The organism is Streptosporangium nanhuense (assembly GCF_059358815.1).
Genome location: NZ_JCADBG010000017.1, coordinates 56,856 through 172,198, shown reverse-complemented (window position 1 = coordinate 172,198; position 115,343 = coordinate 56,856). Strand labels below are relative to the sequence as shown.

Here is a 115,343-nt window from a genome sequence, read left to right as displayed (position 1 = left end):
CCGCCGACGACCGACAGCGCGGCGCTCACCAGCATGGCGCTCACCATGAAGAGGCCCACGGAGTCGAGGCGGCGCTCCCTGACGAGGGTGGCGACCATTCCGGTGCCGGGCACCAGGGAGCTGACGACCAGGGAGGCGACGTAGCCGACGTCCGCCGCGCGCAGCGCGTAGTAGAGCCCGATGGGCAGGACGAGGTCCACGAGCATCAGCACGGCCGCGGCCCGACGGCCCGCTCTCACCCTCGTCCCCCCTCCCGTCCCCGCCCCCGCTTCCGGCTCCGTCCTCTTTTCCGGCCTCTCCCGCGCCGCTCTCATCTCCCGCTCCGGGTGGCCAGGTCGAAGATGGTCACCAGCTCGGCGGCGTAGCGGGCGGTGTCGACGTCGGGGTCGGCCTCCAGCAGGAAGGGCAGCCCGTCCACGGACCGCTGGACGCTCATCGCCATCACCCTCGGTTCGAAGGCGCGGAACTCGCCCTCCCGCTGGCCCCAGCGCAGGATCTCCTCGATGTGGGAGAGGGTCCTCAGGTCGGTGGCCGCGTCGTGGGAACGCTCACCGTCCTTACCCCGGTGGTTGACGAAGATCTCGTACAGCGCCCTCACCCGGACGCGGTGGGTGGCGACGAACTCGACGTTGCCCGTGATGTAGGCCCTGATCGCCCCGCGGGCCGTGGGCTCCGCCCGCACCCGCTCGGACATGAACTCGCCGATCTCCCGGTGGATCTCGGCGACGACCTGGGCGATCAGCTCGTTCTTGCCCCGGAAGTGGTACGAGATCAGGCGGGTGCTGCTGAGCCCGGCCCGCTCGGCGATGCGCGCGAAGGAGGCCTGCCCGTACCCCAGCGCGGCGATCGTCTCGATCGCCGCCTCGACGATCTGCGCGCGTCGCGCGGTGGCCGCGAGGCTCGAAGGCTTCGTTACTTGCATAAGTAATAAATAACTCATGCGAGTAAGAAGCGCGAGGGGTGGACCGGGAAACGGCCCACCCCTCGCGTACTCGATCTCAGTTCCGGGCCCTGGGCCTCACGCCCGGAGCCGTCGGTCGAAACGGATCGCGGCCGGGTCCCATCCCTCGGGCAGCGGGGCGGGCACCCGGCAGGTGCTGCCGATCTCCACGAACTCGCCCCGCTCCGCGGACTCCGCGACGGCGATCATCGTGTCGAGGACGTGCAGGCCCAGCTCGCCGGTGGTGCGGTGCGGCCTTCCCTCGCGGATCGCCTGGGCCATGTCGAGCACGCCCAGGCCGCGACCGGCCTCGGTGCCCTTGGTGGGGACCGGCACCCACTCGTCGTCGGCGGCCCGGCGCAGCCGCACCTCGCCGCCGAAGGTGTTGGGGTCGGGCACCTGCATCGTCGCCTCGGTACCGGTGATCTCGACGAACCCGGTACGGCGCAGCGGCGAGTCGAAGCTGAAGACCATGGTGGCGGCCTGTCCCGCGGCGAACTCCAGGAGCGCGCTCGTGTGGGTGGGCACCGCCACCGGGAAACGCTCCCCGGCCTTGGGGCCGGAGCCGACGACCCGCTCGTCCCTGGCCCTGCGGCCGATCGCGCCCACCCGCGTCGCCGGGCCGAACAGGGTCACCAGGGTCGTCAGGTAGTAGGGGCCCATGTCGAACAGCGGCCCGGCCCCCGGCTGGAAGAAGAACTCGGGGTTTGGATGCCACGACTCGGGGCCCGGCGTCTGGAACAGGACCAGGCCGGTGAGCGGGGTGCCGATGGCCCCCTCGGCGACGAGCCTGGCCGCGGTCTGCAGCCCGGCGCCCAGGAAGGTGTCGGGGGCGCTGCCCAGGAGCACCCCCGCCGCCTCGGCGGCCTCGACGAGCCGCGCGCCGGACTCCCTGTCCACGGTGAAGGGCTTCTCGTTGTAGACGTGCCGCCCGGCCCGGACGGCGGCGAGCGCCACCTCGGCGTGCGCGGCGGGGACCGTGAGGTTGACCACCAGCTCCACGTCGGGGTGCGAGATCGCCTCCTCCGGGGAGGCCGCCACCGGCACGCCGTACTGCCCGGCGACCTCCCGGGCGCGCTCCAGGTCGAGGTCGGCGCACGCCACCACCCGTACGCCGGGGAAGGAGGTGAGGTTGCCCAGGTACTGGTGGCTGATGTTGCCGCAGCCGACGATCGCCACCCCGAGCGGGCCGGTCACGAGCTCACCCGCCCGTCGGCGGCGAGGCCGGTCAGGTAGGCGTGGCTGTCGGCCAGCGCCTGGAGCATGTCGGTGGCGCAGCGGTCGAGCTCCACGATCCGTACCGCGTCCGGCGCGGTGTTCAGCGCCTCCACGATGGGCACCCGGCCGGAGCCGACCGCGGTCATCGGGCCCTCCTGGGTGGCGGGGCCGTCCTTGACGTGCAGGTGGCTCACCCGCTCGCCGAGCCGGGTCAGCAGCCCCGACGGGTCGACGCCGCCGGTCGCCGCCCAGTAGAGGTCGACCTCCAGCAGGATCGAGGGGTCCAGCAGCTCCGCGAGCACCTCCAGCGCGGGACGGCCGTCCACCCGCTGTTCCAGCTCCCACCAGTGGTTGTGGTACCCGAGCCGCAGCCCGTGGCCGGCCGCCTCGCGGGCCACCTCGCCGATGTTCCTGGCGGCCAGCTCGACCCCCTCCCGGTCGGCGAACCACTCGGCGGGGGCGGAGGGCACGATCACCGTCTCCGCGCCGACGGTGACCGCCCCGGCCAGCGCGGCCGCGCGCCGCTCGTCCAGGAGCGGGGCGTGCACGCTGCACACCGAGAGCCCCGCCTCGCGCAGGTCGTCGCGGAGGCCCTCGGGATCGAGGTGCACGTCGTACGGCTCGACCGCGCCGTAGCCCATGTCGGCGATGCGGCGCAGCACGGCACGGCGGTCGAGGGCCGCCTGTTCGCGTACGGAGTACAGCTGGACGGCTAGTGAGCTCATCGGTTCTCCTTAGCGTGGACACCTCCGCCTGCGGGCGGAGGAGAGAACGCGGTCCTCTACCCCGCCACGGGGAGGACCAGGGCGGCGGCGCCGTAGAGGCCGGCGTCGCGTTCCAGGGAGGTGCGTTCGACCTTCAGGCCGCGCAGGAAGCCCAGGCCCGCCCGCTTGGCGACCGCCTGGCGCAGCGGGGCGAGCAGGGTCTCCCCCGCCCCGGAGACGCCGCCCCCGATGACGACGTCGTCGAGGTCGAAGAGCGCGGCCGTGCTGAGGATCGCCACGGCCAGCGCGTCGGCGGCCCGCTGGAAGGCCAGCTGGGCGACGGGGACCCCGCGCGCGGCGTCGGCCGAGAGCGCGCGGGCGTCCGGGTGCGCCTCGGGGGCGCTCCAGCCGTTCTCCAGCGCCCAGCGGACCATGCTCGGGCCGCTGGCGATCGTCTCCAGGCAGCCGATCGCCCCGCACGGGCAGGGCCGCCCGTCGCGGTCCACGGAGATGTGCCCGATGTGCCCGGCGTTTCCCGTCGGTCCCACGTACGGCACCCCGTCGAGGACCAGGCCCCCGCCCACGCCGGTGGACACCACGATGCCCAGCAGGGCCCGGGAGCGCGCGTGCCCGCCCCGCCACCACTCCCCCAGCGCCATGCACTGCGCGTCTCCCGCGAGCGCGACGGGAAGGCCGGGAAGGAGCTCGCTCACCGCTCCGACCAGCGGAAACTCACGCCAGCCGGGGATGTTGACCGGGCTGACCGTGCCGGCGACGGCGTCGAGGGGGCCGGCGGAGCCGATGCCGACCCCGACCAGATCGCCCAGGTTCTCACCGGCACCGAGGTCGAGGATGTGCCGGACGAGCGAGGCCAGCGTCGCCTCGGGGTCGGGGCCGACCGGCATCTCCGCCCTGCGCGCCACGGTCCCGTCCGGCCCGACCAGCGCCGCGGCGAACTTGGTGCCGCCGATGTCGATCGCGAGGGCGGTCATCGGCCGGCCTTTCCTGCGTGCCGGAACCCGGAGGGACGGCAGGCGGCCACCGGGGCCACCACGCGGCTGTGCAAGGGGATCCTCCGCTGATCGATGGCACAAAGGGTGCGCTACCCAAGAGACCGGGCAAACAGGCTGACGGTACGACGTCGATGACAACGTTGTCAACGGCCTGGGAGGAGCGCGGCGCCACCGGTTCGCCACGAGCCTCCCATGAGTTGTGCAGGCTTATCCGATTTGAGGGCAGATACGGTTAGCTCAGGTGTGATGTGAGGAGACTGCGATGACGCACGAACACGCGGGCCAGCCCGCCAGGCCGTCCGATCTTGTCGACGTGGCCCGCCTGGTGACCTCCTACTACGCCCTGCATCCCGACCCGGGCGAGGTGGGCCAGCGGGTGGCGTTCGGGACCTCGGGACACCGGGGCTCCTCGCTGAACGTCGCGTTCAACGAGGACCACATCCTCGCGACCAGCCAGGCCATCGTGGAGTACCGGGCGGCGCAGGGGGTCGACGGCCCGCTGTTCCTGGGGGCCGACAGCCACGCGCTGTCGGAACCGGCCCGGGTGTCGGCGCTGGAGGTCTTCGCGGCCAACGGGGTGACGGTCATGATCGACGGCCGGGACGGCTACACCCCGACCCCCGCGGTCTCCCACGCGATCCTGGCCCACAACCGGGGGCGCTCCTCGGGACGGGCCGACGGCGTGGTGGTGACCCCCTCGCACAACCCGCCCGGCGACGGCGGGTTCAAGTACAACCCGCCGCACGGCGGCCCGGCCGACACCGACGCCACCTCGTGGATCCAGGACCGGGCCAACGCGCTGATCGCCGGGGGCCTGAAGGAGGTCAGGCGGGTCCCGTACACCAGGGCGCTGGCCGCCGACACGACCGGCCGGTACGACTTCCTCGGCCACTACGTGGACGACCTGCCCTCGGTGCTGGACCTGGACGCCGTCCGTGAGGCGGGGGTGCGCATCGGCGCCGACCCGCTGGGCGGGGCGAGCGTCGCCTACTGGGGGGAGATCGCCGAGCGGCACCGGCTGGACCTGACGGTGATCAACCCGCTCACCGACCCGACGTGGCGGTTCATGACGCTGGACTGGGACGGCAAGATCCGGATGGACTGCTCGTCGCCGTACGCGATGGCCTCGCTCATCGCGGGCCGCGACGCCTTCGACGTCTCCACGGGCAACGACGCCGACGCCGACCGGCACGGCGTCGTCACGCCCGACGGGGGGCTGATGAACCCCAACCACTACCTCGCCGTGGCGATCTCCTACCTCTACGCCCACCGGCCCGGCTGGCCCGCCGACGCCGGGATCGGCAAGACGCTGGTGAGCAGCGGCATGATCGACCGGGTCGCCGCCGACCTGGGCAGGCGGCTGATGGAGGTCCCCGTCGGGTTCAAGTGGTTCGTGCCCGGCCTGCTGGACGGCTCGCTGGGCTTCGGCGGCGAGGAGAGCGCCGGGGCGTCGTTCCTGCGGCGCGACGGCTCGGTGTGGACCACCGACAAGGACGGCCTGATCCTGGCGCTGCTCGCCTCGGAGATCATCGCGACCACGGGCCGCTCGCCGAGCGAGCACTACCGCGACCTGGTCTCCAGGTTCGGCGACCCCGCCTACGCCCGCGTCGACGCCCCCGCGACCCGGGAGGAGAAGGCAGTGCTCGCCAAGCTCTCGGCCGAGCAGGTCACCGCGGACAGCCTCGCCGGTGAGGAGATCACCCAGGTGCTCACCTCGGCCCCCGGCAACGGCGCCGCCCTCGGCGGGCTCAAGGTCTCCACCGAGAGCGCCTGGTTCGCCGCCCGCCCCTCGGGCACCGAGGACGTGTACAAGATCTACGCCGAGTCCTTCAAGGGCCCCGAGCACCTGGCACGGGTGCAGCAGGAGGCGCGCGACCTGGTCTCGGCGTCGCTGGGCTGAGGGCGCCGGCGACGTACGACGGCGGGCGGGCGCGTTCCGGGTCGGCCGCCCGCCAGGGTCCTTCAGGGCCTCAGGTCCTTCAGGGCCTCAGAGGCTCAGGGCCTTCTGGGCATGAACTCGCCCGGGCTCTCGCGAACCCGGTCTCCGGGCGGGGCGGGCGCGGCCTCAGGTGAACATGCGCCAGGCGGCGGGCATGACCGTCCAGCCGCGCCGGGTGATCCGGCCGGTCAGCTCGCCGTCGGCGTTCACCGGGACGGGGCCGCCCTCCACCGTCACCTCCCTGCCGCGAGTGGTGATCACGTCGCGCAGGTCGGGATGGGTTCCCTTGCGCAGTCGCAGGGCGTAGACGAACCTGTCCAGCGGGCCCGTCGTCAGCGAGACGACGACGTCGGCCATGCCGTCGTCGGGCCTGGCCCGGGGGGCCAGCGGGGTGCCGCCGCCGATGGTGACGCCGTTGCCGATGCCGGCCATGAGCACCGGGCGCCCGTCCCCGAGGGGGCGGCCGTCCACGGTGACGCGCAACCGCCAGCCGGGGCTCCGCAGGCCGGCGAGCAACGCCCCCGCCGCGTAGGCGAGCCGCCCGAGCACCGGCTTGAGCGGCGTGGCCTCCTCGGACGCCTCGGCGCCGATGCCGAGGTGGACCATGTTGACGACGACCCCGCCCTCGTCGTCCACCAGGAGGTCGAGCGGCCGGGGCCGCCCGGCGAGCACGACGCGGGCCGCGACCGGCGGGTCCAGCGGGATGCCCAGGCCGCGGGCGAAGTCGTTGCCGGTGCCCAGCGGGACGAGCCCCACCGTGCGGGTCCCCAGCTCGCCGCGCCGGTGCAGGGTGGCGACCACCACGTGCAGCGTGCCGTCACCGCCCAGCACGACCACGTCCCTGCCGGGACAGGCGTCGAGCATCTCGTCCAGGTCCTTCTCCCCGACGGGGGCCTCGATCACGTCGGCGTCGCCGCCGCGCAGCGTTTCGAGGGCGGCGGTCCTGGCCTCGTCGTCGGCGCTTCCCGCGCTCTCGTTGTAGATCGCCAGCAGCTCGGCCATGTCGTTCCTCCACGTGGTCGTCCCTACGGTCCATGCCCCCGGGAGTCGCGATCACGCCGGTCCCCGCCCATCCGCCACCAGCGCAGGGACACCCAGAGCCCGACCCCGACCCCGATCAGCGCGGCAAGGACGTACACCACGCCGATCGTCGTGTCCGAGGTGTAGCCGTTGCCGGCCACCAGGATGGCCATGAGCAGCGCGGACAGCAGCCCCACGCCCGCGCCTCCCGCGAGGCCGAGCAGGACCACCTTCATGAAGCGTGCCAGGCCGCCCTGGCGGCGGGGCACCGGCGTCATGACGGTCATGATGCGGCTCACGACGAGGGCGGGGTCGTCGTCGACCCCGCCGGCGACGAGCTGGACGGTCACCCCGCCCCGCGCGGGCTCGCTCAGGCAGATCCAGTGGCGTTCCTCCAGGAAGATGGTGGCGCCTCCCGCGCCGGGAACGGTCATCCACAGGAACGGCGTGCCGTCCGGGAACGTCCGCACGCCGTGGCCGGCCTTCGGGGCGTGCACGTCGAGCGCCGCGCCGAGAGCTCGCAGCGCCACCTCCTGGCCGGATCTGCCCACGGCCGCCTCCCTTCCTCATCCCTTCGTGACGCGCGACGCCTCGTCTTCTCGTGGCACACGACGCGACGGTCGCCTCCCGGCAGCGGGGGCCGGGGGGCGCTCGGGGATCGGGGCCGTACGGCGGGATCGCGGGTGCCGTACGACCGATCCCGGGGACCGGGGACCGAGGGCCCCGGCGAGCGGCCGGGCGGGTCTCACACGGCGGACCGGCGAAGAGAGCCGGCCCCGGCGAAGGAGGGGGAGCAGATCTCGTCCAGCACGTCGCGGAGCCGGGCGCGGTCCTTCTGGTCCGCGAGCCGACCGGCGGCGTCGAACCGGTCCGGGGGCGCGGACACGGCCAGCTCCGCGCCGCACACCACCGCACCGGCCGCGCCGAGGGCCCTGCGCAGCTGGATCTGCGTCCACATCCCCTCGTGGGCGCGCGGGCAGGCGGTCACCACGCCCACCGGCTTGCCCACCAGGACCGCGCCGCCGCGCGCGGAGGCGATCCAGTCGAGCGTGTGTCCCAGCTGCGCCGGGAGCGCGCTGTGCGCCGGTGCGGTGATCAGCACGCCGTCGGCGGCGGAGAGGCGGTGCCACAGGTCGGCGACCGGCTTCGGGAGCTCGCCGTCCTCGAAGGACGGCACCTGGTCCAGGCCCCGCCAGAGCTCGAAGTCCACCGTCGCGGGCAGCTCCCGTGCCGCCGCCTCCAGGAGCCTCCAGACGTACGCCCCCGGGCGAAGACTTCCCGCGATCCCAATGATCCTCATCATCCGCCCCATCCCTGTCGCAGTATCGCGACGTCACGAGCGAGAAGATCCCGCCTTCGGTCCCACGGTCGCGGCCGTCAGCGGGGCACTCCCCGAACTCACCGACAAGAACCGCTACTCGCCACCACCGTGACGCGGAGAGAGCGGTCCGCTCGCGGTACCGGCCGGGCCGCCCCGCCCTCGAACCCCGGAACGGCGGTCACGCGTCCGCGAGCCGGCGCCGCGACGACGGTGCCGGCGAACCTCACTCCCCATCACATCCGGGGGCCTGCCCTCAGTGAGGGGGGACGAACATGATCAGGCGTATCGTTCGCGAAAAAAGCGGCTATTTCTCCGTCAAGGGTGGCGAGGGCACCGGGGGAACCGTCTCCTCCCGCGCTACGGAGCCCCCGGGTAGGTGCGGGGAGCCGCCCGGTCGCTGACCCGCTTGAGCTCGAAGAACGTCTCCTCGGTGGCGAGCACCTTGAACGCGTCCCAGAGCCGCCCGGCCCGCTCGCCGGTCGGGATCTCGCTGATGACGGGACCGAACTGCCCGGCGTGACCGTTCACCGAGATGGTCGGGACGCCGATCAGCGACTGCTTCCGCTCCCCCGCGGGCACCGAGGCGTGCGAGGCCTGGATCGCCTCGTCCCAGGTGCCGTCGGTCCGCGCGGCGAGCAGTTCGGCGGGCAGCCCGGCGTCGGCCAGCGCGCCGGCGATCACCGGTTCGAGGGCCTCCATCGCGGCCCGCCAGCTCGCGAGGCCGCCATCTCGCGCCGGCGCCGTGTCGCGGGGCTTGCGGAACAGGCCGTCCTCGCCGTGGTAGCGGGTGCCGAGGGTGGTGTAGAGGTCGCCGACGGCGGCGTCCCCCGCCGCCGCGCGCGCCGCCGCGAACACCCGCATGGTGCCCCGGCCGAGCTCGACGATCTCGCGGTACTCCTCGGACATGTCCTGCTTCTCGTTGAGCACCGCCAGGCTCATCTCCCGCCAGTTGATCGTGATGGGGCGCACCTCGCGCACCTCCAGGATCCAGCGGGAGGTGATCCAGGCCCAGGGGCAGCCGGGATCGAACCAGAAGTCGACCAGATCCTCGCTCATGGAGTCCTCTTTCCTCGGGGGTAGCTCAAGAATGGGACCTCAACCCCGCTCAAGGTCAAGACGGCCGCCCTCCCGTCGTCACACGTGCTGGTCCCGCTCGGAGGACGGCCGGGGGAACGGCGGGCGGGTGCCGGAGGCGAGTGCCCGCACGAGGCGTGGCGCGAGGGCCGCCGCCTGGGCGCGGATCTCCGGGATCGCCGTCGTCTCGTACAGGCTTCCGCGCAGCATGGGGCCCAGCGTGAAGATCCGGTCGTCGGGGGCTCCCCCGGCGTCCAGGACCGCGCCACCGGGAGCGGCGTCCAGCCCGAGCCGCAGCCGGTCGGGCCGGACCACGCCGCCGGCGACGAGCCCGGCGAGGAGGGGGTCGCGGGTGATGTCGGCCCCGGGCCCGGTGGCGTTGACCAGCCAGCCGACGTCGAACTCCCGGACGGCGCCGCCGGTGCCCCCGGCGCCGCCGATGTCGCCGGTGCCGCCGGTGCCGTTGATCCCGTCGGTGCCGTCGGTGCCGCCGGTGGCCACCCGGACGCGCAGCCCGCCGGGGCCGGGCTCGGCCCGGAGCAGCCGGCCGCGGAGCACCCGCAGGCGGCCGGTGGCCCGCAGGTCGGCGATCCTGGCGGCCGTGACGGGCGGGATCCGGTGCCGGTGGACCTCCCAGTAGCGGGCCGCCAGCCCCAGGAACCTCCGCTGGTCGTCCGGGGGGAGCCGGGCCCACAACTCCTGGGCCTGGGGACGCAGGCCGTCGACCACGCCGTACCAGTCGCCCCCGTTCTCCCGTACGGCGAGACGTACGGCGCGGAGCAGGTCGCCGACCCCCAGCGGCCCGTCAGGGACCGCCGTCGGGACCGGGGGCGGCACGGGCCGGGGGTGCGGCCTCGGCAGCAGCGCGTGCCGCGACACCGCGTGGACCACGGTCCCCGGGTGCGCCCGGGTCACGGTGACCGCCACGTCCACCATGGTCAGCCCGGTCCCCAGCACGAGCACCGGCGCGCCGTCGCGGATCCCGGCCAGCGCGTCCGGCGCCCATGGATCGGCGACGTAGCCGGGGCTCGCGGCGTCCACCACCGGCAGCCGGGCGGACCGGGAACGGTTGCCCAGGGCCAGGACGGCGGCCTCGGCGTCGACCCGGCCGCCGCCGGCCAGGTGGACCCGCACCCCCCGGCCCCAGCCCCTGGTCAGGGCGGTCGCCGTGCCCGTCACCTTGCGCACCACGCGAAGGGGCCACTCCTCGGCACCGGCCAGCAGGTCGCGGAGGTAGCGCCCGTACGTCCGCCTCGGCAGGTAGTCGGCGGCCGAGACGTCCAGCCCATCGTCGAGGGCCCAGCGCAGGAAGTGGCCGGGGTCGTCGTCCAGCCCGCTCATCTTGTTCGCGCAGGCGTTGAGGAGGTGGTGCGGATCGGTGGTCGAGTACGCCTGTCCCAGCGCGTGCCGCCCGTACTGGTCGATCAGCACGACCTCCAGCGGCATGGCCCGGGCCCGCGCCTCGCGGAGCAGGTGGACCGCCGCCAGCGTGCCGCTCGCGCCGCCACCCACGACGACGACCGATGATGAACCTGACACGCGCACCAGCATAACCCACTATTCCTGTAGGGTATACCGGATAGCGAGGGCGTGAGCCGTTCCATCCACGATCTTGACGATCGCGGCCGGGCTTCTAGTGCCCCGCCCAGGCGGGCGTCCAGACCTCCCCGCCGGAGCGGCCGGGCCGCCCGGAGCCGAAACGGCCGGAGTGGCCGAAATGGTCGCGCAGCGCGGCGAGCGCGGGGTGCCGGTTGTCGCGGTACCAGGTCAGCGAGTGCGGGTAGACCGGTGTCGGATCACGCACGGCGACGCGTCGCAGGCCGTGGCCGTCAGGCCAGACGAGGCGGGTCCGCTCACCGACGAGCGTCGCCAGCGACCGGGAGCCGGCGATGGTGTCCAGCAGCGGCTCGGTGCCGAAGCCGGGGCCGGTGATCTCGATGGTGAGCCCGAACGCGGCGGCGAGGTCGTCGTAGAAGGCGGCCCACTCGGTCCCGGGGACGAGGCCGGGCATCCAGATCCGGTGCCCGGCGAGCTCGGCGGGCGTGACCGCGCGGGCGCCGACGAGCGCGTGGGCCGGTCCGACGAGGAGCTGGACGGGTTCGTCGAAGACCCGGGCGGCCCCGACGTCGCCGGGCAGCCGCCGGCCGGGCATGGTGACGGCGCGAAAGGACGCGTCGACCGTGCCGGAGCGGACGGCGGCGATGGCCGCGTCCGCGTCGAAGAGGGTCACGACGTCGAGCTCGACCCCGGGGTTCGCGCGATGGAAGTCGCCCAGCAGGGTGGCCGGGGCGAGCCGCCGGCCGATCACGTCGACGCGCAGCGCGCGGCGGCCGGGACGGACGCTGGCGATCGCCCGTTCCTCGGCCCGCAGGAGGTCACGGGCGCAGGGCAGGAACGCCTGCCCGTCGACGGTGAGCCGGGTCCCGCGCGCGGTGCGCGTGAACAGCCGCACACCGAGGTTCCTCTCCAGCGTGGCGATGCGCTTGGAGACGGCCTGCTGGGTGATCGACAGCTCGTCGGCGGCGTCCTGGAACCGCCCCGCCTCCACGGCGGTCACGAAGGTGCGCACGGCGTCGAGATCCACGCCGACGAGGGTAGCCGCACAACGTCCGGTTGTGCCCGCCGGTGGATCGGTTGTTTGATCTCCCCCTCCCCTCGTCGGTTGGATGCCAGTGGCCGGCACGCGGTCGGCCGGGGTGACGGGAGGCGGGCCGGGGATGGCGGGCGGGCGGGCGCTGGGGCGGCGGTTCGGGTGGCTGTGGGCGGCGTACGCGGTCAGCTCCTACGGCACGGGGTTCGGGTTGGGGGCGTTCTCCCTGATCGCGGTCCTCGTGCTGCACGCCGGGCCGGCCCAGGTGGCGCTGCTGTCCGCCGCGGGGCTGGCGGTGGGGGCCCTGATCGCGGTGCCGCTCGGACCGTGGGTGGAGTTCCACCGCAAGCGGCCGGTGATGGTGGCGATGGACCTGGTCAGGTTCGCGGCGTTGACGAGCGTCCCGATCGCGTTCGCGTTCGACCGGCTCGGCTTCGCCCAGTTGCTCGTCGTCGCCGTCGTCGTCGCCGCGGCCAAGATCGCCTTCAACGCGGCCGGTGGCGCGTACCTGAAGGCGCTCCTGCCGCCGGAGGACCTGCTGGTCGCGAACAGCCGGTTCGAGTCCACGACGTGGTCCGCGACCGTGGTCGGACCGCCGCTCGGCGGGGTCGCGATCGGGGTGTTCGGCCCGGTGGCGACGGTGACGGCCGACGCGGTCAGCTACCTGCTGTCGGCGCTGGGCATCCGCGCGATCGGCGGGGACGAGCCGCGCCCCGCACGCGCCGGCGCGACAGGACTGCGCGCCGGCGACCTGCTCGAAGGGTGGCGTCTCATCCTGGGCCACCGGACGCTGCGCCGGTTGTTCCTCAACACGATCCTGGTCAACGGCCTGATCATGGCGACCGAGCCGCTGCTCGCCGTACTCCTGCTCGGCCACCTCGGGTTCGCCCCCTGGCAGTACGGGCTCGCGTTCGCGGTCCCCTGTGTGGGCGGTCTCATCGGGGCGCGGCTGGCGCGCCGGCTCGTGGCGCGGTTCGGGCAGCGAAGGGTGATGCTCGTCGTCGGGACGCTGCGCGCGTGCTGGCCCGTCGGGCTGGCGTTCGTCCAGCCGGGCGTCCCCGGGATCATGCTCGTCATCGCCGTCCAGTTCGGCCTGGTGACCTGCTGCGGCATGTTCAACCCGGTGCTGGCCACCTACCGGCTCGAACACACCGACCCCGGCCGGGTCGCCCGCACCCTGTCCGCGTGGTCGGTCAGCGGCAGCCTCACCATCGCGGCCCTGACCGCCGCGTGGGGCCTGCTGGCCACCGCCACCGGCCCCCGCGTCGCGGTCGCGATCGCCGGAGTCCTCCTCCTGGCCACCCCGCTGCTGCTCCCGCGCCGCGATAACGCGACACCGAGCACGGCACAGGACGCGGCACGCGACGTGGCACGGGACGCGGCGGCCCGGAGCGGCCGGGCGGACCGCGTCAAGCGATGAAAGGCCGATGAGAGGCCACAGACCTGCCCACCGGAGTGCCCCGCGCGGTCTAGCGGTCTATCCGGCCGCCCCGGATCCTCCGGCCGCACCCGCACCCGCACCCGCCGCGGTGAAGCGCACGCGGCGGGGCCCCTCGCCGAGCGGCTCCGGCAACCTCAATGCTCCGGCGCCCGGGGTGATCGCGCCGAGGAGGCGGGGACCGGACGCGCCCGTGCAGCCGGGGACCGTCGCGGGCAGCCCGTGCGCCGTCAGCCAGCCGAAGAGCGAGAAGGCGATCGCCTCCTTGGCGTCGGCGGGAACGCCGAGCTCGTCGCTCGGCACGATGCGCGCGTCCCCCGCCCGCGCGGCCAGCATGGCCATCAGCACCGGGTTGCGCACCCCTCCCCCGGAGACGACCACCGTCTCCAGCCGGTGGCGCCGGATCTCCGCCGCGACGGTCTCGGCGGTGAGCGCGGCCAGCGTCGCCAGCAGGTCGGGCAGGGCCGGTTCGTACGGCGCCGCCCTGGCCTCCAGGTATCCGGGGTGGAACAGCTCCTTGCCGGTGCTCTTCGGCGGCGGCGCCCGGTAGTACGGCTCGGCCAGCAGGTCCGCCAGCAGTTCCTCGTGCACCTCCCCCGAGGCGGCGAGGCGGCCGTCCTCGTCGTAGGGCGCGCCCGTGGCAGCCGACACCGCCGCGTCCATCAGCGCCGACGCCGGGCCGGTGTCGTAGGCCGTCCCGGCGTCGCGCACGGTCAGGTTCGCGATCCCGCCGAGGTTGAGCGCGCCGCTCGGCCCCGGCAGCCCGGCCAGGAGCAGCAGGTCGAGGTAGGAGACCAGCGGCGCGCCCTGCCCTCCGGCGGCCACGTCCCTGGCCCGCAGGTCGGAGACCACCGGCACGCCGGTCCGCTCGGCGATCCAGGCGGGCTGGCCCAGCTGCAGCGTGCCGCGCACCCGGCCGTCCTGCACCCAGTGGAACATCGTCTGCCCGTGCGAGCAGATGAGGTCGACCGGCCCGCACGCCTCGGCGGCGTCGGCGAACGCCTGGCCGATCAGGGTGTCGAGCCGGCACACCTCGGCCATGTCGGCCCGGTTCGGCGGCAGCGCCCCGGCGACGCGCTCGCGAAGCCCTCCCTCGTACGGCCGCGTGCCGGTGTGCTCGACGGCACCGGTGAGCACGTCGCCGTCCGGGGACCAGTCCACGATCGCGCTGTCGATCCCGTCGTGGGACGTTCCCGACATCAACCCCAGCACGCGCATGGCTCCCCCTCGCCTGACATCCCCCTGGCCGTCACCGCGCGCGGCGGCCGGTACTGGGCGGGCTCAGGCGGCCGGCCCGGTCGACGGCCACCACGTGGTAGTACGCACCCGCGGCGCCCCCAGCGCCCGCCGGGTCCGTCCAGCGCAGGTCGCGGCGCGCGGGGACGACCGCGACCAGGTGGCGGGCGTCGTCGAGATCCCCCGGTCCGGCCGGCCGGTCGAGCCGGAAGATCGCGTACTGGAACGGGACGTCGCGGCCGGTGGCCAGGACGCGCAGCTCGACGCCGTCGCGGACCCGGCGCGCCAGGAGGAGGAGCGGGCGGGCGGGGGCCCGGCCCGAGGCGAGCCTGGGCAGCAGCGGGGTCAGCGCGGGGCGGGTGTAGTGGCCGGTCACCACGGCGCTGATCGAGCCGATCCGGTCGTCGCGGACGTCGCCGGAGTTGTACCAGATGTCGCCGCCGACCTCGGGGTGGTCCTCGTTGAGGGTCAGGTGCCTGCTGAGCTCGTCGGGCCTGGCCCACTCGGCGGGCTGGCCCGCCGCCCCGGCCTTGTAGGCCGCCTGGCCGATCCACAGCTGGGTGCCCGTGCCCGCCGCCACGCCGGACCACCAGGGGACCAGCTTGGCGTAGTCGGCGTTGGACTGGCCGATGTACCAGTAGAGCTGCGGCGCGACGTAGTCGAGCCAGCCCTTCCTGACCCAGCCGCGCGTGTCGGCGTGCAGGTTGTCGTAGGACTGGCCGCCGCCGGTCTCCGAGCCCAGGGGGTCGGTGGCCCGGTTGCGCCAGATGCCCGAGGGGCTGATGCCCCAGGCGATCTCGGGCTTGACCCGCCGCACCCGCCGCTGCGTCTCCCGTACGAGGAGGTCGACGTTCTCGCGCCGCCAGGCCGCGAGGTCGGGGAAGCCCGCGCCGTGGCGGGCGTAGGCCTCGCTGTCGTCGAAGGCGGTGGTGTTGACCGGGTAGAAGTAGTCGTCGAAGTGCAGGCCGTCGATGTCGTACCTGGTGACCGCGTCCATCATCGCGTCCTGCACGAACGCGCGGACCTCGGGCATGCCGGGGTTGTAGTAGAGCTTGCCGCCGTAGGAGACGATCCAGTCGGGGTGCCTGCGGCCGGGGTGGTCGGGGTGCAGCAGGGCCGGGTCGGCCTGCATCGACACCCGGTAGGGGTTGAACCAGGCGTGGAAGGCGAGGCCCCGCCGGTGCGTCTCCGCCACCATGAAGGCCAGCGGGTCGTAGCCGGGGTCGCGCCCCTGGACGCCGGTCAGATACTGCGACCAGGGCTCGTACGGGGAGGGCCAGAAGGCGTCGGCGGTGGGCCGGATCTGCACGAACACCGCGTTGAGGCCGCGGGCCCGCGCCAGGTCGAGCCAGCCGACGTACTCGGCCCTCTGTTGCTCGGCGCTCAGCCCCGCCCTCGACGGCCAGTTGATGTTGGCGACCGAGGCGATCCACATGCCGCGCATCTGGCGCAGCGGCGGCACCCGCCCCACCCCCGGGAAACCCTCGCGGGAGATCCCGGAGGCGCTCTCGCGGAAGGTCCCGGAGAGGCCCCCGTGCGAGGCCCCGGAGAGGCCTGCGTGCGAGGGCCCCGAGTGGGCGGAGGCCGGGGTCCGGACGGACAGGGGCACGGCGGTGGCCGCGACGGCGAGGGCGAGGCCGCGCAGGACGGCTCGCCGGCTGGATGAGCTCATGCGGACTCCAGGGGTGTTCGGCCCGGGGCCGGAGCCGGGGTCGGGGGCCTGGGGCCGCCGCCCGGGCACCGCCGGGCCGCGCGAGGGCGGGCACCGGGGCGGGCACGAAGGCGAACATGAGGACGGACGCGAAGCGGGCACGACGGCGGACGTGAGGACGGGCGCGGGAAGGGCGGGTGCGGGAAGGGCGGGTGCGGGAACGACCGCGGGACCGGCACGGGTTCACAAGATCACAAGATCGTGAATTCACAGGATCACGAGGTCACGGGTTCTCGATCGAGAGAATGACAGAAAGCTACTTCGAAGGCAATGATAATGAAGAAAATTGTCATTGATGTGTAATCTGCCTTGAGACACCTCCCTCCGCCGACCTGTCAGAAGACGCCTGCCTCGATCGAGAGGGTGACCGCATGTCCCATCGCAGCCCCGACCTGGCCCGGTTGGCCATGACCGTCCTCCAGCCGGGTTTCGACGGCACCGAGCCGCCCGGGTGGCTGCTCCGCGCGCTCGGCGACGAGGGCCTCGGCGGGACCGTGCTGTTCGCCCGCAACCTCGACGGCCTCGGCCACACCGCCGACCTGGTCGCCCGGCTGCGCGCGGAGAACCCCGCCGCGGTGATCGCGGTGGACGAGGAGGGCGGCTCCGTCACCCGCCTGCAGGCCGCGCGGGGCAGCTCGTGGCCGGGCAACCGGGCGCTGGGCGTGGGCGACGACGTCGAGGCGACCGGGCTGGTCGCCCGGGAGATCGGCCGCCTCCTCGCCTCGGCCGACATCACCCTCGACTACGCCCCGGTGGCGGACGTCAACGCCAACCCGGCCAACCCGGTGATCGGCGTCCGCTCCTTCGGCGCCGACCCCGAGCTGGTCTCCCGGCACACCGCCGCCTGGATCTCCGGGCTCCAGGGGGCAGGGGTGGCCGCCTGCGCCAAGCACTTCCCCGGCCACGGCGACACCCACACCGACTCCCACCACGCCCTGCCGACCCTGCACGCCTCCTCCCGGCTCCTCGCCGAGCGTGACCTGCCGCCCTTCCGTACGGCGGTGGCCGCCGGGGTCCGGGCCGTCATGTGCGGGCACCTGCTGATCCCGGCCCTCGATCCGGAGAACCCCGCGACGCTGAGCAGGCGGATCACGACCGGGCTGCTCCGCGAGGAGATGGGATTCACCGGGATGATCGTCACCGACGCCATCGAGATGCGCGCCGTCGCGGCCCTCCTGCCGCCCGGGGAGATCGCGGTCCGCGCCCTGGCGGCCGGGGCCGACGCGATCTGCGCGGGCATCTCCGCCCCCGGCGGCGAGAACGTCCACGAGCTGCGCGACGCCATCGTGGACGCCGTACGGGAGGGCAGGCTCGGCGAGGAGCGGCTCGCCGAGGCCGCCTCCCGCGTGCTCGCCCTGTCCGGCTGGTACGCCTCGGACGCCGCGGCACGGGCGCGGGCCGCGGGGAGCGCCGCCCGGGGCTCGGGGCACGAGGGCGAGGAGCTGGGCCTGCGGACCGCCCGCGCGGCCATCCGCGTGACCGCCACAAGCGCCCCCGCAGCGCTCTCCGGGCCGCCGCTGGTCGTCGACATCGCCCCCCGGCTGAGCGAGGCGGTCGAGCCGGGCCTGCTCACCGGCCTCATCGGCGCCCTCACCGAGCTGCTGCCGGGCACCGTCGGCCATGTCGTCACCGTGGAGAGGCCCGAGCTGCCCAACCTGGGCGACGAGGGCCGCCCGCTGGTGATGGTGGTGCACGACGCCAGGCGCCACCCCTGGGTGGGCGAGCTGCTGGCGCGGGCCGTCGCGCTGCGCCCCGACGCCGTGGTGGTCGAGACCGGGATGCCCGGCGAACCCTCCGGCGCCGTGTACGTGACCACGAACGGCATCTCCCGGGCTTCGGCCCGCGCCGTGGCCCGCTGGTTGACCGGTGACCAATAGGCTGTTTCATGACATGAAAGGCGCTCAATGAACGTCCTCGATGGCCCCACCCCCGTGAACCTGGTGGCCACGGTGAGGGCCGTCCTTCCCTCCCTCACCCCCGCGGCTCAGTCCATCGCCCGTCTCATCCTCGACGACCCAGGCGTGGTGGCCCGCAGCACCATCACCGAGTTCAGCGCGGCCTCCGGCACCAGCGAGGCCACGATCGTGCGCACCGCCAGGGCCCTGGGCTTCGCCGGGTACTCCCAGCTGCGCTTCGCCCTGGCCGCGGCGGTGGCAAGGGAGGAGCCCGAGCGGCTCGTCCCCGGTGACCTCGGCCCCGACGACCCGCTGACCGACGTGATCGCGAAGGTGGCCAGGGCCGAGTCGGAGGCGCTGGCCGACACCGCGGCACAGCTCAACCCCGACCGGCTGGGCATGGTGGTGGAGGCGGTGGCCGGGGCGCGCAACGTCGCCGTCTACGGGGTCGGCGCCTCCGGGCTGGTGGCGGCCGACATGGCGCAGAAGCTGATGCGGATCGGCCTGCCCGGCCACGCCTACACCGACGCGCACCTCGCGCTGACCAGCGCGGCGCTGGTACGCGACGACGACGTCGTGGTGGCGGTGAGCTGCACAGGCGAGACCCCCGACGTGCTGGCGCCGATGCGCGTCGCGCGGCGGGCGGGCGCGACCACGGTGGCCATCACCAACAACCCCCGCTCCTCCCTGGCCGGGCTCGCCGACCACGTCCTGGTCTCGGCGGGCCGCGAGACCGCCTTCCGCCCGGGGGCGCTGGCCAGCCGGATCAGCCAGCTCCTGATCGTCGACTGCATCTTCGTCGGCATCGCCCAGCGCACCTTCGAGACCTCGGACGCGGCGCTGAGGGCCACCAGGGACGCCATAGACGGCTTCAGGACCGACTACCGCCGCCGGAGCAGGTCCTCCTAGCTCCCCGGCCGCCTCACCCGCCGGCCGGGAGACCGCCGGCGAGGTTTCCCCGCGCGCTCGGGAAACCCTCCGCTGACGGCGTACGACCGTGGCGTGCGACTGACGGCGCGCGGCCGACGACCGGTGGCCGACGGTGTACGACGCCTCCGGCCGAAGTCCGGCAGGATCTTCGGTCTTCAGTCGTCGGGGTTGTAGTCGTCGCTCGAATCGTCGTCGGACGGCACTTCCTCCCCCTGTATCTGCTTCCATTCCTGGAAGGCCGTGCTCCCTCGGGGCTTCTTCGTCGCCGGCCCCTCCTCGTCGCTCTCGCGGCCCCGTTTCAACGTCTCCTCGTCGGACTCGGGCTCGGACTCGGACTCGGACTCGGTCCTGGGAGCGTGCCTGAATTCCAGTCCCTCCTCGTCCTCGCTCGACACGTAGCCGGTCTCGCTCATGGCGCCGCCGTGGTCGAAGCTCATGATCGCCTTGACGAGGGCCTTCCGCTGGAGCTCGTCGTCGATGGCGGCGGCGAGGGCGACGTCCTCCCTGGTCTTCGGGTTGGCGGGGACGCCGAGGATCGCCCTGAGCAGTGCCGGGGCGACGAGGGCCGGGGAGACCGGCCAGGCGTAGGTGGTGAGGTGGGTTCCGGTGACGTCGAGCCGGATACCCTCCCCTTGCATGGCCAGTATCCCCAGGTAGCACTTGAGGCAGCACAGCTTGGAGATGCCGATGGCGATCACGATCGTGTCCAGCAGGTGCAGCGCGTCCCGGCCCGCCCCTTCGCGGGCTCGGGCGCGGTTCTGGAGGAGCTGGGTGGCGGCCTGCATCTCGGTGTGCACCTTGCGGCCCTCACCGTCGAGGTTGTAGGTCTCCTCGTGCGCGCGGATCTTGAGCTCGGTCCACTTCTGCTGCAGTTCGGTGAGGAAGCGCACGGCCTTGAGCAGGCGCCGCTCCGCCATGTGCAGGTCGCCGCCGCTCCCCGACCGGTCGTCGAAGCTGGATTTGCTCAGGAGGTCCCACAGCTCGTCGAACTCCCGGTTGAGGTCGTCCATGCCCGCCTCGTCCTGGGCCTGGCCGGCCTCGACGAGCCGCTTCAGGTGCTCGCCCATCCGGTCGTCGGGGTTGTTCGCCCAGATGTGCAGCTCGCCCTCGGTGTGGGCCACCGCGACGCATTCGCGGGCGTCGTCCAGGTGGGCGAGCACCCACGCCAGCCGGTCCAGGGCCCGCTGCGTCGCCAGGTTCTGGTCCGTGGCGATGCGATTGCGGTATTTCGCGCTCCACCCCTTCCTGCCGCCGACGTCGTCAATGATCCCGTTCTTGATGTCCTTCATCTTGTCCGCGAGCCGCTTGTGCACGGCCTTCTTGATCTGTTCCTCCTTGGCGGCGCGAAGCCCTCTCGTGCTCTCGTCCGGCATGGTGAACGAGAGCGTGGCCGTGTCCAGCTGGAGCAGCGGGTTCACCTCGGTCGCCGCCAGCCTGAAGTCGGCCAGCAGGATCGCCTGCCGCTCCTCGTTCTGGGTGAGGTCAGCGATCTCATCCAGGAGCAGGGGGTGGGTGAGCTGATCCCGCTGCGCCGCCAGCCGCGCCAGGATCTCGCCGGGACCGGCGTCCGGCAGGCCCACCGCCAGCCCGACGGCCTGCCACAGCTCGGGGTGGAGCGGGAGGGGGAACTGCCGGACCAGGTGCAGGACGTGGAACGGCGACGTGTACTCCCCGACACGGTGGAACCAGAGGAAGAAGTGCGCGATCCTCGCACGCGTGGACAGTCCCGCGCTCTCCGGACGCAGGAATCCGTCCATCGCGTCCCTGACCCGCGTGCTGACGGTCCGGAGGGCCGCGAACTCCTCGTACGTCATGGACTCGAACAGCGCCCTCGCCATGTTCCCGTCACGCAGCAAGGTGAGAAGCCGCTGCTCCGCGGTCGCGCTGTCCAGGTTGGGCCACCCGTCTCCGGGGGCCTGGGGGGGCCGGGGGTCCTGAGGATTTCGAGGGTCCTGGGAGTCCTCGGAGTTCGAGGAGTTCGAGGAGTTCGAGGAGTTCGATCGCCTGTCCTTGCGCAGCCCGGCCCCGGAGTCGCCGGCCGCCGGGGCGGACGACGCCTGGTCCTTCTTCTCCTCGGAGGACGAGGGCTTCGGGGAGCCGTTCTCGTCGCTCATCGTCCCGTCGTCGTCGCCGGTGGGCTGCCCGACCTTCTGCTTCTTCCTGACGGAGCCGCTCTTCTTGGACTGCATCGAACCTCCCGCTTCCGGGAAACGATCCGCTACGGACGCCGGCCGTATGGGCCGGCGTCCGTGGCGACGTTCCGTAGTGCCGACTTGTCACCGTCGAGGGCGAGCCCCCGGGCCGTCGCGCCTCGCCCGGTGACGCCGGGGCCGGGGTGGACGGGTGCCCGCCGCCCCGGCGTCCCCGAACGGCGGGCGGCAGACCGTCACCATCGTCGCCCTCCCGGAACCGGAAGTCGAGATCACCGGGAGCCTTTCGCGGCCGGGCGGGGACCGGCTCAGGACAGGCGCAGGGCCTCGGCGGCGACCGCGTGGCGCAGGTCGCGGATGCCCGCGCGGCCGCGCAGGGGGTGGACGTTGTTGGTCAGCAGGACGACGGTGAGCGCCCGCCCGGGATCGACGACGAGCGAGGTGCCGGTGAAGCCGGAGTGGCCGTAGGCGTCGGCCAGCGGGCCGACGATCGCCGGGTCGCCGATCCGCACGCCCAGGCCGTGGCGGAAGTCCGCGCCCCTGACGCCGTGGTCACGGGTGATCTCGGCGACCGCGCCGGGGCCCAGGACCGGCGCTCCCCCGGTGCGCAGCGCCTCGGCGAAGCGTACGAGGTCGCCGGCGGTGGAGAAGACCCCGGCGTGCCCGGCGACCCCGCCCAGGCCGTGCGCGGTCTCGTCGTGGACCTCGCCGCGCACGCATCCGGGCCCCGGGCGTTCGGGCTTGTGCTCGGTGGCCACGATCCGGGGCAGCAGGGACGCGGCGGGGCGGTAGCCGGTGTCGGTCAGGCCCAGCGGGTCGACGACCCGGGCTCGGGCGAGCTCGTCCAGGGAGGCGCGACCGGCGATCTCCGCCACCCGGCCCGCCGTGATCAGCCCGACGTCGGAGTAGAGGTAGCGCTCGCCCGCGGGGCCGACCGGCGGTGTCGAGAGGATCCGCTCCATCCGCGTGGCGTGGATCTCCGGGCCGTCGCCGGGGATCTCCTCGTGGGCCCTGCGTCCCGGCGGCAGTCCCGCGGTGTGGGTGAGCAGGTGCCGCAGGGTGACCTCGGGGGCGCCGCCGTAGCAGCCGGGCAGCCTGGCCGCGACGGGCTCGTCCAGGTCGAGAAGGCCGTCCTCGGCCAGTGACAGGATGACGGCCGTGGTGAAGAGCTTGGTGATCGAGGCGAGGTCGAAGATCGAGTCATGGAGGGCGGGTGGCCGGTCCCCGGCGAGCTCCTCCGAGGCCGACGAGTAGCGTACGGCCTCCCCCACCGCGGCGGCGGCCACCGTGACCCCGCCCACGGCGATCGCGGCCACCGCCGCCGAGCAGACGCGCGGCACCGCCGCCCCGAGGATCCCGGCGAGCCCGGCGCTCTCCCCCGAGCCGGGATCCGGGTCGGAAGCCTCGGCCGGAGGTTCAGGCACCCCTGGCCTGTCCCGCCGCCTCCAGTGCCGTCTCAAGGTCGCCGTGCCGCTCCAGCAGGATCCGGGCGCCGGCGGCGTCGAGGCCGTGCTCGATCATCAGTACCGCGACCTTCACGTGCCATCCGGCGGCCTCCAGGGCGGAACGGGCGGCGGACAGGGCCGCCCCGGTGATGTCGCTGACCATCCTGGCGGCCCGGTCGGCCAGCTTGGAGTTCATCGCCGACACCTCGATCATGGTGTTGCCGTAGGTACGGCCCAGCTTGACCATCGTGATCGTGGAGATCATGTTGAGGACCAGCTTCTGCGCGGTCCCCGCCTTGAGCCTGGTGGAGCCGGTCACCACCTCCGGGCCGACGATCACCTCGATGGGGTGCCGGGCCGCGGCCGACAGCGGGGTCGCGGCGTTGCACGACAGTGCCACGGTCAGGGCGCCCCGGCGGTCCGCCTCGGCGAGCGCGCCGAGCACGAAGGGCGCGCGCCCGCTGGCGGAGACGCCCACCACCGCGTCGAGCTCGCCCACTCCCCGTTCCGCGAGGGCGGCCGCTCCCCCGGCCTGGTCGTCCTCCGCGCCCTCGACCGAACGGGTCAGCGCGGGGGTGCCGCCCGCGATGACACCCTGGACGAGCTCGGGGTCGGTACCGAAGGTCGGCGGGCATTCCGAGGCGTCCAGCACGGCCAGCCGGCCCGACGTCCCCGCGCCCACGTAGAACAGGCGGCCCCCCGACTTCATCCGGGCCACGATCGCGTCCACCGCCGCCGAGATCTCCGGGATCGCCTCGGCCACCGCGGCGGGCACCGCGGTGTCCGCCGCGTTCATCAGCCGGGCCACCTGGTCGGTGGGAAGGCGGTCGATCCGGCTGTAGCGCGGATCGCTCTGCTCGGTGGAAAGCGTGGACAGTGTGGCAAGTTGATCACTCATGACGTCCCATGTCGTTAGTTTTCCTGATCTCACTACCGCTAAGTAGATGATCTTCTGACGCTGAGGGCGCTACGGGCACCTACCCGGTGGGAGCCCGCCCATCGGCCCGCCCTCGCGGGCGGGGGCCGTCGCCGGCGGGCCACGGCGGCGCGGAGGCCGTCACGGCGGCCCCGCGACCGGCGGGGCCCTCACGACAGGCCACGGCGGTAGAGCCAGAAGACCCGCTCGGCGTGCGCGCCGACCGCCCTGGCGTAGAAGCGCAGCGGCCCCACCCAGCCGATCTGGGCGCTCGACATGCCCGCGGCCCGCTGCTCGGCCAGGCAGCGGCGTACGAGCACGCGGCCGACCCCCAGGCCCCGCGCGGCCGGCGCGGTGCCCATCGGCCCGAACCAGGAGGGGCGCGAGCCCCACGCGGCGAAACCGAGGATCTCGCCCTCCCTGACGGCGTAGTGGCAGCCGGTGGCCTGCTCCGCCTCCCAGGCCCAGCGAGCGTTCCAGTGCTCCTCGACGAAGGCCGACACGGCGGCGCGGTCCCCGGGGGCGGCGGCGTGCACGGTGACCCCGGAGGCCGCCAGCCGCGCGAGGTCGGCGTCGACGGAGAGGTCTCCGGTGAGGTCGGCGGTCATGTTCCAGGCGACCCGGTAGCGCTCGTAGCCGAGGCTCTCGGCCAGGCAGGCGGCCTCGGTGTAGCGCACGTCGATGCCGGGCCAGGCGTAGCAGGGCGGGTTGCCGGCGAGACGGGCCTCGGTCGCCCCCCGGGCGCGCAGCCAGTCCTCGGCCGCGGCGACCAGCGCCCGGCCGAGCCCCCTCCCTTGGGCCTCGGGGCGCACCGCGAGCAGGTCGATGTGGCCCGCGTGCGGGTCGCGCGCCGACATGGAGGCGAACGCCGTCCCGTCGAGGTCGTGCGTCACCAGCGCCGTCCAGGACCGGTGCGCGGGCGGCGCGGCGAGCCTGGCGACCAGGCTCGCGGCCTCCCCCGCGTCATGGGTGAGCGCGGCTTCGGCGATGCCCGCGAGCGCCGCCGTGTCGGCGGCGACGGCCTCGCGGATCCCGGACGCCCCACGCGTCCCGGACGTCTCGCGGTTCCCCGGCGCTCCGGCGGCCCCCTGCACCCCTGAGAACCCCGGCGCCTCGGGGGACTGTACCCCGGGCCCCATCGGCGTCTCGCGGTCCCCGGACCTCTCGCCCGCGCTCCACGGCCCGGCTCCGGGACCGTTTCCCAGCGGGCTCACGAGTGGCCGACCGGCATGGCGACGACCTTGCGGGGGGCGGGGTGGAAGCAGGCGTGCTCCTGGGGCGTGCCGCCGCCGTGGCCGAGCAGCGGATGCTCGGACTCGCAGCGGCCGGTACGGAACGGGCAGCGCCGGGCGAACAGGCAGCCCGCGTCGAGACGGCTCTCGTCGAGCGCCCCGGTCGGCGTCACCGCCTCCTCGCCGGGCCGCTCCAGGCCGTGCAGCACGGGGATGGCCGACAGCAGCGACTGGGTGTACGGGTGCACGGGGCCGGAGATGATCGTCTCGACGTGGCCGCGCTCGACGACCTCCCCCCGGTAGATGACGTACAGCTCGCCGTCGTCACCGATGTAGCGCGCGGTCGCCACGTCGTGGGTGATGAACAGCACGCTCACCCCGAGGCGCTCGCGGAGGTCCTTGAGCAGGGCGAGGATGCCCAGCCGCAGCGACACGTCGATCATGGAGACGGCCTCGTCGGCGACGAGCATCTCGGGGTCGACGGTGAGGGCACGGGCGATGACGACCCGCTGGCGCATGCCGCCGGAGAGCTGGTGGGGGTAGCGGGACAGCACGTAGCCGGGGTCGAGACCGACCAGTTCCAGCAGTTCCTGGGCACGCCCGTCCACCCACGCCCGCGAGCGGCCGGTCTGCGCGGCCCGCAGCGACAGCGGCGCGTCCAGCGTCTGGTAGACCGTGCGGGTCGGGTTGAGCGCCGAGTACGGGTCCTGGTGGATGAGCTGGATACGGCGGAAGTAGGGCTCGCGCTGCTTGGGGCGCAGTGACGACATGGGCGTGCCGTCGATGGTGATCTCTCCGGAGTCGTGGCTCTCCAGCCCGGCGATGATCCGCCCGAGCGTCGTCTTGCCGCAGCCCGACTCCCCGATGAACGACGCCGCCCCGCCCTTCGGGATGGCGAAGTCGACGCCGCGCAGCGCCTTCACCTCCCGCCCGGCGAGGAAACCGCCCCGCTGTTTGAAGGTCTTCGTGACTCCCTGCCCAGTGATCACGCTTTCTCCCTCGGTCCGTGTGCCCGGGTGACCCACCCTGCTCCCCGCGAGACCGCGCCCCGGTCCTCGTACGCGGCCCCGTTCCCGGCTCCGTTCCCGGTCCCGGTCCCGGCTCCGTTGCCGGTCCCGACTCCGTTTCCGGCTTCGGTCCCGTTCCCGGTGCCGTTCCCTGTGCCGTTCCCGGTCGCATCGCGCGCGACGGTCGCGGCCTCGGTTCCGGTACGCCCGGCGCCCGCACCCGCCTTCGCGTCCTCGTCCGCGTGGCGGGCGGCGACGGCGTGGCAGGCCACGATCCACTCGCCGCGCGAGACGGCGGGCGGCTCCTCGGTCTCGCAGACGTCCATGCGCAGCTCGCAGCGCTCCCTGAAGACGCATCCCCGCGACGGGACGGTCCCAAGCGTCGGCGGGCGGCCGGGCAGCGCCCTGGCCTCCCCGATGTCGCCGATCAGGCGCGGGATGGCCTGGAGCAGGCCCCGGGTGTAGGGGTGGCGGGGGGCGCCGAGCACCTCGGTGGTCGGCCCCTGCTCCACCACGCGCCCGCCGTACATGACGGCGAGCCGGTCAGCCACCTCGGCCACCACGCCGAGGTCGTGGGTGATGACGAGCGTGGTGAGCCCGCGCTCCTCGTGGACCTCCCTGATGATCCGCAGGATCGTGGCCTGGGTGATCATGTCGAGGGCGGTCGTGGGCTCGTCCAGGATGACGAGGTGGGCGTTGAGCACCAGGGCGAGCATGATGCCGACCCGCTGGCGCATCCCGCCGGACAGCTCGTGCTGGTGGGAGTCGAGCACGCGCGCGCCGTCCATGCCCATCCTGCCGAGCAGGTCCTTGGCATCCCTGACCAGCCCCCGCAGGTCCTGGATGTCGTGCGAGCGGCCCAGGTCGAGGAGCTGCTTGCCGACCGTCTTGAGCGGGTTGAGGGAGTTCTGGGCGGCCTGGAAGACGTACCCGATGTGCCGTCCCCGGGCCCGGCGCAGGTCGTCGCCCCGCAGCCCGATGACGTCGCCGAGCCCGTCGATCTCCACGCTGCCCGAGCGGATCCTGCCGGGAGGCTGGACCGCGTTGAGCAGCGACAGCGCCAGGGTGGACTTGCCGGACCCCGACTCGCCGACCACCCCGGTGATCGTTCCCGGCACCAGTTCGAGATCGATTCCCGCCACCGCGGGCAGTTCCCCCGCCGACGTCCGGTAGACGACGGACAGGTCGTCGACCCGCACTCCCGGCGGGCCGCTCCTCGCCGCCGCGCGGGGGCCCGTGGCGCTCGCGGCGCCCGCGGCGCCCCCCGGCTTCCCGGCGACCCGGGTGCCCCAGGTCCGCACGGCCGCGGACAGCCGCTCGCCCGGTGTCGCGGACGCCTTCTCCGAATCCGAACGTGTGAACATCTGGTCAGTCCTCCCGCAGCCGGGGGTTGAAGATCTCGTCCATGGCGTCGACGACGAGGACGATGCCCAGGGTGAGCAGCAGGATCGCCAGCAGCGGCGCCAGCATGTACGGCAGCGCGGTGGTCGTCGTCAGCGCGCCGCCGCCGAACACGGCGAGGTTGAGCATGACGCCCCAGTTGTTGGCGTCGAACGGCAGGACGCCCAGGAAGAACAGGCCCACCTGCGCGTACACCGCGCCGGTCACCGCGATGAGCATGTTCATCGCGATGAAGGGGGCCATGCTGGGCAGCAGTTCCCTGCCGATGATGTGCCGTCCGGACAGCCCGAGCCCCCTGGCCGCCTCGATGAAGCCGCGCTCGCGCAGCGAGAGGGTCTGCGCCCGTACGGCGCGCGCCACGCCGCCCCAGCCGAGGAGCCCGAGCACCAGGCCCATCTCGATCGCGCTGGTGAACTTCCAGACGGTCGACAGGACCAGCAGCAGCGGGAGGGCGGGGATGGTCAGCTTCATGTCGGTGATCCGCATGAGCACGGCGTCCCAGCGCCCGCGCCGGAATCCCGCGAACAGTCCGACGGCGGTGCCGAGGGCGACCGTGATGACGGCCGTGACCAGGGCGGTCATCAGGACGTACCGGGACCCGGTGACCACCAGGGCGAGCACGTCGGTGCCCTCGAAGTCGGTGCCGAAGGGGTGTGCCAGGCTCGGCGCGGCGTAGAGCGCGTTGTCGTCGCGCGGCAGCCGCGCGGGGTAGAGCAGCGGCCCGAAGATCCCCATGAACGCGAACACGCCCAGGATGACCACGCCCACGATCCGGCTGGGCTTGCGCCGCAGGACCCGCCAGACGCCGCGCCAGAAGTTGCGCCGCAGCGTCGCGCGGGTGCCGGAGACGCCGGGGGCACCCGGGGTGCCCGGGGCACCGGGAGTACCGGGGGCGGTGATGACCGGCGCCGTCACGCGACCACCTCCGCCGGATGCGCGGTCACAGGGCCGTCTCCCACGGCTTCTCTGATTCGTCCGGTCATGACGCCTCCTGTCCGGAACGGACCCGTGGGTCGATGGCGGTGTAGAGCATGTCTGCCACGATGTTGGCGATGACGATCGCCACGGTGATCAGCAGGAAGGCACCACCCATCAGCGCGTAGTCGCGGTCGGTGATGCTGTTGAGCAGCAGCAGGCCCAGCCCCGGGTAGGTGAAGATCCGCTCGATGAAGATCGCGCCGCCGAACAGCAGGCCCAGCGAGAGCGCCAGGATGGTGAACAGCGGCAGGATCGCGTTGCGCGCCACGTAGCGGAAGATGATCCCGCGCTTCATGCCGCGCAGCTCGGCGGCGAGGATGAAGTCGTCGCCCAGCACGGTGACCACGCTCGACTTCATCGCCAGGATCCAGCCGCCGTACCCGGCCAGCGCGTAGGTCAGGACCGGCAGCGTGGCGTACTGGATCAGCGAGCCGAGGTAGGCGGCGTTGAGGCCGGGTTCGAGGGTGACGTCCGCGGTGCCGCTCGATGGGAAGATCGGCAGCAGGGTCGTGAAGACCGCGCTCAGCAGCAGCGCGAGGACGTACTGCGGCAGGCCGTGCAGGAGCGAGCCGGAGACGGCCAGGATGTCGCCCAGCTTGCTCGACCGCTTGATCGCCGCGTAGACGCCCAGGATGATGCCGACCGCGAAGCTGAGCAGGGTGCCGACGAGGACCGGCAGGATCGTCCAGGTGGCCGCCGAGCCGAGCAGGGTGGTCACCTCCGCGCCGGGAACGCTCAGCGACTGGCCGAGGTCGAGGTGGAACAGGCCCCGCATGTAGTCGAGGTACTGCTCCCACATGGTGCCCTTGGGCATGAACCCGTACAGCACCGCGACGGCACGCTCGGCCTGGTCGGGCGACATGCCCTGCTCGACCAGCTTCTCGTAGCGCGCCCGCATGGGGTCGCCGGGGATGTTCCTGATGATCACGAAGCTGATCGTGGTGACCACCAGGATCATGGCGAGCCCGCGGACGAGGTGGCCCGCGAGGCGGCGTGCGATGACCGTCATGCGCGGTCCTTCCTCTTGACCATGCCGAGCTGGAGCCAGACCCCGGAGGTGAGGCGCAGCGCGTCGCTGTCGTCACCCGGGAATCCGGTGAAACGGCTGGTGTTGACCACCTGGGTGTTGACGTAGTCCCACAGCTGGATGACCGGGAGGTCCTGGTTGGCGGTCCTGGCGAGGTCCGAGACGATCCGCCGCTGCTCGGCCTCGGGGACGGAGTTCAGCTTGACCGCCAGCTCGCCGGGGTTGACCCTGCCCACGCCCCTGACGTCGATGAGCTCGGAGCCGCCCATCCAGTTGCCCTCCGTGCCGGGGGCGACGTGCTTGAGCCTGCCGCCGAAGAGCTGCCAGCCGTTCTGGGCCCCGTACAGGCGCTGGAAGATGTTGTACGGCGCGGGGCCGAGCGCCACCAGCCAGAAGCCGAGGTCGTACTTCCCGGCCGCCATCTCCTCCAGGTAGAGGGGGTAGTCGGCGGTGGTGACGACCTGCGCGTCGATCCCGGCGTCGTTGAGCTGGCTGGTGACGGCCTTGGCGCCGGCCAGCCAGTCGGAGAAGGAGGCGGGCACGTTGATGGTCATCTTCCAGGGGCTGCCGTCGGGCATCGCCCACTTCCCGTCGACCTTCCGCATGCCCGCGGCCCGCAGCTCGCTCGCGGCCCTGGCGGGGTCGTGCCGGTAGGGCTCCAGGGCGGCGAGGCCGTCGCCCAGCCACGCCTTCGCGGCCCGCTGGTGCAGGCCCGAGGTGGTGACCGAGGCGGTGCCGCCCTCGGGGGAGGCGACCTTGGTGACCTGCCCGCGGTCGATCAGGTAGGCCAGTGCCCGGCGGACGTGCACGTTGTCGTAGGGCTTCCTGGACTGGTTGAACGCCAGCCCCTCGCTGACGGGCGAGTATCCCCTGACGACGGCGTTGCCCGAGGTCTCGGTGATCCGCCGCATCACCCCGGCGGGGACCGCGGTGAACGGCGCGCTGTCCAGCCTGCCGGCGACCAGGTAGTTCCAGACCTGCTCGTTGCCGGTGTAGTTGAGGATGCGCACCTGGTCGGCGGCGACGTTGGCCGCGTTGTAGAAGTTCTTGTTCTTGACCAGCAGCGCCTCGCCCGGGTTGACGCGCTTGAGGACGAACGGCCCGGCGGAGACGTCCCTGGCCGGGGCGAAGGAGATGACCTTGTCCGCGAGGCTGGTGATCCCGGCCCGTGCCGCGTCGGCGCCGGGGGCGGTGCTCTGCGCGAGCTTCAGCTTCTGCCAGAAGTCGGCGGGCAGCACGCCGCGCCAGACGTGCTCGGGGACGATGACGGTCTCCATGACGCTGCGGACGAAGGAGGAGCTCGGGTTCTTCGCCGCCTGGGTGATCCTGATCGTCCTGTCGTCCAGGATCTTGATGTCGGAGGCCGTGCCGGCCGCGGAGGGGTCGAGGGCGTAGGCGGTGCCGCCCTGGGTGTAGGCCAGGCCGATGGAGAACCTCACGTCCTCGGCGGTGATCGGCTCGCCGTCGGACCACTTCCCGCCCGGGTGGAGCCGGAGGGTGATCGAGGACTGGTCGGGGGCGATCTCCCAGCTCTGCGCGACCCCCGGGTAGAACTGGTTCGGATCGGTCAGATGGTTCTTGGTCCACCCGAGCCACTCGGCGTTGTAGCCCCGGAAGGTGTTGCCCTTGGGGTTGTACGGGTTGATCGGGGCGTTCGCGTCGATGCCCGGCTTGAGGGCGTCGATCGTGGTGAAGACGCCGCCGGCGGAGCTGTCGCCGCCGCTGCCACACGCCGCGGCACCGGCGGCCAGGCAGAGGGAGACCGCTGCCGCTGCTAGTCGCTTCATGAACCGCTCCGTTGGGTGTTCTTCGAGGTCAAGGCACCTATACCGAGATGTCGGCGTTGTCCGGACAATACGTTCGACCCACCATCCGCGTCAATTATCTCCACTCTCGTGATGCTCTCTGTAGCTTTTCTTCACCCAACCGCCGATCTTGCTGCCGGCGACCGCCTCCGGGGGATCGGACGGGCTCCGGAGCCCCGCCTGCCGTACGGTCGCGGTAACGACGGATCGGCGGATCGGCGGATCGGCGGAGAGGCGAACACGGTGGACCTGGACGTGATGCTTGAGGACCTGGGAGAGCTCGTCGTCAGCGAGTCGTTCTCGGCCGACCACCGGGCGGTGGCCCGCAGCGCGGAGGTGGTCGCCGGCCAGGGGCACCGCAGGCTCGGCTCCAGGGCCGAGACGATCGTGATCGGCGGCGTCACCCACCTGCGGTGGACCTTCGGCACGCCCAGGGTGCTGCTGCTCGGCCACCACGACACGGTCTGGCCGATCGGCTCCCTGCTGGACCGCCCCTGGTCGGTCGCCGGCGGGATCGCCCGGGGGCCCGGGGTGTTCGACATGAAGGCCGGGCTGGTCCAGATGTTCCACGCGCTGGCCGCGCTGCCGTCGCCGGAGGGGGTGTGCGTGCTGATCACCGGGGACGAGGAGGTCGGGTCCCCGACCTCGCGCGCGCTGGTCGAGGAGTCGGCGCGCGCCTGCGCGGCCACGTTCGTCCTGGAGGCGAGCGCCGAGGGCGGCGCTCTCAAGATCGCCCGCAAGGGCACCTCGATGTACGAGGTCCTGGTGCACGGCCGCGGCGCGCACGCGGGCCTCGACCCCGGCAGGGGCGCGAACGCGGGGGTCGAGCTGGCCCACCAGATCCTCTCCGTCACCGGCATCGCGGATCAGGTGAACGACGGCCGGGTGACGCGGGGATCCCTCGGACCGGCCACCGTCACGCCGACCGTGCTCTCGGCCGGGACCACCGCCAACACCGTGCCCGCGCTGGCCCGCCTGGCGGTGGACGTCCGCGTGCCCACCCTCGACGCGCAGAGGCGGGTGGACGAGCTGATGCGGGCACTCTCCCCCAGGATCGGCGGGACCCGGCTGGAGATCGCCGGAGGCCCGAACCGCCCTCCCCTGGAGCACGCCTCGTCAGCTGGGCTGTTCGCCCTCGCCCAGAAGGTCGCCGCCGACCTCGGGCTCGCCCCCCTCACAGGTGTCGGCGTGGGCGGGGCCTCCGACGGCAACTTCACCGCCGGGGCCGGCTGCCCCACCCTCGACGGGCTCGGCGCGGTGGGCGGCGGGGCCCACGCCGACGACGAGCACGTCGTCGTGGCCGAGATGCCCGGCCGCGCGGCACTGCTGGCGGGCCTGGTCAGGGCGTCGCTCGCGTGAGCGGCACGGTGTCACCGGCGGGCCGGGAAGGCGCCCGGCCGGACGGCCCGGTGTCGCGGAACGGGTCGCCGACCGGCAGCCACGCCGTGCCGGCGTCCAGGCCGAGGCCGCCGACGTCACGGGTGAGCGCCTCGACGGTGGCCAGCACGGCCTCGCGGGTCTCGTCGCGCCGGAAGACGAGGGCCCATGTCCAGTAGGGTGCCGGGTCGGTCACCGCGCGCCGTCGGAGATCCTGCGGCACCGGCGCGCTCTGGCCCTTCGACGAGTTGATGACGGGGCGGCGAAGCCGGCGCACGTGATCGAAGAAGGCCCGGCCGGTGATGCCGCCGTCGTCGACGTGCACGACGCGGGCGCCGGTGTCGCGGGCGAATTCCTCGGCGTAGCGGTTCCACGAGCTCCAGATGTTGCTGTTGGCACCCACCAGCACCACGGTGTCCTCGGCCCGGACGGCGGACGTCCCGGTGCCCGCGGAGATCGCGAAAAGCCGGTCGGCGCCGATCAGCCGGGCCTCGAGACCGCGACTGGCCAGGTCCTCGGCCTGCGCCCAGCAGATGGCCAGGTCGATGCTGCCGTCGGCGACCCGGCCGGCCTGGGTGTGCGAGGGCATGACCCAGGGGTCGACGTGCAACTGCGCGACGCCGGACATGCGAGTGGAAAGGTCGGGCGGCAGCCAGTTGACGTAGCCGAGCTGGACCGGCTCGGGGACGGCCAGACCGGCCGCGGAACGGCGCAGCCTCTCGGCCTGTTCGAGCACCGCCTGGGCCTGGGGAAGCAGCGCCCGCCCGGAGAAGGTCATCGCGACCGAGCGGCGGTCCCGGTCGAAGAGGCGTACGCCCAGCTCCCGCTCCAGCCCCTTGATCTGCTGGGAGAGCGAGGGACCGGCGATGCGCAGCCTGGCCGCGGCGCGGCCGAAGTGCAGCTCCTCGGCCACCGCGACGAAGTAGCGAAGCTGGCGCAGCTCCATTCGCGCAGCATAACCCCGTGGGAGTCTCCGCCTACCAGCAGGGAGCCAACCGGTCTTGGCGGGCGGGCATCGAGCGGGCACACGATGGGTTCTTAAAACGCGGGGAAAGCCGCGACGGCGGTACGTCCGATCGGCGTACCGGCCGTGCCACCGGAGGCCGACACACCGCTGCCACCGGCCGAGCCGGCGCTCGACGCGCCAGGGGTGACGATGTACGGCGATCCAGCCCGCGCCCCTTTTCCCCGCCCCCCAGGCGTCCAGGTCACGCCTTGTTCAAACGAGCCGGTGACACCGGCCGAAACCTTCCGAAAGAGTGAACATGAACGCACCTCGAACGACCCTGCTCGGTGAGGAGAACCTGATCCGACGCCGGTTCGCCGCGGCCGCCGCCCACGAGTTCAACACCCCCCTCGCCGGGCTCAAGGCCGAGCTCGAGGAGGCGCGGCTGCATCCCGGCCAGACCGATCTGCCCCGGCTTCTCGACGCGGCGCTTCGCGGCGTCGCCCGGCTCGAAGCGATCACCGGCGACCTCCTGCTGCTCACGCGGATCGCGGAGGGCGTGCACGTACGGCACCGGCCGGTCGACCTCTCCGCCACGGCCCGCGCCCACGTGGCCGGGGCGACCGGGGAGCCGGACGTCCGGTTGCGGGCCGCGGCACCGGTCATCGTCGACGCGGCGCCCACGCTCCTGGACAGGCTGGTGGCCAACCTGCTCGACAACGCCCGCCGGCACGCCCGGCATTCGGTACTGGTCCAGGTGCTCCGGCGCGGGACCACGGCCGAGCTCGTCGTCACCGACGACGGGCCCGGCATCCCCGCCCCGGACCGCGAACGCGTCTTCGAGCCCTTCTTCCGGCTCGACAGCGCCCGCTGCCGGCAGCGCGGCGGCACCGGCCTCGGCCTGGCCATCGCGCGTGACATCGCCCTCGCCCACAACGGCACCCTGAACATCGAGGACGCGAAGGACGCCGGGGACGCCGGGGACGGCGAGAAGGCCGAGGAGGCCGACGCCGGAGCGCGCCTCGTGCTCCGCCTCCCCCTCGCCAGGCGGACCGCCGACCGGCCATGACCGTTCCCGCGAGCCTCTCCCCGACCTCCCGGCCCCGGTGGCTCGCCGGCCGGCGCGCCGCGTCGCTTCCCGCACCACCCCGGCCCGCCGCCCCGTCGCGCCGGGGCCGATCGATGGCACCCGGCGAGCGCCCTCCGGGTGACCGGCGCGGGCACGGCTCGCGCGAAGAGGCGGATCGGGGCCGAGGTGAAAGTTACACCTCCTCCGGTGCCGGTCGCGCAGGTCAGGCCCTCCCCGGCGGGCGGGCGGCTTCCCGCCCCCATCCCGGGCGCCTAGCATCGGCCCCCACCGAGGCGGGAGCGCAAGATGCTGAGGACGGCACGCGGGAGCGGCACGATTCTGACGGTTCTGGCGGCCGCGGTGACCGCGGTCGTGACCCTGGGACTCCTGGTGGGCACCGCGCCCCCCGCACGGGCGGCGGCCACCAGGATCATGGCGCTCGGCGACTCCATCACCGGCTCCCCCGGGTGCTGGCGGGCCCTGCTCTGGAACCGCCTCGTGAACGCCGGCCACACCGCGATCGACTTCGTCGGCACCCTGCCGCCGCAGGGCTGCGGCGTCGCGCACGACGGGGACAACGAGGGGCACGGCGGGGCGCTGGTCACCAACGTCGCCGACCAGAACCAGCTCCCCGGCTGGCTCTCGGCGGCCAGGCCCGACATCGTGCTGATGCACTTCGGCACCAACGACGCCTGGAGCAACCGCCCGACGGCCACCATCCTGTCCGCGTACGGGAAGCTGGTGGACCAGATGCGGGCGAGCAACCCCGACACGAAGGTCCTCGTCGCCCAGATCATCCCCATGAACCCGAGCACGTGCGGCGAGTGCGCGCAGCGGGTCTCCGCGCTCAACGCGGCGATCCCCGCCTGGGCGGCGGGCAAGACCACCGCGCGGTCACCGGTGGTCGTGGTCGACCAGTGGACGGGCTTCAACACCGCGTACGACACCTATGACGGGGTGCACCCCAACGCGGCGGGCGACCAGAAGATCGCCGACCGGTGGTTCCCCGCGCTGGCCGCGCTGCTCGGCTCGGGACCGGACCCCACGCCGACACCCACTCCCACGCCGACCCCGACCCCGACTCCCACGCCCGGCGTCGGCTGCACGGCGACCTACCGGATGAACAACCAGTGGCCGGGCGGCTTCCAGGCCGACGTGATCGTCAAGAACGACGGCCCGGCGGCCATCACCGGCTGGAGGGTGAACTGGACGTTCACCGGGCGGCAGATCAGCCAGTGGTGGAACGCGGCGGTGACCCAGTCGGGAACCGCCGTCTCGGCGCGGAACGCCGCCTGGAACGGGTCCTTGGCTCCCGGTGCGAGCACCGTCTTCGGCTTCATGTCCTCCGGGACGGGCTCCCCGGTTCCCGAGGTGTCCTGCACGACCGGCTGACCGGCCGGGCCGCCTCCGGGATCGACCGCGCCGTGTGGCCGGTGCGGCCGGTGCGGCCGGGCTCCCCGTCGTCCGGGTCCCGGCCGCCCGGTTCCGGCCCTTCGATCCGGGCACCCGGCGCCGGCGGGCTTGTGCCCGCCGCTCAGCCCTGCCCCTGGGAGTCCCCACCGGCCAGGGCACCGGGAAGCCTCTCCAGCAGGCTCTTGAGATCGTCGGCGTGCTCCTCCTCCTGGGCCAGCAGGTCCTCGAAGACGCGCCTGGTGGTCACGTCGTCGTTGCCCAGCCAGTTGACGATCTCGGTGTAGGAGGCGATCGCGATCCGCTCGGCGACCAGGTCCTCCTTGACCATCTCGATCAGGTCGAGGCTGTCGTCGTACTCGGCGTGCGAGCGGGCGGCCAGCGTCTCTGGGTTGAAGTCGGGCTCGCCGCCGAGCTGGACGATGCGCTGCGCGAGCCGGTCGGCGTGCTCCTGCTCCTCGGCGGCGTGCTCCAGGAACTCCGCGGCCACCACCCCGGCGTGGATGCCCGAGGCGGTGTAGTAGTGCCGCTTGTAGCGGAGCACGCACACCAGCTCGGTCGCCAGGGCCTCGTTGCAGACCTGGATCACCCGGGGCAGGTCCGCGCCGTAGGCGGACGTGATAGGACCCTTGTCGATCTCCTGGCGCGCCCGCGCCCGAAGCTCCTTGATATCTGTGAGGAATTCAGCCATGGGCCTGCACTACCCAGAATCCGCCTCTTATCCAGTGTCGTCGGCCACACTCGACGGCGTTTTGTTCGTGACGTCACTTTCGGGGTAGCGAGCCGGTCGAAATGGGAACAGCGACGAAGGTCCCGCAGACGCGGACCATGAACGGCGAAGAACTCTCCGCCGACCACGCGTGGACGACCCTGCGCAAGTACGGTCGCTGGCACCTGGCCCGCGACTCCTTCGCCAGGTTCAGGTACGGCGAGGGCCTGACCAACGCCCGGGCCCTGGCCTTCCAGATCTGCCTGTCGATCATTCCCGGCGCCATCGCGCTGGTCGGGCTGAGCTCGGTGGTCAACCAGGAGCATCTCGGCGAGGTGCTGGAGCTGGTCCTGAGCAGGCTCGCGCCGGGGGCGGGGGTGGACGCGGTCAAGGCCGTGCTCGCCGACAGCCACCGGCAGGCGGGCCGTACCGGGGGCGCCCTCGCGCTCTGGCTCGGCCTCGCCACCGCCCTGTTCTCGCTGACCAGCGCCATGGCCCAGGTGGAGCGGGGGGCGAACCGCATCTACGGCGTCGAGCGGGACCGGCCGTTCCACCGCAAGTACGGCAGGGCCCTGCTGATGGCGCTGACGGCCGGGGCCTTCATGACCGCCGGTTTCGTGGTGATGGTCGGCGGCGGCGCCATCAGCAGGGCCCTGGCACAGGTGTACGACTGGAACGACTCCGCCACCGAGGCGTTCAACCTGGTGCGCTGGCCGCTCGGCTTCCTCCTCGCGCTGATGTCGACCTCGGTGCTGTTCCGCGCCGCGCCGCGCAGGAGGCAGCCCGGCCACACCTGGCTGGCGTTCGGCGCCCTGGTCTCGCTCGCCCTGTGGACGGTCTTCACCCTCCTGCTCGCCTTCTACACCGAGAGCAGCGGCACCTTCGGCGCCACGTACGGGCCGCTCACGGCCGTCATGGCGCTGCTGCTGTGGTCGTTCCTCAGCTCGATCGCCCTCTTCCTGGGGCTGGCGTTCGCCGCGCAGCTGGAGGCCGTCCGCGCGGGGCGGGCCGGTCCCGTCCACCCCGACCCCGGCCCCACGGCCGAGGAGGAGCGGGAACCCCTGGTCGGGGCGGCGGGCGCGGCGGCCATCGCGGCCGTCAAGACGGCCGCCGAGGTCGTGCGCAGGCGGCGGCCGGGCTCGGGCGGCGAGCGGCCCGGCCGGTAGGTGACACACCCGGGCCCCGCGAGCGGGGCCCGTGACCGGAGCCCGTGATCGGAGCCCGTGATTCGGGCCCGTGACCGGAGCCCGTGGTTGGGGCGGGGCCGGAAACGACGCTCCGATGTCCGATAAACGGTTCGCCTTCTTCCCCGTTCTCCCGTCCCCTACGGTCGAAGACCTCATCCCCGGCTCGAAGATGGAGCGGCGTTGAGCACCGACCCCTCCCCCATCGCCCCCGTTCCCCCCGTCCCCCCTGTCTCGCCCGTCTACGACGAGCTGCACGACGACTACACCGCCGCGCTCGCCGCGCTCGGCCCGCCCACCGGCGAGCCCGCGGACCTCGTCGCCAGGGGGACGCTCGCCACGCTCGCCGGCGACTCGGCCGAGGCGCTGCGCCTGCTGCGCGCGGCCGCCGACACGGCCGCCCCCGGCTCCCGGGAGCTGCTGCGGGCCCTCGCGTGGACCCGCCTGGCCCGGACCTGCGGGTACGGGCTCTGGCCGGACGGCTGCGGGGTCCTCACCCCGCAGATGGAGGCATTGCGGCCGGGCATCGCCGCCGCCGCGAAGGACGAGCGGCGTTTCCGGGAGGCGTACCTGGCGGCCCGCGACGCGGGCGTGATCGACCTCGACCTCGACCTGGAGACGCTGGTCGTCCGGCAGGTCCTCGCCACGCTGCCCGTCGCCCTGTCGACGCTGCGCGCGGCGGCGGGCACGGGGAACGCCGGGCAGCGGCTGCCCCCGCTGGCCGAGGACCTGCGCGCCCTGCGCGAGTCGCTGGAGGGGATACCGGCCTGCGACCCGCTGACCGCCCTGCTGTCGCGGGCGATGGCTGCGCTGCACCGGGAGGCGGGCGACGACGACGGCGCCTTCGACCTGCTCGTGGACGCGCAGGAGAGGAGCTACCGCGCCGGGGACGCCCACGGCGTGGCGGCGGTCCTCATCATGTCGGGCGACTGGGCGGCGGCCGTCAGGACCTCCCCGCTCCTGCTCGACCTGCGCCCCACGGCGGGCCTCGACCTCGACACCGACCGCACCGCGGAGGGGATCCTCGCCGGGCGGGAGGTGCTCCCCGAGGCCGCGGAGGAGGCGTACCAGGAGGCGGAGCGGGTGCTGCGGGCGGCCGGCGGCGAGCCCGCGCCCCGCGTCCGGGCGGCGCTGGCCCTGCGCCGCTCCCACCTGCGGCGCCTGGCCGACGACGAGGCCGGGGATCGCGGCGGCGACACCGCGGCGGGCCCGGCCCGGGGCGAGGAGGCCGTGCGGCTGGCGGCCGAGGCCGAGACGATCGCCGCGGCCGTGGGAGACCAGCGGCTCCGGTGGACCGCGAGGGTGCACCGGGACCTGGCCGAGATCGCGGCCGGCCGTCCCGTGGACGCCGACGCGACGGCCCGGGAGCTGGCCGGTTGGGCGCTGGGCCCCGGCAGCGTGAGCCTCGCCGAGGGGCTCGGCGCGCTCTGCTCCCAGGCGGGACACCTGGCCGCCTCCACGGGCCGCTACGAGCGGGCCGTCGCCTGCCACCGGCTCGCCCGCCGCGTCCACCGGGCGCTCGGCTTCACCCTGGGCGAGGCCCGGTGCGCCGCCGACCTCGGTGTGCTGCGCGCCAGGATCGGGGACCTGCCGGCGGCCCGGGTGGCGCTGGAGGAGGCCGCCGACCTGTTCGAGGCCGAGGCCCGCGGGGGCGGGCCCCTCGCCGCGCGGGCCGACAACCGGCTGCTGGGAGTCCTCGTGCTCCACCTGCACCAGCTCGACGTCGAACGGGCGGACCCGGACGCGATGGAGCGCACCGCCGCCCGTATCCGGGCCGCCGCGAGCAGGCTGCCCGAGGTGGACGACGCCACGGGGGTCATGGCGGCGCGGCGGCTGGAGCGTGGCTCTCGCCTCCTGACCGAGAGCCTCATGACTGAGAGAGCCGAGAGGACCGAGAGGACCGGAAAGGCCGAGAGGACCGAGGAGCCGCTCTCCGCCGACCAGGACGGGCCGTTCATGGCGTGGCTGCTGCGCCGTACCGCCCAGGAGGTGCTGGAGCGGAGCGAGGTGCAGGTCCCGGCGCTGCGCGGCCGGGCGGAGCGGGCCCTGGGCAGGACGGCCGAGGCCGAGGCGTTCTTCGAGGCGGCCGAGGCCGCCGCGGCCGCCTCCGGGGAGAGCAGGCGGGACCTGCACCTGGCGCTGGTGCGGGGCGAGCGGGGGCGGTGGGAGGAGGCGGCCGCCTCCTACGCCGCCTTCCTGGAGCGGGGCGGCCACGTGGTCGGGGCCGTGGGGACGCCGGCCGCCGCCGGGGCCGGCGACGAGACCGGGATCGAGGCCCCGGAGAAGCGGGCGCGCGACCACGCGGCGGAGGCCGGGGTCCTCGTCTCCCTGCGCGCGTACGCGCTCGCCGAGGACCGGTTGCGGCGGGTGCGCGAGGTCCTCGGCGACCGGTGGTGGACCCGGGCGGCCGAGCCGTGGGCGGCACTGGAGACCGAGGCGGCGACGGCCTTCGGCCTGGGACGCGTCGAGGAGGCGGCCGGCCTCTACCGGGAGGCGGTGGCCTGGCTCGAAGGGCTGCGGGGCGAGCTCAGGGACGACGGCGCGCGCCTGTCGATGGCGGGCTCCCCCACCGTCTCCCGCGTCCACTTCGGGCTCGCCCGCTGCCTGCTGCGCGCCCGGGAGGAGGCGCTCGGCGCCCGCGACGGCGATCGGGCGCTCCGGCTCGGGGAGGAGGCGTTCCTCGCCGCCGAGCGCTGCCGGGCCCGCGCGTTCCTGGACCTGCTGGGCTCGCGCCGCGCCGACGGCGCCGGGGACGTCCCGGCGCTCGCGGCCTGGCGCGCCGCGTCGGCCGAGGTCACCCTGCTTCGCCAGACGGCCGCGGACCGGCTCGCCCGCACAGGCGGCACCGGCGGCACGGATGGCACGGGTGGCGCGGGCGGCACCGGCGGCACGGGGGCCGGGCCGTGGCCCGGGCTCCGCGAGGCGGAGGCCCGGCTGGGAAGGGTGGAGGAGGACCTCGCGCGCGAGCGTCCCGCGCTGTGGCGCTCGCTGGACCTGACCGCCACCCCTCCTGACCCGCGGCGGGTCGCCGCGCTGCTGCCCCCGGGGGCCGTCCTGCTCGCCTACCAGCTGCGCGGGACGGACCTGCTGGCCTGGGCGGTCGGCGGCGACGGGCTGCGGGAGGCCGTGCGGTCGCCCGCCGACGACGTCGCGGGGCTCGTGAGAACCCTGCACTCCGCGTACGGGAGCGGCAAGCGCGTCCCCGGCGCCGAGGAGGAGCTGGCCCGCCTCCTCCTCGGCCCGCTGGACGGTGCCGTAAGGGAGAGCGAGAGCGTGGTCGTCGTCCCCTCCGGGGTGCTGCACACGGTGCCGTTCGCGGCGCTGCCGTGGGACGGCGCCCCGCTCGGCGCGCGGCGCACGCTGTCGGTGCTGCCCAGTGCCGGCACGCTCGGCTTCCTGCGTCCGCCGCGTGACGCGGGGACGCCGCCGGGCGCGGATACGCCGAGGGGGCGGGGCGGGGTGCTGGCGGTGGGCGACCCGGAGGGCATGCGCTTCCCGCCCGCGCCCGGACTCCCTGCGGGCGCGGCGCCCGGGCTCGCCGCGAGCGTCCTGGAGGCGTGCGCCGCGGCGGCCCGGCCCGACGGCCGGCCCGGCGCGAGGGCCCGGGTCCTGCTGGGCGAGGCCGCCACCGCGGAGGGGGTGCGGCGGGCGATGCCGGGCGCCTCGATCGTCCACCTGGCCACCCACGCGCAGCTCGACGAGTCCGTGCCGCTCGCCTCGGCCGTGCTGCTCGCCCATGGCGAGGCCCTCACCGTCGCCGAGCTGCCGGGCATCGCGCTGGACGCGGACGTCGTGATCCTGAGCGCGTGCCGCACCGCGGGAGGGGGCGGCGCGCCCGGCGACGACGTCCAGGGGCTGCTGCGCGGGGTGCTCGCCTCCGGCGCCCGCGCCGCGGTGGTGACGTTGTGGCCGGTGGGCGACATGGCGGCCGCCCTGCTCATGACGGAGTTCCACGAGAGGTTCGACCGGTCGGGCTCGGTGCCCGGCGCGCTGCGGGAGGCCCAGGAGGCCTTCCGGCTGCGCGACCGCGCGGGCCAGCTCGCCGCGTACGGGCGGATGGTGGCCAGGGCCGAGCGGGCCGCGGCCGAACTGGGCGACGAGACACTGGCCGATCACGTCGCGGGCGCGCGCCACCTGCTGGACGACGAGCACGGCAAGGCCTGGGACTGGGCCGACGACGGCGGGCACCCGCGCCACTGGGCCGCCTTCGTCGCGGTCGCCGCCCCCTGACCGCCTTTCCTCCACGCGGGAATCCACCCGGGAATCCACGCGGGAGGCACACGGGAGGCGCGGAGGGCGCGCCGGGTCTGCCGATCATCCGTACGGGGAATCCTCCATCCCATGGCCCCCCTTCCCTCGCACGAAGGCCTCGTCACCGACCTGCGGACCTTGCGCGAGCGCGGGCTGCTCCGGCTTCGCGACGCGGCGCTGCCCGCGCTGTGGCAGGCGGTGAGCACCTGCCACCCCGGGCTGGAGCCGGTGGCGGCGGCCGAACGGCTGATCGGCGACGCCGCGGAACGGCTCGGCGCGACGACCATCGGCTCCGCCGCCTCGTACACCTTCGGGCTCGTCCAGGGCACCCGTGACTGGCCGGCCTCCGACCGCAGGCGCCGGGCGGCGCAGGTGTACGGGATCAGCGTCGAGCGCTTCAGGAAGCACCAGGAGCGCGTGGTGCTCGCGCAGCTGGCCGAGCAGATCCTCGCCATCTGCGACGACCTGGGCTCGCGCACCGCGCCGCACGCCCTGCACCTGGCCGGGCGGGCGAGGGTGCTCGTCGACGCCGGGCGGGCGCGGGTGACGGTGCACGTCCGGCCGATCGAGCTGATCACCGGCGTCGACGTCCTCGTCTCGCCGGAGAACGTGTACATGGAGATGTCGAAGACGTTCAAGTTCTCGGTCTCGGCGGCGCTGCGGCGGGCCGGGGCGCACCGCAGCGCCGCGGGCGAGGTGCTGGAGGACGTCGTCCAGCTGGAGCTGAACGACTGGATGGCCGCCCACGGCCGGGCCGGGCTCCCGGTGGCGCCGGGTACGGTCGCCCCGACGGGGCCCGGCGACCTGGCCGCGAACGGCGTGCGGCGGATCTACCACGCCGCCGTCGCGGTGCCGCGCACGGGCAGCAACGACTACGACGTGGCCCCGCCGACGATCGCCCAGGTGGTGCGTCAGGTGTTCCTGCTGGGCGAGCGGGAGCGGGCGTCGTTCTCGCCGCCCCTGTCGTCGTTCTGCTTCCCGCTGGTCGGGACCGGCAGGGGGCGGGTCCCGCTGGAGGTCGGGGTGCGGTGGCTGTGGACGGCGCTCCTGGACAACCTCGACCGTCACCCCCGCTGGGCGGTCCACCTCTCGGTGCCCCTGCCCGAGGTGGCGGAGGCCGTCGTGCGAGCCCTGTCCGACAGGGGCGCCGAGTGGGCCTGAGAATCCAGGGAGGAGGTCGTGAGGAGTTCCCCGGCCCGTTCGGTCAGGATCCGGGCGGGCGCCGACGTGGCGCAGGCCGCCCGCCAGCGGGCCGTCAGGTCCCGGTGGAGCCGGTCGGTGAGCCCTGAGCCGTCCCCGGCGAGCGCTGAGCCGTCCCCGGCGAGCAGGCGCAGCGCCCCGGTGACGTAGACGGCCGACAGCGTCGGCAGCGGTTCGAGCTCCGGGGAGAGGAACCGCCGGGCCTCGCGCAGCGCCGGGCCCTCGCCGGAGAAGGACCGCCCGCGGAAGCCGGGCATCCGGCCGATCCGCTCGACGAGCCCCAGGCGCAGCCATCCCGCCAGGTCCCCCTCCCCGCGGGCCGCGCTCTCCACCAGCGCGACCGTCTCCACCGCCATCGCGTACGACTCGGCGGCCAGCAGCCCGGCCCCGAACTCGATCTCGCCGGGTGTCGCGGCGAGGTGGTCCAGGTGGGCGCCGTCGTGGATGCCGCGCCAGACGCGCCGCTGGAGCTCGGGCACCGGGCGTGGCCCGTCGACGAGCGCGTTCACCGGCCCGCGGCGTCCCGGCAGGCGCATCCAGGTGCGCCAGAGCATCCCGGAGAAGGCCGCTCCGGAGACGATCACGTGGTCGCGGGAGGGCGTGGGCCGGTACCGCTCCCCCCAGCGCAGGTGGGCGCGGCCCGAGTCGCGGACCGGGCCGCCACCGGTGCGGCCGCCCGGGGCGGGGGCGGGCCGGACGGCGTCGCAGAACCCGGCGAGCAGCTCGCACATCCGCCAGGTGAGCGCGCCGACCGGCGCCACCTCGCCCGGTGGGGCCGGACCCGGGTAGAAGGAGGGGACGGGCCCGCGCAGCGCCCGCAGGGCGCGCAGCCTGGAGGCGCCCCGGCCGCCGTCGCGGACGCCGCTCGCGCGGACGACGTCGTCGAGCCCGTCGAAGGCGGCCGGCAGGCCGAGCACGGCGCAGCCGAGCGCGACCTCCGCCCAGCCTCGTACCGTCCAGGCGGCCGCCTCGGCGCCGCGCGCCGGCACCGCCGCGGCCACGGCGGCCCTTCCCGCCGCCCACTCGCGCGCCGCGGAGGGATCGCGGGTCAGCGCCCGCCGGCTCAGCGCGCCCACAGTCGCACCCTGAGCACCAGCCGCCGCGGGTCCTGGAAGGGGGTCCGCGCGTGCAGGACCCGCCGGTTGTCGACGATGATCACGTCCCCCGGGGCGTGCCGCACCCGCCGGGCGCCGGGAGCCGCCTCCAGGCAGTCGGCGAACTCGGTCGCGGCCCAGCGCTGGAACGGGTCCGGGTGCGGGGCGAGGTTGTCGGCCCGCCAGCGCAGCGTGCCGTCCCCGGGCAGCACGGCCGCTGGCGGCGAGGTCTCCCCGGGCGCGGAGCGGAAGGCCTCCGGGACGGTCCAGGCCCATCGCGGCCGGCGCAGGGCCGCCGCGACGAGGTCGCCGTGCGGGCGGCGGCCCAGCCCGGCCTCCGCGTCGGCGCGGCCGAGCAGCAGGGTGGCGCCGCCGTCGGCCGCGGGCCTGACCACGAACAGGCAGACCAGGTCCTCGGGCCGGGCGCGATACTGGGCGTCGGTGTGGAAGGGGGCGGGTCCCGCGCGTTCGGAGAAGGTCCCGTGGCCGCGGCCCGGGCGCGGCCTGACCTCCCAGACGGCCCGGCCGGCGTCGCGGGCGGAGGGGGTGCCGAAGCGGCGGGCGATGTCCGTCACCGCGGAGTGGTCGGCGCCCTGGCCGGCCGTGAAGTCCTGCCCGCGCAGAACGGCCCACCCGCGCAGGTCCAGCGACTCCGCGGCCCGTACGATGTCGATCTCACACATGATCACCCCTGCTGCTCGTCCGGTTCTGGTCTCCAGCAAACCGGTGCCGGTGTCCGGTCTCCCGGTCATGATCCGGTCGATGTCGGGGCGACATCGGGGCGTCTGTTGCGATAGTCAACTCACTGATTTAAGGTTCGCCGAACCATAGTGAGATATATTCATCTGCAGTGATCCGAAGGGGGTCGAGGGTGTCGGCACAGGAACGCAGGCTCGCCGCCATCGCGGCGGCGTCGGCCGACGCCTTCCGCCGCGGTGACTACCACCAGGTGCGGGCCGAGGACGTCGCCGAGCGGGTGCGGCTGCCGCGGGGCGGCGAGGGCGACAGGGGCCGCAGCGCCGTCTGGCTGTACAACGAGGTCAGGAGCCGCCGCGTGCTGGTGGCCCTGGCGGTCAAGCACGCCTTCGACGACTTCGTCTCGGGCGACGGCGCCCCGGAGCCCCCGCGCTCCCTGCTCGCCGCGCAGGGCCTGGTAACCGCGGCACTGCGCAGGGTGGCGCGCTTCCACCAGGTGGAGCGCTTCATGCTGGGCCAGGTGCGCCTGGGCATCGGCGACATCTCCACCTCGGAGAAGCGCTCGTCCGCCGGGCAGAGCCCGCCGGTGTGGGAGGTGACGGAGGTCTACGGCGCCACTGCCGCGGCCGGGTGGGAGGGCCGCGTCACCGCGTACGCCCACTACCTGGCGCCCCGGCTGGAGCTCGCCGCGCTGACGGTGGGCGTCCCGTCTGCGGGGTGGGCGGCGGCGAGCGCCGGGCGCCTGTCGGAGCTGGCCTTCCGGGCGATGGCCGACGACCCCGAGGGGCCCGCCGACCGCCAGGCCGCCGCGCTCTGCGCGCACTGGGTGGCCCGTGACCTGCTGCCGCTGGCCGGGGAGTGGGCGGAGCGGCTGCACACGGCCGAGCGGACGGCCGAGCTCACCGAGCGGATGGGGTCCAACGGTCGCGCCAGGGTCCGCGCCCTGGAGGTGGTGCTGCAGGTTCTGCTCGACAGCAGCCCCCTGCTGGCCCGGGCGGCCGAGGTCGGCGGCGAGCTGGCGGACCTGCTGGCGGCCGACCCGGCCGGGCCCGCCGACCGGCAGACGCTGTGCGACGTGACCAGCAGGCAGGGCCTGGCCCTGCTGCGCCTGGGGGACCTGGAGGCCGCGAGGTCCTGCTTCGAGCGGTCGCTGCGGGTGGCGGAGGAGCTTCCCTCCCCGGCCGACGTGGAGTCGCTCGGCGCGCGGGCGCGGCACAACCTGGCCGAGGTGCTGGTCGAGACCGGCCGTCCCGGCGCGGGCCTGCGCGAGCTGCGCAAGGTGAGCGACCAGCGGGCCAAGTCCTCGCCCGCCACGGGGGTCGCCCCGGCGTGGCGGCGGTTCACGCTCACCCAGCAGGCGACGGCCAGGGCGGCCTCCCGCGCCGGCCGGATCGTCACCGGCGTGACCCTGGCCGAGGCGACGCTGGCCGACCGCGAGCAGCGCCTGGGGCCCGACAACGTCAACACCGCCTCCGCCAGGGTGACCCTCGCCGAGGCGCTGCTCGCGGCGGGCCAGCCCGCGCAGGCGCGCCACCACCTGACCGAGGCGCTCCGGGTGCGCGCGCAGCACCTGGCGCCCGAGGGCTACTGGCCGCAGTACGACACGGTGCGCCTGGCGGAGATAGAGCTGGTCGCGGGCTTCCCGGCCCAGGCGGTGCGCCTGCTCACCGGGGTCACCGTCACCACGGAGTGGTTCGCGCGGCAGGTGTCGCCCCGGCTGGGCGCCGAGGCGGCGCTGATCCGCTCCACGGCGCTCGTCGCCTCGGGCGAGCCGTCCCAGGCGCTCGCCGCGCTGCGCGCGCTGCCGCCCGAGCGGCCGGTGCTGCGCGCCCAGGCCGCCGCGCAGCTGGTCCTCGGCGACGCGACCGGCGCGGCGCGGGTCCTGGCGACCCTCGCCAAGGCCGAGCGCGGCATGGACGACGACTTCCCCGGCCAGGCGGAGCGGCTGCTGCTGACCGCCCGCGCCGCGCACGCCCTCGGGCACAGGGACGAGGCCGACGCCGCGAGCGCGGCGCTCGTCGCCCTGGGCAGGGAGTCGCTGGACGCCTCCCACCCGCTCGTGCTGGCCGGGCGGCTGGATCTCGCGCTGCGCCGGATGAGCGCGGGCGGCGTGGAGGAGGTGGCGCCGCTCCTGGCGCCGCTGCTCGACCGCCGTCCGCTGGCCCACGGCCGGCCCGCCCTGGGCGACGGGCATCCGCTGCTGGCCGAGGCGCGGTCGGTGGCCACCCGCGTGGGCGAGCCCCCGTCGAGCGCCCCCGAGGACCGCCTCTGGGAGGACGGCTGACGGTCCCGCTCCGGCCTTCCGCGCGTTTCACGGAGGTCTGACTGTTCTCACCGCAACCTGGAGCACCTGGTCTTCCGAGCGCCCCGGGCACGTCATCTCCTGACGTGCCCGGGGCGTCTTTCATGTGCGAGCGGAAGTTTTCTTAACTCAGCTATAGATGCTGGCTATACATAAAACGTCGCGAAAAATCGGATCCGCGTATAGTGTCGGACCGACGGTGAACGGGTCGGGGGCCCCGTGGAGCGAGGAGTCCACCATGACCATTCCCCCCGAGGACGTTCCGGCGACGCGCGTGGATCCGTCCTTCGGCGACGTCCCGGCGACGCGCAGGGACCCGCCCATCGGCGCCGTTCCGGCGACACGCAGGGACCCGCCTCCCGGCGCCGCGGAGACGCGGCGCGACGGGCCGCGCCCCGCGGTCGCCGCGTGGGGCCTCCCCGAGTCGCTCGCGGCCGAATACTCCTTCGTACGGCACGTCGAGACCGCGGGCGCGGAGGCCGACCTGATGGTCGTCGCGGACGCGCGCGGCGAGGAGTTCGTCGTCAAGCTCTACCGCCCGGGATTCCGCGCGGACCGCCGGGTCTGGAGCCGGGTGCGGGAGATGCGCACGACCCACATCGTGCGCATCCTCAGGACGGGCGACGACGGCGGCCGCGACTTCGAGCTCCAGGAGTTCGTCCCCGGCGGCACCATGGCCGACCTGCTCGCCGACAAGGCCCCCTGGCCCGCCGACCTCGTCGCCGAGGCCGTCCGGCAGCTGGCCGAGGCGCTGGCCGCGCTGCACGAGCACGACATCGTCCACCGCGACCTCAAGCCCGCCAACGTCCTGGTGCGCGCCTCCCGGCCGCTGGACCTCGCCCTGGCCGACTTCGGGCTGAGCCGCGGCATCGAGACCTCCCTCGTGTTCGGCACCTCCTCCAGGACCACGGCCTACGCGCCCCCGGAGTCCTTCAGCGGCGCGGTCTCCCGCCCGTGGGACTGGTGGTCGCTCGGCATGCTCACCCTGGAGATGGCCGTCGGGAGGTCTCCGTTCCAGGGGATGACCGAGAGGGCCGTCTCGTACCACCTGATGAGCAACACCATGGACGTCGGCGGCGTCGCCGACCCCCGGCTGCGGCTGCTCTGCCGCGGGCTCCTGCTGCGCGACCCCGCGGCGCGGTGGGGGGCCGAGCAGGTCACCCGGTGGCTGGCGGGCGAGTCGCCGCCGGTCCCCGAGGACGTCGTGCCCCGGGACGAGGGGGCCGTGCGGCCGCTGCCGTTCCTCGGCGAGCGTTACACCGCCCGCGGCCTGCTGGCCCGCGCCATGGCGACGAACTGGGACGAGGCCGCCCGCCGCTACCTGGTGAGCATGGGCACCCCCGAGCGGCCCAGCGAGGGCTGGCGGGCGCTGCGCGACTGGCTCAGGCAGTTCGACGACCCCGAGCACGACGACGTGGAGGGGCTCCAGGATCTCCTCGACCACCGCCTCACCGCTCCCCTGCCGCCCGACGTCAAGCTCCTGCACCTGCTCCACTGGCTCGACCCGGACCTGCCGCCCATCTACCGCGGCATGGCGGTGACCCGCGAGAGCCTGCTGGAACTCGCCCTGTCGGCCCTGGCCAGGCCCGGGGAGGGCGGACCGGCGATGGGCGACCTGTGGGGACACCGCCTGCTGCCCGTGCTGGCGAAGCTGACGGGCCACGAGGACCTGCGCGAGGTGGACGAGCGGTGGCGCCGGCTGGAGTCCGGCTTCGGCCCGCTCGCCGACCGGGTCGCGGCCGGCGCGGGCACCAGGCGGGCGGGCGGCGCGATGTTCGACGAGGTCCCGGTCCGCAGTGCCCTGCTGGCGCTGGCGATCGACGAGGAGGCGGCCTCGGAGGTCCTGCGTGGCGAGGTGCGGCGGGCCAGAACCGCCATGCCGGTGCCCGTGCCGTGGTTCGAGGAGCTGGCCGCCTCCGGAGACGTGCTGTGGCTGCTCGCGGCGTACCTGTCCTCCGGGGTCGCGCGGGCGGCGTCCGAGGGCGAGCGGCACCGCCTGGAACAGCACGAGGCCGCCCGGCAGGCCGGTGAGCGGCGCTGGCGGGAGATGGAGGCCGAGCGCGAGGCGGGGGTGCCCCGGGCACTGGGGTGGGCCGGCATGTCGCTGCTCTGCTTCTCGGTGCCCTGGGTGCTGTTCCTGATCCCCGTCACGAGCCCCGGCCACGAGTGGCAGCTGGGGGTGATGCTGCTGATCTGGCTGGGCGTGGGTGGCGGGGAGGCCGCCGTGGCCACGAGCATCGGGAGCCAGTACCACCCCAGATACTCGCTGCTGCGGCCGCTCGGCCGCGTCGCGGCGGGCGCGAGGGGCCCGGCCGAGGTGCTCAGGGGGCTCGGCGACCTCGCCTCCACCGGGTGCGGTGGATGCCTGGTCGCAGTGATCGCCTTCGGGTTCTTGGTGTTCCTCGTCGTGGGCGTCGCCGGCGCCCTGGTGCAGTTCATGATCCTGCCCCTGGGGGTGGCGGTCGCCTACGCGGTGTGGACCTACCGGCGCGTGCACGCCTGGCGCGGCGAGCTGGAGCGCGCACGACGCACGACCACGGGAGAGAACAGATGAGCGGTGAGGTCTTCGTCGTCGCCGAGGTCGCGGGGGTGGCGGCGGTCGTGGCCGCCGGGTTCGCCGCCCGTACGGCGCTCGCCGGCACGACCATGGCGCTGGACGGGGTGGCCGCGCTCGGCGACCACATGAACGGCGTGGTCGCCAGGGCCGAGGAGGCCCACAGGTCGGCCTGCGCGTGGTCGGCCGTGGCCTCGGGCGTCCTCGACAGGAACGCCCGGCTGGCGGTGCTCGCCGAAGCATGCGCCCGCGCACCCGCGGGCGAGGCGGCCGGGCTCGCCGCGCTGCTGCCCGAGCCCGTAGCACCGGAGGGCCGCGATCCCGGGGAGCTGCTGCGCTGGTGCGGCGAGGCCGACGAGCTGATGCGGCGGGTGGACGGCGAGCTGGAGGCCCTCACCGCGCGGGTCCTGACCGAGGCCGTCTTCGGCGACCTGGCCGCGGCCCTGGGCGCGGCGCTCCCCGGCGGCTCGCCCGGCTCCGCGCGGGAGCTGGCCGAGGCGCTGGCACGCCACCCGGCGGTTCCCGAGGCGTGGCGCGGGCCCGCGGCGGCCGAGGAGCTGGCGGGCACGCTCACCCGCGTGCTCGCCCGGCTCTCCCCGCACGTCTCCCGCGAGGACCGGGAGGCCGTCCGCGCCGCCGCCCTCTCGGTGGCCGCGGCGGCGGGGCCGGTGGAGGCCCGCACCCGCGTCGTGGACGTGCGGCACCGCGTGCAGCTGGCCAACGCGGCGGCCACGGCCGGGCGGGAGGCTGCCGTGGAGGCGGCCAGGCTGCTCCAGGCCCTGCAGGCCGACGCCCCCGAGGGGGCCGGTCAGCCGTTGCGCGCCCAGCTCGCCGACGTCGTCGCCGGGCGGCGCCGCATGGACGCCCGGCTGCGGGCCGAGGCGCGCGCGCAGTGCTCGGCCGCCGTGGCCGCCGCCGACGAGCGCCATGTCCGGCGGAGCCTCCTGGACGCCCTGGGCGGGCTGGGATACCGGGTCGACGAGGGCTTCGAGACGCTGCGCCCGCTGCGGCTGTCGAAGGACGGGTGGGACGAGCACGCGGTGATGCTCGTGACGGGCGAGGGCGGCGAGGTGCGCTCGATGGTCGTCAGGACCGTCCCCGCCTCCGATGCCTCGGACGCCTCCGACGCCGCGCACGAGAAGGAGTGGTGCGACGCCTTCGACCAGGCCCGCGAGCGCCTGGCGGACCAGGGGGTGGCGACCTCGCTGCGGCACCTGGTCCCGCCGGGGAGCAGGCCGGCGCCCACGACCGGCGCCGGAAAGGCCCGCCCCGCACAGGAACGGGCCGGGCAGGAGCGCAAGACCAGGAGCAGGGAGCGCCCGTGATGACGACGCCGCTCGCGGGAGGGCCCGCGTTCGCGCAGGAGCTGGACGCCACCCTGGCCGTCCAGTCGCACTACGTCCTGTACGGCAACCTCCGCGACCACTTCCTGGTCCGCCCGGCCGGCGGGCCACCGCAGCTGAGACCGCTGCGGGACCTGCTGTGGGGGGTGCTCGAACCGAACGGCCACCGGTGCATGCTCACCTTCGACCTCGTCGACGGCCTCGGCGTCCACCCGCAGACGCCGGAGGCCGCCGCCGCGGCGTCGCGGCTGCTGGGCGGCAGGCCGGGCGGGCAGCCCCCGTCGCTGGCACGGCTCCGCACGGACCTGACGGCCTTCGCCAGGCCGCAGCCGCAGCAGTCGCGCCGGGACGGAGGCGGCACCGGGGAGGGCGAGGGCGAGGGGCCGGTGCGGGCCGCGATGGTGGTCGACTACGCCTCCCGGCTGGTGCTCAGCCCCGAGCACCTCGATCCCGCCGAGCGCGACTTCTTCCTGTTCTGCCTGAAGCTCTCGCGGACGGCGACCCCACTGTTCGTCCCCGGCTCCGGGCGTCCCGGGCCGCTGTACAACCCGGTCGTCTGGCTGGTCGACCGGGAGCAGGACCTGCCGTCCTGGTTCACCGCGGGAAACGAGCGGGTCCGGCCCATCGGGGTGCCCGCCCCCGACTTCGGCGACCGGCAGGAGACGGCCCGGCTGCTCGCCGGGTCGTTCAGCGTGGGCGACCCGGCGAGCGGGGTGTGCGACGCCTTCGCCGAGCAGGCCGAGGGGCTGACCCTGCAGCAGATGATCGACGTGACCCGGCTGGCCCGCGACCGCGGCCTGGCCTTCGAGCAGCTGCCCGACGCGGTACGCACCTACAAGCTCGGCGTGCTCGACAGCCCGTGGCGGCGCGGCTTCCTGCGGCGGCGGATCGAGGCGGGCCAGAGAAGCGTGCCCACCCGGATCGTGGGCCAGGACGCGCCGGTCACCAAGACCCTCGACATCCTCAAGCGGGCCGCGCTGGGCCTGTCCGGCGCCCAGGCGGCGCAGTCGTCGTCACGGCCGCGCGGGGTGCTGTTCTTCGCCGGGCCGACCGGGGTCGGCAAGACCGAGCTGGCCAAGGCGGTGGCGGCCCTGGTGTTCGGCGACGAGTCGGCGTACCTGCGCTTCGACATGAGCGAGTTCTCCGCCGAGCACGCGGGAGACCGGCTGATCGGCGCGCCGCCCGGATACGTCGGGCACGAGGCCGGCGGCGAGCTGACCAACGCGGTGCGCCAGCAGCCCTTCCGGGTCGTCCTGTTCGACGAGATCGAGAAGGCGCACCCGCGGATCCTGGACAAGTTCCTGCAGGTCCTGGAGGACGGGCGGCTCACCGACGGGCGGGGCAACACGACGCACTTCTCCGAGTGCGTGCTCATCTTCACCTCCAACCTCGGCGTGGTGGGCGCCGAGGGGGCCCTGGTGGAGCCCGGCATGCCGTACGAGCAGATGGAGAAGGTCGTCAGGGCGGCCATCGGCGACCACTTCAACCGGGTCCTGGGCAGGCCGGAGCTGCTGAACCGCTTCGGCGACAACGTCGTCGTCTTCGACTTCATCGGGCCCGGGGCGGCGGGACGGATCTTCGACCTGCAGCTCGCCAACATCCTGCGGGCGGTGAGCGAGCAGCACGGCATCGAGGTGCGGCTGAAGGAGGAGGCCAGGGAGACGCTGCGCGGGTGGTGCACCGCCGACCTGGAGAAGGGCGGGCGCGGGATCGGCACCGCGCTGGAGTCGTTCTTCGTCAACCCGCTGGCCAGGGCGCTGTTCGACCTGCCGGAGGGCCACACGGAGGCGGTGACGGTCGCGGCGACGCGCCGCGACGGCCCCACGGTCACCCTGGAGCTGCTGTGACGAGCCTGCTGCTGAACCGCTGCCACTACCCGGTCACGGCCCTGGGGCCCGGCGTGCGCGCGGGGATCTGGGTACAGGGGTGCACCATCGCCTGCCCCGGCTGCGCCTCCCGCGACACCTGGGACCCCGATCCGGACAGGGCCGTCGCCGTGGAGACGGTGATGGGCTGGCTGTCGTCGCTGCGCGGCCCGCTGGACGGGATCACGATCTCCGGGGGTGAGCCGTTCCAGCAGCCGGAGGCGGTGCTGGCGCTGCTGGGCGAGATCCACCGCTGGCGCGGCGGGCGGGAGGTCGACGTATTGGCCTACTCCGGCTACACGTTCGCGCGGCTGCGCGCCCGGCCCCGCCTGTCGCGGGTCGTCGACCTCTGCGACGCCGTGATCAGCGGGCCCTACGTGCGCGGGAAGCCCGACGGCGGCTGGCTGCGCGGGTCCGCCAACCAGGTGATCAACCCCGTCACCCCGCTCGGGCGGGCCCGCTACGGGCGCGAGCCGGAGGGTGCCCCTCGCATGCAGGTCAGCGTCGAGGGACGCAACGTCCACCTCATCGGCGTACCCCTGCGCGACGACCTCGACCGGGCGGCCGAGCTGGTGCGCGCGTCGGGAGTGGAGATCGAGGAGGCCTCATGGCGGATCTGAGCTGTTTCTACTGCGGGGAGGCCGTGCCGGACGGCGTCCTGCTCTGCCCGGCCTGCGGCGGCTCCCAGCTGAGCGGGGCGACCGGGAGCGGGCCGCTGCCGTCGCCCTCGCCGTCGCCTTCGGCGCCTGCCGAGGCGGCCGACGCGGCCTGCCCGCGCTGTGGGGCCGAGATCCCCGATCCGGACAACCTGGTGTGCGTGGGGTGCCTGGTCCCGTTCGACCGGCCCCGGCCCGCCGCACCGGCGGACGAGGCGTCCGGAACCCGCAGGGACGTGCCGCGGACCCTGCTGCTGGTGTTCCCCGGCGGCCGGGTGCTCGTACGGCCCGGCGGGTCCGCGGTGCTCGGCCGCGCGCCGGACGGGCCGCACGCCGCGGTGTTCGGCGCGGCCGGAAACGTCTCCCGGCGGCACGCCGTCCTGGGCGTCGAGCCGAACGGGGCCGCGTGGGTCCTCGACGAGGGCTCCGTCAACGGCACCTACGTCAACGACGTGCCCGCCGGGCCCGGCGTCCGCACCTTCCTGCACGACGGTGACGTCCTGCGCCTGGCCGCCGACGTGGTGGCGACGGTGAGACTGACGGAGCGGTCCGATGGGTGACCGGCTGGTCGCGACCGCGATGACCCACCGCGGCGCGGTCCGCGACCGCAACGAGGACGCGCTGGCGGTGGCCGGGCTCGTCGCCGTGGAGATCTCCATGACGGAGCCGCTGACCTGTGCCGTCTCGCTGAGCGCGCCCCTGGTGGTGGCCGTCGCCGACGGGCTCGGCGGGCACGCGGCGGGCGAGGTCGCCGCGGGCCACGCCGTACGGGCGCTCGCCCGCTGGTCCGGGCCCGCGGAGGACCCGGAGGCGCTGGAGGACCTGGAGGCGCTGGCCGGGCTGGTCAGGCGGATCGACCGGGAGGTGACGGCCCGGGGGCTGCGCGACCCGGAGCTGTCCGGGATGGGCACCACCCTCGCCGGTCTGCTGTTCACGCCGGACGGCACCCTGTGGTTCAACGTCGGCGACTCGCGGGTCTACCGGCTCGACGACCGCTACCTGGGACAGCTGTCGGTCGACGACTCCCCGCTGGCGGCCGAGCCGGGCGCCCAGGCGCCGCCCACGCACCTGGTCACCCAGGTGATAGGCGGCGGGGACGGCGACCTGGACGTGCACGGCGGCCACGACATCCGTACCGGACGCTGGCTGGTCTGCAGCGACGGCCTGAGCGACCTGGTGCCCGTCGGCGCGATGGAGGAGGCGCTGGCCGGGGCCCGCGACGACACGCACGCCGTGAAGACGCTCTGGGCCCTGGCGATGAACGCCTCCGGGCGCGACAACATCTCGATCGTGCTGGTACGCCGCGAGGAGGAGACTCCCCGGGACGGCTCCGGCCTCCCGTCCGGCCAGGACGCGCGGGACACCCCGCACGAACCCGCACACGACCCGGCACACGACCCGGTACAGGACGCGCCGGTGGACGCCGGAGACACGGCCGCGGCCGGGACGACGACCGCGAGGAGGCGGACGTGAGCGTGGAGGAGACCGTCGCGAAACTGCGCGCCCGGCTGGCGGCGCTGCCCCCGGACGCGAGCCCCGCCACGCGCGGGAGACTGCTGTACGAGCTGGGCGACGCCCTCGCGACGCGCGTGCGGGGCGGCGACCCGGGCCTTCTGGACGAGGCGGTGGACGTGCTGGCCTCGGCGTCGGAGCTGCTCGGCCCGCGGGCCGCGCGGCCCGCCTTCCTGCACGGCGGCATGCTGGCCTTACGCCATCTGGCCTTCGACGGTCCCGCCGCCGACCGTGACGGCGCGATCGCCGTGCTCGAAGCGGTTCTCGACGGGACGCTCGACGAGGCCCCGGGGAACGTGCCCGGTCCCCCGGCCGATCCCGGCCTCGGCGGCCCGCGCGCCCACGGGACGCCGGACGCCCCCGAAGGGCCGCGCACCCCCGGGAAGCCTCGCGGTTCCGGGAGCCCGCGCACCTCGCGGGACTCCCACACCCCCGAAAGCCCGCGCGGCTCGCAGAACTCCCACACCCCCGAGCAGAGCTCGCACGCTCCCGGAACGCGGGGCGGTCCCCGGGACGCCGGGGGCGTCCGGCGTCTCGGGGATCTGATGCCGCTGGGGCCCGGCGACACCCGGGCGGCCCGGTTCCTGGCCGGTCTCCTGCGCCTGTTCCGGATCGTGCCCGCGCAGATGCGCGGCGGAGGACCTCCCGACCTCGGCGCCGTCATAGGCGCGCTCATGGGGGCGGGAACGCCGGGTCTCGACTCGGCGCGGGACGTGACGGCCGCGGTGGAACACCTGTCCCCGCTCGCGGCCGACGAGGGCGCGCCCGCCGAGCTCAGGGCCCACGCCAATGGGCTGCTGACCCTCGCCGCCCTCATCCGGGGGCTGGGCGGGCTGAGCTCGGGGCGGGTCGACTTCGGCGAGATGCTCGCCGCGGTCTCCCGCGCCTCGGCACTGATGCGCCCGCCGGCCACCGACCCGCGGGCCGCGGCGCTCACCGCCCTGCTCGGCGCGGCCGACCTGCGCCTGGACCCGGAGCCGGAGAAGATCGACGTGGTCATCGAGACCCTGAGCTCGGCCGTCGAGCGGGGGGACGAGGACGACGTCCTGCTGCCGATCCTGCTGCGGGAGCTGGGGCTCGCGCACGCCATGCGGGCCGAGCGGACGGGGTCGGACGCCGACCTGGACGCCGCCCCCGAGTACCTGGAGCGGGCGCTGGAGACGATGCGTCCCGGCCACCCGTTCCACGACGAGACGCTCAGGCAGGTCGGCGGGGCACTGCTGAGCCGTACGGCCTTCCGGCCGACGCACGGCGGGGTGGAGAAGGTGATCGAGGTCGCCCGGCGGATCGAGGCCGGGAGGCGGGACGCCGCCGACCCCGCCGACCGTGCGAAGGACCTCTTCCTGCTCGGCATGGCCGAGCTCCTGCGCGCCGAACAGGACGGCGGCCGGGCCGGTTTCCAGGAGGCCGTCGAGACCCTGAAGGGGGCCGCGGCCCTGATCCCGGCCGACGACTCCTTCGCACCGCTGATCGTCGGCGTCCTCGGCGCCGCGCTCAGCGACCGCCACACCTTCCTCGGGCGCCTCGAGGACGCCGACGCCGCCCGCTTCTTCCTCACCCACGCCCACCGGGTGATCGCCCTGCAGGACGTCGCCGGACAGGACGCCTCCGGCCGGGATCACGCGCCGGGAACGGTGTCCGGCCCCGTCGGCCGGGACCGGGACCTGCTGGCGCTGCGGATCGTCATCGGGCTGACCGGCGCGGTCCGGGCCATGCACGTCCGCGACCCGGACGAGCTCGACCGGGCCGTCGACCTGATGGGCGAGACGCTCTCGGCCGTACATGAGGGCCACCCCTGGCGCGGGCGGGTGACGGGCATGCTCGGCGCCGCCCGGACGTTCCGGGGCGCGGCCCGGAACGACGGGGCCGAGATCGAGGCCGGGGTCGCGCTGATGATCGAAGCGGCCGAGACGGCCACCACCGACCCGGCCGACCGCCCCGCCCTCCTCGCCAGGGGAGGGATGGCCTGGCTGATCCGGGGGCTCTCCGGCGACGACCGCGGGTTCGACCGGGGCATGGAGCTGCTCGGCAGGGCCGAGGGCCTCCCCGACGTGCCCGCCGGGCTGGCTCCCCGGCTGGAGTGGGCCATGGGGATCGCGTACCGGCTGCGCCACGAGCGGCTCGGCGCCGCGAACGACCTCGGCGAGGCGATCGCGCACCTGGAGCGCGCCCGCCGGGAGCTGGAGGCCGGGCGGACGAGCACCGCGCTGGCACCGGTGCTGGAGGAGCTCTCGGGCGCCTACCGCGCGGCCGGCCGGGACGGCGAGGCGATCGCGACCGGCCTGGCCGGGCTGCGCGCCCGCGCCGACGACGTGCTGCTGCAGGCGGAGCCCTCCCACGGCCTGACCGTGGCGCGCGGCGCGGCGGACGCGGCGCACCGCGTCGCGGGCTGGGCCCTGGCCGGCGGCCTTCCCGCCACCGCCGTCGAGGCCCTGGAGCTGGGGCGCGGCCTGGTGCTGCACGCCACCGCCGGCGGCACCGGCCTCCACGACCTCCTCGCCGGACGCGGTCACGCCGACCTGGCCGCCGCCTGGGCGGCCGCCCGCCCGCCGGGAAGGTGGGAGGGCCCGCGCGGGCCCGCGACGGGTGAGGGCGTCCCCGGCGAGGGGACCCCGGACGGGCGGACGGCCGAGGAGCTCATGCGGGCGGTGGTGTCGTCGGACCCGCCGGACGAGTTGCGGCAGGCGGTGCTCGCGGTGCTGCGCGACACGGGCGCGTACACCGAGCTGCGTTCGGCGCCCGAGCCGAAGGAGCTGGCCGCGGCGATGGGCGGGCTGGGCGTGGGCTCGCTGGTCTACCTGCTGCCCGGGTACGCCCTGATCCTCGGCTCCGACGGGGAGCTCGTCCCGGTCGAGCTGCCGGAGTTGCGCGCGCAGGGACCGGTCGCCGACTACGCGGCCGCCCACACCGCGTTCCGCGCCGTCGACGACAAGGGCGGCGAGGAGGGTAAGGCCGCCAGGCGGCGCTGGCACGGGGAGCTGCGGCGACTGTGCGAGTGGGCGTGGACGGCGGCGATGGCGGGCCTGCTGGAGAAGGTGCCGCCCGGTCGCGTGGTGCTCGTCCCGACCGGGATGCTGGGCATCGTGCCCTGGCACGCGGCCGTCGCGGACGACGGGAGCCCCGCGCTGTCGCGGGCCTGCTTCTCCTACGCCGCCTCCGGGCGGCAGTTCGCCCGTGCCGCGGCCCGCGAGCGGCTCCCGCTCGGACGGTCGCCGCTCCTGGTCGGCGACCCCACGGCCGACCTGCGCTGGTCCGGCGAGGAGGCGCTGGCCCTGCGCGACGCCTTCTACGAGCAGGCCGTCTCCTACGGCCGGTTCGACGGGGCCGAGGGGCCCGGCACCCCGGCCGAGGTGCTCGCGGGGCTGGCGTCCTCCATGGCGCACCTGGCCTGCCACGCGGTCTCCGCCGATCCCCCGTCGTCGTCCCACCTCGTCCTGGCGGGCGGGGAGCGGCTGACGGTCGGGGAGATCCTGGGGCGGCGCCCGCCCGACTCCCCCGGCGGGCTGGTGGTGCTCTCCAGCTGCACGAGCGACCTGTCCGACCGCGACCACGACGAGACCCTCACGCTGGCGACCGCGTTCCTGGCCGCGGGCGCGGCGGGCGTGGTCGGCTCGCGCTGGCTGCTGCCCGACGACCCGCGGACCCCCGCGCTGATGTTCGCCTTCCACCACTTCCTGGCCCGGGACCCGCGTGACACCGCGGGCGCCCTGCGCGCGGCCCAGCTGTGGATGCTGGCCTCTCCCCCGCCGAGGCTGGAGGGCATGCCCGCGGAGATCGCCGACCGGCTCGACGACCTCGACACGGCGAGTCCCGTCGTGTGGGCGGCCTTCACCCACCACGGAAGATAGGAGAGCGGGATGCCCGACGACGACGATCTCGTCACCCTGCTGGTCGGCCGCCTCGACGAGCTGCGCGAGAGGCTGGACGAGGCGGTCTGGGCGCGCGTCCGGGCGCTGCTGCACCGGATCGCCGCGGAGCCGGACGAGTCCGCGGGCCGGGTCTGGCCGACGCTGCTGGAGCTGGTGCGGACCTCGCTGCCGGTGGGCCACCCGCTGCGCAGGGCCATCGCCGCCGAGTTCGACGACTACCGCGCGGGACCCGCGACCCGGGAGCTGTCGGCCACGCTGGAGCGGCTCAGGGAGATGCTCCCCGACCTCGCCGAACTCGACCTCGACGACGAGATCCGGGGGGTACGGGAGAGGCTGCTGGCCGCGCCCTCCCTGCCCCCGGAGGAGCTGCGCGCGGCGGGGGTCGACCCGGACCTTCCCGGCCTGCTGCGGTTGCGCCGCGCCGACGGCACGGTGTCGCTTCCGGGCTTCCAGTTCGGCGCCGGACACGTCCCCCGCCCCGTCGTCCTCACCGTCAACGGCGTCCTCGGCGCCGAGACGGACCCGTGGGGCGCGGCCGACTGGTGGCTCCGGGGGAACGCCCTGCTCGGCGACGTACCGGCCCGGCTGGTCGGCACCGGCGGGGCGGCGGGGGAGAACGACCGTCTCGTCGTCGAGGCGGCCCGGGCACTGCGAGAGGAGTACTGACGTGCCCTACCGGGAACCTCCGGCCGACCACGTGGGAGCCCCGCACCGGACGCTCCTGCCCAGGGGGACGCTGCTGTGGCGGGTGCACGACCGGGCCCGCGCGTGCGACGAGTTCACCCGCCTGCGTCCCAGGCCCGGCCTGCGCGGCGGGCGCTTCGACGGCACCGCCGACGACCGCTACGACCACTGCTACCTGGCCTACGGGCAGAGCACGGCCCTGGCCGAGTGCCTGCTGCGCTCCGTCGCCTTCGACGACGACGGGCTGAGGCTGCTGCCGTACGAGACGGTGCGCGAGCGGCGCCTGTCGCTGGTGGAGACCAGCCGGGAGCTGCCCCTGATATCGCTGTCCAGCACGCCCGCGCTGGCCGCCGCCGCCCAGGACGAGTGGCTGATCCAGGCGCAGCCGACGGAGTACGAGGCGACGCGGCGCTGGGCCCACTGGCTGCGCCGGGTGGACCCGACGGCCGCGGGCCTCGACTGGATCTCCCGCCGCGACCTGCCGCACCGGAGCATCGTGCTGTTCCGCGACCGGTGCGGCTCCCTGCCCCTGTCCCCGGCCCCGCTCCACGTCGACCTCGACGGCCCGGAGGGGCTGGCGTGGCTCAACGTGGTGCTGCGGCCCTACCGCGCCTACGTCACGCCACCGTGGGACGCGGGACGCAAGAGCTGACGTCCCGCGCCCGCCCTCCCCTTCCCGGACAGAGACCCCGGAGATCCCGGAGACCCCGGAGGTCTCCGGGGTCAGAGGAGGCCCGTCAGGAGCACGACCACGAGGATCACGACGCAGACGACGACGCCGGCCAGGAGCAGCGAGGCCAGGTCGGAGACGACGAACCGCCGGAAGGCCTCGGACCGGAGCCACGCGGGCCGGCGGCGCCGCAGCCACGCGAGCCACCCGCCCGCCCCCCGGGCGGGCGGCGGCTCGAGCGCCTCCCGCAGGTCGTCGGCCACGGTGTAGACGCCGTGGTCCAGGCACCAGCGGCGGACGATGCCCCGCTCCAGATGGGCGCGCATCGCGTGGTCGCCGGTCGCGTCGGAGACGGCGATCAGGGCGATGACCACGGCGCTCGGGACCCTCGGGTCGCCCGCCCACCTGAAGACCAGCCGCTGGAGCCGGGGGTCGGCGCGGTCGTGCATGACGACCAGGCCCAGCAGGGTGGTCAGGCGCGGCACCACCGTCGCGGGGTCGTACCTGGTGAGCTGCGGGACGAACCAGCGGTGGCGCCGCAGCACCCCGCGGGCGGCGGCGGTGTCCCGCGCGGTCGGCTCGGGCCCGCGCGCCGCGATCGTCTCGATCAGCTCCATCACCCGGCGGAACTCCTCGGCCCCGCGCGCGTTCGCCGCCTGGTCGAACAGGGCGGGCAGGTGCCGCGGGCGCGGGTCGCCCCGGCGCGCCGCGCCACCCGGCAGCGGCGGCGCCGCACCCGCGCGTCCCGCCGCCACCGGGGAGCCGGGGCGGCCGGGGAAGCCGGGGAAGCCGGGGCGGCTCATGGAGCGCGTCCGGCGCGTCCCCTCATCGTCGTCATCCTCCGCACCGCACCCGTCGAACCCGTCATCACGAACATCCGCACCACGCCCACCGAACCCGTCGTCGTGGACGTCCGCACCGCGCCCGCCGAACCCGTCATCACGAACATCCGCACCGCGCCCACCGAACCCGTCGTCACGGACGCCCGCGCCGTACCCGCCGAACCCGTCATCGCGCCCGTCGAACCCCTCGTCGCGGATGCCCGCGCCGTGTCCGGCGCGCCCGTCACCGCCGGTGTCCGCGCCATGGGCACCGGCCCACCCGGCCACGCGCTCACCCGCCCGCCCGCTCGTCCACCCGTCGGCGTCCTCGTCCACGGGCCCCGCCGCCCACTCGCCGGCCCACTCACCCGTACGCATACGGTCGGCCGCGTGCCCGCCCGGGCGGGGGAAGAACTCCGGCAGGTGGTCCGCCAGCGCGCCGATCCGGTCGTCGAGGCGGTCGCGGCCGGCGCGCGCGCCCTCCAGCCTGCGTCCCAGCTCGGCGCCGCCGAGCTCGCGGTAGGCGGCCACCAGCCGCTCGGCGAGGCCCTCGACCCCGTCGCCGGCCGCGCCGGAAGCCCCGGGAGACCCGGGAGACCCGGGAGACCCGGGAGACCCGGGAGATCCGGGAGATCCGGGATCGTCGAGGTCGCGGGGGCGGACGACGTTCTCCGAGCGCATGACGGTGGGAGGGGCGGTCGCCGTCTGCCCGGGAGAGCCGAACACGACGTGCGGCAGCGTCCCCGTCTCCGTGCCGTGGCTTCGCGGCTCGTAGGTGGAGAAGGACCACCGCCACTCGCGCCGCCCCTCCAGCAGCGGTCCGGCGGTGTGCAGCAGGCCCCACAGGAGGGTCGCCTGCGGGCGCATCAGGCGGCGCCCGCCGGTCTCCTCCCGCGGCAGGATCACCGTCATCGGGCTGGACGGGTCGCGGAGCAGCGCGGCCACCAGCGGGACGAGGCCGGGTTCGTTCCGGCTCAGCTCCTCCAGCTGGGCCCCGGCTCCGGACCTGCCGTCGGGGAGCTCGCCGGGGGCGAAGGACGGCAGCCGGTCTCCCGGCCACACCGCCCCCAGCTCGGCGGGCGTGACGTCCCGGTAACAGATCGTCAGCGCGGTGGCGGGGGGCAGCATGCTCTCCGGCCCGATGAGGGCGCGGGTCACCAGGGCGTGCCGCTCGGCGGTGCCGTTGTGGATGGGGGTCGCGTCCGGCATCCAGGACCGCCACAGCAGCGCGGCGAGGCCGTCGTCGAAGACCTTGTAGACGACGCTCGTGGCGGGCGCCCCGCTCATGTCCGTGCGGGGCGCCTCGGGCAGGCGGGCCAGCGGGAGCAGCAGGGAGGACCAGCGGCGCACCAGCCCCTCGCCGTCCGACGAGGCGATCGGCGCGAAGTCGGCGTGCCCCCAGGGCCCCTTCGGGGTCCAGCGGAACTCGATCTGCTGGACCCGGTCGTGACCGTCCACGTCACACCCCCACCCTCTGCGCCTCGTCGCCGCTCAGCACCCCGGTCATGGCCAGGAGCGCGGCCAGCGGCCCGAGCACCCGGCGCGGCGACACGCCGCGCGGGTAGACTCCGTCGGCCCCGGACCTGCCGCCGGGGCCGGTGGCCGAGACGACGTGCAACGTGGCGCGCGGGCACTCCCGGTAGGGCCTGGTCCAGGCCTGCGCCCCCCTGGCGTGCAGGTACGCGTAGACGTCGGCGCTCTCCTCCAGCGAGGCGTCCGCGTCGAGCCCGGTGACGTCGCGCCGCAGCCACAGGGCCACGGGGTCGTCGAACCGCACCAGGTCCGCCTTGTTCAGCACCACGGCCGCGCTCACCCGCGGGAGACGGCCGGACACCGAGAGCAGGTCGAGAACGGTGTTGAACGTCGGGTCGCCCACGCGGCGGGTCGCCTCGTCGGCGAACAGGTCGGGGTCGGCCACGAAGATCAGGCCGTCGGCGAGGTCCAGGAAGCGCTTGGCCTCGTCGATGCTGGTGAGCTCGCCGCCCGCGACGTCGAACAGCGCCACCGGCTGCGGTTCGCGGCCCTTCTCGCCGATCAGGAAGGCGTCGACGAAGTTGACGACGCGCTCGCGCGTCGGGGGCAGCACGGCCGAGCGCGTCAGGAAAGGCTCGACGTTGCTCGCCGTGTAGTCGCCGTGGATCGCCAGGTCGACGGGGACGGTCGTCACGCCGAACGCGCCCAGATCCTTGATCGCCCCCACCATGGCGGTCAGCAGGTGGGTCTTGCCCGCCTGGCTGGTCCCGACGAACCCCAGCACCACGGGGGTGCCGTGGCGCCCGTACGCGGCCGGCAGGAAGTGGCGGTCGGTCTCCTCGGTGGGGTTGGGACACTCGACACGCGCGTTGATCATGGCGCGGGTGCGCTGCTCGGGGCTGGCGGCGGCGGGCACCTCCAGGGGCACGTACGCCGAACGCCCGGCGTCCCAGCGGAAGAGCGGCAGCTTGTGCCAGTCGAGCCTGGACAGGCAGATCGGGCACGTCACCTCCCGGCCGCGTGTCTCCTCCCGCGCCGCCCCGGGGGCCTCGTTCGTCTCGCTCACGTACGTCTCTCCGTGGTCGGAAGCGGGGGGCGGCGGGGGCGCCGGCCAGAGGTTGGCCAGCCGCTTCAGACGGCCGCCGAGGTCGGTGGCGGACAGCACCGCGTGCTGCCCGAGCGTCTCGCGCAGCCCGCGGGGGCCGGAGTCGGCGTACGCGGTGACGAGCCCGATGGCCATCCGCCGGTGGAGCGGGTCGGGCGGGGGTTCGGCCGCGCCCTCCTCGAAGCGGGCGAAGACCCCGGGCCCCGGGGGCCTGGGGGTCGTCCCGCTCCCCCGGGGCTCGTACGTCGTGAAGGAGAGCGACCACCGTTCCGCGCCGGCCACGCCCGTGGTGAGCAGGCCGAGGATCTCGCGAAGGCCCCACAGCACGCCGTAGGGCGTGTCCTCGTGGGCGTCGGCGCCCACCGGGGGGACGACCGCCTCCGAGGCTCCCGACAGGAACCGGGTCAGCAGCGACACGAGCCGCTCGCAGGAGCGGCCGGAGCGGGCGAGCCGGTGGAGCGCCTCCTCCTCCAGCTGCGACGCGGCGAGGTCGGCGGCCATGAGTCTCGGCATCGGGGCGGGCAACGGCCCGCGTGCCGGCACCCAGCTCGCCCGGTGCAGCCGCAGCGCGAGACCGGCCGTCAGGGTCCTGGCGGGCCCGACGAGCACGTGCGCCGCGTCGCGCCCGTCGGCGGCGCCCGGCAGGCGCCTGACCAGCGCGGCCTGGTCGGCGAAGACCGCGTAGAACAGGCTCCTGGACGGGCGCCCGTCGCGCGGGGAACCGGCGGGAGGCGAGTCCGGGGAACCCAGCCACGGTTCGAGCCTGCGCTGCCACAGGCGGGTGGACGCCCGGCCGAAGAACGAGGTGCCCGCCAGGGTGAAGGCCGATCCCGAGCGGTGGAAGACCAGCTGGTCGACGGCGGTCCGCGCGCTCACCGGCTCACCCCCTTTCCCGGAACGCGAGGAGCAGGGCGAGCAGTCCCAGGAAACGGCCCAGCCCGCGCCTGGCCCTGCGGCCTGAGGGGGCGGGGCGCTCGGCGGGCGGCCCCGGAGGGTCCTCGCGCCGCACCTGGGAGGACTTGCGCTCGCGGTGGGTGAAGAAGTCGGCCCTGCCCCGGGCCAGGAGCGGGTCGCCCCCGGCTCCGCGCGGCACGGGATCGGGCGCCCTCAGCCGCTCCAGCAGGATCTCCCGCGCGAGGGGGCGTTCCTCCGGGGGTGCGAAGACGCCGCTCAGCGTCTCCTCCAGCTCGGGTGTGCCGCTCAGCTGGGCGCGGTCGGTCAGCTCCTCCTCGGTGAGCACGTAGTAGATCACCCGTCCCGCCGCCCAGATGTCGTCCCGCTCGGTGACCGGTCCCGACACCCGGCCGGCACGCTGCTCGGGCGCCGCCCAGGGGAACGCGCCGACCGCGGAGCGCGGGGTGCCGACGAGGGTGGCGAGGCCGAAGCCGGTGATCTGCGCGGCGACGCCGTCCCAGCGGACCCGGTCGGGGTCGAGGCCCCGGTGCGCGATCCCGGCGGCGGCCAGCCAGCTCAGCCCGGTGAGCAGGCCGGTCTGGAAGTCCCGCCGCTCCTCGTTGAGGAGCCGGCCCGCGTGCGCGCGGGCCGGCTCCCCCCGGTAGGCGTGCAGCAGCGCGAACGGCTCGGCGGAGTCGGCCTCGTAGCCGATCAGGCGGCTCAGCTCCGGTGGGTACGGCGCCCGGCCGGCGAACCCGGCCAGCCTGAGCCCGGCGAGGATCTCGTTGTCCAGGCACTCGTAGCCGGTCGCGCGGTCGTCGCCGGAGACCGTGATCCGCAGGACCTCGCGGGTGCCGCCCTCGGTCTCCTCCCGCAGCGGGGTCGCGAGCAGCGGCACGCCCGGCAGCGGCGCGGGCGCGGCCAGGGGCACCGCCCGCGACTCGATCCGCCGCCCCTGGACGTCGCGGTAGGTCAGCCGCCGCTCGGGCGGGTCAGCGGTCATCGGGAGGATCCTTCCTCGATCGGGTGTGCGCCGCTTCCGCGCTCACCGGGTGTCGCCGGCCCGCTCGCCGCCGTCGGCCGACCACTCGCGCCTGACCGCGCCGGAGCGCACCGGGACCAGCCGCATCGATCCGGCGTACGGCCCGGAGACCCACCGGGTGTCGGAGGGGAAGCCGCGGCCGGCGGCGTCGCCCGTCCAGGGGGCGAAGCGGAGGGTGGGAGGGTTCACGACGCCGGTGTCCAGCAGGGAGAGGTCGGCGGCGGCGCACAGCTGCCACATGGTGTCCCGCGGGTCGTGCCCGGCCGCGGCCCGGATCTCCGCGAGGTCGTCGTCGGAGCGGCCGGGCCACCGGGAGCGCTCGGAGCCGGCGAAGGGCGGCGGGTCCAGGGGGCCGTGGCCGGCGACGTGGCCCTCCCAGACGTCGAGGAGCCTGCCGGTCTCGGCGCGCGCCGACTCCTGGTGTCCAGCGGCGCTGCCCGCCGACAGGACCTGCCAGCGAGGTTCGAGCGCCCGGCGGACGAGGTCGGTCAGGTGGGCGCCGACGACCGGGGAGAGCCCGGTGCCGGACCCGCGGCGGCGTGTCCCGGGCCCCTCGCCCGGGTGTCCGGTGAGCGCCTTCACCCGCTCGCCGAGCCCGTCGGCCACGCCGGCGATCGCCGCGCGGGCCCGGGTGATCGCGTCGGCCGTCTCCAGCCTGGCCGCGCACCGCGACCACTCCTCGGCCGCCACGACGCCCACCAGGGTGGTCAGCGCCTCGGCCGCGTGGGGGGCGCCGTTCAGGCCGGTCGCCAGGCGCCACTGCACGACGCGGGTCCGCCACGACAGGCACGCCGCGATGACCGCGACCGCGACGCCGACCACGAACGCCCCGGCGGAGACGGCCACCGGCGGCTCCAGGAGGCCGCCCGCCGCCAGGCCGATCGCGGTGCCCGCCGGCGCGGCGGCGGCGTTCAGCGCGATCCCGCCCCGGTGCCGGGCGGCACCCGGGACCCGTACGACGCTCATCGCGACCAGCACCGTCCAGAACGCCGACACGGCCACGCCCGCGACGAGCCCGGTGACGCCCCCGGCGATCGAGGCCGCGCCCGCGGCGAGCAGGCCCGCGAGCGGCAGCCAGGGCTCGGGGGGCGGGGGCGGCGCCGGATTCCCGAGCCGGTCGGCCAGCGCCTTCGGGCACGCCTCCTCGATGCGCGGGACGTGGGAGCCGCTGCCCTTGGGGCTCACGTCACGCTCCAGCCGCCGCAGGTTGTCGCGGAGCCTGGGCAGCGTCTCGCCCCGGGCGAGGCTCTCCGCGACGTAGCCCTCGACGGCCTCGCCGAGACCGTCGGTGACCCCGGTCGTCCGCGGGGCGGGCAGGAGCACCCCGTGCTCGCGCAGCGTGTCGCGCTGGGCGGGGGTCAGGCCGCCGGGGGCGTGGGCCTCCGCGAACAGGCGCTCCACCAGCTCGCGGTGGCGGCCCAGCTCCCGCCCGGCGTGCACGACCCGCTCGGCGGCCCGCGCCGCCGCGCCGGGGGCGAGCATCGAGAGCGGGGAGGCCAGTTCCTCCAGCGCCTGGTCGGCCTCCTCCGCGGCCCTGCGGCAGCGGTCCTCCATCACGGCCTGCCTGCCGGAACGGTCCATCGGCACGAGGTCCCGCGCCGGGGAGCGGTAGCCGTCGAACGTGTCGGCGGGGGCCGCGGTGTCGGGGGAGCCCGGCCCGAGCAGCCGGGTCAGCGCCGCGGCGAGTTCGGAGAGGAACCCGGAGTCGTCGGCGGAGGTGCCGACCAGGCGCAGGCCGGGGCTGGCCACCCCGCCGGGCACGTGGCCCACGAGCTCGCACACCCGCTTGAAGATCGGCCTGATGGTGAGCACCCCGACGAGCGGGTGGAGCCCCGAGTCCTCCGGCCCGGTGTGGATGGTGGCGGCCGAGGCGGCCGCCATCGGCCAGTCGACCCCGGTCCGGTCGCCGACCCAGATCACCCCGGTGCCCTGCCCGATCGTGCCGGGCAGCCGCAGGACCTGCCGCCCTGCCGCCGGCGGGCCCACGGCCACGCAGAGCATGTCGTCGATCCGCTTGGCGGTCAGCAGCGTCTCGTACGCCCTCTCGTGGTCGAGGAGCGCGTGCGCGTCGTCGATCACGAGCAGGAGGGTGAGATCGGGCTTGGAGCGGTCGTCGAGCAGGTTCCGGCAGGCCCGCACGGCGCCCGTCGCGTCCTCGCCCCGGAGGTCGTGCACGACGACCTTGCCGGCCCCGGCCTGGGCCGCGCTCACCGCTCGCCGCTCCTGTCGCCGTTCCAGCGCTGCACGGCGGTCTCCAGGCTCCGCAGGGTGGCCCGCATCGGCGACTCGATCCCGGCGAAGCGGTGGTCGAGCGCCGACTCCATCGTCCGGGCCCAGAAGCCGCGGTACTGCTCGGCCCGGGAGCGGTTGGCCGTCTCCGGATCCTTGAGGATCTTGTCGAGCCGGGCGGCCTGCTCGGTGGCCAGGCCGCGGACGATCAGGTAGAGGTCGTCCGGCGGTTCGGGCTGCCCGGCGAGGTCGCGGGGCAGCTCCTTCATGAGCTGGGCGCAGAACTGCCCCCTGATGTCGGCGTTGTCGGCGAAGGTCCACAGCTCGTACGCGCGCAGCAGGCTTCCCCAGGAGGAGGCGTTCTCCATCGGGGTCAGGCCGAGCGTCATCGTGACGCCGCCGCGCAGCTCCACCCTGATGCGCCGGGGCGAGGCCGGGTCGCCCTCCACGCCGACGCGGCCGTTCCACATCGCGCACAGCAGGCGGTGCAGGACCTCCACCCGGTGCTCCTCGCGGGTGATGAGGTACCCGAAGTCGTAGCCGGTGCGCTGGCGCCAGCGCAGGTAGTCCTGGGGCTCGGGGTTGGCCAGCGCGTCGGCCCACAGGCGCAGCACCTCGCGGACCTCCCTGACCTCGGTCACCCCCATGGAGGTGCGGAACAGCACGACCGCGATCGACTCGGCCTCGGTGGGCTTGAACTGGTAGGAGATGCCGGGCCCCGCCGGGAGGTTGAGCGCCCCCTTGAGGTAGCCCTCGATCGCCGGGTTGGGCGCCCCCGCCGGGTAGGAGACGAGCACCTTCAGCGGGCCGCCGCCCTGGGGGGTGAACCCCGCGGGCACCAGGCCGGCCAGCTTGCCGCGGAACTGGCCCAGCTCGTCCTCGGCGAGGACGCCGTTGCCGAACCCGGCCGCCTCCGACAGCAGGTCGGCCAGCTTGGGCAGCAGCGGCCCGTGGCCTGGTTCGGCCGAGCGCAGGAACGTCTTGACCTCCCGCTTGACCTGCTCGCGCAGCAGCGACACGCCCTGCTGCGGGTCGTTCTCCTCCCAGCCGAACCGGTAGGCCTCCCGCCACCCGTGGGGGCCGATGAGGAGCGCGAGCAGGTCGGCCTCGGTGGAGTTGGGCTGCAGCTGCCCCTCGGAGACGCGCCGCTCCAGCATCTGGCGGACGACCCTGCGGTAGAACTGCTCCATGTCGCCCCCGCCCGCGGGCAGCATGAAGGAGACGCCGACGCGGGGGCGGTAGAGGTCGTCGGCGCGCTTGGCGAAGCGCTCGGCGTCCTGGCGGGCGTACTCGCTCAGCACGTCGGTCAGCCGGGTCAGGCCGGTGTCGACCTGGTCCATGACGCGCCGCCACCGGGGGGTCTGGGCCGCCCAGGGGCGGCTCCACACCAGGTGGGTGCGCCACCCGTACCAGATGTTCTGGTAGTCGCGGGTGTAGGTCGGCGCGCTCTCGGTCCACTTGACCTTGACGAGGCCGAAGAAGCGGTCGCGCATCGGCGGGGCGAGCGGCGGGACGTCGCCCATGCCCTCGGGCGCGGCGGGCTCCTCGGCGCGCCTCCTCATCAGGCCCCACGCGCCCATCCGGTCGACCTCGGAGGTGGCGTACGAGCTGCCGAACAGCACCCGGCGGACGTGGAAGACGTCGAGGTGGGTGAGGAGCTCGTTCAACGCCGCGCGGGGCTCGAACTTCGTCACCATCTGCGGCACCTCGCGGTTGAGCCGCTCCTCCAGCTCCCGCAGGCTCCAGCGCATGCCGTCGGCGCGGTCGTTGAGCGCCACGGCCACGTTGCGGGCCCCCTTGACCGGCGGGGGCTCGGCGAACGGCTCGCCGCGCCGGGCGAACACCGGGTGGATGCCCGCGGCGGTGAAGAACGCCTCGATGTGCTGGCGGTTGACCTCGGTGTTGCCCAGCGGTACGGACAGCTCCTGCACGGCGGTGCGCAGCAGCCGGCCCGCGACGATGTCGGCCAGCTCGTCCACCGGGACCGTCAGCGAGGCGACCAGCGCCGTGGACACGCCCCTGTTGCCGATGCCGTTCTCCGCCGGGACCTGCCTGTCGACGCTGGCGTTGATGAAGCTGTCGGCGAAGGACTGGTGCAGGTCGGTACCCTTGCCGCTCTCGCCCTGGTCGAGCTCGGTGCTGATCAGGGAGAGCACCAGCGACACCACCGCGCGGTGCAGGTCCTCCGGCTCCGCGCCCAGCGGGCGGGAGAACAGGAAGCCGGTCTGCACGGTCGACGGGGCCAGCTTGACGCGCCCCTCGAGGGGGTAGTGCACGGCGATGTCGTCGGGGTCGACCTTGCCGCGCGTGTCGTTGCTGTGCAGGTCGCGCTCGGCGTCGCCGCCGTTCTGCTGGTCGACGAGCCGGAAGACGTCCAGCAGGGCGCGCCCGGAGTTGAGCTGGGCGGGCCGCCCGCCGCCCATGCCCTCGGGGAAGGCCGACGGCATCAGCACCAGCGGGTAGATCTTGGCCTTGAGCGTGTTGTCGGCGAACACGCTGCCGATGAGGTGGAGGTAGTCGTAGAAGATGCCGGCCCCGGTGCCGCCCGCGACCGAGAAGGCGACGAAGACGTCCACCGCCTCGGGCGGCTGCCCGCCGAGGGCGTAGAGGTCCTCCCCCGACCTGGCCAGGTTGCCCACGGCGCGGCGCAGGTCGCGCACCGCGGGCGTGACGCCGTCGCGGAAGGTCTCGAAGAGCGCGGCCCTGCCGACGGTCGGCAGCTGCCCGGCACCGCGCTGCAGCGGGGCGACGCGGGGCTCGCCCTCCTTGGGGGGCAGCCAGTTCTCCACGACCTCCCCCGCCGAGAGGCGCAGGCTGAGCGCGACCTCGGGGTAGGTCTCGATGCGCGGCACCAGGTCGCGGACGTAGTGGGCGTTCAGGTGGACGGCCGGCTCGTGCTGCGCGCCGGGCACGACGCGGCGGGGCAGCCGGTCGAGGTCGGCCTGGTTGACGTCGGCGTAGACGAACTGCGCGCACGAGGGCAGCTGGTAGGGCAGCATGTCGGCCTGGCCGCGCCTCCTCATGAACTGCGTGCCGTCGGGGCCGCACAGTTCCTCGCGCATCCTGCGTTCGAGCTCGGCTCCGATGCGGCAGCCCGTGCCCCCGAGCCCGACGAACAGAACCGGCTGATAGAGCTTCATCGTCACTGCTGAACGTCCTCTTCTCGCGTGTTCCGATCGCTTACCGCGTTCACGACCACGGCTCGTCGCCCCCTTTCGCATGTTCTGATCGCCTGGCGTTCACAGCCACGGGTCGGCCGCCCCGCCCCCGGGACCTCCCGGCCCGCCCGCCCCCGACGGGCCGGAGCCGGGTGGCGGGCCCCCCGGACCGGGACCGGGGCCGTCTCCGTGACCGAAGCCGAAGCCGAAGCCGGAGCTGGAGCCGCCGAACCCGGGGCCGCCGAATCCGTACCCTCCCGGCTCTCCCCGCCCGCCCCCCGGTCCTCCCGGTCCGCCCGGTCCTCCCGGCCCGAAGCCGGGGCCGCCCGTCCCGTTCCTGGCTCCCCTGCCGTCCTTGAGCGCCAGGGACAGCTCGCCGGTCAGCCGTTCCGGCTGGCCGCCGAGCGCGATGTCGATCCGCTCCCCGTCGGGGGTGCGGAGCCTGGCGAAGCCGGGACTCGCCAGGCGGATGACGTACGGCTGGTCGCCCGGCCTCGACGGGTGGTCGAGGCGCGGGGAGGGGGTGTCCGTGTCGCGGATGACGAAGCGGAACTCGTCGGCCCACTTGCCGGGGGCCTTCAAGGCGTTCGCCCTCTCCCCGTCACGCCACAGCTCGGCGGCGAGCCGGCGGACGTCGGCCCTGACGCGGCGTCCGTGCCGCACCAGCAGCAGGGCGACGGCCGCCGCCAGCAGCACGGCCAGGACGCCGAGCAGGACCCAGCGGTAGCGCTCGACGAACCCCGGCGCGTCCCTGACCGCGAGGTTGAGCCGGCCGTTGCCGTAGACGATCCTCGGGTCTGCGTCGTCCACGACGCGCACCGTCAGGCTGGTGCCGCCGCGGGCGGTCTCGGGCAGGAAGGTGACGTGGAAGGCGGTCTCGCTCTGCCCGGACGGCAGCTCGAAGGGCCGGTTCTGGGAGATCACGGCCCTGGCCCCCGGGGCGCCCTCCAGCACCAGGCGGGCCCGGCGGGCGGTCCCGGTGGCGTTGCCGACGGTGATCGTGCCGGGCACCTGGGCGCCGGGCCAGGTCTCCCTGGGGGCGTCGAACTCCACCTTCGCCTGCAGGACCGTCCCGGCCGGGTTGACGTTCACCGGGACCGTCACCTGCCCCGCGCGCAGGCCCTCCCCCTCGACCTTCCCGGTGAAGGTGAGGGTGCCCGGCGCCGAGGGGGCGGTGAAGGAGCCCGCGTAGTCGCCGTCGGCGGCGACGTGGTCGGGGGCCTGGCCGTCGTCGCGCAGCACCACCGGGGCGGAGGCCGCGAGCCCCGCGCCGGACGCCTGGGCCGTGAAGCGCAACCCGCTCAGGAGCCCGCCGTCGACGACGGTCTCCTTCCTGGTGCGCAGCGAGAGCCGGACGATGAGGGACTGGCCCGCCTGCGCGCTGGGCGGCTCGACGACGATGTAGGACTTGACCGCGCCCTGCCACAGCACCGTCGCCGTGACCATCTGCCTGCCCATGCCCTCGGGGGCGCTGAGCCGCACCCTCCACACGCCGGGGCGGGGATCGCGGATGCGCAGCGCCTCGGTCCGGCCGTTCTCGCCGCTGCGCTCGAACCGCGAGCCGTCGGAGGTGCCGCTCCTGGTGACGGGGGTGCCGTTGGGGTCGAAGTAGTCGACCCGCACGCGCGGGTCGTTCTTGGTGACGGTGATCGTGCCGTCGGTGGCGATCCGGGGGATGGTGACCTGGAGGTCCCTGGTCTCCCCTCCGGACAGCTCTCCGTCGGTGGTCTCGCCGAGACCGGAGCAGCCGGCGGCGGCGAACAGCTCGTGCAGCGACCTGGCGACACCGGCCGAGCCGACGACGCGCGCGACCGGGCGCGACGCGGGGCGCTCGTCGCACGCCTGCTGGGAGCCCCCTGCGGCGAAGGCGTCGAGGCTCGCCTTGTCGGCCTTGCCGAAGCCCAGGGGCCAGATCTGCACCCCGGTCCTGCGGGCGGCCTCGAGCTCGCGCCCTATCACCTCCTGGGCCGCCGCCTCGCGGTCGGCGGGATCTCCGTAGTTGGGGCTGTTGGAGACGTCCAGGCGGCCGTCGGTCAGCAGGAAGATCGCCTTCACGGCGCCCTCCGGCGAGCCGTCCCGGAAGTAGGACATGGCCTTGAGCAGGGCCGCGGCGTGGTCGGTGTCGTTGCCCTGCTCGGCGGTGCGCCGCTTGAGCCGCGCGGCGCACTCGGCGAGGTACTGCAGGTTCTCCGGACCGGCCACGACCGTGGGACGGCACACCTCGGAGGCCGGCTCCTGGCCTTCCAGGCCGTTGTTGCTGCCGAAGCCGATCACCGTGACCCGGCTGCGGGGGTTGAGACCGCTCTGCGCGATCGTCTGGGTCGCCTCGATCTCCCTGAGCACGTCGTCGGGGGTCAGGCTGCCGGACTCGTCGACCGCCACGACGATGTCGAGCGGGGTGGTCTCGGGCTCCTCGGGGGCGGTGGCCGCCCGGGCGGGTGAGGCGGCCAGCAGGACCGCCGCTCCGAGCAGGGACACCATCAGTGGACTCATCGAGCGCATCAGATTTAGCACGCCTATATCGCACTTTCGAGAGTGTTTGATCAAATAGGGAGCGCTTCAACACTCTACGGCGCACAAAGAATCCCAATAACGACCATACTTATAACAATAATGTTAAGAGATGGCTATGCGAACTTTCTATAGTCAGCTATACCTATCGAAATCACGCCTTATCCCCAAAATCGTGATAAATGAGACATGGGAGGCGGGGCGCGTTTCACCTGGATAACCGCACGTCACACCAATCTCAACCCGGACATCGCACGTCAAAAGCCCGAATTTCGACATATTAGCAAAAAGCCTTAAATCTGGATTCCGGTTACTTTAGCCACATAATAAAGAAGGATATTCGGTTTGATCTTCACCGGAGAACGCGATAGACCGCGGCGCGTCCGGCTCGCGAGAACCGGCGCGGGCCCGCGAGGGCCCGAGCCCCGCCGCACCCCCGCGCGCGACCGGGCGACGGCCGGGCACCGCCGGGAAAGGAGCGGGAAAAGGGGGAACCGGGCGGGCGATCCGTCCGCCGCGCCTCCCGGGAACCGGCGTTCAGGCGTGGCCGAGCGCCAGCCGCACCATGCCGAGCAGGGCCGCCGCGTCGGTGTCGCCGGGGTCGAGGGAGACGGCGGTCCGCAGGTGCGCGAGCGCCGCCTCCAGGTCGGTGGCGCTGCCGTTGGCGAGCCCCCTGCGGCGCAGGAGCCTGCCCAGCACGAACGCCGTCTGGTGCGCGACCGGGTCGCCGTCAGGCAGGTCCGGCAGCACCTTCGTGAGCAGCTCGACGGCCTCGCCGAGGTCGGCAGGCTCCGCGCCGGGACCGGTGGCGCGCAGGGCCAGGGACATGCCCAGCCGGTAGCGCAGATAGAGCTCCGACCGCGGGTGGTCGCACCCGTTCAGGGCCGCCCTCAGCCGGGCGAGCGCCAGGTCGAGGTCGTAGGGCACGCCCCGGTCCGCGTAGCGGCCGAGCAGCAGCTCGGCGAGGGCCGCGTGGTCGGCCGTGCTGAACCAGGCGTTCTCGCCGCGCAGGTCGTCCGCCTCGGAGAGCATGGTGATCGCGACGTCGCGGTCGGCCGGGTCGCCGAAGCCCTCCCAGCGCAGCTCGTGCACGCGCCCGACGAGGGCGAAGGACCAGTGGTCGCAGTCGTGGGAGAGGAGCCAGGCCGCGTGGCCGGCCGCCTCGTCGAGATCCTCCCGGCTCCCGGCGCCGAAGACGCCCTCGCCGCCCCACCTGGCCAGCACGGCCTCGGTGAGCGCCCGGCGCCAGCCGGCTTCGCGACCGGTCCCGGCCACCTCCGTACGCATGGCGCGCAGCCTCGTGACCTCGTCCCCAGTCATGCCGGATCTCCCTTCCTCACTGTATGAAACTATATAAATAGATTCCTCTTATGCTTGTGGCAAGTAAAGAACCTTCTGCGAGGAGGGAAGATGGACGGACCACTACTGATCACGGCGCTGGTGGAACACATCGAGGACGTCCGCGACCGCCTGGGGCCGGCCCTGGCGGGCCGCCTGGACGCGCTGCTGGCGGAGGTGGGCGCCACGGACGACCCCGACGAGCTGGAGGAGCTGGCGATCGACCTCGCCGACCTCGTCGAGCCGTCGCTCCCTCCCGACCACCCGGTCCGGCGGGCCGTCACCGCCCGCCCCCGCCTCGCCACCCCCGGCGACCTCTCGCCGGTCCCGGAACTCTGGGCCGAGGCGCTCGACGCGCTCAGGATCGGCCTCGGCCCCTCCGACGCGCCGGACCCCGGCTCCCCCGGCCCGCCGGGGGACCGGCCCTCCGGAGAGCCCGATCCCGAGTCCCCCGGCCCGCCGGACGGTCCCCCCGGAGAGCCCGCCCCCCGGGATCCCGGGTCCCCCGAGACGTTCGCGACCCCGGCGGAGCTGCTGCGCTCGGTGCGCGAGCGGCTGCTCACGGCCCCCTCGCACCGCCCCGGCGACGTGCTGGACGGTCATGATCCCGGCCTCGTCCGGCTGCGCGCCCCCGACGGCACGGACCGGGTGCCGGCCTTCCAGTTCGACTCCTCGGGGCGGGCCAGGCCCCTGGTCCTGCTGGTCAACCGGCTGCTGGACGTCGAGGACGACCCGTGGGGGGTCGCCGACTGGTGGCTGGGCGGCAACGCCTGGCTCGGCGGCGCCCCGGCCGCCCTCCTGGACGGCGGGCGTGACGACGACCTGGTGGCGGCCGCCCAGGCCGAACTCGAAAGGATCTGACCGTGCCCCTGCAGCTTCCCCCCGGGGAGTGCCGCCGCGAGGCGGTCGTGAACGTCCTGCCCGCGGGCACCCTGCTCTGGCGGGTGCACCCGAAGAAGTACAAGGTCGAGGACTTCAACCCGACACCGGCCGACCGCAAGATCGGCGGAGGCCGCTTCGACTGCACCTCGGTCCGCTTCTACCCCTATCTCTACGCCGCCGTCGAGCGGACGACCGCGCTGATGGAGACGATCGTGCGCAGCCTCCTCGCCGATCCCGCGACCGGCCGCCGCACCGTCGTCCGCGCCAGGATCAAGAAGCTCGCCCTCGCCCGGATAGAGCTGACCAGGGACCTGAGCCTGCTGCACCTGGAGGACCGGCGGCACCTGGCCGCGATCTGCTCCGACGAGTGGCTGGTGCAGACCGAGGCGGAGAACTACGACATCACCCGGCGCTGGGCCATGTGGCTGCACGGCCGCGACTGGCACGGGCGGGGCGCCCCGCAGGGCCTGCTCTGGCAGGCCAAGCGGGACCAGCCCCGGCAGGCCGTGATGCTCTTCGGCGACCGGTGCGCCGGCGCGGTCCGCGCCGTCCCGGGAAGCGAGCAGGAGCTGGACGACCCCCTCTTCCACCCCGAGCTCAGCGCGATGCTCCACGGTTACGGCGTGACGCTCAACCCTCCCCACTCCCCTAAGCCCCCTGGTGCGTGAAGGCCGCCCAGATCGCCGGGTCGGCCAGATCTCGCTGGCCGGCCAGCAGGAGCAGCTCCGCCGACACCGCCCCGGGCGCCTTCCTCCCGGGGTCGACCATCCACGCCTGCGCGCGCCGCAGCGCCTGCGCGGGCCGCTCCCCCCGGTCCCGCAGGAAGTGGTGGAACATGACCATCATCAGGGCGGTCCGCGGGTCGTCGTCGATCGCCCAGCGCGAGCCGACGACGCCCGAGGCCCCGGCGGCCAGCAGCGCCGTGGAGAGCGTCAGCGACTCGTCGTGGTCGTCCTCGGCGAGGTCGCTGGTGCACGCCGACAGCACGACGAGCGGGCCCGGGGCGTCGCGAGAGCCGTCGCGGGCCTGCCGGAGGATCAGGTCCACGGTCAGCCGCCCGCCCTCGCCCCTCAGCAGCAGCGTCGACTCCGCGGCCGAGGCCGACGACTCCGCGTGGCAGCCCAGGTGCAGCATCGAGGCCGGGTGCCCGGTGCCGGGCATGCGGCCGAGCAGCGCCCCGGGGGTGGCCTCGCCCGCGTCCTCCGCGCGGAAACCGCCCTTCCTCCACCTGCCCAGGAGCTGCGCGTCCGGATAGAAGAGCCGGGCGATCTCCTCGCACTCCCGGCGCCCCCAGCGCAGGCGCGGACCGGCCGGGTCGGAGACGATCACCGGCGCCTCCCCGTACGCCGCGGGCTCGCGCGAGGCGACGGTGGCGAACTGGCGCGCGGAGGCGGCGTAGGAGACGACGGCCTCCTCGCAGGCCTGCCGTCCCGGGCCCCCGTCGCGGCCCGGCAGTCCAGCCGCGTGCCAGGGGACCGCGGCGAGCCCTCCCCACGGCACCAGTACGATCCCGGGTGTCGCGCCGTACGCCGTCACCCGCGCGAGCACCGGCTCCATGACCGCCGTCCACGCCCACGCGCACACGGCCGCCAGCGCGGCGCGCCAGCGCTCCCGCGCCCGTTCCGGCGCCTCCCCGCCCCTCAGCGCGGCGAGCAGCTCGCGATGGGCGGCGGCGTACGACGCGACGGCGCCCATCGAGGACAGCGCGGGCAGCGGCAGCTCGGCGATCCGCCCGCCGGGCAGGACCAGCAGCGCCAGGCCCGGCCCGTGCTCGGAGGCCGGGAGCAGGTAGACGAGCGCGTCCGCGCCGGTGGCGGCGAGCGCGGCGGCGATCTCGTCGACGCCGGGAGGGTCGAGCAGCCCCGCGGGATCGGCCCGCGCGAGCGCGAGCACCGCGCGGCGGCGCAGGTCGTCGGGGATCCGCACGGTCGGCACCTCCCCCTCCCCCTCGCGCACCGCGCCGGGTGGGTCGCCCGCCTCCGTCCCGTACGGCCGCCCGCCCGCCTCCTCCCCCGCTCCGCCGGGCGAGGCGTCTCGCGCGCCCTTCGCCGGGAGGTCCCAGGGAGAGAGGTCGCCGCCGTCGGGACCGCCGGCCGGATGGCGCTCCCACTCGTCCGCGAGTGACTCCTGCCCGGCCTGCCTGAGCAGGGCGGGCAGGCCGGCGGACGAGGTCGCGGCGTGCAGGGTCATCCCCCGGGCCAGCTCCAGGGCCTCGACCGCCGTGGCCGGCCGCCCGGTGGCCAGCGCCCACCGGGCGGCCCGGAACGCCTCGTCGGCGACCTGTTTCGACATGGCCAGCACCCGGCCCGTGCCGGTCTGCAGCATCACGCCGGTGAGGCGCGCCCGCACGGCCCTGAGCGCGGCGTCGACGGCACGTGCCAGGTCGCCCCGGGCGTGGTAGCCCTCGGCCAGGGCGTTGAAGGCGAACGCCTCGGAGGTGTGACCCGGCACCTCCTCCAGGCGCCTGACCACCCCTTCCACCAGCGCGATCCCCTCATCGAGGGAACCTCGGCCGGGAGCGGCCCCGCTCATGCCGATCATGGTGTATCCCCTGGTCAGGTCCATCACCATGTCCCTGCCGGGGATCAGCCGGGGATCGGCCGCCTCGGCCGCGGCCAGCACCCTCAGCAGGGCGGCGAGGTCGGCGGGCCCGGGGGCCTCCTTCCCGCGGCTCAGCCGCATCGCGTCCAGCCCGGCGGTGATGCTCTCCTGGTACGGGAGGCCGTCGGGCACCAGGGACAGCGCCCGCTCCAGGTCGGCGATGCCCGCCTCGGCGTTCTCCTCCCCCGTCTCGTGCATCGAGCGCAGGTACCTGGCCAGGCCGCGGCCCATGGCCAGCGCGGGCTCCGCGAGGTCGTGGTCGAGCCGCCCGATCCGGTCGTAGTAGTGCAGCGCAGCGTCCAGATACTGCAGGTCCCTGTCGCGGCTGTAGCCGTCGAGCAGGATCCCGGCGGCCAGGTAGAGGAGCCACTTCCGGTCGGGGGAGTCCTCGGGGGTGAGCTCGATCGCGCGGTTGAAGCGCGAGATCGACCTCTCGAAGTAGGTGGTGTCGGCCAGGCGGACGGATCCGATCCCGTACACCGCGCCGAACAGGTAACACGTCCGCGCCTCGTCCAGCGGGAACGGTCCGGAGGGCGGCTCGAAGATCTCCGGCAGCGCGGGGACGACCCGTTCGAGGTCGAGGTGGGCGGGGTCGAGCCGTGCCACGGCGAGCACCGCCCGGGACAGCGCGCGGGCGCAGGACGTGCGCAGGGGGTGGTCTCCCTCCATCGCGGCCAGCGCGTCGAGGAGCGCGCCGACGGCCTCGGCGCAGTCGTCCACCCGGCCGGAGAGCTCACCCCGGCGGGCCAGCGCCTCGCCGAGCCGCCCGGACAGCACCGGCCGCAGCGGGTGACCCGCCGCCGACGCCGCGGTGACCTCCCGGAGCTCGTCGATCCTGCGGTCGAGGGCCTCTCCCCCGGGAGGCTCCGGGTCGGTCTCGACGCTCATCAGGGCGGCCGTCGCCGCGGCCATGGCGGCGCGGGGGTCCTCGGGCGGGAGGTTCTCCGCGGTGGCGCGGACGCCGGCCAGGGCCTCGGCCACGCCGGAGGGCGACTCCGCGCCGAGCATCCGCGCCATCGACAGCAGGCCGAGGACCGCGGGGTCGCCGGGGGCCAGCTCGGCCGCGCGGGTGAGGTGCCGGGTCGCCTCGGCGAGAGCGCCGGGGGGACCGTTCCCGCGCAGCCGGGCGCCGAGCGCGCAGGCCTCCGCGAACCCCAGGGCGCCGAGATCGGCCGGGGTCTCGGCGGGCATCATCCCGCGGATCAGCAGGTGACCGAGGTAGGCGTGCAGCTCGGCGGAGGCGGGCGCGGGCTCCTCGATCGCCGCGCGAAGCCATCCGGCCGCGGCGTCCCGCTCGGGCGAGGGACCGTACGGGAGGGGCGCGCGGGCGGCGTGCAGGGCGGCGAGGCTCCTGGCCACGTCGCGGCGGGAGGGGCCCGGCTCCAGGGACGCGTACGCCTCGGCCAGCACACCGAGGGGAAGGCCGTCGCCGCCGGGCGCGACCCCGTGGTGTTCCAGGCGGTAGGCCAGCACCCCGGCGTGACGCGCGATCATCTCCGTCCGGTCCGGATCGTCGCGGGGCATCAGCCCGACCAGTTCCCCGGAGAGGGCGGCCAGCCGGCCGAGCGTCTCCAGGGGCGGCCGGTCCCCGTCGCGGGCCAGGAGACAGAAGAACAGCCAGTACAGCGACGCGGCCCGCAGGGGGTCGTCGGGCGGCACGACCGCGACGCCGCCCTCCAGGCCGGCGATCGCCTCGGCGACGCGCTCCGGGTCACCGGCCGGCAGCGCGACCATGGCGAGCAGCTGCCCGCGCACCGCCGCCACCCGGACCGTCTCCTCGTCGCCGGGCAGCAGCTCCTCCAGCACCCCGCCGAGCAGCTCCACGGCCTCCTCGCGGTCGCGGCCGGCACCGGGCCCGCCGGCGTCGGCGCGAACGGCCAGCGCGAGCGCCAGGTCCGTCATCACCCCGAGCCGGTCGTCGGGGTCGCAGGACTCCAGCTCGGCCCGCAGGCCCGCTTCGTCCATGTCGAGGTCGTCACCCACCGCGGCTCCCATGCATCCACGTAAAGCTCCGGTCGCGGATTCATCTTGTCATGGCTATACGGATCGGTACGATTTTTTCTCATCCGGGCAGAGGTTCTTCCTCGCGCCTCGCCACACTCACCGAGGGGAGAGGTGAGGGCATGCCGGACACCGCCCTGTCTCGGGGCGGTCGGCGGAGGTCCGTGTCCGGCGGCGGTGAGAGTCGGCGGGCAGCCGTGCTCGGCGCGACGGCAGGAGCCGGTGAACAGCCGTGTCCGGCGCGACGGCAGGAGTCAGTGAACAGCCACGACGGCCGCACCCGGCACGACGGCGAGAAGCCGGTGGCCGGTCACACCCGGCGGGACGGGCGCGACCGTGGTCAGCCACCCGTGGCCCGTGGTCAGTGGCCCGTGGTCAGTGGCCCGTGGTCAGTGGCCCGTGGTCAGTGCCGCGTCGCGGCGTCGATGAGTTCCTGCAGGCGCAGGCCACGGGCCGCGTCCAGCTCGCCCGGGCGGCCCGACCGCACGGCGGCGGCGAACTCGGCGCGCAGGATGGGCCAGCACTCCTCGTGGTCGATCCCGGAGGTGTCGAAGACGAGCTCCCCCTCCGGCCCGAGCAGCTCGATCCGGGTGCGCGCCCTGGGCAGCCGCACGCTGCCCGACAGGGACGCCTGGCTGACGGCGCCGTTCTCGTGCTCGCAGGTCAGCTCCACCCAGCGGCGCGGGTCGCCCGTCGCCCGGACGGCGACGATGGGACCGACGGCGGCGTCCAGCAGGTCCAGCAGGTGCGGGCCGAGGTCGAGCAGGGCTCCCTGTTCCAGCCGCCAGCCGGTGGCGAACTCCCCGCCGAGGAAGGCGCCGTGCAGGTAGCACGAGCGGGCGCCGGTCGTCTCCAGCAGCGCGGCGCGGCGCAGGAAGTCGCGGGTGGCGGGGTGGTAGCGCTTGGTCAGCACCATCTGCGAGACGACGCCCGCCTCGGCGACGGCGTCCGCCACCGCGCGCGCCGACGCGAGGTCGGGCCCGAGCGGCTTCTCCAGCAGCACCGCCTTGCCCGCCTTGGCCGCGCGCACGGCGAGCTCCGCCTGGACGGCGGGGGGCACGGCGAACGCGACGGCCTCGCACCGGTCGAACAGCTCCTCCGGCGTGCCGGCGACGACCGCCCCGTACTGCTCGGCGATCTCCTGGGCGGCGGTGTCGCGGCGCGCCCAGACGGCGGCGAGGCGGGTCTCGGGGCCGGCGGCCAGCATCCGGGCGTGCATGGTGCGGGCCCACGGTCCGGCGCCGATCAGGCCGACCTCGACGGGTGTGACGGTGTTCACGATTCGACTCCGGCGGGTGAGCGGTGGTGCGGACGGGCCGGCGCCGCGAGGCGGGCGTCGGCCTGGTCGGGGGCGTACAGGTGCTCGACCACCATCGCGGTGGCCCCGGCGAGCGCGGCGCGGTCGCCGAGCCGGGAGGTGACGACCTGCAGGTTGCGTGTGGCCCGGGGCAGGGCGCGCTGGTAGAGCAGCTCGCGTACCCCGGTGACGAAGTGGGTCTCCGCCAGGTCTCCGGCGATCATCAGCACGCCGGGGTTGAGCAGGGTGACGACGGTGACGAGCACCTCGCCGCAGCGCCGTCCGGCCTCGCGGGCCAGGCGCCCGGCGTCGGGGGAGCCGGCGTCGAGGTGGGCGCGGACGTCGGCGCCCGACTGGGCGGGCACGCCGAGGGCGGCCAGCTGCCCGGCCAGGGCGCGTCCGCTGGCGACGGCGGCCAGGCAGCCGTACGAGCCGCACATGCAGCGGGCCTCCGACTGGTCGTGCAGGCGGATGTGGCCGAGGTCGCCGGCGCCGCCGTCGATGCCGCGGAAGACCTTGCCGTCGACGACGACGCCCGCGCCGATGCCGGTGGAGACCTTGACCAGGACGAACGCGGAGCAGTCGGCGAAGGCGTGGCGCTGCTCGCCCAGCCCCATCAGGTTGGCGTCGTTGTCGACCAGGACCGGGACGGCGGCGTCCACCCCGGCGTGCAGGGCGAGCGACCGCTGCGTCCGCTCGGGGACCGGGTATCCGTCCCAGCCCGGCATGATCGGCGGCCGTACGACCCGTCCCAGCGAGGAGTCGACGGGGCCGGGGAGCGACAGGCCCACCCCGCAGACCGCCTCTGGAGCGGTCCCGGCCGCGCTCAGCAGGTCGGCGAACCACAGGCCGAGCCGGTCGAGGACGACCTCCGGGCCGTCCTCGATCGGCAGCGCCCCGGCGTGCTCGGCCAGGACGCCGCCCGCCAGGTCCATGACGGCGGCGCGGGCGTGGGTGACGTCCAGGTCGGCGGCGAGGACCACGGCGTGGCGGGTGTCGAACTCGAGCAGGTTGGAGGGACGCCCGCCGGTCGACTGCCCGCCGGGGACCGCGCGCAGCCAGCCGGCCTCGAAGAGCTGGTCGAGCCGCTGGCCGACGGTGGAGCGTGACAGGCCGGTGACGCGCTGGAGCTCGCCCCGGGTGCGCGCCTGCCCGGTGCGGATCAGTTCCAGGAGGTGGCCTGCGGTGCTCCAGGGCGTTGCCATCCGGTGTGTCTCTCCTCGGCTCTAGCTCTTGTCCGCACCGCTGGTGAGGCCCTCGGTAAGGAGTCTCTCAGCGGCGTAGAAAAGAACTACCACGGGAATCGTGAGGACCACCGACCCCGCCATGAGAACCGTCTTGGGAACCTCGATGCCGTTGGCGAGTTGCTGCAGGCCCAGCGAGACCGTCCACTGGTCGGGGGCGGCGGCGAGGAAGAGCAGCGCGAAGAGGAACTCGTTCCAGGCGATCATGAAGACGTACAGGCCGGTCGCCATGAGCGAGGGCGCGGCCAGGGGCAGCACGATCTTGCGCAGGATCTGCGTGCGCGAGCAGCCGTCGAGCGCCGCGGCCTCCTCGACGCTCTTGGGGATGGTGATGAAGTAGTTCTTCAGCATGTAGATGGAGACGGGCACGGTCTGCGCGATGTAGACGATGACGAGCCCGGTCAGGCTGCCCTGCAGGCCCATCTTCGCGAACATCACGAACAGCGGGACCGCCAGCAGCGTGGAGGGGAAGAGGTAGACGGCGAGGAAGACCGCGCTGACCTGGCGTCCGCCGAGGAACCGCAGGCGGCTGACCGCGTAGGCGCCGGGCACCGAGGCCAGCAGGGTCAGCGCCACGGTGGCCAGGGCGACGAGGGCGGAGTTGCCGAGCATCCTCAAAAAACCCTGGCCGCCGTCGTCGACCGACTGCAGGACGTTGCGGTAGGTGTCGAAGGTGAGCTCCGACAGGCTCACCCACAGCCGGCCCGGGTCGAGCAGCAGCTGGTCGATGGGCTTCACCGACAGCAGCAGCATGTAGTAGAAGGGGAAGAGCGTGGCGATCGCGAGAAGGGCGATCACGACCCACCGCAGGACGGCGAAGATCCTCTCCTCGAGCTGTGCGCGGCTCATGACGCCTCCTCCTGGACCCTCTTGGCGAAGAACTTGAAGTAGATGCCGAGCAGCACGGCGAGGACGATCGCGAGGACCAGCGCCTGCGCGGCGGCCGCTCCCACGTCGTAGCGGGCGGTGAGGAAGTCGTAGACCCGCACGGCGACGACGTCGGTGCCCGAGCCGCCCCCGGTGAGCAGGTAGACGTCGTCGAACTTGTTGAACGTCATGATGAACCGCAGCACCGAGAGCAGCGCGATCACCGGCATCAGCTGGGGCAGCAGGATGTGGCGGAAGCGCTGGGTGAGCGTGGCGCCGTCCACCGTGGCGGCCTCCTCTATCCCGGCGGGCACGGCCTGCAGGCGGGCGAGCAGGAACAGGAAGGCGAACGGGAAGTAGCGCCAGACCTCGAAGGCGATGACGGTGAGCAGGGCGAGCGGCAGCTCCACGTCCCAGCCGAGGAGGGAGATCTCGTGGGAGCGGGTGGACAGGAAGGCGATCGGCTTGTCCCAGCCGAGCAGGCGGGTGCCCAGCTCGTTGACGATGCCGAACTGCGGGCTGAGCGCGATCTCCCAGACGAACGTGACGGCCACCACGGGCGCGACGTAGGGCAGCAGCATCGATCCGCGCAGCAGTGCCCGGCCGCGGAAGGGGCGGCGCAGGGCGAGGGCGGCGACCAGCCCGAGGGCGATCGACCCGGCGGTGCTGCCCACGGTGTAGACCAGGGTGGTCCACAGCGAGGGCCAGAAGCCGGGCGAGGTGAAGACCTCGGCGAAGTTGTCCCAGGTCCAGTTGGACAGCAGACCCATGCCCTGGATGTCGATCAGCCGTGCCCGCTGGAAGGCGAGCAGCACGGTCCAGGCGATGGGCAGGACGACGACGACCAGGACCACGAGCACGGTGGGCGACACGAAGGCCAGCCCGGTCCTGTTCTCGCGCTGGGCCAGGGTGAGGGGCCTGTCGCGCCGGACCTCGGGTTCGGGGCTCGTCTCGGGGGGTCGGCGCCGCTCGGCGCCCTGTGTGGTGCTCATCGTGGGTTCCTCGGGGGACGGGGGCCGCGGGGGCTCACTGGAGGGACTTCTGCAGGGCCGTGACTTCGTCGTCGGCCTCCCTGGCGGCCTCTTCCGGGGAGATCTGGCCGGAGGTCATGGCGCCGACCGCCTTCGGGATGGGGAGCTCGCCGAGCGTCGCGCCGACCAGCGCGCCCTGCCCCTCGGTGAGGCCCCAGCGCCGCATGTCGCTCACGCCGGAGGCGAGCTCGTCGAGCAGCTCGGCGGAGAAGACGGACTGCATCGGCTTCTTGGTGTCGACGCCGACGTCGCTGGCGCGCCAGGCCTTGCGGTACCTGTCGGGCTCCTCGGCCGTGCCGTCGCGGACCGGGATCTTGCCCTCGGGGGCCATGCCGAACCAGCCCTCGTACCCGGTGCTCATCATGTACGTGACGAACTTCTCCGAGGCCGCGTTCTCGGCGGTCCGGGTGACCGCCCAGGAGGCGATCTCCCCGAACTGGGCGGGCTCGGCGGCGCCCGGCCCCTTCAGCGCCGTGACGATCCCGCTGTTGTCGGAGAGGAAGCCGGGGTCCTGGGCGCACTGCGCGCAGCTGGGCAGCGCGTCGGCGCGCAGGCCCGCCAGCTCGTCCAGCAGGAAGGTGGACCAGACGATCATCGAGGAGCGGCCGGCGAAGTAGGTGGCGCGGGTGGAGTCCACGCTCTGCGTGCCCGGGGCGCCGTAGTCGGCGGCGAGCTGGTGGTAGGTGGCGAAGGTCTGCCGGCACTGGGGGCTGTCGAGGCCGACGTCGCCCCCGGGGCCGACGAGCCGGCAGCCGTTGGCGAGCGCGAGGTCCTCGAAGCTCTGCTGGGTGAAGACGTCGCTCGGGTCGGTGGCCAGCGACATGCCGCTGACGTCGCCCGTGTTCAGGGTCTTCGCGGCCCGCAGCATGGCGTCGTAGGAGTCGGGGGCGGGCAGTCCCGCCTTGGCGAACAGGTCCTTGCGGTAGACGAGGATCTGCATCCAGGCGTCGCTGGGCACGCTGAGGCGGGTGGCCCCGCCGTCGCCGGTCAGCGTGAGCGCGTTGCGGTTGAAGGTGCCCGCGCCGAGCCCCTCGACGATCCTGCCCGCGGCCGCGGTGTCGAGCAGGCCGTTGGTGTACATCTGCCAGATCGAGGCGAGCGGGACGCCGCCGAGGACGTCGGGGAGGGTGCCCGCGGCGGCCGCGGACATGATCAGCTGTGGCAGCTGGCCCTCGTCGACCCCGACCAGGTCCACCTGGACGCCGCTCTCCTTCTCGAAGGCCGCGACGATCTTCTTGGTCACCTCCATGCGGGGGGTGAGGTTCTCCAGGCTCCAGACCGTGATCCTGTTGTCCGGGGCGCTCTCACCTCCCGCGGCACAACCGGACATCAGCCCGATTCCCAGCGCGACGGCCACGGCGGCCGCCAGTGCCCTCGACCTTCGAGACCGCCTGCGCATAGATCTTCCTCACTGCCGCTGTGTTTCGTACGTGTTGCATCAGAGCACCACTTTTGCTTATTGACAAGACCTAAGTTTGGGCTATCTTCGACACAAGCCAGCTGTATTTGTCCAATGGATACACAAAAACGATCTTCCGGAGCTCCTGTGGAACGTGTCGTCCAGTTCACCGGCCCCCGCCAGGTGGAGATCGCCACCGGCGAATCGCTGCCCCTGCCGCCCGGCCACCTGCGCGTCCGGACCCTGTACTCCGGCATCTCCGCGGGCACCGAACTCACCGCCTACCGGGGGACCAACCCCTACCTGACCCGCACCTGGGACCCCGAGGCCCGCATCTTCCGCGACGCGGGGCCCGGCATCTCGTACCCGGTGGCGGGCTGGGGCTACTCCGAGGTCGGCGAGGTCGTCGAGGTCTCCCCCGAACTCGCGGGCACACCGGGGCTGCCCGCGCCCGGCGACGTGGTGTGGGGCATCTGGGGGCACCGCGGCGAGGGCCTCGTCCCCGCGGAGAGGATGATCGGCCACCGGCTCCCCGAAGGGCTCGCCCCGCTCGCGGGCGCCTTCGCCAGGGTCGGGGCCATCGCCTACAACGCCGTCCTCGCCGGTGACCTCCACCTCGGCGAGGACGTCGCCGTCTTCGGCCAGGGCGTGATCGGCCTGATCACCACCCGGCTGGCGGAGCTGAGCGGCGCCCGCGTCACCGCCGTCGACGCGCTCGACTCCCGCCTCGCCAAGGCCGAGGAGTACGGTGCCGCACGCACCCTGAACGCGCGCGCCGACGCCGTCGCGGAGCGGATCCGCGAGGCCACCGGCGGGCTCGGCGCCGACGTCGCCATCGAGATCAGCGGCGCCCACGCGGCCCTGCACGAGGCCGTCCGCTCGGTCGCCGTGGGCGGTCGCGTCGTCGCCTCGGGCTTCTACCAGGGCGACGGCGTGGGGCTGCGGCTCGGCGACGAGTTCCACCACAACCGCGTGCAGATCGTCTCCTCCCAGATCGGCGGGGTCCCGCCGCAGCTCGCCGGGCGCTGGAGCGTGGACCGGCTGCAGCAGACCTTCCTGCGGCTCGTCGCCGAAGGCCAGGTCGACGTGAAGTCCCTGGTGAGCCATGTCGTCCCGGTCGCCGACGCGGCCGAGGCATACGTCCTCCTGGATGAGCGTCCCGCCGACGCGCTCCAGGTCGTCCTGGAGTTCTGAGAGGCTGACGAACGATGCTCAAAATCGCCTGCCAGGAGCAGCTGCTTCCCGGCGAGACGCTCCAGGAGAAGTGGGAATTCGCGCGGGACGCCGGCTACGACGCCATCGAACTGCGCGCCAAGGGGGACTTCCACTTCCGCGAGCGGCTGCCCGAGCTGCGCAAGGCCCTCGCCGACGGCGTCGTCATGCCGACCGTGTGCGTGGACATGCTCCACTTCTTCGGAGCCTTCGACGACGACCTGCGCCGCGACGCGATCGAGCAGATGAAGTCGCAGCTGTCGGTCATCGGCGAGCTCGGCGGGCTGGGCGCCCAGACCCCCGCCTCCTACGGCATGTTCTCGCGGCGGCTGCCGCCGTTCGAGCCGCCGCGCAGCGAGGAGCGGGACCGCGAGGTGCTGCTGGAGGGACTCGCCGAGCTGGGCGAGCACGCCCGCTCCGAGGGCGTCACGCTCTTTTTGGAGCCGCTCAACCGCTACGAGGACCACATGGTCAACCGGCTGGAGCAGGCCGCCGACCTGATCCGCGCCGTCGGCCTCGACTCGGTCCGCATCGGCATCGACAGCTACCACATGAACATCGAGGAGACCGATCCCGCGGCCTCCATCCTCGCCGCCGCGTCCCTGGTCGGCCACGCCCAGGTCAGCGACTCCAACCGCATGCAGCCCGGAGCCGGCCACCTCGACTGGCCCGCCTGGCTGAGCGCCCTGGACGCCATCGGCTACGACGGCTACCTGGCGGTCGAGTGCAGGCTCACCGGCGACCCGGTGCGGGCCGTGCGCTCGATCCCGCCCTTCCTGCGGCGCGCCTCCTTCCCGCATCGGCCGGCCGGATGACCGCCGTCCTCGAAGCGGCCGCCGCCTCCGGCACCGGCCGCCCGGCCCACCTGCGCCGGGCCGCCACGCACGTCCTGCTCGGCAACTGGACCGGGGCCTCGACCGTCCCCTCGCGCGCCCTGTACCCCCACCAGTGGAGCTGGGACTCGGCCTTCGTCGCCATCGGGCTGCGCCACATCGCCCCGCGCCGGGCCCAGCGCGAGCTGGAGACGCTGCTGGGCGCGCAGTGGGGCGACGGCCGGATCCCGCACATCGTCTTCAACCCGTCGGTGCCGCTCGGGGCCTACTTCCCCAGCCCCGACTTCTGGCGCTCCTCCGCCACGGACCGGGCCACGGGCGCGCCCTCCAGCGTCGAGACCTCCGGAATCGTCCAGCCGCCCGTGCACGCCCTGGCCGCCTGGCTGGTGCACCTCGCCGACCCGGCCGAGTCGCGGCGCCGCGGTTTTCTGCCGCGTGTCTATCCCGGGCTCGCCGCCTGGCACCGCTACCTGGCCGGCTCCAGGGACCTGGGCGGCGGCGGGCTGGCCGCGGTGGTGCACCCGTGGGAGCCGGGGCTGGACAACAGCCCGAGCTGGGACACGGCCCTGGCCAGGGTCGAGCCCGCGCCGCGGGAATCCTTCCGCCGGGCCGACCTCGACCACGGCTCCCCCGCCGACCGGCCCACCGACCTGGACTACGCGCGGTACGTGCGCCTGGCCGCCACCTACCGCGACCACGCCTACGACGACGCGCGCACCCCGCACGCCTTCGCCGTCGAGGACCCCGGCTTCAACGCCCTGCTCATCGCCTCCGAGCACGCGCTCGCCGCGATCGCCCGGGTGGTCGGCGCGGACGAGGAGGCACACCGGCTGCGGGCCGGGGCGGCGACCGACGCCCTGCTCGACCGCCTGTGGGACCCGGCCGCCGGAATCTTCCTCCCCCGCGACCTGGTGACGGACGAGCCCATCGCCGGGTACGGCGTGTCGGGGCTCGTCCCGCTGATCGTCCCGGGCCTGCCCGATGACGTCGCCGCGGCCCTGGTGCGGACCGCCCTCGGGCCGCGCTTCCGCCTGGGGGAGGTCCGGCTGGTGCCCAGCTACGACCTCACGGCCGAGGAGTTCGACGCCAGCCGCTACTGGCGCGGTCCCAGCTGGTTCAACATGGCCTGGCTGGTCCACCGCGGCCTGGTGCGGCACGACGAGGCCGCGACGGCCGGCCGGCTGCGCGCGCAGGCCCTGGACGCGGCCCACCGCACGGGATTCGCCGAGTACCTGGAGCCGTACACCGGCGAGGGGCGCGGCGTCCGGCGCTTCAGCTGGACCGCCGCCCTGGCCCTGGACCTGCTCGACTCCTCCGGTGACACGTTCGGGACCGGCGGCTCCGGCGGGGAGGGCTCCACCCGATGAGCGCCGGCCGCCTGCTGGTCAACAGCGGCACCTTCGCCGCCGTGACCGCCCACGGGGACATCCACGGCACCCGGGGCCCCGCGACGGACGGGTTGTTCGTCCAGGACGCCCGGCACCTGAGCCGGTGGCTGCTGACCGCGGGCGGCACGGCGCCCCCGTCGGCCCAGTCGGCCCCGCCGACCGCGGGCGGCACGGCCCCCCTGTCGACCCCGCTGACCCCGCCGACCCCGCTGACCCTGCTGACCTCCTCCGGCGACGGCTGCGTGCTCACCCCGGCGGGCACCCGTGACCACCCTCCCGCCTACACGGTCTTCCGGCGGCAGGCGGTGGCCGAGGGCGCCCTCACCGAACAGGTCCGGCTGGTGAGCAACAGCGGCGAACCCATCGTCGTGGAGCTCGAACTCCACGTGGACGCCGACTTCGCCGACCAGTTCGAGCTGCGCGCCGACCACCGCGCGTACGACAAACCCGGCGCGCGCCGCACCGCGCACGACACGCCCGACGGGGTCGCCTTCCACTACCGGCGCGGTGAGACCTGGTCCTCGCGGACCACCGTCGCCGCGGCGCCGCCGCCACACCGGACCCGCCCCGCCGACGCCGACGCCGACGACGGCACCGGCCGCGTCCTGACCTGGCGGCTGGCGCTGCCCGCCCACGACACGGCCGATCTGCGGCTCACCGCCCTGGCCGTCCCGCACGGTGCGGGGGAACCGACCCCGCCCGGTTCCCCCGGCACCGTGCGGAAACGGCTGGAGGCCGACACCGGCGAGTTCGTCGGCGCGCGTCCCCGCCCTCGCGACCTCACCTCCTGGGAGGAACTGGCCAGGGCCTGCGAGCAGGGGCTGGCCGACCTGGCGCGGCTGCGCGTCCCCACCCTCGGCCCCGGCGGCGAGGCGCTGCGGGTGCCCGCGGCCGGCGTCCCCTGGTTCCTCGGCCTGTTCGGCCGCGACTCCCTGCTGACCTCGCTGTTCGCCCTGCCGTACCGGCCCGCCCTGGCCGCCGACACCCTGCTCGCCCTCGCCGCCGTCCAGGGGACGCGGAACGACCCCGCCCGCCTGGAGCAGCCGGGCAGGATCGTGCACGAGGTACGGCACGGCGAGCTCGCGCACTTCCGGCAGGTCCCCTACGGCCGCTACTACGGGAGCGTCGACGCCACCCCGCTCTTCCTGGTGCTGCTGGAGGCCCACGCCACGGCCACCGGCGACCCGGGAACGGCCAGGCGCCTCGAACCGCACGCGCGCGCGGCGGTGGAGTGGATGTTCCGCGACGGCGGCCTCGGCGGGCACGGATACCTCCGCTACACCTCCGACGCGGCGGGCGGCGGCCTGGTCAACCAGAACTGGAAGGACTCCGCCGACGCCATCCGCTTCTCCGACGGCACCCTGGCCGAGGGCGCCCTCGCGGTCTGCGAGGTCCAGGGGTACGCCTACGACGCCCTGGTCCGCACGGCGCGGCTCGCCCGCACGGTGTGGGACGACCCGCGCTGGGCCGGCCTCCTGGAGGAGGCCGCCGCGGACCTGCGAGACCGCTTCCGCCGCGACTTCTGGATGCCCGAGCACGCCTTCCCCGCGCTCGCCCTCGACGGTGAGGACCGGCGGGTCGACACGCTCGCCTCGGACGCCGGGCACCTGCTGTGGTCCGGCATCCTGGCACCGGAGGAGGAACGGGCGGTGGGCCGGCGGCTGCTGCGGCCCGACTTCTTCTCCGGCTTCGGCATCCGCACGCTCGCCTCGGGCCAGGTCCCCTACCACCCGCTCTCCTACCACCGGGGCAGCATCTGGCCGCACGACAACGCCGTCATCGTGCTCGGCCTCGCGCGCTGCGGGCTCACCGAGCAGGCCGGGGCCCTCACCCACGGCCTGGTACGGGCGGCGGCCGGGCACGACTGGCGGCTGCCGGAGGTCATGGCCGGGTACGGGCGCGACGAGCATCCGGACCCGGTGCCCTACCCGCACTCCTCCTCCCCCCAGGCGTGGGCCGCCGCGACACCGCTCGCCCTCCTCACCGCCTCGCGAGAGGCGGGCACGGCTTCCGAGCCGCTCGCCCCCGCCGTGCCGCGAGGGGGCGGGTGATCCACCGGTGGTCAGGGCGGCGGGGGCCGAGATCCCCGCGCGTGGCGCTCACAACCGCGACGCGAGCCCGTTAACTTTTCTGTCAATCGCAAAAATTTTCCGTCCGGGACGCGGGGAAAGTGCTCATGTGCGGCCGGCTCACCGGGTGAGAGGCCCCTGGTGAAGGGAGAAGGTGTATCCCCAGGCCACCGGCCACACTCCGAAAGGTTTCGGATATGCTGCCGGGCATGCCAGCTAAGCCCCGGGTGACGATCGCCCGCATCGCCGAGGAGGCGGGCGTCTCCGCGCCCACGGTCTCCAAGGTGATCAACGGCAGGTCCGAGGTGTCGCCGGAGACCCGCAGGCGGGTCGAGCGCCTCCTCCGCGAGCACGGTTACATCCGGCGCGCGACCGCCGCCGACGGCCCGGCGGGCCTGATCGACCTGATCTTCGCCGAGCTGGAGAGCCCCTGGGCGATGGAACTCGTCCGCGGGGCGGAGAAGGCCGCCTCGGAGGCCGAGGCCAGCATCGTGATCTCCGTCCTGCACACCCGCGCGGGCCCCGGCCGCGACTGGCTCGACCGGCTGGCCGCCCGCCGCACCGACGGCGTGATCATCGTCGGCTCCCGGCTCTCGGCGCAGCGGTACGACCGGCTCAACGCCCGCTCGATCCCCTTCGTGGTCGTCGACCCCGAGGGCGAGCCGGCCCCCGGCGTGGCGTCGGTGGGCGCGACCAACTGGCAGGGCGGCCTGACCGCCACCCGGCACCTCCTGGAGCTCGGCCACCGCCGGATCGGCATGATCGGCGGCCCGCCCGACGTGCTGTGCAGCCGCGCCCGCATAGACGGCTACCGGGCCGCGCTGGAGACGGCCGGGGTCGAGGTCGACCCCGCGCTGATCCTGCACGGCGACTTCCTCGTCGGCTCCGGCCACGACCACGGCCACACCCTGCTCTCGCTGCCCGACCGGCCCACCGCCGTCTTCGCCGGCAGCGACCTGCAGGCCTTCGGCGTCTTCGAGGTCGCCAGGCAGCGCGGCCTGCGCGTCCCCGACGACCTGAGCGTCGTCGGCTTCGACGACCTGCCCCTGTCCAGGTCCGCCTGGCCGCCGCTCACCACGGTCCGCCAGCCCCTGGAGGAGATGGCCTTCCTCGCCACCCGGATGGCCCTGGGCATCTCCCGCGGCGAGTCCCCCGAGCCCCGCCGGGTCGAGCTCTCCACCGACCTCGTCGTCCGCGAGAGCACCGCTCCCCCGGCGAGCTGACCGTAGGGGCCACTCCCTTGCCCGGGGCGTGCTCAAGACGGGCGGTACGAGCGACAGCGCGGTCGCTCGGGCGGGCGCACGCAGCCACATCGGCCGACACCGTCGCGTCGTGATCGGCTCGTCTCTCGATCGTTGCGGTCCGAGACGAGAGGTTCACGTGATCGGCATCGTGTGAGATCACGACCGGGCCGGATCATCCCGTTTCGCACGCGTGCGCGTAAGGGGTCATCCGGGGCGCGCGGATCGGTCGGGCAGTCCTGTCGCGTGGCGCAGCCGGGTGAACTCCGCCGCCAGGGCCGCGGGCGGGAAGTGAGCGTTGCGGCCACTGGGGTTGGGAAGTATCCATACCCGCGCCCCGCCGATCGTGCCGGCCTGGGCTCCGACGCGGGCCTGGGGCGCGCCGAACGCGACACGGTATCCGCTCACGCCGAGAAACGCCGCCCAGCGGGGAGAGAAGGCGCGCAGGCGCCGCGTCAGGTCGCGGCCACCGTCGGCCAGTTCGCGCGGCGTCAGCTGGTCGGCCCGGGAGGTGGGCCGGCGCACGATGCCGGTGATGCCCAGTCCCAGGTCCAGCAGGTCTCGTTCCCGCTGCGGCCGCAGGACGGCCGGGGTGAATCCGGAGGCGTGCAGGGCCGGCCAGAACCGGTTTCCCGGGGTCGCGAAGCTGTGCCCGGCCGCGACGGAGAGCGGTGCGGGATTGATGCCGATGAAGACGACGCTCAGCTCTTCGGCGAGGACGTCCGCCAGCCCTCCGGCGGGGACGCCCGCCACCTCTCGATCACTCATGGCTTCTCCCTGCCGGTGTCCGACGATGCCGTGTCGCCCGCGCCGGCTACTCGTCGAGTCGTACGGGCTTTTCGACAGGCGAGCCGGGACTCTCTCGGGACCCGGTGAGCGGGCTCGCCCGTCGAGGCGCACTACGGCGTGTGGAGCAGTTCCAGGCCCATCGTGGCGGGGAGGGCCGCGAGGTCGCCTCCGGCGAGCTTGGCGGCGGCCGCGCGCAGGGCGCTCAGGCTGTGCAGGTAGGGGTCGACCCCCAGGCTGATGCGGCGGGCGCCGGCCCGCCGGATGTCGTCGAGGGTGAAGGCGCCCGACGACCATCCCAGGAGTACGTTGACGGGCTTGGGCGCGACCGCCCTGACGACGGTGGCGACGGCGTCCAGGTCGGGCAGGTAGGGGGCGAAGAGCACATCGGCGCCGGCTTCGGCGAAGGCGGTCAGGCGGCGGACGGTGTCGTCCAGGTCGGGCCGGCCCTGGATGAAGTTGTCGGTGCGGCCGGTCAGCACGATCTGTCCCCGGGCCGCGGTGGCGGCGTGGCGTACGCGCTCGACGGCCTCGTCGAAGTCGCGGATGGGGTGGTCGGGGTCGGCGGAGGTGTCCTCGATCCCGATGCCGGACAGGCCCGCGGCGATGGCGGCCTTGACGGTCGCGGCGACGTCGTCGGGGGTGTCGCCGTAGCCGTCCTCGAAGTCGCCGTTGACGGGGAGCCCGCTTGTCCGGCTGAGCAGTTGTGCGTGTGCGAGGTGCTCGTCGCGGCTGATCGCGTGGCGGCCGTCGAGGCGGCCGAGGGTGGCGGCGAAGGCGGCCGAAGAGGTGGCGACGGCCTTGAAGCCCGCCTCGGCGAACACCGCGGCCGACAACCCGTCGAAGGCGTTGGGCATGACGAAGACGTCGTTCCGCTCGTGCAGGGCGGCGAAGGCTTCATAGCGCTCGCGCGAAGTGGTACCGGACATGGCTGTGTCCTCTCCAGATGGATGGTGTCGTGCCGACCGTCGCCGCATCCGTCCGACGGTCCCCCTGCCGGTCTCACTCACCGTTTACGCAGGTCATGGATGCGGGCTTCCGACTTTATGGGCTACGCAGCCCAGTAAACCGGACACAGATTGGGCTGTCAAACCCAATATTGGAGTACGCTCTGTTCCATGGGCGTTGGAAGGGCCGATGCGAAGTTCACGGCCAAGGGGCTCGCGGCCAGGGCACGCATCATCGAGCACGCGGCGGAGTTGATCTACACCCAGGGCGTGCACGGCACCAGCAACGAGCTGCTGCGCAAGGCATCGGGCGTCAGTGGATCACAGCTCACCCACTACTTCCCGGACAAGGAAAGTCTCGTGCTCGCGGTGATCGAGTGGCAGACGGAGAAAATCCTCGACCTGCACGCCGGGTCGAGTTTCGCGGGGTTCGACACCATCGACGCCCTGCGGCAGTGGGCCGCGTTCTACGTCTCCCACGAGCGTGTGTGCCAGGAGGGCTGCACGCTGGGTTCCCTCGCGGCCGAGATCGTCAAGGCCGATCTCGACGTCCGCGACCGGCTCGCCGCCGACTTCGACCGCTGGAAAGACGTGCTGCGCGCCGGACTCGATCGCATGCGCGACCAAGGCCGGCTTCGCCCCGACGCCGACCCCGCGCAGCTGGCGAACCTGCTGCTGGCCGCCATGCAGGGGGGCATGCTGCTCGCTCAGATCGCCCGCGACGCCACCCCGCTGCGTGACGCCTTGACCGCCGCCATCGATCAGGTGCAGTCCTTCGAGGTGACGCAGGCGTCGCCTGAGCGGGCTCGGTAACGGCCACCACACACCGGCACGGCTGCCCGAGGTCCGTCAGCCGTGGCCGCGCGCGATCCACGGCCAGGCGAGAGAGCATCCCTACGCCTCACCGTTCCAGTTCGACGCTGGCACCCTTCTCGTCGGTTCAGGGCTGGTGCGCGTTTCTCAACGGCATCTCAACGCCAGCGGGGACGGTTCGCTGTTGAGGGAATTCTCAGCGTCCCTCAGCGAGGTCACAGGTCCGACAGGACAGGCTTCGTCGAATCATCGCGTCACGAGGCCGAGGAGTGCGGATGAGAGACGAGACGCTGAGCCCGTGGCGCAGGTGGCCGTTCGTTGCGGCGGTGTGGAGCACGCTCTACGGTGTGGCCCACGTGTGGTGGCTGACAGATTCAGGGGCGCCGTCGGCTCCTCCTGAGGAGGCGTTCTCGCCCGGCCGGTGGATGGCGGTGACGCTTGCTTTCATGGCCACAGCGGTGTGCTCAGTGATCGCCGCCGGGATCGGCCACCGCTGGGCGGTGTCTGTGCGATGGACGCTGGTGGCGCTGGCGTGGGTGATCGGGGCCGGGCTGATCGTTTATTCGTACATGCTCGCCATCAGCCTTGTCACCATGCTGTTCGGCCAGGTGGACCACTGGGGGAGCCTGTTGACCCGCGCGGCCGGAGCGACGGCGGGCGTGCTGACGCTGGCGTGTGCCGTCGCCGAGCAGCGCAGGGTCCGGCGGGCCTGTTCCCACTGCGCCCGAGTCCACGGCCGTTCGCCGGAGCGGCGCACCGATCCCACACCACGGTGGGCCTACCTCGCCGCTTACATCGCGATCGCTGGTTGCGCAGCTCGTCTGAGCGCGCTGGTCCTCGACTCCATCATGACGCAAAAGCCGCTGCCGTTCGCGCTCGGCACACCCTTCGCGATCTTCGTCGTCTCGCTGATCCTGGCCGGCACTCTTCTGCCACTGGCGCTGGTGCACCGGTTCGGCAGGATTTGGCCACGCTGGGTGGTACCGCTGGCGGGAGGTGATGTGCCGCGATGGCTCGTGCTCGGAGCCGCTTTGCCGGTCGGCGCGGGCTTGGCAGGCTACTTCGGCGTGGCCGGGATGACGGCGTGGTTTCTTGGTAAGGGCAACCTGGCCCAAGCTCCATTCTGGAAGGTGTCGATGGAGATGTTCGGCTACACGTTGTGGGGCCTGGGCCTGCTCGCCGCCGCCATGTCCTACTACAGTTCGACCAGGCCGAGCTGCCCTTTCCCGGGGTTCGCCGTTCCGCGCACTCCACGAACGCCGTCATGATCGAACCAGCGATCGATCGTCAGACAGGACATGGTCTCGCGGCTCCTCGAAGTGTCCGGTTCCCATTCAAGATCATCGGCATGGCCGTTCACGAAAAGCTTCGCCTCTCCGAACGCGAATAGCCGCGTCGCCGGGCGGGATGTTCTCCATCCGCACGCGGATGACGTCGGCCGGCTGCGCGGCGCGCCCACTCCGCGACGTCGACGCTGCTCCGCTCGCCGGGTCCGGCGGGAACGGACCCCTTACAGTGGCCACCGTGATGGATTTGACGCAGATGGTGGCTTTCGCCGGTGTGATGACACTCGGGGCGATGTCGCCCGGGCCCGACTTCGCCGTGGTCGTCCGGCGTTCCGCCGTGTCCGGCCGCGCGTACGGCATGGCGGCCGCGGCCGGGATCTCGGTCGGGGTGTTCGTCTGGGTGCTGGCCGCGGCGAGCGGCATCGCGGCTCTGCTGGCGACGTCGGCCGTGGCGTTCACCGTGGTCAAGGTCGCCGGGGCCGGCTACCTGCTGTATATCGGGGTCAAGGCGTGGCGCGCGGCTCTGCGCGAGGGCGGCGACCTGCGGCTGGATCTGCCCGATCCGGGAAGGCGCGGCCCGCTGGCGGCGTTCACCGAGGGGCTGCTGACGAACATGCTCAATCCCAAGGCCGCGCTGTTCCTCATCGCGCTGGTGCCCCAGTTCGTCTCCGGAGACGCCGGGCTGGGCGACGCGCTGGTGCTGTCGCTGATCGCGGTGGCGGGGACCGTACTGTGGTTCCTCCTGGTGGCCAACATCGTGGGAGCGCTGCGTCGGCTGTTCGCCAAGCCGGTCGTGCGCAAGACCGTGGACGGGCTCACCGGAACCGCGTTGATCGCCCTCGGCGTCAACCTGGCCGTCGCCGGCCGCCCGTAGCGAGACCGGCATGCCGGCACGCGTGTAGGTGAGCGGATGGACCGTGACGGTTCGGGTCACTCGTCCTCTCTCAGAAAACCCCTCCTGGCCTGGGCGATCGACCCGGTTGTCGGCTGACGGCACGCTTGTCGACAGCACTCCCGGCACGCCCTCATCTCATGTCGGCCTTGCCTGCGTGACCGGATCGGTGGCCGCCGGGCTTCGACGGCGGCAGGCCTGTGCCTTCGTGCGGTTGCCGCACAGGCGCGGTGAGCACCATCGGGCCCTGCCGGGACGGGATCGGTCGTGGAAGACCCACTGGCGGTCGGGGGCCCGGGCAGATCCCGGGCCGCGGCCAGGTGCCGTCCGCCGTGGCGGTGACCGCCGCCGTGACGAGCTGGCCGAGCGCGACGGTCACCGGGTCACCGGGTCACCGAGGACCACCGGTTCGGCGCCGCGTGTGGTCAGCTTGGCCTGCGGGAGAGGTCGAGCAGGACCTCGCCGTGCTCGCGGAGGGTCGCGCACAGGTCGCGGGCGAGATAGGTGTGGTCGGCCACACCGTCAGGACCCGGCAGGCCGTGCTCGCGCAGCCCCCCGCGACTCGTACCCCTCGTCGTGGACGAGCGTCGACGCGAGGCCGCGCCGCGCCTCCTCGCGCCCGCGGAAGGTCGCCGGAGGTGAAGCGGTCCGGGTTCGGTGGAGGCTGTGGTCCGCCCCGCGGCGGGCGGCGGCACGCGCGATCCGCGACGTCGCCCCGGCCATCCCGGCCCGATCACGCTCCGTTGCCTTTCACCCGCCGATCGATTGACGCCGGGCGCCGAATTTCAAAGACGGTCTTGCATATCTGTGATCTCTAGTTAAAGATCAATGTGCAAGGGCAATTCCCCACGGGGGTCTACAGGAAGGTCCAAGGCATGGGTCTCATGAAAAGAGCGGTCGTCGGCTTCGCCAGCTTCGCCATCGCCGGAACGGTCTTATCCTTTGGTGGCGTGGCCCACGCCGAAAGCAAGTTCTACGGTGGTTACTCGGACGCGGGCACCTGCAACTACTGGCGTTACGCGGTCAGGGATTCGGGATACCAGGTGACAACCTGTACCTGGTCGCAGCCCAACAAGTGGCACTTCACCGCGTGGCGCTAGCACCCGCGGCGGACCCGTTGTGAACCACACATAGGTCCAAGGGCCCGGCTCCTTGAGGAGCCGGGCCCTTCGCGCGTCCCGGGCCGGCGCGTGGGGTCCCGCCGGCTTCCGCCGCATCGGTCCGGGAGTCGATCCGCCCGCCGCGCACCGGGCGTCGTCGTACGCCGGGAAGGTCCGGCCGCCGGAGGAGGGCGAGAGACTCGCCGGTGAGCTCGCCCTCCCGGACGTCGCGGCCGGAGCGGTCCACTGATGACGGTGCGCGAGTTTGTCCAGCTCAGACACCAGATCGGTCCGGGAGATGCCGGAAGAACGGTCCCGGGCGCACCCCGGGCCGCCCGGTGGCGGAGCGTGATCGGGCCGGGGTGACCCGGGGGTGACACGGCGCCCGCCCGGTGGCCGCGAGGCCCTGGTCGCGGCCACCGGCGGGGCCCGCCGCCCCGGCCGTCCCCCCGCCCCTCCCGGCGAGATCGGCGTCCCGGCGGCCGCCGCCCGCGGCGCCGCGATCCGGCGGCGACTCCTGGGGACTCCCGCGGCCACCACGGCGGGACCACCGCCCGTCTCCTCCGGGAAGGCGGTGCGGGCCGGAGCCGCCACGCCGCCGGCGAACACGGAGCGTCACCGTGAAATCTGGCGGGAACGACAACCCGTGACACTCCGATAAGCGAGCTTACCGATCTGAAAACCGGATTGGCCTGGACTCTTCCAGCGCCTCCCCGGCTACCGAACGGAGTCATTCTCCATTTGGCCGCGAATTCGAGAGAATCGAATTCACCGGGGAAACGGGAAGTTTCGGCTTCCGCCCGGAGATCTCACCTGCGGCGGGGCCGGTGAATGGAACGATTTACCTTTGTGGGGCGAACGCGCGAGACTCCCCACCGCCCCGAGCCGGACCCGAAGGGCACGGACAGTGACGGATCTCGTCGAGTGGCCCTTCCCCACCGGCGGTACCGGCGGTACCGGCGGACGACCGTCGCGGAGGTTCGGAGCACGCGGGTCGAGGTGCCCGCGATTCTTTCTGGCCGGGGTCCGCCGGGTGGATCGGTCGTCCCCGCTCAGGAGTCTTGGCTGCTGGGAGGGCACTTCCGGGGGCGGCTCCCGCTTCGCGCTGATTTACGACTTGCCGCTAATCCCCCGAATCCAGAGACGAATTGACTGGATATTCCATACGATCTCGCGATAGTGCTTCTCTCGTATTACCTTTCCCCATATGGTGACCATGCCTCGCTGAAAACCCCGCGACAGACCACTGATCCGGTATGTGGCCGCAAGCGACAGGGGAGAAGCCAATGGCCGCTTCACGATGGACGACCACCCGTCTCGCGCTCGTCGCGCTGCTCACCGGCGTCCTGATCGCGGGCCTGCCGGGCCCACCGGGCACCGCGGCCGCCACGACCGGCGCGAACTCCCCGGTGAGCGCCTCCGACGCGAGAAGCCTCGACGACATCAACGCGGACATCCGCAGTGCCCAGTACGCCATCAACCGGTTCTGGGCGACGCACTGGTCGGAGTTCTTCCCCGGCAGATACTCGCCCCCGCGCGTTCTCGGCGCGTACGACGGCGCGCGGGGCGACGCGCCGACGTGCCAGGGACATCCCCTTCCCGATGACAACGCCCTGTACTGCTGGCCGCCCTACGACTTCGTCGCGTGGGACGTCGACCTCATGCGGATGGGATACCAGCAGGGGGACGCCTGGGTCTATCTGATCATCGCGCACGAGTGGAGCCACGTCGTCCAGGCCCGCATCCCCGAGAGACTGGTGTCCCGGCAGCTCGAACTCCAGGCCGACTGCCTCGCCGGGGCGGCGCTCTTCGGAGCCGCCGACGACGGCATCCTGTACTTCGAGACCGGTGACACCCAGGAGATCTCGGCGGCCCTGCGGGCGCACGCCGACGACACCCCCTGGACCGACGTCAGCGACCACGGCACCGCCGCGCAACGCCTGGGCGCCTTCAACCGGGGCGCCCGCCTGGGCGTGGGCGGATGCTTCGCGTGACGGGGGCGATCCCGGCTCGCGACCGCGCCCGCGCTTCCGCCCGCAGGCTCCCCGGCGACCGCGACCGCGACCGTTACCGTGACCACGACCACGACCACGACCACGACCGCGCTCACGCCCCTGCTCACGACGACGCTCACGACCGTCAGAGCACCCGGCCCGTCGCCGGGTAGGACCCCGGCCGGGGTGATGGAGGGGTCATCCGGGCCGGGGTCACGAACCTGCTCCCTGCCGCGAGGAGCCGGCCCCGGTCAGCGCGCGCAGATGTCCTGGTACGGCAGGGCGGGCGCGTAGCGGGTCCACTGTTCGCGGTTCAGGCCGCCGCCGGTCACCAGGCACGCGGTCGCGGCCAGCCGGTCGCGCAGGTCGTACATCGGGCGCAGGTCCCACAGGACGACGTCGCCCCGGGTGCCGGAGATCGCCAGCGTGTCACCGTCGGCGGAGAACACCGTGTGCCCGACGGCGTCCAGGTTGGCGGCCAGGGCGATGCCCAGCTGCCGGGGCAGGATCCGGTTGCCGAGGTCCCACAGGTAGGCGTTCCCCTCGATGCCGCCGGTGACCATGATGTCGGACGAAGGGGCGATCGCCAGGCTGATCCCGTGGCTGCGGTGCGGGGCGAACGGGTCGCCCAGCCGCCGGGCACGGGCGGGGTCGCCGAGGTCCCAGAGGATCGCGGCGCCGTTGGTGTCGCCGGTGACCAGCAGGTCCCCGGACGGCGACAGCGCCGCGCTGCCCACGTCCGCGCGGTGCCCGATCAGCGCGGAGCCGAGCTGCCGCGGACGCGCCGGGTCGGTGATGTCCCACAGCCTGACGCCTCTCTCGCCCTCAGGACCGCCGGCCTCCTGCACGGCCAGCCGATCCTGGGGACCCGGCTCGGGCTGGACCCCGGATCCCCGGACGACGGCCAGCACCCTGCCGTCCCTCACCCGCCAGAGGCCGAGCACCTGCAACTGGTCGAGGATCAGCGCCAGGCGGCGTGGCCTGGTCGGGTTGCGGACGTCCCAGAAGATGGTGCCACTGTCGCCGCCCGCGACCATCCGGCCGTCCGGGGAGAACACCAGGGCGCTCAGGTCCGCGTCCACGAGCAGCCGGTCGGTCTGCCGGGGCGAGCCGGGGTCGGCCGTGTCGTACAGGACCACCCCGGTGTCGCGCAGGCCCGACACGGCCAGGGTGGTGCCCCGCGTGGCGAACGCCGTCCTGATCGCGGACACCGGGATCGTGCCCATGGCCCGCGGGGCGGCGGGATCGCGGACCCGCCACAGCGCCACTCCCCTGAGCCAGCCGCCCACGGCGAGCTGCCCGCCGTCCGCGGAGAACGCCAAGCCGCCCGGGAGGTCCTTCCGCCTGGACAGGGCGCCGAGCCGCTGCCGCCGCCTGAGGTCCCAGATCGTCACCTCGTCGCTCACGGCGCTCCCGGCCATCGCGATCCGGCCGCCGTCCGGGGAGAACGCCAGCTCGTTGATCCGCGTGCGGGCGTCGAGCCGGGGTCCGAGCCTGCGGATCCGGCCGGGCTTGGAGAGATCCCACAGTTGCAGCCCGGGGGTCTTCTCGCTGGACGTGCCGAGCATCGACCCGTCCGGCGACAGCCACGCGCCTCCCTGCTGCTGGGGCTCGCCTATCACCTTCCGGCCCAGCCGCCGCGGCCGTGCCGGATCGGCCAGGTCCCAGATCGTCACCGGCCCGCCGGGGATTCCGCTGATCAGCCGGTCGTCGCCCGCGGAGAATCCCAGGATGCCGATGTACGGTGCGTAGATCTCGGCGTTGCCGGGATCGGCGAACGGCGTGCCGACCTGACGCGGGCGGAGCGGATCGCGCAGATCCCACAGCATCAGGGCACCCGAGTCGAAACCGGCCGCCAGATAACGCCCGCTGTGCGCGTACGCGATCGAGGAGACCCTGCTGCGAACCCCGGTCAGCTGCCCGGCGTACGGCGTGGTGGTGATCGCACGCTGGAGTGCGGAGTAGGTCTCCGCGTCCGGATGGATCCGGTGCGCGGCCACGTTCAGCAGCAGCGCGGTGCGCGGGTCGGTGTCCAGCGCCGCCTCCGCCTTGGAGATCAGCTGCCGGGCGATGGCGACCCGCTGCTGCTCCCGCGCCGTCTGCCGCTCCTGCCGCGCCGACCGCACCTGGACCACGGCGACCCCGGCCAGCAGCAGCGCGACCACGAGCAGCCCGCTGAGCAGGGCGAGCGTCCGGCGGCGCTGCCGCCGGCTCCGGGTCTCCGCGCGGATCCCGGCGTCCAGGAACAGCGCGGCCGTACCGGGCGGCGGGTCGTCCCGCCAGCGCGACCTGGCGTGCAGGACGGCGGCCAGTCGCTCACCCCGGTACAGGTAGGCGGCGGCCCGGCCGCTGGCGTCCCAGTCGGCGGCGTCGTCGACCAGCTGGCTGCGCAGCGCGTGACCGGTCAGGTCGGCCTCCAGCCAGCCGCGCAGCCGGGGCCAGTTCGTCAGCAGCGCGTCGTGCGCGATCTGCACGGAGCCGGTGTCGGCCACGATCAGCCGCCGCCCGGCGTAGACCTCCAGGACCTCCGCGAGCCCCGGCTCGTCGGTCAGGGACATCGTCCGGCGGGTCAGCCGCCCGTCGGGGGAGACGGCCGTCAGCCGCTGGAACAGCCGCCGGGTCAGCTCCCGCCCGGCCGGGTCGAGGCCGTCGTAGGCCAGCTCCGCGCTGGTCGCCACGGCCCGGGTGACGCCGCCGGTGCGCGCGTACCCGCGGCTGGTCAGCCGGTCGCCGTCGCGGTGCTCCCAGACCGTCAGCATGGTCTGGGACAGCAGCGGCAGCACGCCCGCGTCGTACCCGCCCGCCGGGGCGCGCAGCTCGCCGAGGATGGTGTCGGCCAGGCCGGGTTCGAGCTCGAGCCCGGCCGCGGCGGCGGGCGCGGTGATCGCGGTCCGCAGCTCGGCCTCCGTCATCGGCCCGAGTACGAACGGCCCGTTCCGCAGTGCTTCGAGCAGCTGCGGGAACGCGGCGCACCGGTCGATCACGTCACCCCGTACCGCGATCACCACCAGCGCGGCGGGCGCTTCGCCGGGCTCCGCCACGGTCGCGGCGGCGTGCAGCGCGGTCACGAACGCGGCCCGCTCCGTGTCGGCGTCCGGGCCGCCGATCGCGAAGATCTCCTCGAACTGGTCCACGACCAGGATCAGCCGCCCCGCCGGGCCGACCGCCTGCCTGACCAGCAGTGCCGCGTCCGCCGGAGCCGCCCGGAGCGCGTCGAGCACCGCGGGCACGGTCAGCCCCGCCAGGCTCGCCAGGAGCGTGGCCAGCGCGACGAGGGGCGACCTGGTCGGCTGGTCCAGGATGTGCCTCGGCCAGCGCGCGGCCGGTTCCGACAGGTCGCCGCGCCCGATCGCCGGAAACAGGCCCGCGCGCAGCAGCGACGACTTCCCCGCGCCCGACGCGCCGGTCAGCACCAGCGGCCCGGGCCCGGTCAGCCGCTCGGACAGGGTGCTGACCAGCTGGGCGGTGACCAGCTCGCGCCCGGTGAACACCTCGGCGTCCGCCTCGGTGTAGGTCGCGAGCCCCTTGTACGGGCTGCCGTCGGCCCACCTCGCGCCGTCGCGCGCGCCGGTCTCCCCGGCCCGCCTGGTCCGGCGTTCGATCACCGCCAGCTGGTCGAGCAGCAGCCGGGTGTCGGTCGCCTGCCGGTACTGCAGGCCGACCGCCACCTGGAGCTCGGCGCGCTGCCGGTCGACGCCCTCCCTCAGCAGCCGTAGCTGGCCCTCGACGTCGGACAGTACGAAGGCGAACTCCGCGCCCAGCTCGGCCAGTCCGGCGGTCAGCGCCGTCTGCAGGTCCTGGTCGCCGCTCCGTACGGCCGCCTCGATCGCCGCGCCGACCAGCCCGAACTCGCGCAGCACCCGGGCCAGCTCGGCCCGCAGCGCCGCCGCGTCCGCGCCGTCCCCGGCCAGAACCTCCTGGAACCGGTGCTCCAGCTCGTCCCGGATCTCGTCCTGGGAGGGCTCGCCGTCACCCAGTCTGGCGACCCCGGCCTTCACCATGTCGGTCAGCACGTTCCCGCCGACCGCGGCCATCGCGCCGAGCCCGGCGGCCAGCAGTGGCGACGCCCCCAAGGCCAGCAACGGCGCGAACGCCCCCGCGGACAGCACCGCGAGCAGCACGGGCGGCGTCCACCGCCTGGCCCGCGCCCCCGCCGAACGCACCGACCGGGCTACCCCGGCGCGCATCAGCTCGGGCGCGTCGTCAGTCACATCGTCAATATCCCGATTGCCGACCTGCTTGGCAATGGCGGCGTCAGGTCACGGGTGATACGTGCCAGGCGCCTCCCGGCCGGTGACGCCGCGGACGCGGCGGTACCGCCGGGCGCTCGGCCGCGAACCGGCCCTCAGCCCCGTCGGCCGGCGGGAGTCCGGCGCGCGATCCCAGGCACGACGTCCGCTTGCGGGTCGCCCGCTCGGCCGGCTCATGGCCCGCGTGCGGGTCTCCCCTCCCGCACGCGGGCCCCGGCCCGCGCGAGTCCCCTCCTCCCGCGCGGGACGCGGATCTCGTCCTCACCCCCGGGTCCGTCCCTCCGTACGGGGGGCGGAGGTTCAGACGCGGCTGCTTCCGGCACGTTCCATCAGGGCGGCCAGGCGGTTCGCCCGTTCGGTGTCACCGGCGTGCAGGGAGGCGGTTCTGGCGATCTCCAGTGGTTCCATGGCGGCGGGCAGGCGTCCCGCGTCCATGAGGAGGTCCGCCCACTCCCCCGCCACGGCGGCCAGGTAGTCGTGGTCGGCGCCCTGGGCGTTCTCCGAGCGGGCCAGCCGGTGGCGGATCGTCACCGACTCGGCGTAGGCGGCGATGGCCTCCTCGCGGCGCCCCAGCGCGGCCAGCTGCCAGCCGAGGCCGTGCAGGGCGGTGGCGAAGGCCACCGAGTAGGCGGGCGGGTTCTCCGTGGCGAGCCGCCGCCGGATCGAGACGGCTCTGGTGCTGTGGAGTACGGCGTCCTCCAGCCGTCCCAGCGACGCCGTGCGCTGGGCCAGGGTGTGCAGCGCCATCGCGAGGCTCGGCTCGTGTGCCATCGGGCTCCGGGCGGCGAGGCCCTCGTAGATGCCGACCGCCTCGCGGGCGGCCTCCAGGGCGGCCTCCGGCATGCCGATCCGGCCCAGGTCGCAGGCGAGGCCGTTCAGCGAACCCGCGAGGTGGGGCAGGTACTCGTCGGGACGCGCCCGCGCCAGCTCGCGCCTGACGACCACCGCCTCGCGCCCCGCGTGGACCGCGTCGTGCCTGCGGCCCAGGCGGACGTACCGCATCGCCGCCCCGGCCAGGCACAGGGCCAGGTCGGGGAGGTAGGTGTCACGGTCGTCCCCGGCCAGCCGCCGGGCGATCTCCAGCGCCTCCTCGCCCGCGGCGAGCGCCTCCTCGTGGCGCCCGGAGGCCGCGAGCTCACCGGAGCGACGGCTCAGTGCCAGGGCCCGGCGGCGCTCGCGTTCCGCGGCCCCGCCGGACACACCGGGCGCGCCGGAGGGACCGGGCGTTCCGGAGGGACCGGAGACGGCGTCCCCGGTGACGGGGCCGGGGTCCAGGTCCCGGACCGGCTTCCCCGCCGCGTCGTCATGCGGTTCGCGGGGAGGCCCCGTGGCTCCCCCGCCGTCTTCCGCCCTCACCGGGGCCTTCCCCGGGTACCCCGGCCCGCGGACCGGGAAGCGATGGCGTGCATCCGTTCTCCTTGAGCGTGGGAACTCTTCCTGAGCGGTGTCGACGGGATCCGTCTCGCCCCCTCTCACCGAACCCTCCTCTCACCGAAACCTCCACGAACCTTCACCGGACCCTCCCGAACCGGGCCGTCGGTGGCGACGACCTGGTCGCCCGGCGTTTTGGAACGCTCCCATCCGTGGGGTGGCGAGCCCCGAAGGGCCCTCACCCCGCTAGACGGGGCTGTGCGCCGAGACCCACCTCGTCTCGGCACCCACCCCCCTGTCCTGAAGATCGAGAACGGCGTCGACGTCCTTCCTCGCGGAACGCGGCCCGGCGCCCCGCGGCCCGTCCGGCAGGACCTGCCAGACGGGGTCGCACTGGACGACCGGCCGGTCCCGTTCGGGTTCTCCCTCGGGGAGCGGCGTCCAGAGCGTGCGGACGCCGTGGTCGTTGACGAGCCTCAGGTTGGTACGGCACCCGGGGCAGCGGATCCCCCCGGTGCCGAGTTCCTCGCGCCGCGCGGTGAAGTAGCCGTAGTGGTCCACTCCGCGCTCGTCCCACGACAGGTTCATGTGCCGGTCCCAGTCGACCTTCGCGGCGGCCCGGCCCCGGGGGGCGCAGACCGGGCAGGGCACCCGCATCTCGTCCCAGAACCGCGAGGCCGCCAGGTCGGGGTCGCGCTGCCCGACCTGCTTCACCGTCCCGGTGACGGCGCGTCCCCCGCTTTCCGGAGACCTGCGGATCCGCGGGGCGGTGGTGATCGGGTCGGAGGTGTTGATGAGCCTGGCGAAGCGGTCGGCGTGGGCGTCGCCCAGCAGCGGGACGCCCAGGACGGTACGGGAGGTGAGGTGCTCCAGCTTGCGGATGCCGCCCGAGGGACGGGCGACGTACGCGGAGGTGATCATGGGGGGCGTGGAGCCGCGCGGCAGCAGCCACAGCGTGGCCAGCAGCTCGCTCACCGTCCAGAACGACGAGAAGTAGTCCGGCGCGGGATGGACGATCGCCCGCCCCGTCGCGATGATCTCGTACATCAGCCGGGCCACGCCCTCCCACATCTGCTGCCGGGTGACCACCTCGGCCGGGTAGGAGTACTCGCGGGGCGGCACCGTCCGCACGGTGACCGAGTGGGCCTTCTCGAAGGCCGCGCGCCACTCCCCCGCCTCCCGCCGCCGCTCGCCGTGGAAGCTGAGGAAGTAGTCGGCCGGGTTGTCGAACATCCAGTAGTGCTCCCGGGGCTCGGGCAGGCGCGACGCGGGCGTCCGGACCGTGCCCAGCACGCGGCGCAGACGCCGTTCCAGCCACTCGCCCAGCTCCGCGTTGCCCAGGGTGTCGCCGTGCACGGGGGCGTGGCAGGCGCGGGTCAGCACGTTGCGCGGCAGCGGGGTGCGGCTGACGACGATGCTGCCGGGGTCGAGCTTGGCGCGCGCGTTGAAGGCCGCGTAGACGTCCTCGGGTCCCTCGACGGAGCAGTCCCACAGGACGAAGGTCGACGCCCGCTGCGCCGCGAGCGCGGTGGTCTGGTCGGCGCCGGGGAGGGCGACCGCCAGGCGCACCCCCAGCCTCGCGCAGATCGGCCGTATCCAGTTGTCCAGCAGGTCGTGGCCGTTGTCGTTCGACGGTACGAAGGCCGTCATGGTGGCGTTCACACGACCGCCCCGACCACTCCGACCGCTCCCGCGCGACCGTTCCCCCCGGCCCGGCCGGCCGTCGCGCCCCGCGTGACCCGCACGACCCGTGCGGCTCGCGGGACCGTCACGGCCGGCGGCCGGCGGTACGCGCGACCCGCCACCGGCCGGCGGCTGTGCTCCCTCCCGAGTTCCCTCCCGAGGTGGGACGTGGTGCCCATCTGATGCTCTCCCCCCTGGCCTGACACTCCATGGACGTCTGCCTCCTGCACCGCCGAGCACACGGCGCCCTCTCCCGCGGTCATCCGTCCAGGTGGGTTTCCAGGAGGGTGACCAGCTCGATGACGCCGTGGAAGGGGACGGGCGGCGCGGAGTCATCGGATTCCACCGTCCCGGCGATGTGACCGGTGGCGGTCCTCTGGACGTCGATGGTCAACCGCATTCCGGCCTCCTGTCGGCGGCGCCGCTCTCCCGGCGCTCTGGCAAGCGCTCACGGTAGTCGCGGGGACCTGGAAAAGCGTCCAGGTACCACCCCTACGGATGCCATGACATACCTCGACATGCCCGCTTCCCGTACACCTACAGGCCCGTTTCGTGCACGCCGGAACGGCCGCGGCGCCGTTCCTCGCGCGCCGCGAGCGTGGGGCGTGGGACGGGTATCGGGAGCCGGTTACTCGTCGGGGTCGGACAGGACCGCGCGGAGCTCGACCCTGTTGGTGACGTTCAGCTTCGCGTAGATGCGGTTCAGCTGCGTCTCCACGGTGCTGATCGCCACCGAGCGCTTCTGCGCGATCTGACGGGTGGTCATCTCCTCGCAGACCATCGCCACGACCTCGCGCTCGGCCCCGGTGAGACTGCTGAAGGCGGCGTTGGGACCGTCCACGGAGAGCCTCAGCTCCCCGGCCGTCCTCAGGGCGAGGTCGGCGTAGGCCGCGGCGCCGGTGCGGTTGAAGGCGACCAGCGCCCGCCGCAGCAGCCGCTCCGCCTCGGCGTGGCGGCCCCGGGCGTGCTGGGAGCGCGTCATCACCAGGTCGATCCTGCCGGCCTCGATCGGCAGTCCCACCTCGCGGGCCAGGGACAGGGCCTCCTCGCACTCCCGTACGGCGCCCGCGTGGTCGCCCCGGGCGGCGGCGATCTGGCCCCGCACCCTGGCGATGGACATCAGGGTCGAGCGGCGCCCGCTCGACGCGGCCCTGCCGGTGAAGACCTCCAGCGCGGCGTCCGCCTCGTCGACCCGGCCGAGCAGGGAGAGCGCGTCGGCGCCGATCGGGCCGAACAGGTGGGTGCCCGGTTCCAGGGAGTCGTAGTGCAGCTCGATGGCCTCGGCCGCGCTGAGCAGCCGCTGGACGTCGCCCTGGGCCTGGGCGATCGCCGCGCGCGCGCCCGCCGCGTAGGCGAGGCTCGCCCTGCTCTCGACGACCGGCGCCCAGTCGGCGGCCTGGCGGGCGTGCTCCTGCGCCCGGTCCCACTCGCCCCGGGCCGCGCGGGGGTAGCAGGCCAGGGAGTGCAGGATCGCGTAGTCCCAGACCCGCTCGTTCTCCTCGGCGTCGCCGACGGCGAGCCTGGTGAACTGGACGGCGTCGTCGAGCCTGCCCCGGCGGTACTCGGCCTCGCCCAGGAAGCCGAGTGCCTGGCCGACCCGCAGCGCCTCTCCGCGTGTCGCCCGCGCGACGCTCTCACGCAGGTCGGCGGACGCGCCCTCGAGGTCGTCGGTCCACAGCCGGATCATCCCCCTGGCGACCAGCCCGTCCAGCCCGGCCACCGAACCGGGCAGGTCGGCGTCCGCCAGGGACGCCAGCGCGTCCTCGGCCCGTCCGGCCAGGGTCCAGCCCAGGGACTGGGCGAACCAGGCGAACGCGCGCACCCACGGCTCGTGGCTGCCCGCCGCGACGGCCGCCGTGCCGTACTCGACCATCTCGGGGTAGGAGATCTCCACCACCCCGATGATCGCGAGCTGGGCCGCGATGCGCGCCCGCAGGTCCGCGGGCGTGTGCGGGCTCTCCGCCCTGTCGCGCCCCGCGGCGCCCAGTGCCTGGACCAGCAGCAGCTTGGCCTCCGCGACGCGTCCGGAGATCAGGGCCTGGTAACCGGCGACGTAGTCGCGCCAGGGACCTCGCGGCGCCGCGAGGATCTCGTTCTCGTAGCGCCTGGCGACGGTGGCGTCACCGGAGACCAGCAGGGTCTCGGCGGCCGTCAGCAGCCGGGCCAGCCGGTCGGGTCCCGGCGGGGTCAGGTCCGCGGCGTGGCGGGCGTACACCGCGGCCAGGGGCAGCCTGCCGCGCGACAGCAGGAACTGGGCCTCCTCCTGGGCCAGCGCGGCGAGCTCGCCGTCCGTACCGCCGCCGGACGCCGCGATCCCGTGCCACAGCGCGCCGGGACCGCCGAGCAGGGCGGCGCTGCGGTGCAGGGCACGGCGGCGCTCGACGCCGGAGTCGTAGTAGATGCGGTCCCAGACGAGCAGGGTGGTGAACGCGAACTCCTGCCCGCCCGTACCGGGGATCTCCTTGACCAGCCCGGCGGCGGCGGCCTCCTCCAGGGGCGTCGTGACGTCGGCGACGCCGGAGAGCGCGCGCAGGTCGGTCAGGCCGAAACGGCGGCCGAGCACCGCCGCCGCGCCGACGACCTCGCGGGTACGGCGGTCGCACGACGCGAGCCGCGACACGACGGCCTGCGTCATGCCGCGGGGGGCGGGCAGCGGGCCGTTGCCGAAGTTGATCGAGTGCATCTCCACCTGGTCCAGCAGGAGGAGCGAGTGCAGCGCGTTGCCGTCGGTGTGCTCGTGCAGCCTCCTGGCGCCGGAGGGGGTGAGGCCGTCGTGCCCGGTCGCGACGGCGAGCCTCACGAGGTCGTCGGCGGGGAGCCCCTCGACCTGGAGCAGGCGCCCCTGCGACGAGTCGAAGATCCGCTCCCACCCCTCGTGGAGTTCCAGGCGGGGGGCGTCCGGCGCCGCTCCCGTGGCGTACCCGGGAGCCTGGTGGACGAGCAGGAGCATGACCTGGGCGTTGCGCAGGCGCCGGGCCGCCAGGCGGAGCGCGGCCATCGACTGCCGGTCGCCGCAGTGCGCGTCGTCGACGACCACGATCAGCGCGTCCGCGGCGGCGAGCTCCGCCGCGAGGGCCTGCCCGACGAAGGCGGCCTCGGACTGGCCCGACAGCGTCCTGGCGAGCGTCGGGGTCGGCAGCTGCTCGGCGATCTGCTCCAGCACCCCCCAGGGGTGGGCGAGCGCGTCCTCGTCGCCGAAGGCGCGAACGGTCCGCACGCCGGGCACGGTGCGCAGGAAGCGCTCGACCAGCTCGGTCTTGCCGATCCCCGAGGCGCCCCGGACACCCACGACCCGCGCGTCACGGCGACCGGCCTCCCGCCATGCCTCCTCGAGGAAGTCGAGCTCCCGCTTCCGGCCGATGAACAGCGGAGAGGTTCTGCCGTGCAACGCAGCGCTCCCTTTTCCCGATCCCCATGTTCTTGACGGCGATTATGGGTCAGGAATCAACCTATCGGCATGCATTTCATCTGAAGATTCTTCACAAAACAAATCCGAATGAAATTCGTGTCATCCGGGCGTCCCGAGGATTCCCTCACCCTTGGAGCGGTCCGGAAGCAGGCTGCGACCAGCCGGACACGCTGAGAACCCGCCGCCCGTCGAGGTCGCGGCGCCCGACCCCACCGGCCTCGACCTGCTTTTCCCCTATTCCATACTGATTTTTGGCGGAATGCGAGCGATCTCCCGCTTGCCGGAGGAAGCGGCGGTTCACGGATACGACCCGGCCACAAAGGGGCCGTGACCGTTGATTGCCGCCGACCGCCGCCGCACGTGCGGCACGGATTTCACGCGATCGGCGATTTCCGCGCTCGGTAAGTATCCGGTGACACGAAGTGCCCAATACCTCACACATTACGCGAGGAAGCACACCCAGGATACGGTGTGCGATTTCCCAACCACGGTCCGGGGCACCGGCTCAGGCGCCCGGACCGTGGGGGAAGGCGAGGTCTGCTCGTGGGCGGCTGCCCGGGGAGGGGTGCACGATCAGGACCGGCCCGGAGCCATGGCAGGTACCGATGGGAGGATACGCAGCTCAAGGGCAGGCGGAGCCATGGGGAGCCATGGGGAGCATCGCCGGGGACGCGCGGATCGGGGCCGACGGAGCCGTGAGGAGTACCGCCGGGGAACACCCGGATCGGGACAGGCGAAGCCGTGACGAGTACCACCGGGGAACACCCGGATCAGGATCAGGCGGAGCCGTCCGTGTCCTGGAAGCGCTGCCGCAGCACCTCCTTACGTACCTTCCTGGCCGCGTTGCGCGGAAGCTCGGCGACGACGAACACCCTGGAGGGCCTCTTGTAGCCCGCGGAACTCCTCGGCGGTTCCCGAGGCGATCACCCGGCCCACTTCGAGCAGGTAGACGCGGTGGGCCAGGCCGAGCGCGAGCTCGGCGTTCTGCTCCACGAGGAGCATCGAGACGCCCTGCTCGCGGTTGACGGCCGCCAGGATGTCGAACAGCTCGGCGACGATGCGCGGGGCGAGCCCGAGGCTGGGTTCGTCGCAGAGCAGCAGGCGGGGTCTGCTCATCAGGGCGCGGGCCACCGCGAGCATCTGCTGCTCGCCGCCCGACAGCGTGCCCGCGGCCTGCCCGGTGTGCTCGGCGAGCACCGGGAACACCGAGCACCAGCGCTCGACGTCCTCGCGTATGCCCGCCCTGTCCTTGCGGAGCGCGGCGCCGACGTGCAGGTTCTCCAGCACGGTGAGGTGCGGGAAGGTGCCTCGCCCCTGCGGGACCAGGCTGACGCCCCGGGAGACGACCGCGTCGGGGCACAGCCCGCCGAGGGGACGGCCCTTCCAGCTGGATCGTTCCCTCGTACGGGAGCAGCCCGGCCAGGGCCCGCATGGTGGTGGTCTTGCCCGCGCCGTTCGCGCCGAGCACCACCACCGCCTCGCCCTCGCCGATCTCCAGTTCGACGCCGTGCAGGACCCGCGCCTGGCCGTAGCCCGCGCGCAGCCCCCGAGGAGCTGCGGGACCTGCTGATCTCGCGGCGCGTGTCGCACGCCGCCCTGGTGCCGACGCTCATCCAGCGGCTGGTCGCGCTGCCCGGCGTGCGGGAGTACGACTGGTCGGCGCTGAAGATCGTCGTGTACGGCTCCTCCCCCATCCCGCTGCCGGTGATCCGGGCCGCGACCGAGTCCATCGGCTGCCGCTTCCTGCAGAGCTACGGGCTCACCGAGTCGACCGGCGGCGTGACCGTCCTGCGTCCGACGACCACCTGCCGGAACCCGGCCTGGAGGGACGGCTGCTGTCGGCGGGCCGCCCGATGCACGGCGTGCCGATGCGCGTGGTGCATCCGGAGACGCTGGAGGACCTCGGTCCCGGCGAGCGGGGCGAGGTCCTGATCGGCGGCGGGCACGTGATGGCGGGCTACTGGCGGCGCCCGGCGGAGACGGCCGCGACGATCCTGCCCGACGGCTGGCTGCGTACGGGCGACGGGGGCTCCTTCGACACCGACGGCTACCTCTACCTGCACGACCGGATCAAGGACATGATCGTCAGTGGTGGTGAGAACGTCTACCCGGCCGAGGTGGAGAGCGTGCTGACCGGCCACCCCTCGGTCGCCGAGGTGGCCGTGATCGGCGTGCCCTCCGACCGCTGGGGCGAGGTGCCGCACGCGGTGGTCGTCCGGCGCCCCGGCACGGAACCGGTCACCGCCGAGCGGCTGATCTCCTGGACCAGGGAGCGCCTGGCCCACTTCAAGTGCCCCGCCGACGTCTCGTTCGTGACCGCGCTGCCGCGCAACGCGAGCGGCAAACTCCTCAAGACGCGCCTCCGCCGGGACCACGGTCGGCGCTGAGCCCCGGACGTCACCCGGAGGGGCGTCGCCAGGTGAACGCGGGCCGGTGTCCCGCCGCACGCGGTCGTGCCGCCCCCTCGGCACGCGCGGGCACGGCCCTCCGACACGCGCGAACGCGAACGCCCGGCCCTCAGCGCACGCGGGTGTAGGTCAGCTCGAAGTCGAGGTTCCAGGTCACGCCGTCCTCCGACATCTCCCACCGCGCGTCCACGGTGTCGCCGCCGGCGCTCAGCGTGCCGGTGAAGCGCTGGTTGAACCCGGGCGCGTCCCGCCACATCGTCCACAGGTCGTCGGCGAACGTCATGCGGTAGACCCGGTGCACGCCCCGGGCGTCGGCGTACAGCATGGTGAACTCCCCGGCGGTGTCGTCGAGGCCGATCACGGCGGTGGTGGGGAACGGCGCGTGGTCCCGCCACGGGTTCGGCGCTGTGGGCGGGATCGGGTCGGCGTCGGAGTGCTGGCGCAGGAACGCGCCGCCCTGCTGCCAGGCGAACTCGGTCCACGCGGTGCCGACGCCGTCGACCTTCGGTTGCACCGTCCACCTTCCGACGAGCACGTCGAGCCGCGCGAGTGCGGGATGCCTGCCGTCCATCTTCGTGTCCTCTCGTTGACGTCCCCACCAAGCTAGCGACGGCCTGTGTCAGAAACGAAGGTCGCTGCACGGCGTCGCGGAGGGCCGCCTGACGCGGCCTCCGATCCGGTGAGGTGGTCCCGCTGATCCCGGTGCGGTAGTCCCGTCGCGCCCCCTACTCTCCGCGGCGTAGCCGGAAGAGCCTCCCAGGGCACCACGACCGCGAGCCGTCACAAGGGCGACGATCACAACCCGCGCTCGTTCGGGAGGAGGCGTCCCGGCCCGGTGCGCGCGGGCACGTCCCTCCACCGGCGAAAGGATCGTCCGATGTCCTCACTCTTCCGCCACATCACCCCGGTGCCGCCCGAGACCGCCGACGGACAGGTCGCCGCCGTCTACGACCAGGTCGACGCCGAGTTCAGCAGCATCGGCCCGGCGGTCATGATGATGTCCCCCGCGCCCGAACTGCTCGCCCCCGGCTGGGCACTGCTGCGCGAGTCGCTGCTGGCCGGATCCGCTCCCCGCCGGAACAAGGAGGCCGTCGCGGTCTCCGTCTCCCAGGTCAACCGGTGCGAGTACGACGTGGCCGGGCATCTGGTCTTCCTGGAGCTGTCCGGAGGAGGCGACGTCGCGCGGGCACTGCGCCGCGGTGACGATCCGGCGGACGAGGACGTCGCGGCCGTCGTCCGGTGGGCGAGGGCCACCGGCACCCCGGGCTCCCCGGGCTCCCAGGTCCTCGCGGCGCCGCCCGTCCCCGAGGCGCTCGCCCCCGAGTACATCGGGACCGCGCTGGCGCTGCACTTCGTCAACCGCATGGTCCTGATCCTGCTCGCGGAG

83 protein-coding genes and 3 pseudogenes (2 of these 86 cut by a window edge) are annotated in these 115,343 nt (G+C 74.1%); 36 read left to right on the top strand and 50 right to left on the bottom strand.

Annotated features, from left to right (window positions below):
- The 5 genes from AC5L38_RS29680 to AC5L38_RS29660 form a co-directional block, all read right to left on the bottom strand.
- Positions 1-239, bottom strand: the beginning of a protein-coding gene (locus AC5L38_RS29680; RefSeq protein WP_495246126.1) for a VC0807 family protein. 421 nt of this gene lie to the left of the window's left edge; 239 of the gene's 660 nt are visible here — the first part of the coding sequence; its start codon is at positions 237-239; the stop codon falls past the left edge of the window.
- 71 nt (positions 240-310) lie between these two features.
- A complete protein-coding gene (locus tag AC5L38_RS29675; RefSeq protein ID WP_495246125.1) occupies positions 311-922 on the bottom strand; it encodes a TetR family transcriptional regulator in 612 nt (203 codons plus the stop codon).
- 96 nt (positions 923-1,018) lie between these two features.
- Positions 1,019-2,137, bottom strand: a complete 1,119-nt coding sequence (locus AC5L38_RS29670) for a Gfo/Idh/MocA family protein (protein WP_495246124.1) — start codon at positions 2,135-2,137, stop codon at positions 1,019-1,021.
- Entirely contained in the window at positions 2,134-2,883 is a 750-nt protein-coding gene (locus AC5L38_RS29665; protein WP_495246123.1) for a sugar phosphate isomerase/epimerase family protein, read from the bottom strand. Before AC5L38_RS29665 ends, AC5L38_RS29670 begins: the two co-directional genes overlap by 4 nt.
- Before the next feature lie 56 nt (positions 2,884-2,939).
- Positions 2,940-3,854 carry an ROK family protein gene (locus AC5L38_RS29660; RefSeq protein ID WP_495246122.1) on the bottom strand — a complete coding sequence of 305 codons (915 nt, stop codon included), beginning with the start codon at positions 3,852-3,854 and terminating at the stop codon, positions 2,940-2,942.
- Between the two features lie 283 nt (positions 3,855-4,137).
- Between AC5L38_RS29660 and pgm the strand changes: the two genes are divergently transcribed.
- Positions 4,138-5,775: a phosphoglucomutase (alpha-D-glucose-1,6-bisphosphate-dependent) gene (pgm, locus tag AC5L38_RS29655; protein ID WP_495246121.1), complete on the top strand. Its 1,638-nt coding sequence runs from the start codon at positions 4,138-4,140 to the stop codon at positions 5,773-5,775.
- A 165-nt stretch (positions 5,776-5,940) separates the two neighbouring features.
- On the opposite strand, the gene AC5L38_RS29650 is transcribed toward pgm, so the two are convergent.
- The 6 genes from AC5L38_RS29650 to AC5L38_RS29625 form a co-directional block, all read right to left on the bottom strand.
- Positions 5,941-6,816 carry a diacylglycerol/lipid kinase family protein gene (locus AC5L38_RS29650; RefSeq protein WP_495246120.1) on the bottom strand — a complete coding sequence of 292 codons (876 nt, stop codon included), beginning with the start codon at positions 6,814-6,816 and terminating at the stop codon, positions 5,941-5,943.
- Between the two features lie 23 nt (positions 6,817-6,839).
- Positions 6,840-7,385 carry a hypothetical protein gene (locus AC5L38_RS29645; protein ID WP_495246119.1) on the bottom strand — a complete coding sequence of 182 codons (546 nt, stop codon included), beginning with the start codon at positions 7,383-7,385 and terminating at the stop codon, positions 6,840-6,842.
- 194 nt (positions 7,386-7,579) lie between these two features.
- The gene (locus AC5L38_RS29640) at positions 7,580-8,137 is read right to left on the bottom strand and encodes an NADPH-dependent FMN reductase (RefSeq protein WP_495246118.1); all 558 of its coding nucleotides are present in this window, start codon (positions 8,135-8,137) and stop codon (positions 7,580-7,582) included.
- Positions 8,138-8,512: 375 nt separating this feature from the next.
- Entirely contained in the window at positions 8,513-9,211 is a 699-nt protein-coding gene (locus AC5L38_RS29635) for a mycothiol-dependent nitroreductase Rv2466c family protein (protein ID WP_495246117.1), read from the bottom strand.
- A 78-nt stretch (positions 9,212-9,289) separates the two neighbouring features.
- The gene (locus AC5L38_RS29630) at positions 9,290-10,768 is read right to left on the bottom strand and encodes an FAD/NAD(P)-binding protein (RefSeq protein ID WP_495246116.1); all 1,479 of its coding nucleotides are present in this window, start codon (positions 10,766-10,768) and stop codon (positions 9,290-9,292) included.
- Positions 10,769-10,862: 94 nt separating this feature from the next.
- Positions 10,863-11,813, bottom strand: coding sequence for a LysR family transcriptional regulator (locus tag AC5L38_RS29625; protein ID WP_495246115.1), 951 nt, complete (start codon positions 11,811-11,813; stop codon positions 10,863-10,865).
- A gap of 82 nt (positions 11,814-11,895) precedes the next feature.
- Here AC5L38_RS29625 and AC5L38_RS29620 point away from each other — a divergent pair, with 82 nt between their 5' ends.
- On the top strand, positions 11,896-13,239 hold the full coding sequence (locus AC5L38_RS29620) for an MFS transporter (protein WP_495246114.1): 1,344 nt from the start codon (positions 11,896-11,898) through the stop codon (positions 13,237-13,239).
- Between the two features lie 57 nt (positions 13,240-13,296).
- Here the strand turns inward: AC5L38_RS29620 and AC5L38_RS29615 are convergent, their stop codons facing one another.
- Together AC5L38_RS29615 and AC5L38_RS29610 are read right to left on the bottom strand one after the other, a co-directional pair.
- Positions 13,297-14,475, bottom strand: coding sequence for an anhydro-N-acetylmuramic acid kinase (locus tag AC5L38_RS29615; protein ID WP_495246113.1), 1,179 nt, complete (start codon positions 14,473-14,475; stop codon positions 13,297-13,299).
- 31 nt (positions 14,476-14,506) lie between these two features.
- Positions 14,507-16,165 (bottom strand): glycoside hydrolase family 10-like protein, encoded by a 1,659-nt coding sequence (locus tag AC5L38_RS29610; RefSeq protein WP_495246112.1) that lies wholly within the window; start codon positions 16,163-16,165, stop codon positions 14,507-14,509.
- A 410-nt stretch (positions 16,166-16,575) separates the two neighbouring features.
- Here AC5L38_RS29610 and AC5L38_RS29605 point away from each other — a divergent pair, with 410 nt between their 5' ends.
- Both AC5L38_RS29605 and AC5L38_RS29600 read left to right on the top strand, forming a co-directional pair.
- On the top strand, positions 16,576-18,081 hold the full coding sequence (locus AC5L38_RS29605; RefSeq protein ID WP_495246111.1) for a glycoside hydrolase family 3 protein: 1,506 nt from the start codon (positions 16,576-16,578) through the stop codon (positions 18,079-18,081).
- Between the two features lie 27 nt (positions 18,082-18,108).
- Positions 18,109-19,008 (top strand): MurR/RpiR family transcriptional regulator, encoded by a 900-nt coding sequence (locus AC5L38_RS29600; RefSeq protein ID WP_495246110.1) that lies wholly within the window; start codon positions 18,109-18,111, stop codon positions 19,006-19,008.
- 176 nt (positions 19,009-19,184) lie between these two features.
- Here AC5L38_RS29600 and AC5L38_RS29595 read toward each other — a convergent pair whose 3' ends face one another.
- The 9 genes from AC5L38_RS29595 to AC5L38_RS29555 form a co-directional block, all read right to left on the bottom strand.
- Entirely contained in the window at positions 19,185-21,218 is a 2,034-nt protein-coding gene (locus AC5L38_RS29595; RefSeq protein WP_495246109.1) for a hypothetical protein, read from the bottom strand.
- A gap of 269 nt (positions 21,219-21,487) precedes the next feature.
- Positions 21,488-22,603 (bottom strand): serine hydrolase domain-containing protein, encoded by a 1,116-nt coding sequence (locus tag AC5L38_RS29590; protein ID WP_495246108.1) that lies wholly within the window; start codon positions 22,601-22,603, stop codon positions 21,488-21,490.
- Complete coding sequence (murQ, locus tag AC5L38_RS29585; RefSeq protein ID WP_495246107.1) at positions 22,596-23,522, bottom strand: N-acetylmuramic acid 6-phosphate etherase; 927 nt, start codon at positions 23,520-23,522, stop codon at positions 22,596-22,598. Before murQ ends, AC5L38_RS29590 begins: the two co-directional genes overlap by 8 nt.
- Before the next feature lie 188 nt (positions 23,523-23,710).
- Positions 23,711-24,679, bottom strand: coding sequence for a GNAT family N-acetyltransferase (locus tag AC5L38_RS29580; RefSeq protein ID WP_495246106.1), 969 nt, complete (start codon positions 24,677-24,679; stop codon positions 23,711-23,713).
- A 71-nt stretch (positions 24,680-24,750) separates the two neighbouring features.
- Positions 24,751-25,761: an ABC transporter ATP-binding protein gene (locus AC5L38_RS29575; protein WP_495246105.1), complete on the bottom strand. Its 1,011-nt coding sequence runs from the start codon at positions 25,759-25,761 to the stop codon at positions 24,751-24,753.
- Positions 25,758-27,143: an ABC transporter ATP-binding protein gene (locus AC5L38_RS29570; protein ID WP_495246104.1), complete on the bottom strand. Its 1,386-nt coding sequence runs from the start codon at positions 27,141-27,143 to the stop codon at positions 25,758-25,760. The genes AC5L38_RS29575 and AC5L38_RS29570 overlap by 4 nt, the downstream gene beginning before the upstream one ends.
- A gap of 4 nt (positions 27,144-27,147) precedes the next feature.
- Entirely contained in the window at positions 27,148-28,095 is a 948-nt protein-coding gene (locus AC5L38_RS29565; protein ID WP_495246103.1) for an ABC transporter permease, read from the bottom strand.
- Between the two features lie 64 nt (positions 28,096-28,159).
- A complete protein-coding gene (locus AC5L38_RS29560; protein ID WP_495246102.1) occupies positions 28,160-29,167 on the bottom strand; it encodes an ABC transporter permease in 1,008 nt (335 codons plus the stop codon).
- The gene (locus AC5L38_RS29555) at positions 29,164-30,972 is read right to left on the bottom strand and encodes an ABC transporter substrate-binding protein (protein WP_495246101.1); all 1,809 of its coding nucleotides are present in this window, start codon (positions 30,970-30,972) and stop codon (positions 29,164-29,166) included. Before AC5L38_RS29555 ends, AC5L38_RS29560 begins: the two co-directional genes overlap by 4 nt.
- Before the next feature lie 261 nt (positions 30,973-31,233).
- On the opposite strand from AC5L38_RS29555, the gene AC5L38_RS29550 reads away from it, so the two are divergent.
- Positions 31,234-32,349: a M20 family metallopeptidase gene (locus AC5L38_RS29550; protein WP_495246100.1), complete on the top strand. Its 1,116-nt coding sequence runs from the start codon at positions 31,234-31,236 to the stop codon at positions 32,347-32,349.
- A gap of 813 nt (positions 32,350-33,162) precedes the next feature.
- On the opposite strand, the pseudogene AC5L38_RS29545 reads toward AC5L38_RS29550, so the two are convergent.
- Positions 33,163-33,313 (bottom strand): annotated as a pseudogene (locus AC5L38_RS29545) (LysR family transcriptional regulator); the annotation flags it as partial.
- Between the two features lie 319 nt (positions 33,314-33,632).
- Between AC5L38_RS29545 and AC5L38_RS29540 the strand changes: the two are divergent.
- Entirely contained in the window at positions 33,633-34,382 is a 750-nt protein-coding gene (locus AC5L38_RS29540; RefSeq protein WP_495246099.1) for a sensor histidine kinase, read from the top strand.
- A 306-nt stretch (positions 34,383-34,688) separates the two neighbouring features.
- A complete protein-coding gene (locus AC5L38_RS29535) occupies positions 34,689-35,774 on the top strand; it encodes a cellulose binding domain-containing protein (RefSeq protein ID WP_495246098.1) in 1,086 nt (361 codons plus the stop codon).
- Positions 35,775-35,916: 142 nt separating this feature from the next.
- On the opposite strand, the gene AC5L38_RS29530 is transcribed toward AC5L38_RS29535, so the two are convergent.
- A complete protein-coding gene (locus tag AC5L38_RS29530) occupies positions 35,917-36,483 on the bottom strand; it encodes a ferritin-like domain-containing protein (RefSeq protein ID WP_389911578.1) in 567 nt (188 codons plus the stop codon).
- 137 nt (positions 36,484-36,620) lie between these two features.
- Between AC5L38_RS29530 and AC5L38_RS29525 the strand changes: the two genes are divergently transcribed.
- From AC5L38_RS29525 to AC5L38_RS29515, 3 genes are all read left to right on the top strand, one after another.
- Positions 36,621-37,667 (top strand): YihY/virulence factor BrkB family protein, encoded by a 1,047-nt coding sequence (locus AC5L38_RS29525; RefSeq protein ID WP_495246097.1) that lies wholly within the window; start codon positions 36,621-36,623, stop codon positions 37,665-37,667.
- Between the two features lie 201 nt (positions 37,668-37,868).
- Positions 37,869-41,915 carry a CHAT domain-containing protein gene (locus AC5L38_RS29520; protein WP_495246096.1) on the top strand — a complete coding sequence of 1,349 codons (4,047 nt, stop codon included), beginning with the start codon at positions 37,869-37,871 and terminating at the stop codon, positions 41,913-41,915.
- A gap of 111 nt (positions 41,916-42,026) precedes the next feature.
- Positions 42,027-43,097, top strand: a complete 1,071-nt coding sequence (locus AC5L38_RS29515) for a macro domain-containing protein (RefSeq protein WP_495246095.1) — start codon at positions 42,027-42,029, stop codon at positions 43,095-43,097.
- Here the strand turns inward: AC5L38_RS29515 and AC5L38_RS29510 are convergent.
- Both AC5L38_RS29510 and AC5L38_RS29505 read right to left on the bottom strand, forming a co-directional pair.
- On the bottom strand, positions 43,001-44,212 hold the full coding sequence (locus AC5L38_RS29510; protein WP_495246094.1) for a hypothetical protein: 1,212 nt from the start codon (positions 44,210-44,212) through the stop codon (positions 43,001-43,003). The two genes, AC5L38_RS29515 and AC5L38_RS29510, sit on opposite strands and share 97 nt — an antisense overlap.
- Positions 44,200-44,913 (bottom strand): TauD/TfdA family dioxygenase, encoded by a 714-nt coding sequence (locus AC5L38_RS29505; RefSeq protein WP_495246093.1) that lies wholly within the window; start codon positions 44,911-44,913, stop codon positions 44,200-44,202. Before AC5L38_RS29505 ends, AC5L38_RS29510 begins: the two co-directional genes overlap by 13 nt.
- Before the next feature lie 188 nt (positions 44,914-45,101).
- Here AC5L38_RS29505 and AC5L38_RS29500 point away from each other — a divergent pair, with 188 nt between their 5' ends.
- The 10 genes from AC5L38_RS29500 (at position 45,102) to AC5L38_RS29455 (ending at position 60,363) form a co-directional block, all read left to right on the top strand.
- Positions 45,102-47,210, top strand: a complete 2,109-nt coding sequence (locus AC5L38_RS29500; RefSeq protein WP_495246092.1) for a tetratricopeptide repeat protein — start codon at positions 45,102-45,104, stop codon at positions 47,208-47,210.
- 256 nt (positions 47,211-47,466) lie between these two features.
- Positions 47,467-49,782 carry a protein kinase domain-containing protein gene (locus AC5L38_RS29495; protein ID WP_495246091.1) on the top strand — a complete coding sequence of 772 codons (2,316 nt, stop codon included), beginning with the start codon at positions 47,467-47,469 and terminating at the stop codon, positions 49,780-49,782.
- Positions 49,779-51,107, top strand: a complete 1,329-nt coding sequence (locus AC5L38_RS29490) for a hypothetical protein (protein ID WP_495246090.1) — start codon at positions 49,779-49,781, stop codon at positions 51,105-51,107. The genes AC5L38_RS29495 and AC5L38_RS29490 overlap by 4 nt, the downstream gene beginning before the upstream one ends.
- Positions 51,107-52,972 (top strand): AAA family ATPase, encoded by a 1,866-nt coding sequence (locus AC5L38_RS29485; protein WP_495246089.1) that lies wholly within the window; start codon positions 51,107-51,109, stop codon positions 52,970-52,972. The genes AC5L38_RS29490 and AC5L38_RS29485 overlap by 1 nt, the downstream gene beginning before the upstream one ends.
- Complete coding sequence (locus AC5L38_RS29480; protein WP_495246088.1) at positions 52,969-53,610, top strand: 4Fe-4S single cluster domain-containing protein; 642 nt, start codon at positions 52,969-52,971, stop codon at positions 53,608-53,610. The genes AC5L38_RS29485 and AC5L38_RS29480 overlap by 4 nt, the downstream gene beginning before the upstream one ends.
- Entirely contained in the window at positions 53,598-54,206 is a 609-nt protein-coding gene (locus tag AC5L38_RS29475) for an FHA domain-containing protein (RefSeq protein ID WP_495246087.1), read from the top strand. Before AC5L38_RS29480 ends, AC5L38_RS29475 begins: the two co-directional genes overlap by 13 nt.
- Entirely contained in the window at positions 54,199-55,119 is a 921-nt protein-coding gene (locus AC5L38_RS29470) for a PP2C family protein-serine/threonine phosphatase (RefSeq protein WP_495246086.1), read from the top strand. Before AC5L38_RS29475 ends, AC5L38_RS29470 begins: the two co-directional genes overlap by 8 nt.
- Positions 55,116-59,006, top strand: coding sequence for a CHAT domain-containing protein (locus AC5L38_RS29465; protein WP_495246085.1), 3,891 nt, complete (start codon positions 55,116-55,118; stop codon positions 59,004-59,006). Before AC5L38_RS29470 ends, AC5L38_RS29465 begins: the two co-directional genes overlap by 4 nt.
- A gap of 9 nt (positions 59,007-59,015) precedes the next feature.
- On the top strand, positions 59,016-59,693 hold the full coding sequence (locus AC5L38_RS29460) for a hypothetical protein (protein WP_495246084.1): 678 nt from the start codon (positions 59,016-59,018) through the stop codon (positions 59,691-59,693).
- A gap of 1 nt (position 59,694) precedes the next feature.
- The gene (locus AC5L38_RS29455; protein ID WP_495246083.1) at positions 59,695-60,363 is read left to right on the top strand and encodes an RES family NAD+ phosphorylase; all 669 of its coding nucleotides are present in this window, start codon (positions 59,695-59,697) and stop codon (positions 60,361-60,363) included.
- 71 nt (positions 60,364-60,434) lie between these two features.
- On the opposite strand, the gene AC5L38_RS29450 is transcribed toward AC5L38_RS29455, so the two are convergent.
- From AC5L38_RS29450 to AC5L38_RS29420, 7 genes are all read right to left on the bottom strand, one after another.
- Positions 60,435-62,660: a hypothetical protein gene (locus tag AC5L38_RS29450; protein WP_495246082.1), complete on the bottom strand. Its 2,226-nt coding sequence runs from the start codon at positions 62,658-62,660 to the stop codon at positions 60,435-60,437.
- Between the two features lies 1 nt (position 62,661).
- On the bottom strand, positions 62,662-64,656 hold the full coding sequence (locus AC5L38_RS29445; protein ID WP_495246081.1) for a TRAFAC clade GTPase domain-containing protein: 1,995 nt from the start codon (positions 64,654-64,656) through the stop codon (positions 62,662-62,664).
- 4 nt (positions 64,657-64,660) lie between these two features.
- The gene (locus AC5L38_RS29440; protein WP_495246080.1) at positions 64,661-65,677 is read right to left on the bottom strand and encodes a protein kinase family protein; all 1,017 of its coding nucleotides are present in this window, start codon (positions 65,675-65,677) and stop codon (positions 64,661-64,663) included.
- A gap of 42 nt (positions 65,678-65,719) precedes the next feature.
- Positions 65,720-67,927 carry a hypothetical protein gene (locus AC5L38_RS29435; protein ID WP_495246079.1) on the bottom strand — a complete coding sequence of 736 codons (2,208 nt, stop codon included), beginning with the start codon at positions 67,925-67,927 and terminating at the stop codon, positions 65,720-65,722.
- Positions 67,924-71,085, bottom strand: coding sequence for a tubulin-like doman-containing protein (locus AC5L38_RS29430; RefSeq protein ID WP_495246078.1), 3,162 nt, complete (start codon positions 71,083-71,085; stop codon positions 67,924-67,926). Before AC5L38_RS29430 ends, AC5L38_RS29435 begins: the two co-directional genes overlap by 4 nt.
- A 99-nt stretch (positions 71,086-71,184) precedes the next feature.
- Positions 71,185-73,596 carry a VWA domain-containing protein gene (locus tag AC5L38_RS29425; RefSeq protein ID WP_495246077.1) on the bottom strand — a complete coding sequence of 804 codons (2,412 nt, stop codon included), beginning with the start codon at positions 73,594-73,596 and terminating at the stop codon, positions 71,185-71,187.
- Between the two features lie 555 nt (positions 73,597-74,151).
- Entirely contained in the window at positions 74,152-74,934 is a 783-nt protein-coding gene (locus AC5L38_RS29420) for a hypothetical protein (protein WP_495246076.1), read from the bottom strand.
- A gap of 90 nt (positions 74,935-75,024) precedes the next feature.
- Here AC5L38_RS29420 and AC5L38_RS29415 point away from each other — a divergent pair, with 90 nt between their 5' ends.
- Together AC5L38_RS29415 and AC5L38_RS29410 are read left to right on the top strand one after the other, a co-directional pair.
- Positions 75,025-75,813 carry a hypothetical protein gene (locus AC5L38_RS29415; RefSeq protein WP_495246075.1) on the top strand — a complete coding sequence of 263 codons (789 nt, stop codon included), beginning with the start codon at positions 75,025-75,027 and terminating at the stop codon, positions 75,811-75,813.
- 2 nt (positions 75,814-75,815) lie between these two features.
- Positions 75,816-76,502 carry an RES family NAD+ phosphorylase gene (locus AC5L38_RS29410; RefSeq protein ID WP_495246074.1) on the top strand — a complete coding sequence of 229 codons (687 nt, stop codon included), beginning with the start codon at positions 75,816-75,818 and terminating at the stop codon, positions 76,500-76,502.
- Here the strand turns inward: AC5L38_RS29410 and AC5L38_RS29405 are convergent.
- The 6 genes from AC5L38_RS29405 to AC5L38_RS29380 all read right to left on the bottom strand — a co-directional run bounded on the left by AC5L38_RS29405 (position 76,483) and on the right by AC5L38_RS29380 (position 86,274).
- Complete coding sequence (locus tag AC5L38_RS29405; RefSeq protein ID WP_495246073.1) at positions 76,483-80,430, bottom strand: CHAT domain-containing protein; 3,948 nt, start codon at positions 80,428-80,430, stop codon at positions 76,483-76,485. The genes AC5L38_RS29410 and AC5L38_RS29405 overlap by 20 nt on opposite strands.
- A 409-nt stretch (positions 80,431-80,839) precedes the next feature.
- Positions 80,840-81,715 (bottom strand): Gfo/Idh/MocA family protein, encoded by an 876-nt coding sequence (locus AC5L38_RS29400; protein ID WP_495246072.1) that lies wholly within the window; start codon positions 81,713-81,715, stop codon positions 80,840-80,842.
- A complete protein-coding gene (locus tag AC5L38_RS29395) occupies positions 81,712-82,938 on the bottom strand; it encodes an ROK family transcriptional regulator (protein ID WP_495246071.1) in 1,227 nt (408 codons plus the stop codon). The genes AC5L38_RS29400 and AC5L38_RS29395 overlap by 4 nt, the downstream gene beginning before the upstream one ends.
- Before the next feature lie 21 nt (positions 82,939-82,959).
- Positions 82,960-83,826, bottom strand: a complete 867-nt coding sequence (locus AC5L38_RS29390) for a carbohydrate ABC transporter permease (RefSeq protein WP_495246070.1) — start codon at positions 83,824-83,826, stop codon at positions 82,960-82,962.
- Complete coding sequence (locus tag AC5L38_RS29385) at positions 83,823-84,836, bottom strand: carbohydrate ABC transporter permease (RefSeq protein WP_495246069.1); 1,014 nt, start codon at positions 84,834-84,836, stop codon at positions 83,823-83,825. The genes AC5L38_RS29390 and AC5L38_RS29385 overlap by 4 nt, the downstream gene beginning before the upstream one ends.
- Positions 84,837-84,870: 34 nt before the next feature.
- The gene (locus AC5L38_RS29380; RefSeq protein ID WP_495246068.1) at positions 84,871-86,274 is read right to left on the bottom strand and encodes an ABC transporter substrate-binding protein; all 1,404 of its coding nucleotides are present in this window, start codon (positions 86,272-86,274) and stop codon (positions 84,871-84,873) included.
- Positions 86,275-86,421: 147 nt separating this feature from the next.
- Between AC5L38_RS29380 and AC5L38_RS29375 the strand changes: the two genes are divergently transcribed.
- The 5 genes from AC5L38_RS29375 to AC5L38_RS29355 all read left to right on the top strand — a co-directional run bounded on the left by AC5L38_RS29375 (position 86,422) and on the right by AC5L38_RS29355 (position 92,999).
- Complete coding sequence (locus tag AC5L38_RS29375; RefSeq protein WP_495246067.1) at positions 86,422-87,468, top strand: zinc-dependent alcohol dehydrogenase; 1,047 nt, start codon at positions 86,422-86,424, stop codon at positions 87,466-87,468.
- A gap of 14 nt (positions 87,469-87,482) precedes the next feature.
- Positions 87,483-88,301 (top strand): sugar phosphate isomerase/epimerase family protein, encoded by an 819-nt coding sequence (locus AC5L38_RS29370; protein WP_495246066.1) that lies wholly within the window; start codon positions 87,483-87,485, stop codon positions 88,299-88,301.
- Positions 88,298-89,686 carry an MGH1-like glycoside hydrolase domain-containing protein gene (locus AC5L38_RS29365; protein ID WP_495246065.1) on the top strand — a complete coding sequence of 463 codons (1,389 nt, stop codon included), beginning with the start codon at positions 88,298-88,300 and terminating at the stop codon, positions 89,684-89,686. Before AC5L38_RS29370 ends, AC5L38_RS29365 begins: the two co-directional genes overlap by 4 nt.
- Positions 89,683-91,758, top strand: a complete 2,076-nt coding sequence (locus AC5L38_RS29360; RefSeq protein WP_495246064.1) for an amylo-alpha-1,6-glucosidase — start codon at positions 89,683-89,685, stop codon at positions 91,756-91,758. Before AC5L38_RS29365 ends, AC5L38_RS29360 begins: the two co-directional genes overlap by 4 nt.
- A gap of 227 nt (positions 91,759-91,985) precedes the next feature.
- On the top strand, positions 91,986-92,999 hold the full coding sequence (locus AC5L38_RS29355; RefSeq protein WP_495246063.1) for a LacI family DNA-binding transcriptional regulator: 1,014 nt from the start codon (positions 91,986-91,988) through the stop codon (positions 92,997-92,999).
- Positions 93,000-93,224: 225 nt separating this feature from the next.
- Here AC5L38_RS29355 and mug read toward each other — a convergent pair whose 3' ends face one another.
- Complete coding sequence (mug, locus tag AC5L38_RS29350; RefSeq protein WP_495246062.1) at positions 93,225-93,785, bottom strand: G/U mismatch-specific DNA glycosylase; 561 nt, start codon at positions 93,783-93,785, stop codon at positions 93,225-93,227.
- A 131-nt stretch (positions 93,786-93,916) separates the two neighbouring features.
- On the bottom strand, positions 93,917-94,732 hold the full coding sequence (locus tag AC5L38_RS29345; RefSeq protein WP_495246061.1) for an isocitrate lyase/PEP mutase family protein: 816 nt from the start codon (positions 94,730-94,732) through the stop codon (positions 93,917-93,919).
- 189 nt (positions 94,733-94,921) lie between these two features.
- On the opposite strand from AC5L38_RS29345, the gene AC5L38_RS29340 reads away from it, so the two are divergent.
- The 3 genes from AC5L38_RS29340 to AC5L38_RS29330 all read left to right on the top strand — a co-directional run bounded on the left by AC5L38_RS29340 (position 94,922) and on the right by AC5L38_RS29330 (position 97,723).
- Positions 94,922-95,563: a TetR/AcrR family transcriptional regulator gene (locus AC5L38_RS29340; RefSeq protein ID WP_495246060.1), complete on the top strand. Its 642-nt coding sequence runs from the start codon at positions 94,922-94,924 to the stop codon at positions 95,561-95,563.
- Positions 95,564-95,838: 275 nt separating this feature from the next.
- Positions 95,839-96,831, top strand: coding sequence for a hypothetical protein (locus AC5L38_RS29335; protein ID WP_495246059.1), 993 nt, complete (start codon positions 95,839-95,841; stop codon positions 96,829-96,831).
- 259 nt (positions 96,832-97,090) lie between these two features.
- Positions 97,091-97,723 carry a LysE family translocator gene (locus AC5L38_RS29330; RefSeq protein WP_495246185.1) on the top strand — a complete coding sequence of 211 codons (633 nt, stop codon included), beginning with the start codon at positions 97,091-97,093 and terminating at the stop codon, positions 97,721-97,723.
- A gap of 156 nt (positions 97,724-97,879) precedes the next feature.
- Here the strand turns inward: AC5L38_RS29330 and AC5L38_RS29325 are convergent.
- A pseudogene (locus tag AC5L38_RS29325) lies at positions 97,880-98,023 on the bottom strand (CGNR zinc finger domain-containing protein); the annotation flags it as partial.
- Positions 98,024-98,691: 668 nt separating this feature from the next.
- On the opposite strand from AC5L38_RS29325, the gene AC5L38_RS29320 reads away from it, so the two are divergent.
- From AC5L38_RS29320 to AC5L38_RS29310, 3 genes are all read left to right on the top strand, one after another.
- Positions 98,692-98,841 carry a hypothetical protein gene (locus AC5L38_RS29320; protein WP_495246058.1) on the top strand — a complete coding sequence of 50 codons (150 nt, stop codon included), beginning with the start codon at positions 98,692-98,694 and terminating at the stop codon, positions 98,839-98,841.
- A 1,286-nt stretch (positions 98,842-100,127) separates the two neighbouring features.
- Positions 100,128-100,835 (top strand): neutral zinc metallopeptidase, encoded by a 708-nt coding sequence (locus AC5L38_RS29315; RefSeq protein WP_495246057.1) that lies wholly within the window; start codon positions 100,128-100,130, stop codon positions 100,833-100,835.
- Complete coding sequence (locus AC5L38_RS29310; protein ID WP_495246056.1) at positions 100,832-101,008, top strand: hypothetical protein; 177 nt, start codon at positions 100,832-100,834, stop codon at positions 101,006-101,008. Before AC5L38_RS29315 ends, AC5L38_RS29310 begins: the two co-directional genes overlap by 4 nt.
- 78 nt (positions 101,009-101,086) lie before the next feature.
- Here the strand turns inward: AC5L38_RS29310 and AC5L38_RS29305 are convergent, their stop codons facing one another.
- The 7 genes and pseudogenes from AC5L38_RS29305 to AC5L38_RS29275 form a co-directional block, all read right to left on the bottom strand.
- The gene (locus tag AC5L38_RS29305) at positions 101,087-105,046 is read right to left on the bottom strand and encodes an nSTAND1 domain-containing NTPase (RefSeq protein ID WP_495246055.1); all 3,960 of its coding nucleotides are present in this window, start codon (positions 105,044-105,046) and stop codon (positions 101,087-101,089) included.
- A gap of 339 nt (positions 105,047-105,385) precedes the next feature.
- A complete protein-coding gene (locus tag AC5L38_RS29300) occupies positions 105,386-106,441 on the bottom strand; it encodes a tetratricopeptide repeat protein (protein WP_495246054.1) in 1,056 nt (351 codons plus the stop codon).
- A 261-nt stretch (positions 106,442-106,702) separates the two neighbouring features.
- Positions 106,703-108,118, bottom strand: a complete 1,416-nt coding sequence (locus AC5L38_RS29295) for a hypothetical protein (RefSeq protein ID WP_495246053.1) — start codon at positions 108,116-108,118, stop codon at positions 106,703-106,705.
- A gap of 280 nt (positions 108,119-108,398) precedes the next feature.
- A complete protein-coding gene (locus tag AC5L38_RS29290; RefSeq protein ID WP_329082214.1) occupies positions 108,399-108,539 on the bottom strand; it encodes a hypothetical protein in 141 nt (46 codons plus the stop codon).
- A 228-nt stretch (positions 108,540-108,767) separates the two neighbouring features.
- A complete protein-coding gene (locus AC5L38_RS29285; protein WP_495246052.1) occupies positions 108,768-111,527 on the bottom strand; it encodes a helix-turn-helix transcriptional regulator in 2,760 nt (919 codons plus the stop codon).
- A gap of 843 nt (positions 111,528-112,370) precedes the next feature.
- Positions 112,371-112,835, bottom strand: coding sequence for an ABC transporter ATP-binding protein (locus tag AC5L38_RS29280; RefSeq protein WP_495246051.1), 465 nt, complete (start codon positions 112,833-112,835; stop codon positions 112,371-112,373).
- Positions 112,836-112,971: 136 nt separating this feature from the next.
- Positions 112,972-113,016 (bottom strand): annotated as a pseudogene (locus AC5L38_RS29275) (hypothetical protein); the annotation flags it as partial.
- Positions 113,017-113,129: 113 nt separating this feature from the next.
- Here AC5L38_RS29275 and AC5L38_RS29270 point away from each other — a divergent pair.
- Both AC5L38_RS29270 and AC5L38_RS29265 read left to right on the top strand, forming a co-directional pair.
- On the top strand, positions 113,130-113,480 hold the full coding sequence (locus AC5L38_RS29270; protein ID WP_495246050.1) for an AMP-binding protein: 351 nt from the start codon (positions 113,130-113,132) through the stop codon (positions 113,478-113,480).
- Positions 113,417-113,935: a class I adenylate-forming enzyme family protein gene (locus AC5L38_RS29265; RefSeq protein ID WP_495246049.1), complete on the top strand. Its 519-nt coding sequence runs from the start codon at positions 113,417-113,419 to the stop codon at positions 113,933-113,935. The genes AC5L38_RS29270 and AC5L38_RS29265 overlap by 64 nt, the downstream gene beginning before the upstream one ends.
- Before the next feature lie 130 nt (positions 113,936-114,065).
- Here AC5L38_RS29265 and AC5L38_RS29260 read toward each other — a convergent pair whose 3' ends face one another.
- Positions 114,066-114,527 (bottom strand): hypothetical protein, encoded by a 462-nt coding sequence (locus AC5L38_RS29260; protein WP_495246048.1) that lies wholly within the window; start codon positions 114,525-114,527, stop codon positions 114,066-114,068.
- Between the two features lie 306 nt (positions 114,528-114,833).
- Between AC5L38_RS29260 and AC5L38_RS29255 the strand changes: the two genes are divergently transcribed.
- A protein-coding gene (locus tag AC5L38_RS29255; RefSeq protein WP_495246047.1) for a carboxymuconolactone decarboxylase family protein crosses the window boundary here: on the top strand, positions 114,834-115,343 show its beginning. It continues 516 nt past the right edge of the window; only the first 510 of its 1,026 coding nucleotides appear in the window; its start codon is at positions 114,834-114,836; its stop codon lies off the right edge, out of view.

Excerpts from the sequence above, each read along its gene's own strand:
- AC5L38_RS29675 (WP_495246125.1), bottom strand. The coding sequence starts at position 922 with ATGCAAGTAACGAAGCCTTCGAGCCTCGCGGCCACCGCGCGACGCGCG.
- AC5L38_RS29665 (WP_495246123.1), bottom strand. The coding sequence starts at position 2,883 with ATGAGCTCACTAGCCGTCCAGCTGTACTCCGTACGCGAACAGGCGGCC.
- AC5L38_RS29660 (WP_495246122.1), bottom strand. The coding sequence starts at position 3,854 with ATGACCGCCCTCGCGATCGACATCGGCGGCACCAAGTTCGCCGCGGCG.
- pgm (WP_495246121.1), top strand. The coding sequence starts at position 4,138 with ATGACGCACGAACACGCGGGCCAGCCCGCCAGGCCGTCCGATCTTGTC.
- AC5L38_RS29650 (WP_495246120.1), bottom strand. The coding sequence starts at position 6,816 with ATGGCCGAGCTGCTGGCGATCTACAACGAGAGCGCGGGAAGCGCCGAC.
- AC5L38_RS29640 (WP_495246118.1), bottom strand. The coding sequence starts at position 8,137 with ATGATGAGGATCATTGGGATCGCGGGAAGTCTTCGCCCGGGGGCGTAC.
- AC5L38_RS29635 (WP_495246117.1), bottom strand. The coding sequence starts at position 9,211 with ATGAGCGAGGATCTGGTCGACTTCTGGTTCGATCCCGGCTGCCCCTGG.
- AC5L38_RS29620 (WP_495246114.1), top strand. The coding sequence starts at position 11,896 with ATGCCAGTGGCCGGCACGCGGTCGGCCGGGGTGACGGGAGGCGGGCCG.
- AC5L38_RS29615 (WP_495246113.1), bottom strand. The coding sequence starts at position 14,475 with ATGCGCGTGCTGGGGTTGATGTCGGGAACGTCCCACGACGGGATCGAC.
- AC5L38_RS29610 (WP_495246112.1), bottom strand. The coding sequence starts at position 16,165 with ATGAGCTCATCCAGCCGGCGAGCCGTCCTGCGCGGCCTCGCCCTCGCC.
- AC5L38_RS29605 (WP_495246111.1), top strand. The coding sequence starts at position 16,576 with ATGTCCCATCGCAGCCCCGACCTGGCCCGGTTGGCCATGACCGTCCTC.
- AC5L38_RS29600 (WP_495246110.1), top strand. The coding sequence starts at position 18,109 with ATGAACGTCCTCGATGGCCCCACCCCCGTGAACCTGGTGGCCACGGTG.
- AC5L38_RS29595 (WP_495246109.1), bottom strand. The coding sequence starts at position 21,218 with ATGCAGTCCAAGAAGAGCGGCTCCGTCAGGAAGAAGCAGAAGGTCGGG.
- murQ (WP_495246107.1), bottom strand. The coding sequence starts at position 23,522 with ATGAGTGATCAACTTGCCACACTGTCCACGCTTTCCACCGAGCAGAGC.
- AC5L38_RS29580 (WP_495246106.1), bottom strand. The coding sequence starts at position 24,679 with ATGGGGCCCGGGGTACAGTCCCCCGAGGCGCCGGGGTTCTCAGGGGTG.
- AC5L38_RS29570 (WP_495246104.1), bottom strand. The coding sequence starts at position 27,143 with ATGTTCACACGTTCGGATTCGGAGAAGGCGTCCGCGACACCGGGCGAG.
- AC5L38_RS29560 (WP_495246102.1), bottom strand. The coding sequence starts at position 29,167 with ATGACGGTCATCGCACGCCGCCTCGCGGGCCACCTCGTCCGCGGGCTC.
- AC5L38_RS29555 (WP_495246101.1), bottom strand. The coding sequence starts at position 30,972 with ATGAAGCGACTAGCAGCGGCAGCGGTCTCCCTCTGCCTGGCCGCCGGT.
- AC5L38_RS29540 (WP_495246099.1), top strand. The coding sequence starts at position 33,633 with ATGAACGCACCTCGAACGACCCTGCTCGGTGAGGAGAACCTGATCCGA.
- AC5L38_RS29535 (WP_495246098.1), top strand. The coding sequence starts at position 34,689 with ATGCTGAGGACGGCACGCGGGAGCGGCACGATTCTGACGGTTCTGGCG.
- AC5L38_RS29530 (WP_389911578.1), bottom strand. The coding sequence starts at position 36,483 with ATGGCTGAATTCCTCACAGATATCAAGGAGCTTCGGGCGCGGGCGCGC.
- AC5L38_RS29525 (WP_495246097.1), top strand. The coding sequence starts at position 36,621 with ATGAACGGCGAAGAACTCTCCGCCGACCACGCGTGGACGACCCTGCGC.
- AC5L38_RS29515 (WP_495246095.1), top strand. The coding sequence starts at position 42,027 with ATGGCCCCCCTTCCCTCGCACGAAGGCCTCGTCACCGACCTGCGGACC.
- AC5L38_RS29505 (WP_495246093.1), bottom strand. The coding sequence starts at position 44,913 with ATGTGTGAGATCGACATCGTACGGGCCGCGGAGTCGCTGGACCTGCGC.
- AC5L38_RS29495 (WP_495246091.1), top strand. The coding sequence starts at position 47,467 with ATGACCATTCCCCCCGAGGACGTTCCGGCGACGCGCGTGGATCCGTCC.
- AC5L38_RS29490 (WP_495246090.1), top strand. The coding sequence starts at position 49,779 with ATGAGCGGTGAGGTCTTCGTCGTCGCCGAGGTCGCGGGGGTGGCGGCG.
- AC5L38_RS29485 (WP_495246089.1), top strand. The coding sequence starts at position 51,107 with ATGACGACGCCGCTCGCGGGAGGGCCCGCGTTCGCGCAGGAGCTGGAC.
- AC5L38_RS29475 (WP_495246087.1), top strand. The coding sequence starts at position 53,598 with ATGGCGGATCTGAGCTGTTTCTACTGCGGGGAGGCCGTGCCGGACGGC.
- AC5L38_RS29470 (WP_495246086.1), top strand. The coding sequence starts at position 54,199 with ATGGGTGACCGGCTGGTCGCGACCGCGATGACCCACCGCGGCGCGGTC.
- AC5L38_RS29460 (WP_495246084.1), top strand. The coding sequence starts at position 59,016 with ATGCCCGACGACGACGATCTCGTCACCCTGCTGGTCGGCCGCCTCGAC.
- AC5L38_RS29440 (WP_495246080.1), bottom strand. The coding sequence starts at position 65,677 with ATGACCGCTGACCCGCCCGAGCGGCGGCTGACCTACCGCGACGTCCAG.
- AC5L38_RS29430 (WP_495246078.1), bottom strand. The coding sequence starts at position 71,085 with ATGAAGCTCTATCAGCCGGTTCTGTTCGTCGGGCTCGGGGGCACGGGC.
- AC5L38_RS29425 (WP_495246077.1), bottom strand. The coding sequence starts at position 73,596 with ATGAGTCCACTGATGGTGTCCCTGCTCGGAGCGGCGGTCCTGCTGGCC.
- AC5L38_RS29420 (WP_495246076.1), bottom strand. The coding sequence starts at position 74,934 with ATGACTGGGGACGAGGTCACGAGGCTGCGCGCCATGCGTACGGAGGTG.
- AC5L38_RS29415 (WP_495246075.1), top strand. The coding sequence starts at position 75,025 with ATGGACGGACCACTACTGATCACGGCGCTGGTGGAACACATCGAGGAC.
- AC5L38_RS29405 (WP_495246073.1), bottom strand. The coding sequence starts at position 80,430 with ATGGGAGCCGCGGTGGGTGACGACCTCGACATGGACGAAGCGGGCCTG.
- AC5L38_RS29395 (WP_495246071.1), bottom strand. The coding sequence starts at position 82,938 with ATGGCAACGCCCTGGAGCACCGCAGGCCACCTCCTGGAACTGATCCGC.
- AC5L38_RS29390 (WP_495246070.1), bottom strand. The coding sequence starts at position 83,826 with ATGAGCCGCGCACAGCTCGAGGAGAGGATCTTCGCCGTCCTGCGGTGG.
- AC5L38_RS29385 (WP_495246069.1), bottom strand. The coding sequence starts at position 84,836 with ATGAGCACCACACAGGGCGCCGAGCGGCGCCGACCCCCCGAGACGAGC.
- AC5L38_RS29380 (WP_495246068.1), bottom strand. The coding sequence starts at position 86,274 with ATGCGCAGGCGGTCTCGAAGGTCGAGGGCACTGGCGGCCGCCGTGGCC.
- AC5L38_RS29370 (WP_495246066.1), top strand. The coding sequence starts at position 87,483 with ATGCTCAAAATCGCCTGCCAGGAGCAGCTGCTTCCCGGCGAGACGCTC.
- AC5L38_RS29365 (WP_495246065.1), top strand. The coding sequence starts at position 88,298 with ATGACCGCCGTCCTCGAAGCGGCCGCCGCCTCCGGCACCGGCCGCCCG.
- AC5L38_RS29360 (WP_495246064.1), top strand. The coding sequence starts at position 89,683 with ATGAGCGCCGGCCGCCTGCTGGTCAACAGCGGCACCTTCGCCGCCGTG.
- AC5L38_RS29355 (WP_495246063.1), top strand. The coding sequence starts at position 91,986 with ATGCCAGCTAAGCCCCGGGTGACGATCGCCCGCATCGCCGAGGAGGCG.
- mug (WP_495246062.1), bottom strand. The coding sequence starts at position 93,785 with ATGAGTGATCGAGAGGTGGCGGGCGTCCCCGCCGGAGGGCTGGCGGAC.
- AC5L38_RS29345 (WP_495246061.1), bottom strand. The coding sequence starts at position 94,732 with ATGTCCGGTACCACTTCGCGCGAGCGCTATGAAGCCTTCGCCGCCCTG.
- AC5L38_RS29340 (WP_495246060.1), top strand. The coding sequence starts at position 94,922 with ATGGGCGTTGGAAGGGCCGATGCGAAGTTCACGGCCAAGGGGCTCGCG.
- AC5L38_RS29335 (WP_495246059.1), top strand. The coding sequence starts at position 95,839 with ATGAGAGACGAGACGCTGAGCCCGTGGCGCAGGTGGCCGTTCGTTGCG.
- AC5L38_RS29330 (WP_495246185.1), top strand. The coding sequence starts at position 97,091 with ATGGATTTGACGCAGATGGTGGCTTTCGCCGGTGTGATGACACTCGGG.
- AC5L38_RS29315 (WP_495246057.1), top strand. The coding sequence starts at position 100,128 with ATGGCCGCTTCACGATGGACGACCACCCGTCTCGCGCTCGTCGCGCTG.
- AC5L38_RS29290 (WP_329082214.1), bottom strand. The coding sequence starts at position 108,539 with ATGCGGTTGACCATCGACGTCCAGAGGACCGCCACCGGTCACATCGCC.
- AC5L38_RS29265 (WP_495246049.1), top strand. The coding sequence starts at position 113,417 with ATGCGCGTGGTGCATCCGGAGACGCTGGAGGACCTCGGTCCCGGCGAG.
- AC5L38_RS29260 (WP_495246048.1), bottom strand. The coding sequence starts at position 114,527 with ATGGACGGCAGGCATCCCGCACTCGCGCGGCTCGACGTGCTCGTCGGA.